Genomic DNA, 112,880 nt, shown 5'->3' with positions numbered 1-112,880 from the left:
TGATCGCACCAACCGGCGAAATGATGTCATGACAGATCCTGCTGCACAGAAGCGCACCGAGGTCGAGCGCGGAAAGGGTAACGGGCATTGGCATGGCGTTTTCTCCGGAACGCGGATCGATCCCTGTCATCCAAACGCGTCGGATAACAGGATCGTTATCGGTTAATGAAACAGCTCGCAAAGTCAGAGTTTGCTGGCTGCGTGGAAAAGGTGGGCGAATCGCCCAGAATATCGATTTAACTGGATACACGCGCCATCGAACCGTCGCAACAAAGCTCTCTTTTCGATCCGTAGGGGCCCCGCATTCTCTCACATAAGGGTGAAAAAGATCGGAAATAGCATGCCTTCGTAAAGCCAATTTCGCTGCTTAAAGGTTTGGACAATAAATTCGGGTCTAAAATAGGCGCGATTCGACCAAAATGTCCGGAAGAGACGTGGTCTGGCTTTTAACAGGGCCGTCAGACAGAGGAGCGGAGAGCCAAAAGGAATTTTACATGGCCATACAATCCCTGTCGCAAATCAGGTTCCGCAATGCGGCGTGCTTCGTTGCGTTTTTTGCGGCACTGTTTGTTTCTTTCATCGCTTTGCCAAATCAGGCCAGAGCACAGAACACATACACTGCCGAGGAAATCGTCGAGTCTGGTCACAGGTTCTTCGGGTCGACTTCGGGCGGTATCGCAAGTGCGGTCGAAAAGGCGTTCCAGAGTTTTGGTTTGCCCAACGGCTATATTCTTGGCGAAGAAGGTTCTGGCGCTTTCATCGGCGGCCTGACCTATGGCGAAGGTACGCTCTATACCAAGAATGCGGGCGATCATAAGACGTTCTGGCAAGGCCCCTCGCTTGGCTGGGATTTCGGCGGGCAGGGGTCCCGTGTGATGATGCTTGTCTATAATCTCGACGACATTCAGAATCTTTACGGCCGTTATGCGGGTGTTGCAGGCTCTGCTTATGTCATTGCGGGTGTCGGATTCAACGTTCTGAAACGCGAGAACATCATGCTAGTGCCGATCCGCACCGGTGTAGGCGCGAGATTAGGCATAAATATCGGTTATCTGAAGCTTTCTGCTGCGCCGACCTGGAATCCGTTTTAAGGATTAGTTGCGAATGAATGTCTTTTCAGCTGGTGATTGTTTTAGCTGGCTGGAAAGACGGTCGACTGCGCACTATGAATAGTAAATGCTTATCTGAAACCGCCCGGGCCCGTTTGAAACCGTGATCCAGTCCGCTCTCTTTTTCATATTCGGCGTTCTTGTGACGGTTTTCGCCGTGGTTCTGCTTGGCCCATCCATCTGGCGACGTGCCTTCTTTCTGGCGCGCCGTCAGGTTCAAGCCGAACTGCCGATAACCTTGGCAGAGATCCGTGCTGACCGTGACGGGCTGCGCGCCGAATATGCCGTTGCGGTTAGCCGGCAGGAGCAATTGCTAAAGCTCGAACGCCAGAAGAACGCAGAACAGAAAGTCGCGCTCGCCCGACAATATGAAGAGCTGAAACGCATTCCGCTCCTCGAAGAGAGCCATGCTGATATCGAGAAGCAACTGGCAGAACATGAGCGCGTTACGAAGGAAGCCGAAACAGCCCGTGATACCGCGCTGGAAAAGGCGGAAATCCTCCAGGCGGAACTGGAGCGGATGCAAAGCCACTACAGTGCGCTCGAGGGACTTGCGGATACTTTGCGTATCGAGATAAGTGGAAGCGAGACGGAATACAGCCGTCTGACAAACGAGATGACTGAAATGCGTCGAGATCGCAAGGAAGCCGCAGCGCGCTACAACGAAGTTTCAACACAGTTGACCTCGGCGCAGACAGAGCTGAAAAGCGAAAAGCGGCGCAATGGCGAACTGCAGCAGAAGCTCGAGAAGTTGATATCGGATCTGTCGGATGCGCAGGAAAAAATAGAGCGCTATAGCCGAAAAAGCGCTGGCGTGAACGAAAACATCCAACTGGCCGAAATTGAGCGTGAAAACGCGGTACTGCGTGAAGAGATGGTTGCACTTGCCGCCCGCATGGTGGCCGCGACCGTCGAGAAAGAAGGATCGGAATCCCCGATCCATTCAATTCTTGAGGCTGCAGAAAAATCTGACGCAGGAAAAAAGAAGTCTACCCGGTCAAAAAGCCTGGCGCGCCGCATTCGCGACTTACAATAATTCTTCCATTGAGCGGCCTATTCCTGGCTGAGAACATCCGACCAGTCTGGATGACGCATCGCCTGCGCGTGCATGAAGCTGCAGCGCGGGATGATCTTCCATCCACTTCGACGTGCATCCAGAACGGCATTCTTGGCCAGCGCCTGCGCGACGCCTTTGCCGCGCATGGTATCCGGCACGAAAGTATGGTCGATGGAGATCAGGGAGGGGCCGAGTTTCGTATAAGTCATTTCGGCTTCGCTGCCGTCGAGAACAGCCGCATAACGGCCGCCGTCGGAGCTGTCTTCCTTGCGTATCTCGATAGTCCCGCTCATGCCATCCTCCTGAACAAAACAATATCCTGAGTTCACAACATAGGAAGAGAATGTGCAAATAAAAACCGGCCACGTGGGCCGGTTTTCTATTTGTCAGATTCAGGGTTCATCACGGAATGTCTTACTCCGCTTGACCTTGGCTATCGTTCTTCCGAAACCTGTCTCAGTTTTGAAGAGACGGGTTTTAGTGACGATACTGCTGTATTCTGGTGGTCCTGAGGCCGGCGAGACCATGCTCATCGATTGAGGATTGCCAGGAAAGAAATTCCTCCACCGTCAATGTATAACGCTGGCATGCCTCCTCAAGGCTCAGAAGTCCACCCCGCACTGCGGCGACGACTTCAGCCTTACGGCGGATGACCCAGCGCCTTGTATTGGCGGGGGGGAGGTCCGCGATGGTCAGCGGGCTGCCATCAGGACCGATAACATATTTTATACGCGGTCTTACCAGATCGGTCATTGTACTCTCTACACAACACTCAAGGACCTAATCGAGTGTGAGACTAACGCGACAGCTTTAAAAATTACCTAAGCAGCTGGTAACGCTCTGGTAACACTTGTAAAAATATTCGTTTTCGCCCTATTGCGGGCATTTTTACCGCAGATAAACCGGAAACTTCACGGGGAAGTGTGTGCCACTTGTCGCGACCTGGACATTGATTGCTTCCGGACCCTTGGCAAATTGCCGCACTTTAGCCTATATAAGGCGCAGAAACCTAAATTTTGAGAAGCAGGGCGCATGCCCGGAAGCTGGAATCAATCATGAGCCTGAACAGCCTCGATCTGCCGGGAAAGCCGGAAGACACGCGCGTTGTCGTCGCCATGTCGGGCGGCGTCGATTCATCTGTTGTGGCCGGGATTCTCAAACGTGAAGGTTACGATGTCGTCGGCGTGACGCTGCAGCTTTATGATCATGGCGCAGCTGTTCATCGCGCCGGTTCCTGCTGCGCGGGACAGGACATCGAAGATGCCCGCCGCGTTTCGGAAAGTCTCGGTATCCCGCATTATGTGCTCGATTACGAAGCGCGCTTTCGTGAAGCTGTGATTGATCCTTTTGCGAATTCCTATGTCAGCGGTGAAACGCCGATTCCATGTGTTTCGTGCAATCAGACGGTAAAGTTCGCCGATCTTCTGCAGACTGCCCGTGATCTCGGTGCCGACGCGCTGGCGACGGGGCATTATATTCGCAGTCGCGCCAACGGTGCGCACCGTGCGCTTTATCGTCCGGTCGATACGGATCGCGACCAGAGTTATTTCCTGTTTGCCACCACGCAAGAGCAGATCGATTATCTGCGTTTTCCGCTCGGCCATCTGCCGAAAGCTCAGGTGCGTGAAATTGCCGAGGAAATGGGCCTGACTGTTGCCAAGAAACAGGACAGCCAGGACATCTGTTTCGTGCCGCAGGGCAAATATTCCGACATTATCTCCAAGCTCAAGCCGGAAGCGGCCAACCCTGGTGATATTGTTCATATCGACGGTCGCACACTCGGTCGCCACGATGGCATTGTGCATTACACCGTCGGCCAGCGCCGTGGCATTGGCGTTGCCACCGGTGAACCGCTTTATGTCGTGCATCTCGATGCCGCCAATGCGCGGGTTATCGTCGGTCCGCGCGAGGCGTTGGAAACACATAAGGTCTTCCTGCGTGATATCAACTGGCTGGGCGATGCTCCGATCGGTGATCTGCCGGAAAGCGGAATGGAAGTTTTCGCCAAGGTTCGCTCGACTCGACCGCCACGCCCTGCCGTGCTGCGCCATGCCGATGGCCAGACCTGGGTTGAGTTGATCGATGGCGAAAGTGGTATCGCGCCGGGACAGGCCTGCGTGCTTTATTCCGACGAGAGCAACACTGCCCGCGTCTTTGGCGGCGGCTTTATTGGCCGCTCGGAACGCGAACCGCAAGCCGAAGAAATGCTGCGCCGTCTTGTTGCCAACACGGCCAGTGCTTCTGCGGCTTGACTGTTTTTCTGATTAATGACTGAGAGGCGGATGCGAGAGCATCCGCTTTTTTTATATGCGCCAGCAAGGTGTATCTCAGTTGGGGCATTTCCAGTTACATTGGCTCGCTGGAGCTGCTCTATCTATTTATTTTTACGCGTACCTTGTCCCGAAAACCGTTTTATATTTTTGGGAATAGGCTCTGGAATTTGAAAGCGATAAACGGGAAGTCAATTGCACGAGCTGCATCTAAACTCATAATCAGCGGAACTTAATCTTCGGCTTCAGAGGTTTTAAAGATGACGGTGCAGAAGATGATGGGATGGAAGGAATGGGCGATGCTCATTATTCTTTCCGTTCTTTGGGGTGGTTCGTTCTTCTTCAACGGTATTGCCGTTCGGGAGTTGCCACCTTTTACTATCGTCACGCTCCGGGTTGGGCTGGCTGCGCTCGCTTTGGTAGTGTTAATTCGGATGATGGGCCTATCGTTACCGAAAGATTACCGCATATGGTTGGCATTTTTCAGCATGGGTTTTCTTAACAATCTGCTGCCGTTCTGTCTAATCGTCTGGGGCCAGACTCAGATCGCCAGTGGATTGGCTTCCATTCTCAATGCCACGACACCGCTCTTCGGTGTTATTGTCGCGCATTTTCTGACGGCGGACGAAAAGATTACCCGGAACAAGATTGCCGGTGTTTTGATCGGCTTTCTCGGGGTGGCGATCATGATCGGACCCGATGCCATCGGCGGAATGAGAGGCAACCTGTGGCCGCAGCTTGCGATTCTCTGCGCTGCATTCTCCTATTCGTTGGCAGGTATTTTTGGGCGTCGCTTCAAAGCGATGGGAGTCGCGCCGCTGATAACGGCCACGGGCCAGGTAACGGCAACAACGATCATGCTGATCCCGCTAGCCCTGCTGGTGGATCATCCCTGGACGCTGGCTGCTCCGAGCGCTGCAGCCTGGGGAGCGCTGGCTGGTATAGCGCTGCTTTCGACAGCACTCGCTTACGTTCTCTTTTTCCGCATTCTATCGACGGCGGGTGCGGTCAATCTCATGTTGGTAACGTTTCTCATTCCGGTCAGTGCTATCCTGCTTGGAGCGCTTTTTCTTGGCGAGACTTTGCAAACCAAGCACCTGATCGGCATGGCGATGATTGCAGCAGGATTGGCAGCCATCGACGGTCGATTGATAGTGGCGGCGTTATCATCATCAGGGAAACGAGAAGTCTACTGAAACTTGCTGAAGCGCGACAAGGCGATGCCGGATGCGGTTGCTACATTCAGGCTGTCAAAGGCGTCTGACATCGGAATCCTGGCAGTTTGCAGTTTATGAAGGAGGCGAGGCGGCAGTCCTTCACCTTCTGTGCCGAGCAGGAGCGCGTGGCGGTCATGCTTGGTCGCATCATAGATGCTGAGCGAAGATGACGGGCTGAGCGCCAGTAAATTGAACCCGGCATCACCCAGCGCAGCGATAATTTGATCTATATTTCCGCCGTGGAAGTAGGGGACCATGAGAGCCGCGCCGACCGATACGCGAATGGCCTTGCGATAAAGCGGGTCGCAACAAGTTTCGTCCATAAGTACGCAATCGGCCTCAAAGGCGGCAGCATTGCGAAAGATTGAGCCGATATTGTCGTGGTTCGAAATACCGCACAAAACGACGGCTAGTGACTTGGCGGGCAGGTCACCAAGCATTGCCGGCAGATCCGGTTGCGTCTTGCGACGGCCCACTGCAAGAATACCGCGATGAACATGAAATCCCGCGACCGCATCCATGATAGTTTGCGGGACAGAATAAACAGGTACGTCTGACGGCAATTGGCTGAGTTGTTCACTGAGACCCGCGAGACGGTTCTCCAGAACGAGCAGGGATTCTGTCTCGAAGCGTGCTGAAGACGAAAACAGTACGTTCAGAACAACTTTGCCTTCAGCGATAAATCTCTGCTGACGCCCTACGAGATCCTTTTCGCGAATATCGCGATATGGAGACAAACGACCATCGTTCGGATCGTCGATCCGCTGGACGCAGCCGTGCGAATGAGAAATTTCGTTCATCGCACGGCTGTGACCTCCTATTGTTATGCGTGAGCGACTGCCGCCATATTATGTCTGCGCGACGTTGGACTCATATAGAGACTCGAGAGCGTCGACAACATCAACTCGATATGCGGCGAAGAGACCATATAATAAATGGTCTGCGCGTCGCGACGCGTTGAAACGAGGTCGAGAGCTCGTAGTTTTGCCAGATGCTGTGACAAGGCCGATTGGCTAAGATCAATCGCCTTGGCAAGTGCACCTACCGACATTTCATTGTGAAGCAACTTACATAAAATTAGTAATCTCTTATTGTTGGCAAGTGCCGATAGAAAATCGGCAGCCTGATCTACGTTTTCAATTAAATCAAAGAAAGTATTTTCGTTGCTCATTTGCCGTCATACCCCCGTAAGACTGGACAAAGTTGAAATATACATGCGAAGTTGAATAAGCATGCATATTGAAACTAATACTATAAGTCGAATTTGAAAAGCCCTTGCTTATATTCCATCCAGAGTTAAAATGTGCAATTTCGTCCCAAAAAAAGGTGGTTTTGTTTCAGGGGCTTTATTCTACCGCTCGGTTAGTGCTGTAACAGCTTCCCCTCCGGAAGCAGGACTCGATGGAAAAGTGTAGCGCAGAACGAGATCGCCACTGGCGATATCAGCACCGTCTGGGTCCAATCCTATTACTTTGTATTGATCTTTAATGGCATCCGCCTTCAAAAGCTGCTGAGCGATTTGTGTAACAGCCAGTGCGTGGTGTTTATTCAAATCTTCAATTGCGCTTTGTTCGTATTCGGCGATAGCCGCGCTCGGCGAAGCTGGACAAAGCAGATTATCCTGCGTCAGGTTGAACGCCTTGCCGAAGCCACCGTTCAAGCTGGCGCTTTCCAGTTCCAGGCGGAAGAAGACAAAATCTCCCAGGTCCGCATAGAGTGCCCCTTTCGGGTTGTGGTTAAGATAGCGCCGACGAATGCGCGTATAATCCGGTGTAGTTCTTTCGACTTTCTGCGCCTTGCAATGCAGTGTGACACGCGGGTGGGCGAGGGGGTCGCCTTTACCGACTTCACCGAGCAGAAGCGAGCAGGCGGGATTGGCCAGCAGACCCGTAGTGTGTGCCGCCAGTCCGGAAACGAGGATAAGAGGTGTACCGTTCGTATCGGTCGCAACTGCAACACGGCTAGCAAGCGGCCGACCCGTGGCTGCATCGAAAACGGCAATGGCGCCATAACGCGATGTTCTCAGCAGGTTCTTGGCCAGTTGAATGGCTTCCGGTGTGGTCGGACGAATTGGGTTGATTTCGGGCATGTCTGTTGAGCTCAAATATGACTTCCAATGTCCACTTAATAGTGTGTCTGCTTCCAAAGAGCCAGAAAATTCAGTTTGTGATGACGGCTGTTGATTGGAAAGGCGGGCAATTTGAGATTGACAGGGGTGTATCGATAGCGTGACTGAGTCGGGTGATGCAAAAAGCGCATCATCCAATGCAAGCTTTGTGCGAATAATATTATAAATCAAAGAGCTTTAGCGCAATTTTCCGAAATTGCGCTTATTGGTAGAATAAAAATCTAACAAATGCGGCCATAATCGGTTGAGAATATGAACTGGTTCTAAAAATTGCGCTTGCAAAGTGGCGATCCACACGTTTCGATAAGCGCAAGCTGCGGGCAATGGGGTGCGCGCGGCATGCTTTTCCGTGGAGGCGGACAATAATGAAATTCTATCAAAAACTTCTGGCAGCAACCGCGCTGGTGGCTCTGATGAGCGGTGCTGCATCGGCAAAGACCTTCGTCTATTGCTCACCTGCTTCGCCTGAAGGCTTCGATCCGGCTGCCTATACAGGTGGCGATACGTTTGATGCCTCGGCCCATCCAGTCTACAATCGCCTTGCCGAATTTGAAAACGGAACGACGAAAGTTGTGCCGGGTCTAGCGGAAAGCTGGGATGTCAGCGACGATGGCCTGGAATACACCTTCCATCTGCGCAAGGGCGTCAAGTTCCATTCGAGCGACCATTTCACGCCGACCCGTGATTTCAACGCGGACGATGTGATCTTCTCTTTCGATCGCATGCGCAACAAGGATAATCCTTGGCACCAGTACACCGCTGGCATCACCTATGAATATTTTGACAGCATGGAGATGGGCGCGCTCATCAAGGACATCGTCAAGGTTGATGATTATACCGTCAAGTTTGTGCTGAACCGTCCGGAAGCGCCTTTCCTCGCCAATATCTCGATGCCTTTCGCTTCGATTATCTCGAAGGAATATACGGACAAGCTTGCTGCCGACGGCAAGAAGGACGATCTCAACCAGTTCCCGGTCGGTACCGGCCCGTTCCAGTTCATCGCCTATCAGAAGGATGCCGTCGTCCGCTTCAAGGCAAATGACGATTATTGGGGCGGGCGCCCGAAGATCGACGATCTGGTCTTCGCGATCACGACCGATCCTGCCGTTCGCGCGCAGAAGCTCAAGGCGGGCGAATGCCAGCTGATGTCCTATCCGGCTCCGGCGGATATCAAGGACCTTCAGGCTGATTCCAACCTCAAGGTTGACGAACAGGCCGGCCTTAACGTGGCATATCTTGCCTATAATACGCTGAAGGCGCCGTTCGATAAGCCGGAAGTGCGCAAGGCGCTCAATCAGGCCATCAACAAGCAGGCCATCATTGATGCCGTGTTCCAGGGTCAGGGCCAAGTTGCCAAGAACCCGATTCCGCCGACGATGTGGAGCTATAACGACAAGGTCGTTGACGACAAGTACGACCCTGAAGCTGCCAAGAAGGCGCTTGAAGCTGCCGGCGTGAAAGATCTTTCGATGAAGATCTGGGCCATGCCCGTCAGCCGCCCGTATATGCCGAATGCGCGCCGCACAGCCGAACTCATGCAGGCCGATTTGGCGAAGGTTGGCGTCAAGGCCGACATCGTCTCGATGGAATGGGGGGAATATCTCAAGAAGTCGTCCGAAAAGGATCGTGACGGCGCTGCGATCATGGGATGGACCGGCGACAATGGCGATCCGGACAACTTCCTTGGGACGCTCCTCGGCTGCGCTGGCGTTGGCAACAACAACCGCGCTCAGTGGTGCTACAAGCCGTTCGAAGACCTGATCCAGAAAGCCAAGGTCTCGACTAGCCAGGAAGAGCGCACCAAGCTTTACGAAGAAGCACAGGCGGTCTTCAAGGAGCAGGCTCCTTGGGACACGATTGCTCACTCGACGGTCTTTGTGCCGATGTCGGCCAAGGTCACCGGCTTCAAGCAGAGCCCGCTCGGTGATTATCGCTTCGAAGAAGTCGATATTTCCGAGTAAAATCTGACAACACCAGCGGCCGGGTGTGGAGGGTTCCTCTGCACCCGGTCGGAGTTTTTGTATGTTTCGTTTTATATTAAACAAACTCCTCTATCTGGTGCCGACCTTCATTGGCATCACGATCGTTGCTTTCGCTTTCGTCCGGGTCCTGCCCGGCGATCCCGTCCTGCTGATGGCAGGCGAGCGCGGCGTCAGCCCGGAACGCCATGCTGAACTGATGGCGCAGCTCGGCTTTGACCGTCCCATCTGGCAGCAATATCTGGATTATGTCTGGAACTTGCTGCACGGCGATTTCGGTCAGTCTCTGGTGACCAAGAAGCCCGTTCTCGTTGAATTTTTCACGCTGTTTCCAGCTACGGTAGAGCTGTCGATCTGCGCGATCATTCTGGCCATTTTCCTCGGTATTCCCGCAGGCGTCATCGCTGCTGTCAAGCGCGGTTCCTGGTTCGATCAGGGCCTTATGGGCATTTCGCTGGTCGGCTACTCGATGCCGATTTTCTGGTGGGCGTTGCTGCTCATCATCTTCTTTTCAGGCATTTTGCAGTGGACGCCGGTTTCGGGCCGCATTTCGCTCCTCTATTTCTTCCCGTCGGTGACGGGCTTCATGCTGATCGACAGCCTGATGTCGGACCAGAAGGGCGCGTTCCTTTCGGCGGTCTCGCATCTCATCCTGCCGACCATCGTGCTGGCAACGATTCCGCTCGCGGTCATTGCGCGCCAGACGCGCTCTGCGATGCTGGAAGTGTTGGGTGAGGACTATGTGCGCACCGCTCGCGCCAAGGGTCTGCCGACGCGACGCGTCGTGGGCATTCACGCGCTGCGCAACGCCATGATCCCCGTCATCACGACAATCGGCTTGCAGGTCGGCGTGCTGATGGCCGGTGCGATCCTGACGGAGACCATCTTCTCCTGGCCTGGCATCGGTAAATGGATGCTCGATTCCATTTTCCGCCGCGACTATCCAGTCGTGCAGAGTGGTCTGCTTTTGATTGCCGCCATTATCATGGTGGTCAATCTGGTGGTCGATCTGCTCTACGGCCTGATCAATCCGCGTATCCGGCATAAGTGAGGGTATAATGACACACTCAGCTATTCAGCCGGAAGCCGCAAACGACATCGGCAAGATGCGCGCGCTGAAGGATTTCTGGTTCTATTTCAGCGTCAATCGTGGCGCGGTTATCGGCCTCTACGTCTTTATGGCGGTCATTCTCGTGGCCATTCTGGCGCCGGTCATTGCGCCGCATAGTCCTGTCGATCAGTTCCGCGATTACATCAAGCTGCCGCCATTCTGGCAGGAAGGTGGTTCGACCCAGTTCCTGCTTGGAACGGATGAGGTCGGTCGTGATATTCTGTCCCGCCTGATCTACGGCGCGCAATATTCGCTGCTGGTCGGCTTCGTCATCGTTATCATTTCGATGTGCCTCGGCATCACCATCGGCCTTATCACCGGCTATTTCGGTGGCGGTGTCGATACGGTCTTCATGCGCATCATGGATGTGATTCTGGCATTCCCGTCGCTGCTGCTGGCGCTGGTTCTGGTGGCTATTCTGGGACCCGGCCTCATCAATGCCGTGCTAGCGATCACGCTGGTTCTGCTGCCGCACTTTTCGCGCCTCACCCGCGCCGCCGTCATGGCGGAAAAGGAACGGGAATATGTGACGGCGGCCAAGCTTGCCGGTGCAAGCAGGCTGCGCCTGATGTTCAAGACCATTTTGCCGAACTGTCTTGCGCCCCTCGTGGTGCAGGCGACGATGTCGTTTTCCAACGCCATCCTCGATGTGGCGGCGCTGGGCTTCCTTGGCATGGGTGCACAGCCGCCAACGCCGGAATGGGGCACGATGCTGGCATCGGCACGCGAGTTCATCACCAGCGCCTGGTGGATTGTGACCTTCCCGGGTCTGGCAATCCTGATCACTGTTCTCGCCATCAATCTGATCGGCGACGGTCTGCGCGATGCGCTCGACCCGAAACTCAAGAGGAGCTGATCGATGGCTTTGCTTGAAATCAAGAACCTTACGGTTTCGTTCGATACCTCGACCGGTCCTTTCAAGGCGGTCGACGGCATCGATATCACGGTCGACAAGGGCGAAGTTCTGGCCATTGTCGGCGAGTCCGGGTCGGGCAAGTCGGTCGGCATGCTCGCAGTGATGGGCCTTTTGCCCAAGACCGCGACCGTGACGGCAGATACTATGTCGTTCGACGGCAAGGATTTGCGCACGCTTTCGAGTTCGGAACGCCGCCAAATCATTGGTCGCGACATTTCAATGATCTTTCAGGAGCCGGTTGCGAGCCTCAATCCGTGTTTCACGGTTGGCTATCAGCTTGAAGAAGTGCTGAAGCAGCATATGGGGATGAACGGCTCGGCGAGCCGTGCCCGCGCTATCGAGCTTTTGGAACTCGTCGGCATTCGCGATGCCGCGGAGCGCCTGAAAAGCTTCCCGCACCAGATGTCGGGAGGACAGTGCCAGCGCGTCATGATCGCAATTGCGATTGCTTGCAACCCGAAGCTCCTCATTGCCGACGAACCAACCACTGCTCTCGATGTGACGATCCAGAAGCAGATCCTTGATCTCCTGATGCAGCTTCAGGTGGAGCACGGGATGGGCCTCATCATGATTACCCATGACATGGGCGTGGTGGCTGAAACGGCGGATCGGGTTATCGTGCAGTATAAAGGTCACAAGATGGAGGATGCCGACGTGCTGTCGCTGTTTTCAGCGCCCAAGCATCCCTATACCCGTGCGCTGTTGTCGGCCCTGCCGGAAAATGCCACAGGTGATCGTCTGCCGACGGTTTCCGATTTCGTCTTTGAAAATAATGGTGCGGGAGAAGCGCGATGAGCGAGATCGTTCTCGAGGCGCGCGACATCAAGCGCGATTATCATGTCGGCGGCGGCCTGTTCGGCAAGGCGAAAGTGGTTCATGCCGTCAAGGGCGTCAGCTTCAAGCTCGAAAAGGGTAAGACGCTGGCGATCGTCGGTGAATCGGGCTGCGGCAAGTCCACACTGGCACGCATTCTCACCATGATCGATCCGCAGACCTCCGGCGAACTCAAGATCGGCGGGAAGGATGTGGATATCGCTCGCGATGGCCTGACACCCGAAATGCGCCAGAAGGTGCAGATCGTGTTCCAGAATCCATATGGTTCGCTCAATCCGCGCCAGAAAATCGGTGACGTTCTTGCCGAACCCCTGCTGCTGAATACCAATATGTCGGCAGAAGAACGGCGCGCCAAGGCCATGCAGATGCTGTTGAAGGTCGGCCTCGGTCGCGAGCACTTCAACCGCTATCCGCATATGTTCTCTGGCGGTCAGCGCCAGCGTATCGCCATCGCGCGGGCGCTGATGCTCAATCCGAAGTTGCTCATTCTCGATGAACCGGTTTCTGCACTCGATCTTTCCGTGCAGGCGCAGGTTTTGAACCTGTTGTCCGACCTGCAGGAAGAGTTCGGTCTCACCTATGTCTTCATCAGCCACGACCTTTCGGTGGTGCGCTATATCGCCGATGAGGTGATGGTGATGTATTTTGGTGAAGTGGTTGAATACGGGGCGCGAGACGACGTTTTCAACAATCCGCAGCACGACTATACGAAGAAGCTCTTTGCCGCGACGCCGCGTGCGGATGTCGATGCTATTCGCGCCCGCGTGGAAGCGCGTGCTGCTGCAAGACAGGCGGCTCATAGCTGATCTCTATCTATACGCAGAATGAAAACATAAAAACCGCACATTCTCATGTGCGGTTTTTATTTGTGTAGCCGAAATATTTCGATCCATTCTCTTATGAAGTATAGGTCAACTTATTTTGATTGCTCAATTTATCTGTATTGCTATTTTTATCTGATTATTTCTTTTGTTAGTGTGATCTTGTCAGTTTTTTTGGGTAATAAGCTATACTTTATGGTTTTTTGTTTAGGTGGAGGTTCCACGTTGCTGATGCCAGGCAAGCGCGCGCACGATGTCATCTGCTGCAACCTTGCCGATGATGGAACCGTTTTCAATGATACCAACATCGCCGCTGCTGTCTGCCACGGCATTCATCAGTTCTCGCACCAGTGTTTCGCGCCGGGCGGTTGCCGCAAAAGGACGCGGCGCTGCGTTGCGATCGAAAGGCACCATGATGTCGCCGGCCCGCAGCACGCCGAGCGGGTTCATATGGGCGACGAAGTCGGCAACATATTCGTCGGCTGGCTGCAGGAGAATCTCTTGCGGTGTGCCACATTGAACGATACGCCCGCCTTCCATGATGGCGATACGATTGCCGATCTTCATGGCTTCATCGAGATCGTGGCTGACGAATACAATGGTTTTCTTCAGGCGGGATTGGAAGGCCAGCAATTCGTCCTGCAAACGGGTGCGGATCAGTGGGTCAAGCGCCGAAAACGGCTCGTCCATCAGCAGGATCGGCGCGCCGGTTGCAAAAGCACGGGCAAGGCCGACACGCTGTTGCATGCCGCCGGAAAGTTCTCCGACCTTCCGCTTGGCCCAATCCTGCAGGCCGACAAGTTCAAGCTGTTCACGGGCCTTGGCAAGGCGCTCATCCTTGCTCATGCCGGAAATCTCCAGTCCGAAGGCGACATTTTCTTCGACGGTGCGCCATGGCAGGAGGCCGAACTGCTGAAATACCATCGAGACAAGTTCGGTGCGCAAATGACGAAGGGTTCCGCGGTCAGCCTTGCCGACATCGATGACGTGCTCGCCCTCCCGAACCAGAACACGCCCGCGCGAAATCGGGTTAAGCCGATTGATTGCACGAAGAAGTGTGGATTTTCCAGAGCCTGACAAACCCATCAGAACGAGGATTTCGCCTTCCTCGATGTTGAGCGTGCAATTATGTACGCCCAGTACGAGATTGGTTTCAGCCTGAATCTGCGAGCGGGTGGCGCCGCGATCTGCAAGAGCAAGCGCTTCATCGACATTGCTGCCGAAAATGATGCAGACGTCTTCGAGTGCGATGATGGTCATCCGTTTGCTCCTATTTCTCGCGTCCGGCGCGGAAGGTACGGTCGAGCACGATGGCGACCACGACAATGACAAGTCCGGCCTCGAAGCCAAGGGCGGTGTTGACCGAATTAAGCGCCCGAACGACCGGCACGCCAAGGCCGTCAGCGCCGACAAGAGCTGCGATGACCACCATCGAAAGCGACAGCATGATCGTCTGGGTCAGTCCAGCGAGGATTTGCGGCATGGCATAAGGCAGTTCGACTTTCCAAAGCAGCTGCGATCGTGACGCACCGAACGCTTCACCCGCTTCGATCAGCGATGATGGTGTGGAGGATATGCCGAGGTGGGTCAGACGCACCGGTGCTGGCAGAACGAAGATCGCGGTTGCAATCAGACCAGGCACCATGCCGATGCCGAAGAAGACGATGGCCGGGATTAGGTATACGAACGTCGGCAGGGTCTGCATCAGATCGAGAACAGGGCGCATTGCGGCGTAAAGTGCTGGACGATGGGCAGCGACAATGCCGAGTGGTACGCCGATTGCCATACAGAGAAAGCAGGCTGACAGAACGAGGGTCAGAGTTTCAAGTGTACGATCCCAATAGCCTTGATTGATAATAAACAGGAAGCCGACCACAGTCAGTAGGACCACCGAGATACGGCGTTGGATCAACCACGCAATAATAGCGAAGATGGCGATCAGAAGCAGAGGATGCGGGAGTTTTAGAAGAAATAGCAGCCCGTCAATGAGGCTCTGCATGACGGCGGCGAGTGTATCGAAAAAGCCGCCCATATTGTCCGTCAGCCAGTCCACCACGGATTTGGCGGTCGGTCCGACAGGGATCTTATAGTCCGTCAGCCAGTTCAACGATCAAGTCTCCTGCTGCGTGCTAGAGCATTTCCGGCAAAGTGCGATGCGGTTTTTGCGTCGGGTAATGCTTAAAAACAATGAGATAGGGTGCGGGGGTATCCACAGATTGCGGAGCCGTGGTTTGCCACGGCCCATAGTGTCGATGATTAGAGGCCGAGTGCCGCCTTGACGGCTGGCAGGCCTTCCTTGCCATCAACGGTCGTTACACCGGCGAGCCACTGGTCGAGTGCGCCTGGATTGGCTTTCAGCCAGCTGGTTGCAGCCTTCGAGGGTTCTTCGCCATCATCGAGAATCTTGCCCATGATGTCGTTTTCGATGTCGAGCTTGAATTCCAGATTGGTGAGGAACTTGCCGACATTCGGGCATTCCTGCGTGTAGCCGGTGCGAACATTGGTTTCGACCTTGGCGCCACCGAGATTGGGACCGAAGAAATCGTCGCCGCCGGTGAGGTACGCGATCTCGAAACGCTTGTTCATGGGATGCGGCTCCCATGCCAGAAACACAACCGGTTCCTTGCTCTTGATGCTGCGCGCAACCTGCGCCAGCATGCCCTGTTCGGACGATTCCGCCAGCTCGAACGACTTGAGGCCGAAGGCATCCTTGTTGATCATGTCGAGGATCAGGCGGTTGCCGTCATTGCCCGGCTCGATGCCGTAGATCTTGCCGCCGAGCTTGTCCTTGAACGTGGCGATATCCTTGAAGTCCTTGAGGCCTTCATCATAGGCATATTTCGGCACGGCGAGCGTGTATTTCGCGCCGGTCAGATTGGTGCGCAGCGTCTCGACGGTCTTGTTGTCCAGATAGGGCTGGAGGTCGGCGGTCATGGACGGGTTCCAGTAGCCGAGGAAGACGTCGATGTCTTTTTTGCTCAGTGATGCATAGGTCACCGGAACGGAGAGAACCTTGATGTCGGTCTTGTAGCCGAGACCTTTCAGGATTTCTGTCGCCACCGCCGTTGTCGAGGTGATATCGGTCCAGCCGACATCCGAGAAGCGGACGGTCGAGCAGCTTGCGGGTTCGGCGGCGAAACCGGTTGCAGGCGCGCTTAGCATTGCCGTTCCCGTGGCAAGCCCACCCAAGGCAAGCGTAAGCATATAGGTCGATACGGACTTCATTGTTCTCTCCATTTACCGGGCCGTTTTGACGGATTGATTGTTTTTCCGGTTCCAGCTTTAGCAAACACCAAAGATTTCGCCATTCAAGTACCATAGCGGCGAAAATGTTCTTGATTGCGACGTTGGCCGCAGTTTCCGGCGGAAAACCGTTTCGCACCTGACTAGAAACCGCTGTCGCTCATCATTTTCCGGAACCGTCGGCCAAGGGGAAACGGGCAGGATTGCCACGCATTTGGCCGAAGCGGGTTGGCGCCATGTTACGGATCGGCCCCCGGGATTCAACCCTGTCAGCGGAAAATGACGGATAAAATCAGTTGGATGACCGTTCTAGGTTGTCGAAAAGATGAGCACACTCTATTTGAGAACCTGAAGCTTTTTCAGGCTTGGCTGCTTGCGAACGGGACATGCGATGCATAGTTCCGTGGACGACGCAGAAGCGGTGGAAAGCCCGGAGTTTCGGGCAAAGGGAAGGATTTGTTACAGTGTGGAATGCAGTAAAGGGCGTTTTTTCCTTCCTGGGCCGTTTCATCGCGGCACTCGCTCGTCTGATAGCCATTCCGCTTGGCGGATTATGGCGACTTTTCCTGCAGCTTGGAATTTTGTGGAAAGTGGCCGTTGCGGTTGTCGTGATCGGCTTGGGCGGTCTTTACGTCTATTTCATCTGGCAGACTCAGGTATGGACGAATTTCGACCCGGATTATCCCGCCAAGTACAGCTATCAGAACGCGACCACGCCCGGTGAAGAGGTAAAAAGCGAAGAGGTGAAGGCGGAGGCTCTGCCAGCGCAACAGCCAGCCGCCACGCCTGAAACCGGACAGAACGGCGATGCCGCAACGGCGAATCAACCGGTTCAGACGGCGCAATTGCCGTCGTCGGCGCGCAAATGTTCCCGCTCGGCCATTGCCGAAGTCGCCGCCGATCTCACCGATTTCAATGTCAACCAGAATGCGTGGATTTCTTCCATGCTGCTCTACAAGCTCGGCTTTTTCGGGCTGGATTGGGATCGCACGCCCTTCCTCGACAACAAAGCTTCGTTCCAGCGCGGCATCAATGCAGCCGTGCGCCGCACCGCGATTGAACTCGTGGACAATATCGGTCGTCTCAGAGGCACATCGCAGATCGATGGCGATCTGCAAAAGGCACGTGGCAATCTTCAGTTCACGGAAGATGCCTGGTATTTCGGCCTGAGTCCGTTCGGCCCGAAGACGCCGACGCCGACCTATTATCGTTCGGCGATCAAGGATCTGCGCGCCTTCAACGGACGGCTTGAAAACTGCCAGGCGACCTTCGATGCCCGCGCCGATAATCTGATCCAGTTTGTCGATCGTATCGCCAGCGACCTCGGTTCCACCTCGGCCATCCTCAAGGACCGTGCGGAGAATTACCACGCCGGCTGGTTCGACACGCGGGCGGATGACCGTTTCTGGTTCGCCTATGGTCAGCTTTATGCCTATTATGGCCTGCTGCGTGCGGCGCATTCGGATTTCCGCGGTGTTCTGGCTGAAAAGCACCTCGATGGTGTGTGGGACGAGATGGAAAAGCAGATGCGTGCCGCGCTCGACATGCAGCCTTTCATCGTGTCCAATGGTAGTCCTGATGCTTGGTTCACGCCGTCGCATCTGACCACGATGGGCTTCTACATTCTGCGTGTCCGTTCGAATCTGGTGGACGTGAAACAGGTTTTGGAGCGCTGATCGGCCATGGAACTGCCAGCATCCTTGCGGCAGGCGGTGGATGCCGCGCTCGAGGGCGTGGCCTTGGCCGACCTCAAGCGCGCATCCGAAATGCTTTCACGCCGTTACCGCGCCGAGACGCGGGACGGCCGCATGCATATTTCCGATGATCTTGCCGCGAAGGCCTATCTGGCGGCGCGCCTGCCTGCGACCTATGCGGCGGTTCGCGCCAGCATGGACAGTGCCGCCGAGGTCTGTACCGATTTTGCGCCGCAATCCATGCTCGATGTTGGGGCAGGGCCGGGAACCGCCCTTTGGGCGGCAAAACAGTGCTGGCCCACGCTTCAATCCGCAACCATGATCGAGGCAAGCCCTGCGATCAGAGCCGTGGGCAACGATCTTTCGCAAAATAGCGGAATGCCTGACCTCGACTGGCGGGCAGGGGATGTGGTTCAGGAGAAACTGGATTTTCCGCAAGCCGATCTCGTGACCATTGCCTATGTGCTTGACGAGCTTGCTCCTGAAAAGCGGCAGGCACTGATTGAGCGTCTGTGGGCGTCGGCCCGGCAGATGCTGGTGATCGTGGAACCCGGAACACCGGCAGGCTGGCAGCGTATTCTCGATGCACGCAGGGCGCTTGTTGCCGCAGGCGCAATCATTGCGGCACCCTGTCCGCACCAGCTCGATTGCCCGTTGGTCGCGCCCGACTGGTGCCATTTTTCGCGCCGCGTTGCGCGCTCGCGCATTCATCGTCTGACCAAGGAAGCGGAAGTGCCGTGGGAGGATGAGAAGTTCATCTATCTTGCTGCGGTGCGCGAGACGGTCGATGATGTGGAAGCACGTGTTATCGCGCCGGCGCGGGTTGGCGGCGGCAAAGTTTCGGTTAAACTCTGCAACGACGACGGCAGGGCGGAAGAACGTCTCCTGACCAAGCGTGACGGGGATCTGTTCCGTTGGGCGCGTCGCGCTGACTGGGGCGATGCCTTGATGAAAGAATAAGCCGGAACCGAAACGATGAAGATCAGTCTGGTCCAGTTACGTCTGCTTGAAGCTGTCGCGGAAACCGGCAGTGTGGGTGCTGCCGCGCGGCGCTTGCGGCTCACGCAATCGGGCGCCAGTCAGGCGATCGCGACACTGGAAAAAATCCTCGGGGTCGATGTACTGGCGCGAAAGCGCGATGGAGCTGCGCTGACGGCATTCGGGCAATCGATCCTTGCTGATGCCAGGGCGGTCCTTGCGGCGGTCGAGCGGATAGAACTACAGGCACGATGCAGTGCTTCCGGCGCGCCCGAACGACTGCGCGTCGCGGCAATTCCAAGCCAGCTTGAATATGTTGTGCCCGGCCTGCGAAAGTCGTTTCAGCGGCTTTATCCCGGCATCGAGTTCAGCGCTTTCGAGGGCGGGCACGACGATGTGAGTGTGTGGGTGCGGGACGGTATTGCTGATCTCGGCATTACATCGCTGCCGACGCCGGAGCTGGAAGCGCGGGAAGTCGGCCGGGAAGAACTTGTCGTGGTGGGACGGCGTGACGACCCCTTCATGCGCAATGACATAATCACTGCCGAGGACTTGCGGGATCGCCAGTTGATCGCGGCAGCAGGCTGCGAAATGATTATCGACCGGATCATTCATAGCGACGGCGAAACGCGCAGCGAGCAGGTGCGCACTCGCGACGTCGCCACCGTGCTGGAAATGGTGCGGCATGGCATCGGCACGACGCTTCTGTCCGAAATCAGTCTGCCGGGCGCCGATTTGAATGGATTGCGGGCGCGCCGCCTCGATCCTCCAACTTTTCGTACCGTCTATATTGTTTTTCGGGCCGACAGTCCGGTCAGGCATCTGGTCGAACGGTTCTGCGATATGGCAGTGGATGCCAGAAGCCGGGCGGCATAAGAAACTCTAATATCTCATATCTTGCTTATCCGTGGCACTCGCCCAAGCCAAGGGTGCAATAGTCTGCACTCTTTCTTCATCCTGTAGTGAGTGACCATGACGGCAATTACCGAAACCACCCCGACAAGCTCGACTTCCGACACCATACGCGGTCTGGCCTGGGGGCTGTCCGGGGTTCTGGTATGGTCCGGTTCGTTTGTCCTGACCCGTTTCGGGTTCAAGACCGCATTGACGCCTTTCGACATCATTGCCTTGCGCTTTGGCGTGGCAGGGCTGGTGCTGTTGCCGGTGGTGCTGATGAAAGGATTTGGCTTTCGGAAGCTTGGTCCGCTCGGCTTTGTGCTTCTGGTTTCCGGTGCGGGCGTTCCCTATGCGCTGCTGACCACCTGCGGCCTGCAATATGCTCCGGCGTCCCATGCGGCAGCGCTCATTCCGGGGCTGATGACAGCAATGGTTGCCATTCTGGGGATGGCACTTCTCAAGGAACATCTTGCGCCGTCGCGCTGGTTTGGCGTTGTTCTGATCCTGATCGGCGCCATGCTGATCGCGGGTCTGTCGCAACTGGGCGGACCGGAAATGCTCGGACACTTGTTCTTTTTCGTCGCGGCACTGGTGTGGGCGATCTATGTCATGGTGTTTCGCAGGAAGGGAATGGACGGGCTGCACGCGACCGCCATCGCAGCCGTCACCTCGGCAATCGTCTATTTGCCGATCTATATGATCTTCCTGCCCAAGGGACTTGGCGCGACATCCTGGGGCGATATTGCCCTGCAGGGTTTCTATCAGGGCGTACTTACTTCGGCCTTTGGCGTCTTTGCCTTTAATCGTGCCGTTGTGCTGCTGGGAACGGCGGCAGGGGCAGCGCTGTCGGCACTGATCCCTGTCATCACTTTGGTTCTGGCACTTGTCCTGCTGGGTGAGGTGCCGGGCTGGACCGACACGCTCGCCGCCTTCTTGATCAGCCTTGGTGTGCTGGCACTGAACAGGAAGGGAAAGAAGCCTGTCGCATCATGAAGCCTGCAGAACGACGCGAGGAGCAGGGCGGTTGATGATGAACACCATGGCCGCAGCGGCAAAGCACATGGCACCGGCGAGGATCAGGGCAGGGGTGTAGCTGTCATAATCGGTACGAACGAAGCCTGCAAAGGCGGCAGCGGCAGCGGCACCGACCTGATGACCGGTGAACACCCAACCGAAGACCAAGCCGGCTTTTTCCGGGCCGAAGCGTTCGGCTGCGAGCTTGACGGTCGGCGGCACCGTCGCCACCCAGTCCAGTCCGTAAAAGACGGCGAAGAGTGCGAGCTCGTAGACGGTAAAATCCGTGAAGGTCAGGTAGATCAGCGAGAGACCGCGCAGCGCGTAGAACCAGAACAGGAGCCAGCGATTGTCGAACCGGTCTGACAGCCAGCCGGACATAATCGTGCCGATCAGGTCGAATGCGCCGATGACGGCAAGAATACCCGCCGCGCCGACCGGTGCGATGCCGAAATCACCACAAAGCGTGATCCAGTGGGTCTGGATCAGGCCGTTGGTGGAAAATCCGCAGACGAAGAAGGTCAGGAACAAGACCCAGAAGGTTGCGGTTGAAGACGCTTCACGCAGGGTTACGAGCGGCGAAGCCAGCATGGCGCCAAAGCTCTTTCGGGGTTCGGGCGCGGGAAGCGGTGCCGTACGTCCGAAAGGCTTCAGGCCGATATCCGCCGGATGATCGCGCATCAAAGCGAGAACCAGCACGAGTGCGGCAACAAGGAAACAGATGACGATGGTGAGCGATGTGCGCCAGCCGATGGTCTGGCTGACGCTGGCAAGGATCGGCATGAAGACGAGCTGGCCGGTGGCGTTGCTGGCTGTCATCAGGCCGACGACGAGGCCGCGCCGCTTTTCGAACCAGCGTGCTGCGACGGTTGCGCCGAGGACGAGTGCCGTCATGCCGGTGCCAAGGCCGATCACGACCCCCCAGAGCGCAACCATCTGCCATTCTTCGGTCATGAAAATGGAGCCGACCAGCCCCAGTGAAATCATGATGAGAGCGGCTGCAACCACGCGGCGCAGACCGAACTGGTTCATGAAGGCGGCTGCAAACGGACCCATCAGGCCGAAAAGTACGAGGCGAAGCGCCATTGCGAAGGAGATATTCGCATTCGTCCAGCCAAATTCACGCTGGAGCGGGTCGATCAGAATGCCCGCCGACCCCATGGCTGCAGCCGTCGCCAGCATGGTCAGGAAGGTTATGGCGGCGACGACCCATCCGTAATGGATGTTTCTCTGGGCGAGAAAGCTGGCAAGGCGGGCAGAAATCATCTTTGGCGCTTTCGGGTTCAAGCTGGCTTTGGCCAGCCATGCGTTCGATGGCGAAACCATTCGCTCCATAGCGGGGGCGCGGCTTCAGGTCATTGTTTTCAGTCAAAGGGCGTTTGGTGCCCGATTAATCGAGGCTGCGAAGAAGGTTTTGCAATTGCTCCACGCCTTCCTCTCCCAGCCGGTCTTCAATTTCTTCCTGCGCCTGATCCCAGAGCGGACCGCCGCGCTCCACGAGGTCGCGACCTTCGGCGGTCAGCGTTACGCTTGTCTCGCGGTGGTCGTCGCTGGCCGCAGGCCCGATCAGGCCCATGCGCTGCAAAACTTTCACATTACGACCCATGGTCGAACGATCCAGCTCGGACAGATGTGCAAGTTCCGTCAGCGAGATGGAACCTGCGCGGCGGATTTTGCGCAGCGTACTGAACTGCGCAACATTAATGCCAAGCGGGGCCAGAGCGTTGTCATAGACGCTCGATGTCTTGCGGGCTGCCTGGCGCAGAAGAATGCAGAAACACGGATGTGACATATTGCGGGTATATACCCGTAAATAGTCGTTAGCAAGATCGAAGTGAAAAACAGGGGGTTCGTTGCTGCCAGTCTACTGACAGCAACGATGCTTTCAGGTAATGCTCGTGCCCTGTCGACCGGGACTATACCGCGATATAGGCGGTTTCCTTCACTTCCTCCATCACGGCATAGGTGTGCGATTCCCGCACGCCGGGCAGAGAAAGAAGCGCCTCCGAAAGGAAGCGTCGATAGTGATCCATATCGGATACACGGGCTTTGACGAGATAATCGAAGCCGCCCGCAACCATGTGGCATTCCAGAATGTCAGGATTGCTGCGGGTAAAGGTCGAGAAGGTCTCGAAGACTTCCGGCGTGGTGCGGTCAAGCTTGATCTCGATGAAGACCAGCATGGCCCGATCGAGCATCTTGGGCGAAAGCCGTGCCGAATAGCCGAGAATATACCCTTCGCGGGTCAGTCGCTTGACGCGTTCGGCAGTCGCCGTCTGTGAGAGATTTATGCGATCGGCCAGTTCAGTGTTGGTCAGGCGTCCATTCTCCTGAAGGGCGCGCAAAATACTCCTGTCCATCGCATCGAGATTCTTCATCAGTTGTCCCCAATGGCCGCTTATGCATGACGGCTCTGTTCTTGATTTTTGCATATGTGTTTGAGTTGCCAAGGAAATCAATCCGAAATCGGTCCCCGACGCAAGATGAAACTTGTTGGGTGGTCCTACAAATTTTTGAACTGTTTCGATGATTTCGGCTTAAACTTAAGCATATACGCAAATAACAATCACAGGTTGCAAAGTGCGCGCAACCTGTGATAAGGATAGTGTGCATACTGAAAGTTATATTGCACCTGTAAATTTTGCATGGGGTGAGGGGGGGGGTTTGAAGCTGGAGGAATCGTCCCATTCCTTCCGTTTCGTTCATCCCGGTTCTGAGGAAATCCGGACAGCCCCAAACTGTCCGGATTTTCTTTTGTGAAACTTGTGGAATGCCGTGTCGACGGCGACCCGTACCGTGCATTTCGGCGCTCGAATTTTCCGGTTGCAAGGAACCACATTGAACGCTAACAGTACGTCCATGAACATTTCGCGCAATATCGTCATCAACGGTTGGTGGTGGGCCCGCTAAAAGCGGCCACGCAGGCGTTTGTGCATTTGCGTTTAGGAAACAGGCCGCTGGGATTATCCGGGCGGCCTTTTTGTTTGGCTGTTTGAATAAGACCTGCGGGGGAAACCGGGTTCTGGAAGTATTCGGAAACAAGTTAGATTTGGGATAGCCGATCATGAATGCGAAGATTGCGGATAGCGAGATATTCCAGCACGAAACGGCGGGCGGCATCGTCGTCGAACGCGTGCGCCACCTCACTGCCTATAAGGGTGCGATCGAGACCTATATCGATGCGCTGAACGAACGGCGTGGTGCTGTTTTTTCGTCAAACTACGAATATCCAGGCCGCTATACGCGATGGGATACAGCTATCGTCGATCCTCCCGTGGCCATCACGTCACGCGCCCGCAGCATGCGCATCGAAGCGCTGAATGCGCGCGGCGTCATTCTCCTGCGGCCCATTCTTGATACAGTAAAGGCGCTTGCCGAGGTGACGGTCGACAAGGCCGAGGAAAACCGTATCGAGCTCACCATTGCCGAACCGAGCGGAGCCTTCACCGAGGAAGAGCGCTCGCGCATGCCTTCGGTTTTCACGGTTCTGCGGGTGATTGTCGGCTTGTTCTTCTCCGAAGAAGACGCCAATCTCGGTCTTTACGGCGCTTTCGGCTATGATCTGGCGTTCCAGTTCGATCCCATCCAGTACAAGCTGAAACGCCCCGACGACCAGCGCGATCTGGTGCTGTTCATTCCCGATGAAATCTTCGTGGCCGATCATTATGCGGCACGGGCCTGGGTGGATCGTTATGAATTTGCCTGCGGCGGGTCTTCCACGCATGGTCTTGCGCGGGCGACGCCGGTGCAGCCCTTCAAGCCATCGGAAGCCAAGCTTGCGCGGGGCGATCACAATCCGGGTGAATATGCCAAGCTCGTCGAGCGCGCCAAGGAAAGCTTCAAGCGCGGTGACCTCTTCGAAGTGGTTCCCGGCCAGACTTTCTATGAGCGCTGCCATACCGCTCCGTCGGAGATTTTCCGTCGGCTGAAGACGATCAATCCGTCGCCCTATTCCTTCTTCATCAATCTGGGCGAGAACGAATATCTGGTCGGCGCATCGCCGGAAATGTTCGTGCGGGTCAATGGACGGCGCATCGAGACCTGCCCGATTTCCGGGACGATCAAGCGCGGCGAGGATGCGATTTCGGATTCGGAGCAGATCCTGAAACTGCTCAATTCCAAGAAGGACGAATCCGAGCTGACCATGTGTTCGGACGTGGACCGCAACGACAAGAGCCGCGTCTGCGAGCCGGGGTCGGTGCGGGTCATCGGCCGCCGCCAGATCGAGATGTATTCGCGACTGATCCATACGGTCGATCATATTGAAGGTCGCCTGCGCGATGGCATGGATGCGTTCGACGGTTTCCTCAGCCATGCATGGGCCGTGACTGTCACCGGCGCGCCGAAATTGTGGGCGATGCGCTTCCTCGAGGAAAACGAGCGCAGCCCGCGCGCATGGTATGGCGGCGCCATCGGCATGATGCATTTCAATGGCGACATGAATACCGGCCTGACGCTGCGCACGATTCGGGTAAAGGACGGCGTGGCCGAAATCCGCGCCGGGGCAACGCTTCTGTTCGATTCCAACCCGGAAGAAGAAGAAGCCGAAACCGAATTGAAGGCATCGGCAATGATCGCGGCTGTGCGCGAAGCGCAGAAGAGCAATCATATCGCAGAAGAGCGCGTGGCAGCGAAAGTGGGCGAGGGGATTTCGATCCTGCTGGTAGATCACGAAGATTCCTTCGTGCATACGCTTGCCAATTATTTCCGCCAGACTGGTGCCACGGTCTCGACCGTGCGCTCGCCGGTTGCCGAAGACGTGTTCGACAAGGTCAAGCCCGACCTCGTGGTTCTGTCACCCGGACCGGGCACGCCACAGGATTTCGATTGCAAGGCGACCATCGACAAGGCGCGCAAGCGGGAATTGCCGATTTTTGGCGTCTGCCTTGGATTGCAGGCGCTGGCCGAAGCCTATGGCGGTACGCTGCGCCAGCTGCGCATTCCTATGCACGGCAAGCCGTCGCGCATTCGCGTGTCGAAGCCGGAGCGGATATTCTCGGGCCTGCCAAAGGAAGTGACGGTCGGGCGTTATCATTCGATCTTCGCTGATCCGGAACGTTTGCCGGACGATTTTCTGGTGACAGCGGAAACCGAAGACGGTGTCATCATGGCTTTCGAGCACAAGCATGAGCCGGTCGCCGCCGTTCAATTCCACCCGGAATCCATCATGACGCTCGGCCACAATGCCGGAATGCGCATGATCGAGAATGTGGTGACGCATCTGGCGAGCAAGAACAAGGCGCGTCGTACCAACACCTGATCGAACGCCTTTCGTTCCGATTTCAAGCCAGCCGCAGCCATATGCTGCGGCTTTTTTTTATGTTTCGGAAGTGCTTTTTCCATGCTTGCTCCGGCAACTCATTTGCAACTGTAATGCCTTGCATTTGCGGGAGAAAATTAAATGCGGGAACTGAAAAAACAGGGTACGAAGTTTCGCTTATCTGGGGTATAGAACGGCGGTGAATTGCTGCTGCATATGCTATACCCCGCGCGCCAGCGAATGCATGAAGGGCCGTGCGTAGGCCCATCCCGGTTTCGGGAAAAGATCGAGATAATCAAAGGTTCATCATGGACGCGAGTGCAAAGGTTCGGCGGCTTGCCGCTTGGTCTATTCCCGTTGCTTTCGGCGTGATGGGCTTGAAATATCTGGCCTATGCGCTGACCGGCTCGGTTGCCCTTTATTCGGATGCGCTGGAATCGATCGTCAATGTGATTGCGGCAATCGGCGCGTGGTGGGCCATTCGGGTCAGCTATCTGCCTGCCGACGATAATCATCCGTTCGGGCACCACAAGGCGGAATATATTTCGGCTGTCGTGGAGGGTGTTCTGATTACGGTCGCCGCACTTTTGATCTTCCGCGAGGCCTGGTTTGCCCTTCAATCACCGCGAACGCTCGATGAACCCTGGCTGGGTCTCGGTATCAACACGGCTGCTGCCGTCATAAATGGCTTATGGGCATCATTGTTGATTCGCACCGGTCGCAAGTCCCGCTCGCCTGCGCTGGAAGCCGACGGAAAACACATCATGACTGATGTGTTCACCTCTGTAGGTGTTCTGGTCGGTCTCGTCGGTGCTGTCGTGACCGGCTGGGCCATACTCGATCCGCTGCTCGCCATTCTGGTGGCCATCAACATTCTCTGGCAGGGGTGGGGTGTCATCAATTCCTCGGTGCAGGGATTGATGGATATTGGTGTCGAGCCGACTGAGGAGATGCGCATTCGCGATGTCATTTCGGCCAATGCGGGTGGCGCCATCGAGGTTCATGACCTCAAGACCCGTATTGCGGGCCGTGTTACCTTCATCGAGTTTCACCTGGTCGTGGCCGCTGATATGAGCGTCGGCGATGCCCATGTGATCTGCGACCGTATCGAAGATGCGCTGAAAAAGCAGATCGACAGCGCGCGCGTGGTGATCCATGTCGAGCCGGAGGACGAGGCAAAGCTGCCGCCGGGAACAAGTGCTGTGCCATTCGCCTGAGAGCCTGTTCCAAAAGTCGCCCCGTGTGGCTGCAAATGGCAATTTTCTCCATTCCGGTGCTCACGTACCTTTATGTACGCTCCGCTCCGGTACTCGAAAATAACCATTTTCGCACACACATGTCGCTTTTTGAGTCAGGCTCTGAATGAAATACTATCTTGCACAGCAGAAATCCGGCGTGTAAAAGCTTTTCCCATGACGATCAAAAACGCAACATCTATGGAACATTCCGCAGCCGCCTTCGGCGCGCGCGTTGATGTCTGCGTTCTAAACTCGCTTCTTACCCTCGGCCTTAGCGGCGATCGCCGGGCTCGTTGAAAGGAGCGTCCGGCGGTCGATCCCCGGTCGCTGGCCTGTGCTCCTTTTCAGAAAACCCTTATAATCGATCAGTAGTATCCGCGCTTGACGGCTTGAAACCGTCGAAAGCCGGGAGGAAACGAAAATGAATCAGTCCGTCGCCACGCCGCAATCGAAATCCATCTCCGCGCGCAAGGGCATGCCCATTGCAGGCAGCAAATATTCGCCTTTCCCGGTTCCGCAGCTCGATGACCGGACCTGGCCGTCCAAGCGTATCGAAAAGGCACCGATCTGGTGCTCGGTCGATCTGCGTGATGGTAATCAGGCCTTGATCGATCCCATGGGGCATGACCGCAAGGAGCGCATGTTCCGCCTGCTGGTCGATATGGGTTTTCCGGAAATCGAAATCGGTTTTCCGTCCGCGTCGCAGACGGATTTCGACTTCTGCCGTTGGGCGATCGAGCATGGCAATGTGCCGGACGAGCTGGATTTGCAGGTTCTGGTCCAGTGCCGCCCCGAGCTGATTACACGGACTTTCGAAGCGCTGGAAGGCGCGAAGTCACCGATCATCCATTTCTATAATTCCACCAGTGAATTGCAGCGTCGCGTGGTGTTTGCCAAGGATGTCGGCGGCATCAAGCAGATCGCAACCGACGCCGCCAAGATGATTATGGATATGGCCGCGAAGGCTGGTGGCGGCTATCGCTTCCAGTATTCGCCGGAAAGCTTCACCGGCACCGAGCTGGATGTGGCGCTGGAAATCTGCAATGCGGTGATCGAGATCGTGAAGCCGACGGCGGACAACAAGCTGATCGTCAACCTGCCCTCGACGGTCGAAATGAACACGCCGAACATCTATGCCGACCAGATCGAATGGATGTGCCGCAATCTCGACAATCGCGAGAACCTGATTATCTCGCTGCATCCGCACAATGACCGCGGCACGGGCATTGCCGCCACGGAACTGGGCTTGATGGCAGGCGCGGACCGTGTTGAAGGCACGCTGTTCGGCAATGGTGAACGCACCGGCAATGTGGACGTGGTGACGCTGGCGCTCAACATGTACACGCAGGGCGTGGACCCTGAACTGGACTGCACCGACATCAACCGGATGAAGGAAGTCTATGAATATTCGAACCAGTTGAAGATTGCCGAGCGCCATCCTTATGTCGGCGAACTGGTCTATACGGCTTTCTCCGGCTCGCATCAGGATGCGATCAACAAGGGCATGAAGGCGCGCCGTTCGGCCAATTCGCCGATCTGGGAAGTGCCCTATCTGCCGATCGACCCGCAGGATGTGGGCCGCTCCTATGAAGCGATCATCCGCATCAATTCGCAATCGGGCAAGGGCGGTATCGCCTACATTCTGCAGGCCGATTACGGCTTGAACCTGCCGCGCAACCTGCAGGTGGAGTTCCGCGAGATCATCCAGAACATCACCGATGAGGAAGGCAAGGAACTGCCGTCGAAGCGCATTCACGACGAGTTCCAGAGCCTCTATGTGACGCAGCCGGATGCCCGCATCAAGTTCGTCGATCATCACACCATGCCCGATCCCGAGCAGAAAGGCCGCCGTATCCTTACCGCTGAAATCACCGATAACGGCGTGACGAAGAATATTGAAGGCAAGGGCACAGGCCCGATTGACGGCTTTGTCGATGCGTTGTCCAAATATCTCGGCGTGACGATGTCAGTTGTCGATTATTCCGAACATTCGCTACAGCAGGGTTCTGACGCTTCGGCTATTTCTTATGTCGAAATGGCTTATCCGGACGGAAAGCTGTTCGGCGTCGGCATCAACGACAATATCGTCAGTGCTTCACTGGAAGCTATCGTATCTGCGGCCAATCGCGTCATCGCGAAATAATTTTGCACTGTCTGTAATTCTAAAGGCGGCACTGTTCGTGCCGCCTTTAAATTTTCATATTTTTACTATTTCTGCCCGCCTATATTTTTTATTGTGAGATTTTTTATGAAACGTTTTTTATATCTATTGCCTTCGGTCGCGTTAGTTTCGGGTTGTGCTACTCGTTCTGACAATATCTCTGCCAGCTACGTGCCTTCCAGTGTATATAATTCCCAAAGTTGTTCGCAGCTAAAGGAAGAGGCCGTGCGTTTGTCCTATAGTGCCGCAACTGCTGTCGGCAGACAGAATTCCGCTGCAACGCGCGATACAATAACGACCGGGGTTGGGCTTGTTCTGTTCTGGCCCGCGCTGTTTCTGAATAATGGCGATGGTGCCAAAGCGGCGGAAGTTGCCCGTCTGAAGGGTGAGATGCAGGCTCTGGAACGGGCGTCGGCGTTGAAGGGCTGCAACATCACTTTCCGTAATCGCTAGAGTGCATATCGAAAAGTGCAAAATCGATGAGAAGCGGCGCTTCGGCGCCGTTTTTGTTGTGGAGTTAATAAAGAACGCGCTCGTTGAGCTTCGTTATTTTCTCGCTGGCATCGGAAACGCCATGCTCTTCCATGAGGCAGGACCAGCCGCCATCAGGCCGTTTATCGATGCTGAAAATGTTATAGCGGGCAGCGGGCTTATGACCGCCAAAATTCTGGCTCGCCGACGGGACGCTGATGACGGGAATCTTGCCGTTCGGGCCATCGATCTCGTAATGCGTGATAAGATGCGTATGGCCATGGAGAACAAGCTCAGCGCCGTGCTTGCGTATGATCTTCTGGAAGCGGCGAATGCCATAAAGGCGCTTGTGCGCGGGCGTTGCGCCATAGATCGGCGGGTGGTGAATCATCACGATGCGGAAGAGGCCACGCGTACCGGCTTCATCGAGCATTGCGGCCAGACGCTTGCCTTGCGCAGACCGGAAGTCGCCGCTCGCCATGAAGGGCGCCGTCGCGCGCGCCGACGAAACGCCGATCAGCGCAACAGGCCCACGCACGCGCATATAGGGAAATTGCGGACGATTGCCCTTATTGTCGATGCCGTCGCCGCGCATCCACGGTTCCCATTTCCGGCAGGACTTGTCGAGGGCACCCGGAACATAAGCGTCGTGATTGCCGGGAACGACCGAAACATCCTCAGGGTTGCCCAATTTGGAGAGCCATTCATGGGCGATGTCGATTTCCAGATTGAGCGCCAGATTGACGAGATCGCCCGTTACCGCGATGTGGTCAGGTGATTGCGCCTGCATATCGCCGATGAGACTATCCAGCACGGTTCCGTGCATCGCGTTTTTGCGATTGCGCAGCCAGTTGATGTAGCCGGTGATACGTTTCGATGCCAATTCGCGATATCGCACGCGCGGCAGAGGCGAAAGGTGTATATCGGAGATATGGGCGAGACGGAACATAAGGCCCATTTACTGTATTATTATTGGAATCGAAACCTGTTTAGCTACTTTTTGTTGATGTCATTGCTGTTTTGGATAGAGGTATATTGCCTCGCGGAGAGACGGTATGCGCTTTCGTCATTTCATATTTCATACTTTTTTTCTAATGCGACGCCCGATGACGCTGGGCGTCAGGGCTATCGTTTTCGATGAAAAGAAAAATTCTGTTTTCCTTGTAAAGCATACCTATGTGCCCGGATGGCAATTGCCGGGCGGGGGCGTCGAACGTGGCGAGACCTTCGGGCAGGCGCTGGAAAAGGAGTTGCGCGAGGAGGGCAATATCGTTCTGAAAGGCCTACCGCAGCTTTTTGCGCTCTACAAGAATGCGCATGCATCACCGCGCGATCACGTGGCGCTTTATATATGCAGGCAATTTGAGCAGACGGCACCCCGTTTGCCGGATCGGGAAATCGCCGAATGCGGTTTCTTTCCACTGGACGATCTGCCGGAAGGGACGACGCCATCAACCAAGCGGCGTCTGCAGGAAGCGATGCACGATCTGGAGCCGCTTCCACTTTGGTAAAGGCGCGCTGCTGCGCCTTTACCTGATCGGTGATCGATTAGAAGCGGTAGGTGATACCCGTACCGATCAGCCATGGATTCAGCTTGGCCTTGCCGCTGACTTCCACGCCGCCCGCCAGAGTAGCGTCGAATTTCGGTTCGAGGAACAGCTTCTTGACGTCGAAGTTCACGCCCCAATGTTCGTTGAGCATGTAGTCGAAGCCGATCTGCAGTGCGCCGCCGAATGCATTCTTGACCTTGAGATATTCAACGCCGGTCGCATCCTGATTGTAGAACATGGTGTAGTTCACGCCTGCGCCGACATAAGGCTTAAAGGCGCCGAAATTGGTGAAGTGATATTGCAGCGTGAGCGTTGGAGGCAGAATCCATGCCTTGCCGATCTTGCCCAGCCCATCGATTGAACCGGCGCCATTGATATTGGCATAGGTCGTACCGAGAATGAGTTCGGCTGCGAAATTGTCCGTGAAGTAGTAGGTGATGTCGAGTTCAGGTGTGATCGACTTCGAATAGTCGAGGTCCGAACCTGAAACGCCGTTCACATAGCCGGAATTCTGGGGAATGACGCCGAGTGCGCGCACACGGATCTGCCATGGCGACAGGGCTTCCGGCACGGCCTGAATTTCAGATGCAGGCTGGGCGACGATGGCATCGGCAGCATAGGCAGCCGGTGCGGCAAAGGTCAGTGCGGTGGCAGCCAGCAATCCTCTCGTGAAGCGGTTCATCTTCTCTCTCCTTAAGTCGTGTTCGGTCTTGGGATCGTAGTGATGCGTGCAATCTGGACCGCGCAACGAAACGCCCCATTGATCGAAATCAAAGGGGCGCAAGAGATTTGAGAGAGTGCTGATGTTCTTTCCGCACTGTTGCAGGAAGAACGCAGTTCGTCCGGTCAGGTCTTGGGGAAGCGATCCCGGTCATGGGGCGCAGAGAAGTCGATTTCCGGCCCTGCAGGAACGATACTGGTCGGATTGATGTTCTTGTGGCTGCGATAATAGTGACCCTTGATGTGCTCCATGTTCACGGTCGAGGCCACGCCCGGCACCTGATAGAGTTCGCGCGTGTAGTTCCACAGGTTCGGGTAATCTGCCAGACGGCGCAGATTGCACTTGAAATGGCCGACATAGACCGGATCGAAGCGCAGAAGCGTTGTGAACAACCGCCAGTCGGCTTCGGTTAGGTGGGTGCCGGTCAGATAGCGCTGCCGCGAAAGGCGATCCTCAAGCGAATCAAGTGCTGCGAACAATTGCCCGAACGCTTCTTCGTAAGCTTCCTGCGTGGTGGCGAAACCGGCGCGATAGACCCCATTGTTGATATTGGGATAGATGAAATCATTGAGCGCATCGATTTCGTCGCGCTGCGCTTCTGGATACAAATCCAGCGAAGCGTCGCCGAATTCCTTGAAGGCGGTGTTGAGCATACGGATGATTTCGGCGGATTCGTTGGACACGATCGTCTGGCGCTGCTTGTCCCACAGAACCGGAACGGTCACGCGACCGGAATAATTCGGATCGGCACGCGTGTAGATTTCATAAAGACGCTTCGCGCCGTAGAGGGTGTCGCCGGTGCTGCCGGTTGTGCCGGAGAAGGTCCAGCCTTCGTCGGCCATCAGATAGTCCACCACCGAGACCGAAATAACGTCTTCCAGCCCTTTCAGCGCGCGGAAGATCAGCGTGCGGTGCGCCCACGGGCAGGCATAGGAAACATAGAGGTGGTAGCGGCCCGGTTCGGCCTTGAAGCCGCCTTCGCCCGTCGGGCCGGCACTGCCATCTGCGGTTATCCAGTTACGGAATTGCGATTTCGAACGTTCAAAACGGCCTTTCGTGCTTTCGGTGTCGTACCAGACATCATGCCACTTGCCATCAACCAGAAGTCCCATGTGATTTCTCCTTTTGGAAAGAGAATAAGGCGAGAGCCGCCATTTTGCAGCATCACAAGCCGTGAACAGTGCGTAACGGTGCCAAAAGGAACAGTCGAAACCGCCATTATGAAAAAAATAGTTTTACCTCTGCTCATTTTGGTGTAATGCAACTTCCAAATTGCGGTCATCCAAACCGCTCAGGAGAACGATTAATGGAAATGCTTTTCATCCGACGATGAAACTTGGACCGCGCTTGAGCGCGTTTCGATCTGATTGAATCAGATCGGCGCTCCAGCTGTTTGTTTCCAAGCGCATCTAGCCCGAAAACCGTTTCACACTTTTCGGGATGCGCTTGAGACGCGCGGAATGCATTCCATTGACCTGACGGTCCTCGACTTCTCCTATTGCGATCTAAAGCCCATGCAGCAGCTTGAACTGACCTATGCGCAGGAATGCCCGGCGCACGACATTGAAATCGAAGCCATCAATGCCGAGGCCTTCGGACCGGGACGCTTTACCCGTGCCGCACATTTCATTCGCGAAGGCGGGCCGCACGATCTCGATCTTTCCTTTGTTGCCCTGATGGGCGGTATCGTCGTCGGGTCTGTACGGCAGACGCCGGTTGTCATCGGCAAGACGCCTGCACTCCTGCTTGGACCGCTTGCGGTCAGACCTGAGTGGAAGAAACGCGGCATTGGCGGCAAGCTGATGCGCATGTCGCTGGAAGCGGCGACGAAAGCCGACCACAAGCTGGTCATTCTTGTCGGTGACGAACCTTATTACGGTCCGTTCGGCTTCAAGATGGTGGCGCCGGGTTCGATGGTCATGCCAGCGCCGGTCGATCCGCGCCGGATGCTTGCCTGCGAACTCACGCCGGACGCGCTGAACGGTGTCAGCGGAATCGTGCGCCACGCCAACCGGGCCTGATTGTCTCGTCTGGGAAGTTAGCAGAACGCTTGTTTTCCCCTCATCCTGAGGGGCCATCGCAGATGGCGTCTCGAAGGAGTGGGGGAACTGAACCGGCGCTCGCCCTTGATCCTTCGACAGGCTCAGGATGAGGGCGTCGGGCGAATGCGGTTTACCGTCCTTCGCGATACCACATGCTGCCGAAGACGAAGAGCAGCAGGCCAAGCGCCAGAAAGCCGGAGAACAGCGGCAGGCGGTTGACGCTTTTCAATTGCGTATCCGCAGTCTCGCGCAGGCCGATCCAGTCATTGCCGCTGGCGGCGCGGTTGCCGCTGATGGCGGTGATCGTCGGAACCCGGACCGAACTGTTGGTGCTGGCATGGACGCGATGGACCGAGCCGCCGGTCGCGTCAGCGAGCGGCTTGAGGCGATCCGTCGTGGAGATGCTGTCGGTGAATTCCGGCGCATCGATCGGCCCCACATGGGCCAGGGCTTCCAGATCCCCGTTTTTCACCCGGAAGATGCCGATCTCGTCCGTCTGCAATGAACCTTCGAACAGGCCCGGCTTGCTTTGCGCGAGATTGACCTGCAATTCCTTGCCTGAAGGCGTTGAAACGGTTGCAGCACCCGGATTATCGCCCATGGTCTGGCGGCGGATGGAAAGCGTGCGGCCATTGCCGGAGGCGGTCAGCGCCTCTTCCTCCAGTTCCGGTTCCTGCATCAGCCAGTGGGCGATGCGGCGATAGAGCGAGGCATAGGGGCCGCCGCCCTCGAAACCGCGCGCCCACAGCCAGCCCTGATCGGAGAGGAACATGCCGACACGGCCTTTTCCGACGCGGTTGAGAACCAATAGCGGCTTGTTGTCCGCGCCGCTCATCACCGTTTCGCCTTGCGGCGCGGTGATGTCGATGGTGCGGAACCAGCGGCTCCAGTGCGGCGGCTCCTGATCGCTGCCGTCGAGGCCGCGCGTGACAGGGTGGCGTTTGCCGACAGTCGTGAGACGTGGATAGAACGCCTTTTCCGTCACGGCCCCGGTCGGCAGGGCAGGCAGGGCGCTATAAAGCGGCGTACGGGCAATCGACATTTCGCCTGCATATTCCGGGCCGGCTGCGACCAGCAAGGCGCCGCCATTCTCCACATATTGTGCGATGTAATCGTAATAGAGGAGCGGCAGCACATCGCGGTGCTGGTAGCGGTCAAGGATGATGAGGTCGAACTCGTTGACCTTGTCGACAAAGAGTTCGCGCGTCGGGAAGGCGATCAGCGACAATTCGTTGATCGGCGTGCCGTCCTGCTTTTCCGGCGGGCGCAAAATGGTGAAGTGGACGAGATCGACGGCGGCATCGGATTTCAGCAGATTGCGCCAGGTGCGCTCGCCATTGTGCGGCTCACCGGAGACGAGCAGCACGCGCAGGTTTTCCCGAACGCCGTCCACGGTCGCGACAGCGCGATTGTTGGCGTCGGTTACTTCGCCGGGAAGCGCTGGCGTGGCGATTTCAACAATGTTCACGCCCGCGCGCGGCAGGGTGATGGTGACGGGCGTTTCCTGCCCGACCCGCGCTTCCTGCTCGCTGACGGTCTCACCATTGACGCGGATTTGAACCGGCGCAGGGCTGCCGAGACTTTTGCCCTCATCAATCACCGTAAACGACATTTCGAGCGGCTTGCCGCTGATGCCATAGCGCGGCGCCTTGTTGAAGCGGATGCGGCGGTCGAACTCATCCGGCTTGCCGGTCACAAGCCCGTGCAGCGGCGCATCGAAGCCGAGCGCATTCTTGTTGGCAGGAATATCGTGTACCTGACCGTCGGTAATCAGAACAGCGCCTGCAACACGCGACGGCGGAACATCGAGAAGCGAACGGGCCAGCGGGCCGAAAAGCCGGGTGGCGTAGCCGTCCTCGTTCTCGCCGGGTTGGCCTGCTTCCACGACGCGGGTTTCAAATTGCGGCATGGTTGCAAGCTGGTCCTGAACCGCCTTCAAGGCGGCATCCGTGTCGGCACGGCGGCTTCCAAGTTCCTGGCTCTGGCTGCGATCCACAACCACTGAGACTACGCTTTTCAGCGGTTCGCGCTCTTCATTGATGATGACGGGATTGAAAAGAGCGAGCGCAAGTGCTGCCGCAGCCAGAAGGCGGATCAGCCCGCCCCGCATCCGCAACGCAATCGTGACTAGCACCAGCAGCGCCAGCGGCACGAGAATGGCGATAAGCCAGGGCGTGGAGAGGAACGGTTCGAATTCGATATTCATTCTCACCTCCTATCGCCGTAGGTTTCTACCGCGTCAGCTACTACGCTTCCACCCTCATCCTGAGGTGCGGAGCGAAGCGAAACCTCGAAGGATCGAGGGTGAGGGCAGGCGCGCCGTGCGTTTCCCCTCAGCCCTTCGAGACGCCATCCCCGTGCAAGCGCGGGATGGCTTCTCAGGATGAGGGGGAAAGACAAACAGGATCGGGTGGCAACAGGGCTGCAAAACATCATGCTAATTCCCCAACCGCTCGATGAGGTCCTTGGCGTGGACCTGATCGGACTTGTAGTTGCCGGTCAGCATATACATCACGATGTTCACGCCGCCGCGAATGGCATAGATGCGCTGCATCGGGTCGTTCGGCACGGTCGGAAGCAGCGGATTGCCTTGCTCATCCACGGCCCATGCGCCTGCGAAATCATTGGCCGTAATCATGATCGGCGTCACACCGTCGCCGGTGCGCACGGGACGATCCCTGGGCGAGGCATTTGGTGTCGAGGCCTCGACCCAGAGCGGGCTTCCTTCATAACGACCGGGGAAATCCGGCATGATGAAGAAGGATTTGGTGAGCACATGATCGTCAGGCACGGGTTCCAGCGGCGGAACGTTCATGCCATCGAGGATGGCGCGCAGGCGCTGGTTGGCGGGTGAGGCGGAAGGATCGAGACTGGCGCCCGCCTGCAACTGGTCGCGCGTGTCAAAAAGCACCGTGCCGCCCTGCTGCATATAGGCATCGACTTTGGCAATCGCTTCCGGGCTTGGCATCGGCGTCTCCGGGTCGATAGGCCAGTAGATCAGCGGATAAAAGGCCAGTTCGTCCTTGGCGGGGTCTACGCCGATGGGGTCGCCCGGTTCAAGCGCGGTCTTGTCCATCAGCGCGAAGCTCAAGCCCCGCAGTCCCGCCTTGCTGATATCGTCGGTCTTTGCGCTGCCGGTAATGACATAGGCAAGATGCGTCTGCGAGACGGAGTTGATGATCGCCTCGTCTCCCGGCTTGCTGTCGTCATGCACCTGCTCTTGAGCCCCAGACTGGGATTGTGCCTGAGTCTGAGCTTTCGCTTCGCCTATTCCGGAAGGAAGAAGGTTGAAAGCAAGCGAACCGGCCAGCAGAACAGCTATTCCCGTCGCCTTGGCGCGCACTTTCATGCGGCGACGGAAGGCTCCGCGCAGCCACAGCATCAAAAGCGTATCGAGTGCGAGCAGCATCGCAGCGGCAGCAAAGAATGGACCCGCCAGTGAAATCGACTGGTCCGATGTATAGGAGACAGGCGTTATTCCGACGGACAGTGTCGGCCGGGCAATCGGTTGCAGCTTGAGGTTCGCACCTTCGAAGATGTTGAGCGCTTTCAAACCGTCCTCATTGCCATAGAAACCGGGCGGTGTGTTGATGCTGACGCTGGCCTGCTTGTTTTTTTCGACGATCAGCGGCTTGGCTTCGGATGTCGGTGGGGTCAGGGCACCGGAAGCCGAAAGCAGCTGGTAGGGCGGCAGCGAGACGGAAGCCTGATTATCTTGCGCGCCGGTGCGCTGCGACAGCGACACGATGCGGCGCAGCATGTCCACGAATGAACCCGAAATCGGCAGGCTCGACCAGCTGGCATCGGGAGAGATGTGGAACAATACGATGTTGCCACGTCCACGATGTTCGCCGGTCACAAGCGGTGTTCCGTCCTGCAGAACGGCATAAGCCTTGTCGTTGAGATCGAACGAAGGTTCAGCAAGAACCTGCCTTGTGACCGTCACATCATCGGGGACAGCCAGACCGGCGAAAGGCCCCTTGTCGGGGAAAGATCGCAATTTCTGCGGTTCTGACCAGGATAGCGTGCCGCCAAGTGCGCGTTCGCCCTTGCGCAATTTCACCGGCAGAAGCGGATCATTGTCGCTGGCACCGGCAAGGCGCGGGCCTGCGAACCGCACCAGCGTGCCGCCGTCCTCAATCCATTTGGAAAGCTGTTCGGTGACCGGCTGCGGCAGCGTGCCGATATCGGCCATGATGAGGATCGACGGCTTTGCATCCAGCACTTCCGGCACGGATTGCAGAAGATCGGCAGAGCGCGGTTCGATCAGATTGACATAGGGTGAAAGCGCCCGGGAAATATAATGCAGCGGCGAGAGCAGCGGCTGTGCCAAATCACCGTCACCGCTGGCGATAAGGCCGACTGTGCGCCGTTCCGACCCTGCATCGATCAGCCGTGTTGCGCCAGCCTGTTCAATGCCGTCGACGCGGATCAGGCGGAAATCATTGCGAAGTTCCACCGGCAGGTTGAACCGTGCCGTGCCTTCCGCGCTTCCAGGCGCGAAGGAAAGCGGTGCTTCGGCGATGCGGCGTCCCTTGTCGTCATAGGCGGCGGCAGTGAGCGTGCGCGGAGCCGACACGCCTTCCGGACGGATGGCGACCGCTTCCAGACTGTCAGCCTTGTTGTCGATGCCGGTCAGCGCGAAAGTGCGGCTGAGGCTCGCGCCATACCAGAGAACGGAGGCCAGATGCCCTGACTTGTCCAGTTCTGCAAAGGTTTCCGTATCGTTCGGCGCAGCTAGTCCGTCGCTCATGAAGGCAAGGCGGACCTTTGTATCGGCGGGCAGGGCGGATGCTAGCCGTTCCATTGCCGACTTGCGATCAACGGGGATCGGGCGCGGCTCCAGTGCCTGAAGTCGCTCGGCAGCGCCCTTGCCGTCATAGGGGCCGATTTCGGCATTGGCTGGTTCCGCTGAACCCACGATGTAGATCGGCGCAGCGGTCCCTTCTGCATCCGAGATGAGCTTTTCGGCAGCATTGACCCGCTGTTGCCAGTCCTCTGCGGAAGCCCAGCCATTATCGATGACGATGGCAAGCGGCTCGTCGCCGGACAGGGCGACCGGACGCGGGTTCCAGATCGGTGAGGCCAGCGCCAGAATGACGAGCGCGGCAATCAGCAGCCGCAGCAGTGTCATCCACCATGGACTTTTCGACGGTACTTCCTCGCGCTTGAAGACCTGCGCCAGAATGCGCAGCGGCGGAAAGGTTTCCTCCTGCGGGCGCGGCGGCGTCATGCGCAGAAGCCACCAGATGACCGGCAGGGCGATCAGCCCGGCGAGGATGAGCGGCGAACCGAAGGCGAGCGGCAGGAAACTCATGCGCCGACTCCCGTTGCGCTGAGTGCATTATGCAGGCGCGCCAAGGCTTCCGCTGTCGGCCTGTCGGTGCGGTGAACCGTATAGCTCCAGCCAAGCCGCTTGCAGAAATCGATGAGGCTTTCGCGGCGCGCGGTGTAGAGGCGGCGATAGTCATCCGCATAGGTTTCGGCGCGACCGGCGACAAGCGTGGCCCCTGTTTCCGGATCGCGGAACTCGGTGCGGCCCGAATAGGGAAATGTTTCTTCCGCCGGATCGGCCACTTCCACCAGATGCGCGCGGACGCCGCGCTTTGCCAGACGGTCGAGAAGATCGCTCAGTTCATCGAACGGATGCAGGAAATCCGATAGCAGGACGACTTCGGAAAAGCGGCGGATCTGCCCGATGTCCGGCAATGCTGCAATCGGCGCTTCGTGCATCAATGCGCCTGCCAGACGTTCCGCCCCGTTGCGGGCCGAAAAGGGCTGGATCAGCTCCGGAAAGGCGATGCGTTCGCCGGAGCGTGACAGAAGTTCCGCAAGAGCGAGCGTCAACACGAGCGCGCGCGCTTCCTTGGAAACGGGCGCGAGCTGCGAGCGATAGCGCATGGAGGGCGAGAAATCGCACCAGAGCCAGACCGTGTGGGCGGATTCCCATTCGCGGTCGCGAACATAGGTATGATCGTCGCGGGCAGAACGCCGCCAGTCGATGCGGGCAAGGGATTCGCCGTCCACATAGGGGCGGAACTGCCAGAAGTTTTCGCCGGGGCCGCGTTTGCGCCGCCCGTGCCAGCCATTCATGACGGTGTTGACGACGCGCTCAGCTTCAACCAGCAGATCGGGGATGGCGGCTGCCCGCGCACGGGCGCGAGCAAGTGTCTCCTTACGGTCTGCGGTGGAAACTTCTGCGCCAATGACCATCAGATGGCAGCCTTTACCAGATTGGCGATGACGTCGCGAATATGCATGCCATCGGCGCGGGCGGCGAAATTGAGTGCCATGCGATGTTGCAGGACCGGCTCGGCCAGCGCCTTCACGTCGTCGACGGATGGGGCAAGACGGCCTTCATAGAGCGCGCGGGCGCGGGCACATAGCATCAGCGCCTGGCTGGCGCGCGGGCCGGGGCCCCAGGCGATATGCTTCTTTGCGTGGTCGTTATCCGCATCCGGGCGGGCGGAGCGCACCAGCTTGAGAATGGCTTCCACGACGCTTTCCGACACCGGCATCCGTCGCACTAAAGTCTGCATTTCGATCAGCCGTTCGGCGTTGATGATCTCATAGGCCTTGGCCTCGGCAACGCCGGTTGTTTCCAGAAGAATGCGACGTTCCGCATCAAGTTCCGGATAGAGAATGTCGATCTGCATCAGGAAGCGGTCGAGCTGGGCTTCCGGCAGCGGATAGGTGCCTTCCTGTTCCAGCGGGTTTTGCGTTGCAAGCACATGAAATGGTGCCGGGAGATCATAGCGCTGGCCGGCGACGGTGACATGATATTCCTGCATGGCCTGCAAAAGGGCCGACTGGGTGCGGGGGCTGGCGCGGTTGATCTCGTCGGCCATCAGGAGCTGCGCGAAGATCGGCCCTTTCAGATAACGGAACGAGCGGCGTCCATCGGCATCCTGCTCCATGACTTCCGAGCCGATGATGTCGGAGGGCATCAGGTCGGGCGTGAACTGGATGCGCTGGCCTGAGAGACCAAGCACGGTGCCCAGCGTTTCGACCAGCTTGGTCTTGGCGAGGCCCGGTACGCCGACCAGAAGCGCGTGTCCGCCAGCCAGAACGGCGACGAGCGTGCGCTCGATCACGTTTTCCTGACCGAAGATCACGGTCCCGACACTTTCCTTGATGCGGGCGATGTCTGCGAGCGCCCGTTCGGCCTCCGCAACGATCTGCTCGGGATTGGCGGTTTCAGGCGTGATGACGACACTCATGGGAACCTCGCAATATGACCGCTCTGGCGGAACTGCCTCATAAATCGCTATATAATACTGACAAGCCGTGAAAGGGTGACTATTTCATGGCTTTGGGTCTATTTGCGCAGGAATAACCGAGTCGGATGAGAAAAAGCACCCCTGAAGGCAAGGACGCGCCGCACAATTCCATGCGGAACGCTGAGACGACCGGCGGGCTGGAAGCCCTGATTGCGCGCGCCCATGCCGATGCGCAAAGCGGGCCGGCGACGAAAGAGCGGGGAATTCCCCCGGTCGAACGCTGGAATCCGGATTTTTGCGGCGATCTCGACATGGAAATCAAGGCGGATGGAACATGGTTCTACATGGGTACGCCCATTGGCCGCAAACAGCTTGTGCGGCTGTTTTCCACCGTGCTGCGCAAGGATGAGGACGGAAGAACCTATCTCGTCACGCCGGTTGAAAAAGTCGGCATCCGTGTGGAGGATGCCCCTTTCATCGCGGTGGAAATGGAAGTTTCCGGTGAAGGCGAGGCGCAGGTGCTGACGTTCCGCACCAATGTCGGTGATGTGGTGGAGGCTGGCGCGCAGCATTCCTTGCGTTTTGCGGTGGAGCCCGCAAGCGGCGGACTGAAACCCTATATTCTCGTGCGCGGGCGGCTTGAGGCCCTGATCGCCCGTTCCGTCATGTATGATCTGGTGGCGCTGGGCGAGGACATCGAAATCGGCGGCGTGCCGACATTCGCCATTCGCTCAAACGGCATGGTCTTTCCGATCATGGCGTCCGATGCGCTGGAGGCTGCACTTCAATGAATGCATTCCCCGCCTTTTCAGCCGGTGATTTTGCCGAGCGGGTTCGGCAATGGCGCCCCGACCATGATGCGGTAACGGGCGATCATTCGCTTAATCCCGATATTACGCAATTAATGACGATAGCTAAGATGCGCGACGCCGCCGTTCTTGTGCCGGTGGTGGATCGCGGATCGGAAGCCACGCTGCTCCTGACGCAGCGCACCGATACGTTGCGCAAGCATTCCGGCCAGATCGCTTTTCCGGGCGGCGCAATCGACCCGGAGGATGGCACGGCGGAGCGGGCAGCGCTTCGCGAGGCCAATGAGGAGATCGGGCTTGCAGCCGATCGGGCTGAGATCATCGGCAATCTGCCGCGCTATCTCACCGGGAGCGGTTTTTCGATCACGCCCATTCTGGCGGTGGTGAAAACGCCGTTCGACGTGCATCCCAACCCGGATGAAGTCGCCGATATTTTCGAGGTGCCGCTTTCCTTCCTGATGAACCCGGAGAACCATCGCCGCGAAAGCAGGCTGTTCAACGGCAAGGAACGCTTTTATTACGCCATGCCCTATCACGAGCGATTCATCTGGGGGGCAACCGCCGGTATCATTCGCGGACTTTATGAAAGGCTCTACGTTTGAGCGAGACCATGAATATTTCCGGCAAGGCGGACTGGCTGAAATCAAAGCCGTTGCAGGCCCTGTTCAAGGCGCTGAACCGCGACGGCGGCGAGGCGCGCGTGGTCGGCGGTGCGGTGCGCAACACCCTGCTTGGCAGCAGCGTCAGCGATGTCGATCTGGCGACGACGCATCTGCCGCAGGATACGGTGAGGCTGGCGAATGAGGCCGGTTTCAAGCCGGTGCCGACCGGCATCGATCATGGCACGATCACAGTCGTCGTGCAGGGACATCCGTTCGAGGTCACGACGCTGCGGCAGGATATCGAAACCAATGGCCGTCACGCGAAAGTCGCCTTCGGAACCGACTGGAAAGCCGATGCCGAACGGCGCGACTTCACCATCAATGCGCTTTATGTGACGGCTGATGGCGCGGTTATCGATGATGTCGGCGGGCTTGCCGATATTGAAAGCCGGACGCTGCGCTTCATCGGTGATGCGGAACAGCGCATTCGCGAGGATTACCTGCGCATCCTGCGCTTCTTCCGCTTTTTCGCCTGGTACGGTTCGGGACGGCCCGAGGCTGACGGCTTGCGCGCCAGCGCGCGGTTGAAGGACGGTCTTTCACAGCTTTCCGCCGAACGGGTCTGGTCGGAACTGAAGAAACTCCTGTCCGCTCCCGACCCGTCGCGCGCGCTTTTGTGGATGCGGCAGGCCGGTGTCTTGAACCTCATTCTGCCTGAAAGCGAGAAATGGGGCATTGACGCCATTCACGGGCTGGTGCGGACTGAGGCCGATCTCGGCTGGCAGGCCGATCCGCTGTTGCGGCTTGAAAGCATCATTCCGCCCGATGCCACGCGGATGGAAGAAATGGGCAAGCGGTTGAAAATGTCGAATGCGGAAAGGGCGCGCATCGAAGCCTGGGCGCGCGCCGATGCGATCAAGCCGGAGCTTTCAGAACCGGCACTGAAGAAGACGATCTATCGCGGCAGCAAGCAGGCTGTGCTTGATCGTATTCGCCTGGCTTATGCGGCGGCGAGAGCTGACGCTGCGGGCAGCGACGATGCGATGATCCGCGCCGGTGGTTTCGCGCGTCTTCTGGATGCCGCCGAACATTATGATGCTCCTGTTTTCCCCGTCACGGGCAGCGATCTTCTCGCTTTGGGTATTCAGAAGGGGCCGGGGCTTGGTGAAACACTGCGTTCTCTGGAAACTTTCTGGATAGACTCCGGTTTTAACCTTGACCGTGCCGCGCTTCTGGACAAACTTGATCGTGATAAATTGAACAGCTGACGGCTTGCCTGCAAATTTCAGCCGTAGTGTCATTGCTTTGTAGCTGAGAAGTTTTGAGCGCGCGTTTTGAAAGAGCATAAGATGTCCAATCCCGATACATCGATACAAGACAAGACATCGACCGATCCGAAGCAGAAGTTCGGCACCGAAGGCATTGCCGCGATGGACCGGCCAAGCCGGATTACCCGTTTCTTCATGGGGATCGTGTCCTGGGCCGAAGGTCTCAACCTGAAATATGCCAAGCTCGGCAATCCGCCTGTCTATGACAATGCGATCTTCCCCTGGTCTGCCGAGATCGAGAAGGAATGGCCCGCCATCCGCAAGGAGCTGGAAAAGGTTCTTCTGCGCCAGAGCGAGCTGCCTTCCTTTCAGGATATTTCAACCGATGTGAAGACAATCTCGACCGACAATCGCTGGAAGACGTTCTTTCTGCTCGGTTTCGGCGTGAAGTCGGAGCAGAACATCAAAGCCTGCCCGGAAACCTGGCGTATCGTCAACAAGATTCCCGGCCTGACGACGGCGATGTTCTCCATCTTCGAGCCGGGCAAGCATCTGCCGCCGCATCGCGGGCCTTATAATGGCGTGCTGCGCCTGCATCTTGGCCTCATCGTGCCGGAACCGAACGACCAGTTGGCCATTCGCGTGGACAAACAGGTCTGTCACTGGCACGAGGGCAAGGTGCTGATTTTCGACGATGCCTATGAGCATGAGGCGTGGAACCACACCGACAAGACGCGCGTGGTTCTTTTCGTGGATTTCGTGAAGCCGCTGAAATTCCCGGCCCGGCTGGTCAACTGGTGCCTGATGAATCTCGCTATCTTCACACCCTTCATCAAGGAGGGGCTCGACAACCACAATGAGTGGGAAAAGAAATTCTACGCGGAAGCGGAAAAGCTGCGCAACCAGCCGAAGAGCTGAACGGTTTGACACCGGGATTCCGTGCTTGTAAATGAGCAGGAGGGTTATCGCCCTCCTGTTTTTGACCTCTGGAAGAGGAATTGTTGATGCTGGAGATTGTAGGAAGCCTTTGAGCGTTCCGGACGAAACTGTGAATGACGGGTGCTGAAAGCGCCTGACATGCAGGTCCAGGAGCGGAAACGGCATTGGCCGTGGATGGTTCACCATCCGCGAAGGTCGGTGCTTGTCATGGTTTCCATCCAGGCATAACAAAATGAATATCTCACGCATGGAACAGCGCGTATTGCACGTGCTGGCGCAGGGCGGTTACATCCGCCATCTGCGCGAAGATGGGCGTATCTGCGAAATAGAATGCTTTACCCGTGAAGGCTATCTGCTTTCCGATTGCACGATGGCAGTTTTCCAGCAATTGCGCCGCAAGCGGCTGATTGAATCCCGAATGGGCAGTCCTTATCGCATCTCGTTCAAAGGGCGCGAAAATGTTCGCGCTCAGCTCAACAATCGCTGATGGAGGACGTCATGCATATTCGCAATGAAACGTCTGAAGACGCCGCTGAAATCCGTCGCCTGACGGATGAGGCATTCCGCACCGTGGCTTATAGCAATCAGAAGGAAGGCGAAATCGTCGATGCGCTTCGCGCTGCAAAGGCACTCACCCTGTCGCTGGTTGCGGAAGAGGACGGCCAGATTCTCGGCCATGTCGCCTTTTCCCTCGTCCTGATCGGTGGCGAGGATAAGGGTTGGTATGGGCTCGGTCCCGTCTCGGTGCTGCCTAAACGGCAAGGCGAGGGGATCGGCAGCAATCTGATCCGCGAGGGCCTTGCGCAATTGCGCAGCCTCGGGGCAAAGGGCTGCGTCCTGCTGGGCGATCCCGGCTATTACGGGCGTTTCGGCTTCAAGGCCGATGCGCGGCTGAAACTGCCGGGTGTGCCCCCGGAATATTTTCAGTGTCTGGCCTTCGGGCCGGACACGCCGGAAGGCGACGTCGCCTATCATTCCGCATTCGCTATATGATTGAAAGGGCCGGGAAACCGGCCCTTTTTCAATGATTTACGGCCACTTCACCACGGGCGGCATGGAAGACAGGATGGAGTTCACATTACCGCCGGTCTTGAGGCCGAAGATCGTGCCGCGATCATAAAGCAGGTTGAATTCGACATAGCGGCCACGGCGGATCAGCTGTTCGGTGCGGTCCGCGTCGGTCCAGTCCTTGTTGAAGTTCTGGCGCACCAGATGCGGGTAGACGACCGAGAAACCGCGCCCCACATCGCGCGTATAGGCAAAATCCGCATCCCAGCCGCCTTTGTCATCCGGCGAGTGCAGCCAGTCATAAAAGATGCCGCCGGTGCCGCGCGGCTCATTGCGGTGTGGCAGGAAGAAATATTCGTCGCACCAGTCCTTCACGCGCTGGTAGTCGACAATATCCTTGTGCTTTTCGCAGATGAAACGGAAAGCCTTGTGGAAGGCAAGCGTGTCCGGGTCGTCCTGCGTGCGACGCCGGTCGAGCACCGGCGTCAGGTCTGCACCGCCGCCGAACCACTGGCGCGTGGTCACGACCATGCGCGTGTTCATATGGACGGCGGGCACATTCGGGTTTTGCGGATGGGCGATGAGCGAAATGCCGCTGGCCCAGTAGCGCGGATCTTCTTCGGCGCCGGGAATCTGCTTGCGGAATTCCGGCGAGAACTCGCCATAGACCGTCGAGACATGCACGCCGACTTTTTCGAAGACACGGCCATGCATGATCGACATGACGCCGCCACCGCCGCGCCCGTCGTCCTTCTGCCAGGGGGTGCGAACGAAACGTCCGGGCTCACGATCCGAAAGCGGGCCTTGCAACTCATCTTCAAGCTGTTCGTAGCTTGCGCAGATACGGTCGCGCAGTTCCTCGAACCAGCGCTGTGCCGCCTGCTTCTTCTCTTCGATGTCTGCTGGAATGATTGCTGGAATTTCGTCGCGTTGCATTGTCTGTTTCCTTCCGGCACGGTCTGCCGGATCCCTCGGCGGCATCAGGCAGCCAAGGGCAAATGGATGAACTATTGTTTCTTGGCTTATCAAAGTCCGCGACCGGCGCAAAGCACGAAGCGCGCGATTGCCGGGCAGTATAGCCCCTCTCCCCAAGAAAAGACTCGTCTTTGTAACGGCGTTCCCCTATTTTTCTCTACTCAGGTTGGAGGCAAACGCATGGCAGCAGCACGGCCCCGTCCGCCGCTCGAAGGCTTGCGCAAGCAGCTGCAAAAGAGTCGCGCCCAGAAAGGCCTGAAACAAAGCCGGATGCCGCGTGACGGTTTCGTTCGCGAGACATTCACCTTGCCGCGACTGGCGGCACGCGAAAAAGCGCGTGAATGGTTCGAGACATTTCCCAAAGCCGCCTACTGGACCGAGATCGAGAGCTGGTGCGAGCGCCCGGACGATGTGATCGAATTCACTATGCGCCGGTTGGCGACCGCAGATTGAGCAACGGCTTAACCGCGGCTGTCAAAGCCTTGAAATGCGATTCAGATTAGCAATCCAAAAAGGCGCCCTGTGAGGCGCCTTCTGTGTTTGAATCGTTATTCCATTACAGGCTTATTGCGCCGCCGTCTGCGGAGCCTTTTCCCACGCTTTCCAGTTCTGGATGATGCTGTCGGCATAAGCCTTGCCAACACGATAGGCGTTGGTCGTCGCAAGCGGGAAACCGCCGGAATTTGCGGCAAGCGATTGAGCCGCCGTCTGGTCCTTGCCCTGACGGTCGAAATTCGACGCGGTGCGCAGCAATGCGATGCGGTCGAAATCGAGCTTGCCAGCCTCGGCCGCGCGCTTCAGCGCGGTCAGCGTGGCATTGTCCTCCATCTGCGAGGTGCAGTAGTCTGCCTTGCCATCGGTGAGAAGCTTCACCCATTCGGTCATGGCTTCGCCGATTTTCGCGCCGTGCCAATAGGTATCGCCCGAAGCCGTATCGCAGATCGTGACCTTGGGCGCGCCGGTCGCGGCTTCTTGCGTGTAGTGCTTGCGATATTCCTTCGCAGCGTCGCTATCGAGAAGTTCGACGTCCTTGGTCGTTGCCAAAGCGTAGTCGGCCAGCTTGCCGTTCAGTTCGAAAACTTCCGTACCTGCGGCCCATTTCGGCTTTTCGCCGGGCTTGGAAGCGCCAAGGCCGAAGAAATCCGTGGGCCAGCCTTCCGGCGCTTCGCGAATATCGATGCGATGGTTCAGATTGGCATCGACGGCATATTTCGCCCAATGTGCCGATCCGAGCGTGCCATGCTTCGGGTCGACGCCGGCAATGCCTGCGATCAGGAAATAAGTGTGGCTGAGGTCGAGCTTGTCGCTCAGCGCCATAGCCGCCGTCGCGCTTGCGGCATTGGCGAAGCCCATGGCCGTCGTCATGTGGCAAAGCCCTTCTGCGGTGCAGTCGATCTCCGGATATTCCGGATTGAGGCCCGGCAGCTTGATCTTCTGCGTGAATTTTTCGCCCTCCAGCCACGGTTTGGCTTCTTCGCCGAACATGGTGATGACCATCACCTTCGGCTTAATGGTTTCGGCTTCCTTGGCAAAAGCCGGGGCGCTGGCCAGCAAGGCTGTGGCGGAAGCAGCGAGAGCGAGTGTGCGAACAGACAGTTTCATGGACGAAGCGGGCCTTTCAGACCGGATGGGGGATGAGGCACTTCGCGAATCCGGTCATTTCGCGAGGCTTTTCCTTTGGCGCAGAGCTTCGCCTGCCGTCATTGCGACGGAAACCGCAAGATTTAGCGATCTCGTGCCGGGCACCATCGGGATCAGAAGCCGCGCATCGGCGGAATCATGAACATTGTCGGGAACGCCCGACGACTCACGCCCGAAGAGCAGAATGTCATTTTCCTGAAACTGATAATCCGTATAGGGGATCGCCGCCCTGGTGGACAGGAGAACGATGCGGCGCCCGGCCTGCTCGCGCCAGTCTTCAAAGTGTCGCCAATCCGCATGGCGAGTGAGGGCGGCCTGTTCCAGATAGTCCATTCCGGCACGCTTCAGGGAGCGGTCGGAAACATCGAATCCGGCGGGCTCGATCAGGTCGACCGCGAAGCCGAGGCAGGCGGCCATACGCAGGATCGTGCCGGTATTGCCGGGAATGTCGGGCTGGTAAAGTGCGACGCGCAGTTCCATATGATGCGGGTAGCTTACAAATCCGGTGGCTGCAAGCGTTCAGAGTGATTGCGCGTCTCACGTCAACACATCAGTTGGTGAGGATAGCGCATGCAAGAAAAATTATTCTCGCATCACGAAAATATTCCTGTTTTGTTCCTGTTCCGTCTTGGAAAATTTGCAAGGTGCCCGTAAAAGGATCGCCATGTTCAGATGGTTTGAAAAACGACTCGAAGCCTATCCCGAAGAACCGCCGCGCGAGCCCCCGCGCGGACTGGTCGCCTTTTGCCTTTATTATACCCGCGGCGCATGGCCGTGGATCATCGGCATGGCGATTTTCACGACGCTGATCGCCGTGATCGAAGTGTCGCTTTTTGCTTTCATGGGCAATATTGTCGACTGGCTGTCGCACCAGTCGCGCGAGACGTTCCTCAGCAATGAAGGCTGGCGGCTTGCGCTGATCGCGGGTGTCGTCCTGGTCGGCCTACCGGGCGTGGTGCTGATCCATTCGCTGCTCATCCACCAGACATTGCTCGGCAATTATCCGATGCGCGTGCGCTGGCTGATGCACCGTTACCTGATCCGCCAGTCGATGGCGTTCTTTCAGGACGAGTTTGCCGGGCGCATCTCGACCAAGCTGATGCAGACCGCTCTTGCCGTTCGTGAAACGGTGATGAAGCTTCTGGACGTGCTCAACTATGTCATCGTCTATTTCGCGGGCACGCTGTTCATCGCGGCATCGGCGGATCTGGTGCTGATGATCCCGTTCGCCGTCTGGCTCGCCGTCTACATCCTGTTGCTGCGGTTCTTCATTCCGCGTCTGCGCGTGATCTCGGAGCAGCAGGCCGATGCGCGCTCCTTGATGACCGGGCGTATCGTCGACAGCTATACCAATATCGCGACGGTCAAGCTTTTCTCGCATTCCAGCCGCGAGGAATCCTATGTTCGCGAAAGCCTCGACGGCTTCCTCGGCACCGTGTACGGGCAGATGCGTCTGGTGACGATGTTCCATTTCACCCTCTATCTGACAAACTGCATCCTGCTGTTCGCGGTGGGCGCGATCGGCATCCAGCTCTGGATGAACGAAGCGATCTCCGTGGGTGCCGTTGCCGTCGGCATCGGCCTCGTGCTGCGCCTCAACGGCATGTCGCAATGGATCATGTGGGAAATGTCGGCCCTGTTCGAGAATATCGGCACGGTGGAAGATGGAATCACCACGATTGCGCGCTCGCATGAGGTCGTGGACGCTCCCGGTGCGCCAGCCTTGCAGGTGACGAGGGGCGAGCTCGACTTCGACAGGATCGGCTTCCATTACGGCAAGGGCAAAGGGGTTATCGAAAATCTCACGCTCACCATCAAGCCGGGCCAGAAGGTGGGATTGGTCGGACGCTCCGGTGCCGGTAAGTCCACGCTGGTCAATCTTCTGTTGCGCTTCTACGATCTGGAGAAGGGCCGCATCCTGATCGATGGGCAGGATATTTCCAGGGTCACGCAGGATACGCTTCGTGCCAATATCGGCATGGTCACACAGGATACGTCGCTGCTGCACCGTTCTGTTCGCGAGAACATCATGTATGGGCGACCGGACGCGACAGAAGAAATGTTGCAGCAGGCGATCCGTCTGGCGCAGGCCGACCAGTTCATTCCGCTGCTGACCGACCCGAAGGGACGGCAGGGGCTGGATGCGCATGTCGGGGAACGCGGCGTCAAGCTTTCCGGCGGGCAACGCCAGCGCATAGCAATTGCGCGTGTGATGCTGAAGGATGCGCCGATCCTCATTCTGGACGAGGCAACATCGGCGCTCGATTCAGAGGTCGAGGCCGCCATTCAGGACAGCCTCAATACCTTGATGGAAGGCAAGACCGTGATCGCCATCGCGCACCGCCTTTCCACCATCGCAGCACTTGATCGTCTCGTGGTGATGGACAAGGGGCGTATCGTCGAAGATGGCACGCATGAGGAACTTGTGGCGCTCGGCGGCATTTATGCAAATCTATGGGCCCGTCAGTCCGGCGGCTTCCTCGGTTTCGATGACAGTTCCGAGGATGCTCTGGTAAAATAGGGATAGAAGTCATTGATGAAAGCGGTTTACAGCCTGTTCGAACGTTGGGTCGATCCCTTTCGTGAACCGGACAGGCTGAGACCGCCTTCCACCACGCTCGGCTTTCTGTGGCATTATGCGCGGCAGGCCAAATGGCCGCTTGCTGTTTCGCTTGCCGTTGGCGGATTGCTGCCGCTGGTCGAGGCGGGGCTGTTCTATTTCACCGGCAGGCTGGTCGATATTCTCGATCAGGCGGGAAAGGGCGGCGCCGAACGCAGCTGGTCGGCACTTTTGCAAGCAGCGGGACCAGAACTTCTGTTCATGGGCATAACCGTCCTTGTCATCCGCCTTGTCGTGACGGCGATCAACACGCTGCTGGAAGAGCAGGTGATGGGCCCCAATTTCTATAACCTGATCCGGTGGCAGGCCAATTCATATGTGCTGCAGCAATCCTACGGGTTTTTCCAGAATGATTTTGCAGGGCGCATAGCGACAAAAGTCTGGCAGGCCGGGCAGGCGGCGGGCGATTTCATCCAGAGCCTGATCCAGGTGGTCTGGTTCATGCTGATATACAGCATCAGCACATTGTTCCTCATAGGGCGGCTGGATTGGACGCTCGCGGCGGTCGTGCTGGCATGGATTGCTGTTTTCGTGTTGATTGCACGTCATTATCTTCCGCAAATCCGCCGTCAGGCCGAGGCTTCCGCCGAGGCGGGGTCGCTGATAAACGGGCGGCTGGTCGACAGCTATTCCAATATCCAGACGATCAAGCTGAACACCGTCAATGATGATGTTCAGTATTTGCGCGAAGGTTTCAAAGGATACATTGCCGCGCTTCTCCCGTTCATGCGGTCGCTCACCGGCGTCCGCGTTTCGCTCACGGCGCTCTCCGGACTGATGATCGTGACGGTTGCGGCGATTGCCATCGATCTGTGGACCCGCAATGCCATCACCGTCGGGCAGGTGTCGTTCACGCTTGGCCTTGTGCTGCGCCTCAACATGCTGCTTGGCCGTCTCATGATGCAATTGAACGGTATGCTGCGCCAGCTCGGGCTGATCGAGAATTCCATGCGGCTGGTTTCCGCGCCGCTGGGGCTGGAGGATCGGCCCGATGCCAAACCACTCAAGGTGACGGAAGCGCGTATCGAGGTTCGCAATGTCACCTTTCATTACGGCAAGGCGGCGGGCGTTCTCGACAATATCAACCTGACCGTGCGCGGCGGTGAAAGGGTTGGCCTTGTCGGCCATTCGGGCGCGGGCAAGTCCACCCTCGTCAATCTCATCCTGCGGCTCTACGATGTTGAGAAAGGCTCTATCCTCATTGACGGGCAGGATATTCGCGATGTCACCCAGACATCGCTGCGCCGGGCCGTTGCGGTCGTCAGTCAGGAAACAGCCTTGTTGCACAGGTCGCTGCGCGAGAACATCATGCTGGCGCGCGATGATGCGACCGATGAGGAATTGATGCAGGCCGCACGTCAGGCCGAGGCCGATGAATTCATTGCCCGGCTGGAGGATTTTCAGGGACGGCGCTCCTTCGATGCCTTTGTGGGCGAGCGCGGCGTCAAGCTTTCGGGCGGGCAGCGCCAGCGCATCGCCATTGCGCGCGCCATTTTGAAGGATGCCCCCATCCTCATTCTCGATGAGGCGACATCCGCACTCGATTCGGAGGTGGAAGCTTCCATTCAGGAGAATCTGAAACGTCTCATGGATGGCAAGACTGTGATTGCGATCGCTCACCGTCTTTCCACCATTGCTGCGCTCGATCGGCTGGTGGTGATGGATCAGGGGCGCATCGTGGAGGAGGGCACGCATGACGAACTTATTGCGCAGGGTGGTATCTATGCGGGACTTTGGGCTCGTCAGTCCGGCGGTTTCATCGGGCGGAACGATGAAAGTTGAGAGCTTTCCATTGTCTGCGGTCTATTACCAATCTGCTGTGCATTTGTTAAATTGCGCAAGCAAATCTGCCTGCGACATCGTGCCGTCATAAGGGCTTGGTGTCTGGACAAGCGATTTTTACACGCATAAACCGGATAGTGAAATGGAGGGAATTTCGTCCTGTGAGCACTTGCAGGACTACTTTTGCGCAAGTGCAAAAGAGGACGAGGGGAGAGTTCAATTGAACATGCAGGTTGAAAAGGAATTGGCACGTGAGCGCACACGACACGGCTGAGCCGACACGGCGTGATTTTTTGTATATTGCGACGGGAATGGCCGGTGTCGTCGGAGCAGGCGGACTGGCATGGCCGTTTATCGACCAGATGCGTCCGGACGCTTCGACACTCGCGGCTGCGTCCATCGAAGTTGATGTTTCCTCCCTCACGGAAGGTGCATCATTAACTGTTAAATGGCGTGGTAAGCCGGTTTTCATTCGTAACCGCTCCGCCAAGGAAGTCGAAGATGCCAAGACAACCGCTCTTGGTGATCTCAAGGATCAGAACGCACGTAACGCCAACCTCGCTGCGGACGCGCAGGCGACCGATCTCGCCCGCTCGGCAGGCGAAGGCAAGGAAAACTGGCTGGTGATGATCGGTGTGTGTACCCATCTGGGTTGCGTGCCGCTCGGTGAATCCGGTTCTTTCGGCGGCTGGTTCTGCCCATGCCATGGCTCGACCTATGACACTGCCGGTCGTATCCGCAGCGGTCCGGCGCCGGAGAACATGCACATTCCGCAATATGCGTTCGCTTCCGATACGGTCATCAGGATCGGCTAACAGGTCTTGGGGAGAGCAGACATGAGTGGTGGACACTCCACATACACGCCGAAGACCGGCATCGAAAAATGGGTGGACGAACGGCTTCCCTTGCCGCGTCTCGTCTATGATTCTTTCGTGGCTTATCCGACGCCGCGTAACCTGAACTACATGTACACCTTTGGTGGCATTCTGAGCTTCATGCTCATCTCGCAGATTCTGACCGGCGTTGTGTTGGCCATGCATTATGCTGCGGATACGGGCATTGCGTTCAATTCCGTCGAGAAGATCATGCGCGACGTCAACTCCGGTTGGCTGCTGCGCTACATGCACTCCAACGGTGCATCCTTCTTCTTCATCGCCGTTTATCTCCATATTGCCCGCGGCCTTTACTATGGTTCCTACAAGGCGCCGCGCGAGCTTTTGTGGATTCTGGGCGTGGTGATCTTCCTTCTCATGATGGCGACTGCCTTCATGGGCTATGTGCTGCCATGGGGCCAGATGTCCTTCTGGGGCGCGACCGTTATCACCGGCTTCTTCACGGCTTTCCCGATCATTGGCGAGCCGATTCAGCAGCTCCTGCTGGGCGGCTTTGCGGTCGACAATCCAACGCTCAACCGCTTCTTCTCGCTGCACTATCTGCTGCCGTTCATGATTGCAGGTGTCGTCATCCTGCACGTCTGGGCGCTGCATGTGACGGGCCAGACCAATCCGACCGGCATTGAAGTCAAGTCCAAGACCGATACGCTGCCGTTCACGCCTTATGCGACCATCAAGGACGCTTTCGGCGCGCTCGTCTTCTTCGTGTTCTTCGCTTACTTCGTCTTCTACATGCCGAACTTCCTCGGCCATCCGGATAACTATATCCCGGCCGATTCCCTGAAGACGCCTGCTCACATCGTTCCGGAATGGTACTTCCTGCCGTTCTACGCGATGCTGCGCGCCATCACCTTCAACATCGGCCCGATCGACTCGAAGCTCGGCGGCGTTCTGACCATGTTCGGTTCGATCGCGATCCTCTTCGTCGTGCCGTGGCTCGATACGTCGAAAGTTCGTTCGGCTGTCTATCGTCCGTGGTTCAAGCTGTTCTTCTGGCTGTTCGTGATCAATGCCATCTTCCTTGGATGGCTGGGTTCGCGTCCCGCAGAAGGCTCCTACGTCTTCATGGCGCAGCTGGGTACCCTCTACTACTTTGCTTTCTTCATCGTTATCATGCCGGTCATCGGCCTGATTGAAACGCCGAAGCGTTTGCCGAACTCGATCACCGAGGCGGTTCTGGAGAAGAGCGGCAAGGCTGAGATTACCCCCGTGGAAATCCCTGTTGAAACTCGGGGCTGAACCAGCGAGAGAGATGAAGGACGTAACAATGAAAAACATCCTCAAGAATTTCGCTGCCTTCGGTATTGCTCCGCTGGTTGCGCTTGGTATCGCCTTCGCCAGTACGATGGGTGGTGCCTCGGCTGAGGAAGGCGGCAATGCCGCGGAGCCGGAACATTTTCCGATCCACCATCCCAAGCAGGAAAAGTGGAGCTTTGCCGGTCCGTTCGGAACCTATGACAAGGGACAGCTTCAGCGCGGCCTGAAGGTCTACAAGGAAGTCTGTTCGGCTTGTCACTCGATGAACCTGGTGGCCTTCCGCACGCTGGAAGGTCTCGGTTACTCACCGGAGCAGGTCAAGGCGTTTGCTGCCGAATATGAAGTGGAAGACGGACCGAATGCGGATGGCGAAATGTTCACCCGCAAGGCGATCCCGACGGATCATTTTCCGTCGCCATTTCCGAACGCAGCCGCAGCTGCAGCCGCGAACAATGGTGCAGCGCCTCCGGACTTCTCGCTGATCGCGAAGGCTCGTGGTGTTGAACGCGGCTTTCCGACCTTCATCTTCGACATATTCACGCAATATGCCGAAGCGGGTCCGGACTATATCCATGCCCTGCTGACGGGCTATGATGAACAGCCGCCAGCAGGTATGCAGATTGCCGAAGGTACGCATTACAATCCGTACTTCATTTCGGCAAAGGCGCTCGCTATGGCAAAGCCGCTGAGCGACGACCAGGTCACCTATGACGATGGCTCGCCGCAGACGGTCGATCAGTATGCGCGCGACGTTTCGGCTTTCCTGATGTGGGCTGCAGAGCCGCATCTGGAAGATCGCAAGCGGACCGGTTTCCGGGTTATCATATTCCTGATCCTTTTTGCTGGTCTGGTTTATGTCGCCAAGCGTTCGATCTGGTCGGATGTCAAGCACTGACAATGGATCAACCTGAATTAAAAGATGGGCGCTGCGAGCGCCCATCTTTTTGTTCTGTAGCTGGAAGGTCGGCTGCGCCACAAATAAGCCATGAAAATGACGGTGCGTCGCCGCAATGTTCTTGGCGGAAATGGGCGGTTTCTTTTGCAATTTGCTCGTTTGAGGGTGTAAAGGAGCTTGGCCCCAACTTTGCCTTGATTAATTTGACCGGCCCGTAGGCCGCCTGAAAGGATGGAAAATGGAATCCGGATTTAAAGCCAGCTTGAAGGATGCGATCCGCACCATTCCGGACTATCCGAAGCCGGGCGTCCAGTTCCGTGACGTGACCACGCTGATGGGCGATGCACAGGCATTTCGCCGCTCCGTCGATGAACTGGTCTATCCTTATGCAGGCAACAAGGTCGACAAGGTCGCCGGTATCGAAGCGCGCGGCTTCATTCTCGGCGGCGCTATAGCGCACCAGCTTTCGGCAGGTTTCGTCCCGATCCGCAAGAAGGGCAAGCTGCCGCGCGATACAGTGCGGATTGCCTACAGCCTTGAATATGGCATCGATGAAATGGAAATGCATCGCGACGCCATCCAGAAGGGCGAGCGCATCATTCTGGTGGATGACCTGATCGCCACCGGCGGAACGGCGGAAGCTGCGGCGAAGCTGCTGCTTCAAATGGGCGCGGATATCGTTGCGGCCTGCTTCATCATCGACCTGCCGGACCTCGGCGGCCGCAAGAAGCTTGAAGCGCTTGGTGTGCCGGTTCGCACACTCGTTGCCTTCGAAGGCGACTGAGATTAGAGCGTTTCCGGTTTAAATGGAATCGTCGGAACCGCTCTATCTATTTGTTTTCACGCATTATCCGACGCAAAACCGCTACGCAGTTTTGCTGGAAATGCTCCAGGAAAAAGCCCGGATCGCTCCGGGCTTTGTTGTTTCAGGCCGCTGTTTTCGACGGCAGCTTCACCATCGCGGCATTGTCGAAGGACAGCACCTCTTCGCCGTTCTGGTTATGGGCGCTTGTCGTCATGGTCAGCATCGACCAGCCGGGTCGGGAAGCGAGCGGCCTGATGGCATGGACAATGCGCCTGTAGGTAATGGTATCTCCGGCATAAACGGGCTTCGGCCATTTCAGGTTCTCGAAACCGGGCGAGGGGCCGAATGTCGGCGGTGTCTCGCCGCGCTTCAAAGCTTCCTTTGTCGCCTTGACGATGGAAGCGACATTGAGTTTCATGAACACCGCCGTTGTGTGCCAGCCGGAGGCGCAAAGCCCGCCAAAGACGCTTTCCTTTGCCGCTTCGGCATCCAGATGGAACGGCTGCGGATCGTATTTTCTGGCGAAATCGATGATTTCCTCAGGCGTAAACGTATAGCTGCCGATGACGAGGTTCTGTCCGAGATTTTCTTGCAGGAAACTCATGACGCCTCTCCCGCTGTCGCATTGTAATCGCGGCGCAGCATCATGCATGGATGCTGCATTTCGCATACGGTTTCGCCGCGCTGATTGAACAGCTCGTGGTGGAACGTTACCAGCCCGATTGCCGGGCGCGATCTGGAAATGCGCTTGTCCTTGATGGTCGTCACGCCATTCAGCGTATCGCCTGCAAGCACGGGACGTTTCCAGCGTGTGAACTCGACGCCGGGACCGCCTTGCGAGGTGGAGTTGGTGAGATAGGCGTCACAGACCATGCGCATGATGAGGGAGGCAGTCTGCCAGCCTGATGCGGCCAGCCCGCCGAGAACGCTCGCCTTGCCTGCTTCCTCATCGAGGTGGAACGGTTGCGGATCGAACGCGCTGGCGAATTCGATGATTTCTTCCTTGTTGATCGTACGAGGACCGAAGGGAAGGGCCATTCCCGGTTCCATATCCTCATAAGCATATTTCGGCAGAGGCTTGCTCACCCTTGATCTCCTCCCTGTAGGCATAAAGAAAAGGCCGCCGGTTTTCGGCGGCCTGATCGTATCAGGTATTGAAGCGGAACAGCATCACATCGCCGTCATGGACGATGTATTCCTTGCCTTCGTCCCTTGCCTTGCCGGCTTCCTTCGCTCCGACTTCGCCATTGTATTTGACATAGTCTTCATAGGCGATGGTCTGGGCGCGGATGAAGCCGCGCTCGAAATCGGTGTGGATCACACCGGCAGCGCCCGGAGCCTTGGTGCCGCGCCGGATGGTCCAGGCGCGGGTTTCCTTCGGCCCAGCGGTGAAATAGGTGATGAGGTCGAGCAGCTTGTAACCGGCGCGGATCAGGCGGTCGAGGCCCGGCTCCTCAAGATCCATGCTTTCCAGATATTCCTTGGCTTCCTCATCGGGAAGCTGCGCAACTTCGGCTTCGATAGCCGCCGAAATGATGACCGTCTGCGCGCCTTGTTCCCCAGCCATCTTGTCAACGGCGGCACTGTACTCGTTGCCCTTGGCGGCATCGCTTTCGGCGACGTTGCAGACATAAAGCACCGGCTTGGAGGTCAGAAGATTGAGGCCCTTCAGGATCAGAAGGTCTTCCGGCGAAATGTCCTTCAGCATCAGGCGGACCGGCTGGCCGTTCTGGAGCAGTTCAAGCGCTGCTTCCATCACCGGCAGAATGGTGAGGGCTTCCTTGTCCTTGCCTGTCGCGCGCTTGCGGATCTGCACGATGCGGCGCTCAATGCTTTCGAGGTCCGACAGCATCAGTTCGGTTTCAACCGTCTGCGCGTCCGATACGGGATCGATGCGGCCTTCGACATGGGTGATGTCGTCATCTTCAAAGCAGCGCAGCACATGCACGATGGCGTCGACTTCGCGGATATTGGCGAGGAACTGGTTGCCGAGACCTTCGCCCTTCGATGCACCGCGCACGAGACCGGCAATATCAACAAAGTTGATACGGGTCGGGATGATTTCCTTCGAACCGGCAATCCGGGCAATGTCGCTCTGACGCGGATCGGGAACCGCCACTTCGCCGGTGTTCGGCTCGATGGTGCAGAACGGATAGTTTGCGGCCTGTGCAGCAGCCGTTTTGGTCAGCGCGTTGAAAAGCGTCGACTTGCCAACATTTGGCAGACCGACAATGCCGCATTTGAAACCCATGATCGTACCTATCAGACTAGAATTCTATTGTTGTGGCTATGCGTCATAGGACCGTGAAGCGTCAAGAGGCGCGGGGAATCTTAGTCCTTTTTGCCAAGCAGCTTTTTCAGCATTTCAGCCATCGGGCCGCTTTCTGGAATGGCCGGTTTCTTCTGGTTCTGCCGCGCCTGGCGAATATGGCTCTGCGCCTTTGGCGGGGCTTTTTCCAGTTGCGCGGGATCGGCCTTGAAGCCGCTTGGCCGCTGATTGCCGTCGCCCATGGCGAGCGCGACGCGGTTCATGAAACTGTTGTCCTCGCCCTTGGCGAGCATGGCGACATTGTCGGCTACAGCGCCCAGAAGCGTGTCCAGCCATTCATTGTCGGCCTTGGCGAAATCACCGAGGACATAATTGTGCACGAGTTCCTTCGCGCCCGGATGGCCGATGCCAAGCCGCATGCGGCGATAATTCTGGCCGCCGGGGAAGGACTGCACATGCGCGTCGATGGATTTGATGCCGTTATGGCCGCCGGAGCCGCCGCCAGTCTTGATACGCAGCTTGCCCGGAACGAGGTCGAGTTCGTCATAAATGACGACGAGGTCGGCAGGCGTCAGCTTGTAGAAGCGCATGGCCTCGCCGACAGACTGGCCCGAAAGGTTCATGAAGGTCTGCGGCTTGATCAGCAGCACTTTCTCGCCGTCGATCACGCCATCGGCGATCTCTGCCTGAAACTTTTTCTGCCAGTTGGAAAAGCGATGGCGGCGGAATATTTCATCCGCCGCCATGAAACCGATATTGTGCCGATTATGCGCATATTTGGGGCCCGGATTGCCAAGACCTGCGATGAGCAGCATGGTTCAGAGCCCCTTCTGTAGCGCTTCCCGAAAAGTAGGAACCGGTTTTCGGATAAGAAGCGCGTTTGCGCTCCTATGCGGAAAGCGATTACTCGCCGTCCTTGGCTTCTTCTTCTGCAGCGCCTTCAGCAGCAGCTTCGTCCGACTTCAGGCCGGCAGGAGCAGCAATGGTGGCGATGGTGAAGTCGCGATCCTGGATGGCAGGCGTTACGCCCTTCGGCAGCTTGATTGCCGAAATGTGGACGGAGTCGCCGATTTCGAGGCCGGTCAGGTCGAATTCGAGTGCTTCCGGAATTGCATTGGCCGGAACGATCAGTTCAACGTCGTGGCGAACGATGTTGAGAACGCCGCCGCGCTTGATGCCCGGAGCTGCTTCTTCGTTCTTGAAGTGAACCGGAACATTCACGTGGACGACCGACTTCGCGGAAACGCGCAGGAAGTCGACATGCTGCGGGAAGTCGCGGACCGGATCCAGCTGGTAGTCCTTCGGGAGGACCTGAATCTTCTTGCCGTCTACTTCGATCGTGGCAACCGTGGTCTTAAAACCACCGCCATGGATCTTGTAGAAAATCTCCTTGTAGGAGACGGCGATTGCGAGGGGTTCCTGCTTGTCGCCATAGATGACTGCAGGAATCTGGCCGTTGCGACGCAGTTCGCGGGAGGACCCCTTACCAACCCGGGTACGCAGATCGGCCTTGAGCACGTAAGATTCGCTCATGGCATTTCCTTTCAATGTTACTGGAGTGTCGCTTGTTTTCCGCGCATGATCTTGTCCGAAAACCGGTTTCCACTTTTCGGGATCATGCTTCAACAAACGACATGAAACAGCCCGTATCGTCTGTCACAGGGTGAAAGACCGGACCGCTCCATTCCGCGTTGCCTCCAAGGGTGTCTACGCGGATGGCGGTGGCTATAGACCATAGCGTGCGGCGGCGCAAGTTTTTTGGATTTGCCTTCGCGCGGAGACTGACAGGCCATGGTTGAAAAAATGATCCGGACGGCCTATATTCGGATCGGTAGCTGAAGCGCGAACTCCAGCTACCGTATTCTTAGATAAAGATCTGTACCCGCACTGCGGCTTGCCAGTTGGTGCGGGTTTTCTTTATTCTAACACTACAATTGCATTCTTCGTGATGCCGGGCTGCAAAGAGCAATTTATCTGCGTTCCGGTGCTCATGTACCCAAAAGTACATTGCGCTCCGGTACTCGAAAATCACCATTTTCGCGCACACATGCCGCTTTTTGAAACAGGCTCCCATCCTCCCCGACGCGCCCGCTGGCTGGACGCTTGCTGCTTTTGCCCCCTGAAAAGATTGCTATCAAAACTTTTGGTTGAAATCTACTGCCCGGCATCTGTGGGCATTTGTCTTAACGGGTGGCAATGACAGCCGCAAAAGTGTTAAGCGAATGCCTGATCGACTGGCGGTGAGGCCGCGCGAGTCGTCTGTTCCTGCAATGTTGAAACAAGGAGGCGAGATGCAGGTCGGTATCGACATGGGTTCCGTCACTGGTAGCGGTTCTGCCTCGGCAGCGGCGCTTGGCGGTGGCAAGCAGGCCATGCTTGATCTTGAAGAGCTTCTCGCCACGCGCCTGCTCGTGCAGGGCAATTCCGGTTCCGGCAAGTCGCATCTTTTGCGCCGCCTGCTGGAACAGAGCGCGCAATGGGTGCAGCAGTGCATCGTCGACCCGGAAGGGGACTTTGTCACGCTGGCCGATCTTTACGGCCATGTCGTTGTTGACGCCGCTCGTACCGAAGCCGAACTGACCCGCATTGCCGGACGTATCCGCCAGCATCGCGTTTCAGTCGTGCTCAATCTGGAAGGGCTGGACGTCGAGCAGCAGATGCGCTCGGCTGCGGCTTTTCTTGGCGGTCTTTTCGATGCGGAGCGCGACTACTGGTATCCGATGTTGGTGGTTGTGGATGAGGCGCAGCTTTTTGCGCCCGCTGCCGCAGGCGAAGTGTCGGACGAAGCGCGCAAGCTTTCGCTGGGCGCTATGACCAATCTCATGTGCCGCGGACGAAAGCGCGGGCTGGCTGGTGTCATCGCCACGCAGCGACTGGCGAAGCTCGCCAAGAACGTTGCTGCCGAAGCCTCCAATTTCCTGATGGGGCGTACCTTTCTCGATATCGATATGGCGCGCGCCGCCGATCTTCTCGGCATGGAGCGCCGCCAGGCTGAAATGTTCCGCGATTTGCAGCGCGGACATTTTGTGGCGCTTGGCCCTGCATTGTCGCGCCGTCCCTTGCCGATCAAGATCGGCAAGGTGGAAACTTCGGCACGGTCCTCTTCGCCGAAACTGATGCCGCTTCCCGATGCGCCGGAAGATGCGCGCGATCTGATTTTCACGCCTGCACCGGAAGAGATACGCACCGTGGCGCGCCGCGTGCCGCCTCCACCGCCGCCGCCATCGACGGCGGAAATTCTGGCCCAGGTGGCCAAGCCCAAGCCCGAGGCAGAACCAGTCGAAGCGCCGCTTTTCCCCGGCATTGTGGAAGCCGAACGCGAGGAGCTTCTGGAAAAGGTGATGCGCGAGATCGTGGACGATCCGGAAGCTTCGTTCCGGTCTGTGGCCGTTCTCTATCAGGATTTTCTGGTGCGCTGCCGCATTCACCGCGTTCCGGGCGAGCCGCTGGCGCTGCCCGCCTTTCGGCGCAGGCTGGCGGTGGCGCAAGCCAGTATCGAAAGTGATGTCGCCAACGGCGAGACATGGCAGCAGGCGCTGTCGCTTTCGGAAAGCCTCACCGACGATGTTCAGGGCGTGTTCCTGATCGTGGCGCAGGCGGCTGTCACCGGCGCGCCTTGCCCTTCCGATGCGGCGCTGGCGCGCGCCTATGGCACGCATTCGTTCAGCCGGGCCCGGCGTCTGCTGACCTATTTCGAGGAGCGCGGGCTTCTGGTTGTGCGCAACGATTTCAAGGGAATGCGCATCGTCAATTTCCCCGATCTCGCCTGTGAGACCGCGCCGGGCGATCCGAATGCTCCGGATGATCTGGCGGAAGAGGGGGCTGCGGCTGAGTAGACTGTGAAGACCGTCATGAACCTGTAATGATTATCGCCGACAGCTTGCGGTGGAATCAATCAGGACAGTCACGTGACAGAGCCAGCAGAACAGCCCGGTTTCAAAGAATTATTCACGACATTCGGCAAGATCGGGCTTCTATCCTTCGGCGGTCCTGCGGCGCAGATCGCCATGCTGCAACGCGTGCTGGTGGATGAGAAGAAATGGATGGATCAGGAGAGGCTGATCCATGCGCTCAATTTCTGCATGTTGCTGCCGGGACCGGAAGCCATGCAGCTTGCGACCTATTCCGGTTGGGCGGTGAAAGGCTGGCGCGGCGGCCTGCTGGCGGGGCTGTTGTTCGTGCTGCCGGGCGCTGTCGTCATGCTTGCTTTGTCGGCGCTGTATATCGCCTTTGGGCATGTCGATATCGTTGCCGGACTGTTGTTCGGGCTCAAGGCGGCGGTGCTGGCCGTGGTTTTCGAAGCGCTCTACCGCATGGCCAAACGGACGTTGGCCTCGGGTTTTTCATATGCGGTGGCGATCGCGGCATTCATTGCGATAGCCTTCCTGAAACTGCCGTTTCCGCTCGTCGTTCTGCTCGCGGCTGTTGCAGGTGGACTACGACATGTCGTTCAGGGGAAGAGTGCAGCAACCGTTTTGGGGGATGCGACGCCCGGCGCATTGCGCGAGTTCATGCAGCAGACGCTCATCTGGGGCGGGTTGTGGCTTTTGCCTTTGCTCGGGCTCTTTTTCGCTTTTGGCGGCGCGCATGTTTTCGCGCAGGAAGCGGCTTTCTTCTCGAAGTTGGCTGCGGTGACCTTTGGTGGCGCTTATGCAGCGCTTTCCTATACGGCGCAGCAGGCGGTCGAGCATTTCGGCTGGATGAAGCCGGGCGAAATGCTGACCGGGCTTGGTCTGGCGGAAACCACGCCGGGACCGCTGATCCTCGTGCTGGTCTTCGTCGGCTTCGTGGGAGCTGCGAACCTGTCGGGCCTGCCGCCGCTTATGGGCGGCTTTTTCGGCGGGTTGATCGCGCTGTGGTTTACCTTCGTGCCCTGCTTTCTCTGGATATTGGCGGGCGCGCCTTTCGTGGAGCGGCTGCGTCATGTGCGTTGGCTGTCGGCCATGATGGGCGGGATCACCGCTGCGGTTGTCGGCGTGATCGCCAATCTGGCGCTGTGGTTCTCGCTGCACGTCCTGTTTTCGCAGGTGGTGGAGCAGGCTGTCGGCCCCGTCACATTGCCGCTTCCAGTCTGGAGCACAATAGACAATGCCGCCGTCCTGATCGCAGGCGCGGCGGCATTGTTGCTTGTCGTCTTCAAAATGAACATGCCGCTCGTGCTGTTGCTGGCGGCATGTCTCGGAATTGTAATCCGGCTGGTGTTTTAGTCGAACAGGCTCGAAACGGATTCTTCCGCCGCCGTGCGGGCGATGGCTTCGCCGATCAGGTCCGAGATCGACAGCACGCGGATATTCGGTGCATCGTTGATGGCGGTGGTCGGCTGGATGGAATCGGTGATGACCAGTTCCTTCAGCTTCGATGAGGCAATACGGGCGACCGCGCCGCCGGACAGAACGCCGTGCGTGATATAGGCGGTAACGCTGTTCGCGCCCTTGGCCAGCAGGGCCTCGGCTGCGTTGCAGAGCGTGCCGCCGGAATCGACGATATCGTCGAACAGCAGGCAATCTTTGCCGGCCACTTCACCGATGACGTTCATGACTTCCGATTCACCCGGACGTTCGCGGCGCTTGTCGACGATGGCAAGCTGCGCATCGATACGCTTGGCCAATGAGCGGGCGCGCACCACGCCGCCAACGTCAGGCGAAACGACCATGCAATTGCCGGTGGCGTAATTGGCCTTCACATCGCGGGCGATGACCGGAACGGCATAGAGGTTGTCGGTGGGGATATCGAAGAAGCCCTGGATCTGACCGGCATGAAGATCAAGCGTCAGAACGCGGCTTGCGCCGGCTTCGGTGATGAGGTTGGCGACGAGCTTTGCCGAGATCGGCGTGCGCGGGCCGGGCTTGCGGTCCTGACGGGCATAGCCGAAATAGGGCAGGACGGCGGTGATGCGACGGGCCGAGGAGCGGCGGAAGGCGTCGATCATGATGAGCAGTTCCATCAGGTGATCATTTGCCGGGTAGGAAGTCGATTGCAGAACGAATACGTCTTCGCCGCGCACGTTTTCCTGAATCTCTACGAAAATTTCCTGATCGGCGAAGCGACGGACGCTGGCCTTGCCGAGTGGAATGTTGAGATATTGAGCAACGGATTCGGCAAGAACCCGGTTGGAGTTGCCTGCGAAAAGTTTCATTCTTTTGCCTCTGACGCCGATGCGGTCGCGGTTTGCAGTTTGGTTCTGTCGCAACAGTCCGCCGGAACGGACGTAATCTCTTAAAAACTTTAAGCTGCGTACTTTTTGACGGAATTAAGTACTGCAGCTTGCAAGGTTTTCTTTCGGATGTGGGGCCTATTGCAAAGAGTCATCGCCATTGCAAGGCCCTCGGGAACACAATTGCAGTAAAAAGCCCGGTTTTCCGGCTTTCCCACAGTAGGCAAACATGATTCAGCAAAAGATTTCAGTCTTTTGCTGCCAAAGCAAGTTTCTATGCGCGATTTGCCGCAAGCCAGGTCGAATATTCCTGCATGGTGCGGTCGGCGATTGCCTGCATGGCGGAAGCCGGAACGACGCTCCATGAGTCTGCAGCGGCGCCCTGAACCTTTTCCTGTCCCTGTATGCGGTGGAGACGGTTGCCGGAAGCATCCAGAACGTCCCAGACATAAAGCACGGTCGTCTGGTTATCTTCCGAAAGAACAGAGAAATAGCCCTTCATGACATAGGCAGCACTGGGGTCGTTATTGCCTGCAAGCTCAATGCCCTTCGTCTTGGCGTCGTCATTCATGCGGTGGGTGAGAGGTGTCACCACATTGACCGGTGCACCGACAATCGGGGCAATATGCAGTTTGCCCGGCTTGAGCGCCGCACTGCGCTGCGGTGCCGCTGGCGTGGTCGTTGCAGGCGGGGTTGTTCCCGCAGGCTGCACGGGAGCGGCGCCCGTCGCCGGGGTGCCCGGTGTCGTCGCAGGTGCAACGGTTTGCCCAGAACTCTGCCCGGAACTCTGCCCAGAACTCTGATTGCTACCTTGTACATTCAGAGCGGATTCGGTGCTGTTGCAGGCGGCGAGCAGGCTCGTAAGCGCTCCGGCCAGCAGCAACATCGTTGAAAGACGTGCCTTGTTCATGTTCGGCTTCATGCTCCTGAAGGCGCAGATTCTCTGCGGTAGGGCATTTTCAGTTTGAAAAATCCTGTCAATCTTTCTCAATGTGCCGCTTTATCGCCGATTACGCCTCATTTGACAATCATATCAAGAGAATGGCGGGATAATGGCTCTGCCGCGCCATTCGTCGTGAGATATGTCTGCCCCAGCGTCATTGCGGTCTGCGTGTCGGAATCCGTGATAATCATATGCGCGAAAAGCGTCATATCCGGCTGGATGCTTTCCGGGTTTCCGGCATAAAACATCTGCGGGTCCATCCATGATGGCGTGAAGCGCGCGCCCACGGAATAACCGCAGGCATTGAGCCGGTGGCGGGTGAGGCCATGGGCTTCCATGGTCCGTGCATGTGCGTCGAAGACGTCGCCGAATGTCGAGGCGGGCGTCATCGCTGCTTCGACGGCTTCCAGTGCCTCGCGCGCGGCGGCATAGAGTTCCAGATGATGCGCGGTCGGTTTTCCGACGATCAGCGTGCGCATCATCGGCGCATGGTAGTGACGGAAGACGCCCGACCATTCGAGTGTGAGCTGGTCGTTCTTGTTGAGCTTGCGCCGACCGGATTTGTAGCGGCAGAGCAGGGCGTCGTCGCCCGAGCCGATGATATATTCGTTGGCGGGAAAATCGCCGTCGCCCGCGAAATTGGCGCTCATCATCGCAGCCAGAATATCGGCCTCGCTCGCGCCTGCCTTGGTGAGTTTCACAGCGGCGTCAAGCGCATCGTCGCTGAGTTCTGCGGCGCGCTTGGCATAGGCGATTTCCGCAGGGCTTTTGAGAAGGCGCAGCCGGTCCACCATGCCGGATGCATCGTAAAGCTTGGCGAAGCTTTGCAATTGTTCGTCGAGCTTGCGGGCATTGGCGCCGGTGAGGCCGTGCGTCTGATATTCGATCCCGATCCGCGTACCGAGAAGGTCGAGTTCCGTCAGGATATTGCGCAGATCGGAAGCCGGATTGGCATTGTCGCGGTCGGTCCACACGACGATGTTCTCGATGTTCGACGTATGGCGTGCCTGCCGCAGATCGGCGGATCGCGTCATCAGCACCATCGACCCGTCTGCCTTCACCACGAGGCACTGGAAGAAGCAGAATCCGAACGTGTCATAGCCGGTCAGCCAGTACATGCTTTCCTGCGCGAACAGCAGAAGCGCATCCAGCTTTTCCTCCTCCATCTTCAAGATCAGACGGTCGCGACGTGCGGCGAATTCTTCCGGCTCGAAGTGAAGGGCCATGCGGTTCTCCTAGTCTTTTTTAATAGCGATGTCTTCTATGATGGCGATCGCCGCAATCTGCCGCCCGTAATCGGGTTCGTTGCGATGGGTGGTGCGCCGGTAGGAATAGAACTGTTCCTCATCGGCATAGGTGCACTGGCGAAGGGATTCTGCCTGTACGCCGGCTTTCGTCAACCGGTCGGTGATGAAGGTCCAGAGATCGAACAGATGATGCTCCGGCTTTTCCGAAGGTCGGAAATAGGCCGTGTAATTGGGGTCCCTGCCGATGAATTCGGCGTAGAATTCCGGTCCGACTTCGTAGTTTTCCGGCCCGATGGTGGGCCCAAGAACGGCAATGATATTCTCGCGCTTTGCACCGAGCCCGATCATGGCTTCGATGGTATTTTCCAGCACGCCTGCAAAAGCGCCGCGCCATCCGGCATGGGCGGAACCGATGATTCCCGCTTCGTGATCCGCAAAGAGCACCGGGCCGCAATCGGCGGAAAGCGCACCAAGGGCGATGCCGGGAACATTCGTCACCATGGCGTCGGCCTTCGGGCGCGGGGCGCCGAACGGTTCGGTGACATGGACCACATCGGGCGAATGAACCTGATGCACGGTCATGAGATGATCGGGCGCAACGCCAAGGTTTTCGGCGACGCGACGGCGATTCTCCGCAACCTTTTCCGGCGCATCGTTCGAACCGCTGCCGACATTCAGGCCCGTATAGATGCCATCGGAAACGCCGCCCTTGCGGGTGAAAAAGCCATGCGCAATCCGCTTCCCGTTCTGTCCAACGGGCTTTTCAAGGAGAGGCGAGCGGAGCGGTTGCGGGGTGTCGGTCATCTTAATGGCTTTCGTAAACGGCGGGATGGTGGGGGAGGAGGGTCTGCTTGTCAATCGAAGCTTTCGCCGTCATGGAACTGCAAAAGGAATGAGTTTTGTGTCGGGATCGCTGATGACCAGCACCTTGAACAAGGTTCCCATCTGATCGGGTGCGGCCAGTCTTTCCACGTCCTGCCGGATTTTTTCCTGAAATGCCGCATCCTTGCCTGCGCCGAGCCGTCCAGCGCGATCAATCAGGCCCATGGCGAGCAGAAATTCACCCTGCGTCATGGTCCCGGTCTTGCAACCACAGGCCGTTGCGGTCTTTTTCAGCATGTCGAAATCAACATGGCTGGTGAGGTCCGCAACGCCCGGATTGGCAAATACGTCGTCATAGGCGTGTTTCAGCATGGCTTGCAGCGTATCGCCGAAACCGGATTCCAGATGGCCGTAGTCGATATTGAGCGCGGCTCCCCGCGTCGCCGCGATGCGGCTGGCGATTTCCTGCATCAAGGCAGTGCGCGCCGGGGCTGCTTCAAAGATCGCGCCTTCGGGGGCTTTCGCATGGCCCTCGGGCAAAAGCGCCGGATCGATGCCGCCCGCGCCGCTGACGAAATGAAACGCGTTCTTTTCGTCGAGCGCGATCATCCGTTCGACAAAGCGGCCATTGACCTTGACGAATTGCCGGAACGGGATCGCGTCGAACAGCTCATTGGTCACAAGGATCAAAGGGCCGTTGGGAATGTCGGCAAAGCGCTCGAACCAGTCGATCTTCGCGCCCGCATCGGAGAGTTTCTGCTTCTGTTTTTCGACAAGGCGCGGGCTGGTTTCCACCATGGCGACACGCGCATGGCCCAGCATTTGCGGAGCAAGCCTGCCGATGGTGCGCAGCATGTCGCTCATCAGCGTACCGCGGCCGGGGCCGATCTCGCACAGCACGATCGTGTCCGGGCGTCCGAGCGCATCCCATGCGCTGACGCACCAGATGCCGATCAGTTCGCCGAACATCTGGCTCACTTCCGGCGCGGTGATGAAATCGCCCTCGCGCCCGAAAGGCTCGCGCGTCGTATAATAGCCGGCCTCGCGGTCGCCGAGGCAGGCTGCCATGTAATCGGCAACGCTGATCGGCCCCGAAGTGGCGATCAGGCGTTTCAGCCGGTCTTTCAGCGGAAGATCAGGCATCCTTGGCGGCTGCCCGGTTTGCCCGCCACATGGCCCAAAGCCCGATCAGTACCATCGGCACCGAGAGGACCATGCCCATGGTCAGCCATCCGCCGAAGAGATAGCCGAGCTGAGCATCCGGCTCGCGGAAGAATTCGACGACGATGCGGCTGAGGCCGTACCCCGTGACGAAAGCACCGGCGATGAAGCCGGGTTTCTTCAGTTTGCGCCCGACCCAGACGAGCAGGAACAGCACGAAGAAGAGTACAAGCCCCTCGAGGAAGGCTTCATAAAGCTGGCTCGGATGGCGCGGCAGCGGACCGCCATTGGGGAAATAGACCGCCCATGGCACATCGCTGACACGGCCCCAGAGTTCCGAATTGATGAAATTGGCGACACGCACCACGCCAAGCCCGACGGGCACACCGGCGGCAATCGTGTCGAACATGCTCCAGACCTTGATGCCGCGCGAGCGGGCAAACAGGATCATGGCAAGCGTGGTGCCGAGAATGCCGCCGTGAAACGACATGCCGCCATCCCACACGGCCGGAATAGCGAGCGGATTGGAGATATAATAGGAGAAATTATAGAAGAGCACGTAGCCGATGCGCCCGCCAAGCACGACGCCGAGCGCTGCCCAGATCACGAAATCATCGAGCGCTTCCGGCACCATGGGTGGCTGGTTGTCGGCCCACAGGCGGTGGCTGCGCAAAAGCTTCTTGCCGTACCACCAGGCAAACATGATGCCGACGACATAGCCGAGGCCGTACCAGTGCACCGCCAGCGGTCCGACCTGGAAAATCACCGGATCGATATTGGGGAAGGCGAGCGCCGATGCGGGCAGCAACGTCTCAATCATGAAATCACTCCGTTTTGTGACGGAACATGCTGGACGAAGCTTTTGCGGTCAAGCTGTTCCCGTCTGCCGCAAATGGCGTTTTATGCGCTTCGGGTGCCCATGTACCCTTAAGGCAGCCTTAAGTACATTCTTCTGCGGTTCCCGCAGTCCGCTGTTTTCGCGCGGTCCATGATTATTGATTCAAAGACGCCGAACCCGATCACTTTCTATAGCTGCGCTTGCATCGGAACTGAGACGGCCCTATTTCAAATTTATGTTTTCAACAGGTCTCACCTGGAAATAAGGAAGAATGCCATGACCAGCGGACAGAACCGGGTTCTCGATGAACTCGCCAAGCTTGTGACGGATGCGGCAGGCGCTGCGCAAGGCGTGCGCCGTGAAGTGGAAACGGCGTTGCGTTCACAAGGGGAGCGCGTGCTGAACACGCTCGACGTGGTGCAGCGCGAAGACTTCGAAGCCGTTCGTGAAATGGCGATCAAGGCGCGCGCCGAAAACAGCGCGTTGCTGGCAAGAATCGAAGCTCTCGAAGCGCGTCTTGCGAAATTCGAAGTTGATTCTGATGCCAAACCGGCAAAATCGGCTTCATCTTCCGCAAAATCCAAAAATAATCCCTGATTATTTATTAACAGGCCGCAAGTGGCAAAAACCCTTGTCTTAGAGTCGGTTAAGGCAAGGGTCGCGGTCGGTCCCTCGTATATTTCCACATGCTTTCACGGCTCTTTGTTCAAAAGGGGCTGGCGTTCAGATTCAGCATCAATAGACTGAAAACACTACATGATTCGTAACGCGGTCATGTAGGCGGCGGCGAGGGGCTGAGTGTCAGGTTTCGCGTCTTTCAGGCTGCTTTCCAGTATCAGTTGCGTATGTGCGTGTGCCATTGGGGCGCTTGCATGCCGTCGTGCATGCCGGTTCCTCAACCGATCAATTCGTGCCTGTTTTCCTGCGCTTGTTCTTGCGCGGTGGCCGGCACGGGCGAGCAATGACTTGCGCGCCGGGAATTAGGAAGCATCTGGGGGCAGATGGTTCCCAGAACAGGAAACGGACATGAGCCTTCTTGAGCTTGAATTCGCACGTGAGGCACATCCGGTGGATGTGATCGAACAGGTCGCGCATTCAAACGACTGGACGTTCGAGCGGACTGGCGACGACGAAATCGCAATCTCGGTTGCGGGCAACTGGACTGACTATCACATCTCGTTTTCCTGGATGGAGGATTTCGAGGCACTGCATCTGGCCTGCGCATTCGACATCAAGGTGGCCGAGCCGCGTGTGAACGAAGTGATGCGCCTGCTGTCGCTCATCAATGAAAAGCTTCTGATGGGGCATTTCGATCTCTGGCAGCAGGAAGGCGCGATCATGTATCGCCAGTCGCTGTTGCTGGCAGGCGGCGCGGAACCGACGAGCCGTCAGGTGGAAGTGTTGCTGTCGGCAGCGCTGGAAGCCTGCGAAGCCTATTTCCAGGCTTTCCAGTTCGTGGTCTGGTCGGGCGTTACGGCGCGCGAGGCGCTTGAAAGCGTGGTGTTCGAGACGGTTGGTCGCGCCTGACTATCCAATAACTGATTTTTGGCCCGGCGTTCGCGCCGGGTTTTCTGCGAGGCCGGAAAAGAGGGCCGGGGAGTGAGAGAATGAGCGAAGCAACCACCATCACCTGGGCAGATTTCGAAAAGGTCGATATCCGCAGCGGAACCATCGTGGAAGCCGTGCCATTTCCCGAAGCACGCAAGCCCGCCTTCAAGCTGAAGATCGATTTCGGCGAAAAGATCGGCATCAAGAAGTCGTCAGCCCAGATCACCCGGCACTACACGCCGGAACAACTCATCGGCAAACAGGTCATAGCCGTGGTGAATTTCCCGCCGCGCCAGATCGGCCCCTTCATGTCGGAAGTGCTGACACTTGGTATGCCGGATGAAAACGGTGAAGTGGTTCTCGCAGCCATCGACAAGCCTGTGCCGAATGGCGGCAAGCTTTATTAGCCAACAGAACGCCTAAGCCGGAATATGGATGATGGCGCGCAGGCCGCCGGTTGGGGCGTCTTCCAGCGCAATGTCGCCGCCATGGCTGCGTGCGATGTCGCGGGCAATGGCAAGCCCCAGTCCGCCGGTGCCGCCCGAATCCTGCGTTCGCGCTTCATCCAGCCGCACGAAAGGCTTGAAGACGTCTTCGCGGCGGTCTTCCGGAATGCCCGGCCCGTCATCATCCACGACGACCTTCAGCCAGCCATCGACATGCGAAATCGACAGTTCGACATTCTGTGCGTGACGGAAAGCGTTTGAAACCAGATTGCTGACCAGCCGCGAGAAGGCGTTTGGACGCACATAAACCTCGCTGTCGCCTTCAATATGATATTTGAAGCCGCGCTCGCGCAGGCGTGCCTCGTGTTCCAGTTTTTCGCAAAGCTTCGTGACGTCGAAGCTTGCCGTTTCCTCCGCTCCTTCGCCGCGCGCAAAGGCGAGATAGCCTTCCAGCATCGTCTGCATGTCGGCAATATCCTGATTGAGCGGCTCGGTGTCGATGGAGTGACCAGCCAGCGCAAGCTGCAGCTTGAAGCGGGTCAAAATGGTGCGCAGATCGTGGCTGACGCCGGATAGCATCGCGGTGCGCTGTTCGATCTGGCGCTCGATGCGCGAGCGCATCTGGATGAAGGCGATGCCCGCACGACGTACTTCCTCGGCCCCGCGCGGATGAAAACCTTCCGGCATGGGGCGCCCCTTGCCGAAGCTTTCGGCGGCCTGCGCAAGCTGCTGGATCGGCTTGATCTGGTTGCGCAGAAAGGCGATGGCGATAATCAGCAAAACAAGCGCGGTGCCGACCATCCATGTCAGGAAGATGCCTGTATTGGACGCATAGGCCTGGCTGCGTCGCGCAAAGACGCGCAACACCTTATCCTCAAGCTTGATGCGGATTTCGATGAGATCGGAATCGCCGACTGTATCCACCCAGAATGGGCGATTGATCTGGCGGGTAATCTCTTCACTCAGAAAATAATCGAGAATGGCGAAAAAGGGTTTTGGTCCCGGCGGCGGCAGCGGATCGGGCGGCAGGATGGAAATGTTCAGCGCCAGCCGCTGCTGCGCGATGCGGATGAGATTGTCGTAGCCGGGTTCCTGCGGATAGGTTTCAAGAATGTCGATGATACCCGCAATATCGCGCACAACGGCGGTCGACAGTCGTTCGGTCACCATCTGCCAGTGACGCTCCATGAACACATAGGCGATCACGGACTGGAGCAGAACCATCGGAGCAATGATGATGATGAGCGACCGCGCATAAAGCCCCTTCGGCATGATGCGCGCCAACCAGCGGGAGAATTTTCTCAAGGGCGATTTCATCGTGTTAAAACGTCCCTAATGCATGTCTCCCAAAAGTGGGAACCGGTTTTGGGATAAAGACATGCATGAAAACAAGAGCTTAAAGCGTGTCATACGAGTACGATAAGATGCGACACGCTTTAAGTCCGCACGGTTGCGCTTTCCATGAACAACATTGCGACTGTACCGTTTGTACACACCGCCCTGCGTTTTGAGAAAACACCATTTTCTGATCGCGCTATTCCTGATTGCCGCCGCCTTGCTATTCGATGCTGAGCTTGTAGCCGATGCCGCGCACGGTCTGGAGCCAGACCGGATTGGCCGGATCCTGCTCGATCTTGCGGCGCAGACGGTTGATCTGCACGTCGATCGTGCGTTCACCGACATCGCCGTCCTGACCGGTGAGTTCGTGGCGGGGGATCGTTTCACCGGCACGCTCGGCGAAGATCGACATGATGTCCTGCTCACGATCGGTCAGCTTGATTGTTTCGGTGCCCTTCTTCAGCTCACGGCGCGGGATGAAGAAAGTATAGGGGCCGAACACGATCTGCTCGATCTTCGGCTGTGCGGGCACTGCGCCACGCCGCAGGATATTGTTGATGCGCAATGTCAGTTCGCGCGGATCGAACGGCTTGGGCAGATAATCGTCCGCACCGGCAGACAGACCATCGATGCGGCTGTCGGTTTCCGACAGGGCCGTGAGCATGAGGATCGGCACATTCTTCTGCTCGCGCAAGGAGCGCGTCAGCGAGACGCCGGTTTCGCCCGGCATCATCACGTCGAGGATCAGAAGATCGAAGTCGATGCCTTCCAGCTTGCGGCGGGCTTCGGCAGCACTTCCGGCCATGGTGACACGGAAACCGCTATTGGTCAGATATTGTGAGAGAAGGCTGCGGATGCGCGTATCATCGTCTACGACGAGGAGATGCGGCGCGTCGTCCGAGAGCGTCTTTTCTTCTTCTGCAGCCATGGCGTCTTTCGATCCCATTCCGTTCCAGTTCGACTATAATGCAACATGCGTCGCCGGGCATATTACCCACTGGAATGCGGCGCGTCTATTCACTGCCTGCATCGAAGCTTTTTATACAAGCACTTACTGCAACCGCATGTAACACGAATATCTCAGAGCCTGTTCCAAAAGTCGCCATGCCGGTCTGCAAATGGCGTTTTTCTGCGTTCCAGTGCTCATGTATGTTTCTTAGCCGCATAGTCTTATCCGAAAAGTCTATAACTTTTCGGGACTATGCTCGGAAGTACATTCCGCTCCGGTACTCGAAAATCACCATTTTCACCACGGCCTGCCGCTTTTTGATTCAGGCTCTAATCATTACCGGCACCGGCAGAAAATTCATCGATCTGCGCCCGCCTTTCGGGATTGACCATATTATAAAGAAAGCGCTCGATTGCCTCGCGGTCCTGCGGCGTGCAGCCTTCCAGCGCGCGCGCGATGCGCCGCGACTGGGGCAGGGCGAGCGCAAGCGTAAGCTGACGGCCGCTTTTCGTCGGATAAAGCTTGCGGTGGCGGCGGTCGTGCAGGCCGGTGGCCTGAACGACATGGCCGGTGTCGATCAACTGTTTGAGCACACGCGACAGGCTCTGCTTGGTGATGCGCAACACTTCCAGAAGCTCGGCCACCGTCATGCCCGGCTTGCGGTTGATGAAGTATAGGACACGGTGATGCGCCCGCCCGAAACCGATCTTTTCCAGAATGAGATCAGGATCGGCGGTGAAATCGCGATAGGAAAAAAACAAAAGCTCAATGACGTTGAGATCGGCAGCCTCCTCAGCCGTCAACGGATTGCTTATATAATTCATATCGTTCGTCGAATTCACATCGGTGCTCCGTACTGCTGCGTTAAATATGTCAGTATTATTGACATAATTCAATCGCCCAGATAATTTTCAATAAGCGTGCGCTGGATTTTTGGAATAATGTTTGTGCTGACGCATGTATGGAGGAGGAATATTGCGCTGGCTGGCTTCCCGTTAACGGGATCGGGCTTCCGCAATGTTTCATCCCTGGGTTCCATCCCGGAGGATTCATTTTCTTTCCATGCATGCTCCGCCTGGGATTCGCGCAATATGTTTGCGTGACATCAAAGCATTTTGAACAAAAAGGCCAGCGATTGCGCGGAAAAAAGGTCGCCGTCCGCTCCGGTCCATTGATTTAGCTGGGGAAGACGGGGCGCGGAAAAGTTTGCCCGGCCGGAAACCGGTTTCGAGACAGCGCCGCGAAATATTCAGGAGCAAGAAAATGGCTGCGATTCCATTCGATCAACGAGACGGGTTTATCTGGCTGGACGGCGAATTCGTCGACTGGAAAGATGCGAAAATTCACGTGCTGACCCATGGCCTTCATTATGCGAGCGCCGTGTTTGAAGGCGAGCGTGCCTATGGCGGCGAGATCTTCAAGCTCAATGAGCATACAGAACGCCTGCACGAATCCGCGCGTATTCTCGGCTTCGAGATTCCCTTCAGCGTTGCTGAAATCAATGATGCCTGCCGTGAACTTCTCAAGAAGCAGGGTTTTGAAGATGCTTATGTGCGCCCGATTGCCTGGCGCGGTTCGGAATCGCTGGGCGTTTCGGCGCAGAACAACCGCATTCATCTTGCCATCGCCATCTGGCAATGGCCGAGCTATTTCTCGCCCGAAGAAAAGATGAAGGGTATCCGGCTCGATATCGCAGAATATTGTCGCCCGGACCCGCGCACCGCGCCGTCTCGCTCGAAGGCCGCCGGCCTCTATATGATCTGCACGATTTCCAAACATGCAGCAGAAGCCAAGGGCTATGCCGATGCGTTGATGCTCGACTGGCGTGGGCAGGTTGCAGAAGCAACCGGTGCAAATGTTTTCTTCGTGAAGGACGGAGCGCTTCACACGCCCAAGCCGGACTGTTTCCTCGACGGTATTACACGCCGGACGATCATTGATCTTGCCAAGCGCCGCGGCATTGAAGTCATCGAGCGGGTAATCATGCCGGAAGAACTTGCCGGTTTTTCCGAATGCTTCCTGTGCGGAACGGCAGCGGAAGTGACGCCGGTATCCGAGATTGGTCAATACCGGTTTAAGCCTTCAGAAATTACAAATGTTCTAATGAATGACTATTCTGTCGAAGTCCAGCCTAAGCGGGCAGCAGCGGAATAACTGAGTTGTAAACAGAAAAAGAGCGGCTTTCGGGCCGCTTTTTTGTTATTCTGTCGCTTATTGTTTGACATTGGATGGTTTAGGCACAAGATTTTTTTGCCGGAGTCGCGCTATTCCGGTTTAAAACTCAGATGGGGTGACGATTATGGAATCTCTACTACCTATCATTCTCCAGCTAGTTGCTGGCGCAGTTGGCGGCAACATTGCAGGCGCAGTCAAGAATATCAGTCTTGGCACCACGGGTAACACGGTGGCAGGCGGCATCGGTGGTGTCATCCTCGGTCAGCTGCTTCCGATGTTGTCGGGCGGTGGCCTCGATTCTGTTCTCAACGGTGTTGTCGGCCAGCTGGCAGGCGGCGGCGTTGGCGGTGTCGTGCTCACGGCTATTGTGGGCCTGATCAAGAACGCGATGGCCGCCAAGGCCTGATTTCGCCTGATTGTGGGGACGATCGGCAAGACGAACTGTCGGGGCGCGTACCGAAGACCGTGAAACGGTTTTCGGTGAGGGAGCCCTGAACAATCCTGGAGAGGGAAAACGGGCGGCGTTCAGCCGCCCGTATCTATTTAAAGCTTCACCTGACGGGCAGGGAACACTATCTCTGTGTCGGAAAGCGTCTTCCAGACCGCAATGTATTCGAGTGGAGTCAAGAACATGGGGCAATTGCAGGCCATTATCGTTCCCGTCACGCCTTTTCAGCAGAATTGCACCATTCTGTTCGACAGTGAGACCAAGAAGGGTGTTGTGATCGATCCCGGCGGCGATCTTGCTCGCATCAGGGAAGCCATCGAATCCCAGGGGATCGATGTCGAGGCTATCTGGATCACACATGGTCATATCGATCATGCCGCCGCCGCGCTTGATCTCAAGGAAGCGCTGGATGTTGAGATTATCGGCCCGCATAAGGACGACAAGTTCCTGCTCGACAATCTGGAAACGGCTGGCCTGAAATACGGCATCACCGAAGGCGTGCGCAATGTGACGCCGGATCGCTGGCTGGAGGAGGGGGACAAGGTTTCCGTCGCCGGGCATGAGTTTGACGTCTTCCATACGCCGGGCCACGCGCCGGGGCATGTTGTGTTTTTCAGCCCCGAGGCGCGGTTTGCGATTGTTGGTGACGTGCTTTTCAACGGCTCGGTCGGACGTACCGATCTGCCGGGCGGTGACCACGCGGCGCTGATTCGCTCCATCAAGGAAAAGCTGCTGCCGCTCGGTGATGATATCGGCTTCATCTGCGGACATGGCCCCGGCAGTCGGTTTGGCGATGAGCGGCGCTCCAATCCGTTTTTGAACGACATTGGATATGCATAAGTAAAAAGCCGCCTTTAAAGGCGGCTCAGGCTGCTGACAAACCTCCGGCAGGGTCAAAATGACCTCAGATTCACGGAACGTCCCAGATTCAGAACGTGAACAAATCGGAATCAAAACCCCTCATTTTTGACTGCTTCCAAAAATCGAGGGGTTTGTAATCAATCTGAGCCGCCTTTAAAGGCGGCTTTTTACTGACTTGTTCCGTCTCAGTTGGCCGAGCAGAAGTGGTCGCGCCCGTCATAACCGCGATAGGTGCCGGTATTCGGATTGAACGACCGGTAACGGTCGGAGCAATACTGATACCAGCCGCGGCTCCATGGCTCATAACCGACCCGATAGGTTACGCTGCGGGTCGGAGGCGCAGGGTAATAGGCTGGCGGCGGCGGAGGCGGTGCATAGACCGGTGCAGGCTGCACATAGGTCGGTTGCGGCTGGCTCAGCGCGCTGCCGATGAGGGCGCCCGCTGCAAGGCCGATCACGCCCGCAGCGACGGCGTCGCCATTACTCCGGTGGCGGTGACGATAATAGGGACGGTCCCAGCCGCCGCGATCCCAGCCGCGGTCCCAACCACGGCGACCCCAGGAATCCGCCGATGCGGTTGCAAGCGGGGCGGCAATTGCCGCAAGCGATGCCGCTGCCAGAATGGCTGTCTTTGCAAATCGGTTCATTGTTCGCTCCTTCAGAAGCTTGACTGCAATTCTTCCGATACGTTTGCCAAACGGGCACGGGCGTATCGTTTATGAATAGGTGATTAACTCTTTCGACATGAATGGAGGCTGAACAATGGTGAAGGGCGGCCGAAAGCCGTCAGTTTCCGGTAAATTACACGCAGTATCTGTAATATTTCGCGCCTGATACCCAAGCCGCCCGAATATGGTTCATGGGGGTCTGGTTAAGCCCCGAGCGGCGATTGGGCTTGTTTTTGCTTCAGGCTCTTAGCGCCTTGATGTGACTGGCGGATGGTTGGTACGGGCAATAAAAAACCCCGGCAAAAGCCGGGGCAAAGGGTAGGTTCTTTTATGAACAATCAGCCGGTAACGGTGATGTTCACGGCCTTGGGGCCTTTGCCGCGACGATCCGGTTCCGTCTCGTAGGAAACCTTCTGATTGTCTGCGAGGCCGGTGAGGCCAGAAGCCTGTACTGCGGAGATGTGTACGAAAATGTCCGCGCCACCATCATCCGGCTTGATGAAACCGAAGCCTTTTTCGGTATTGAAGAATTTGACCTGTCCGGTCTGTGCCATGGGATCCGTTCCTTTTCCTTGGCGCCACCGCTCTTGTTGGAGACGATGGTATTATAAATTCTGCCAAGTGCACCACACACCCGGCAGAGGGTTATGCAGGCAGTTCTCGACATTGGGAAGGAACCGATCATTGCCGAAGGGGAGCCTTCGACCCGGAACTTATAGCGGCCCCGGCACGCCGTTCTTCCAGTCTTCCATTTGTTCGCTAAATGCCCGAACAGGCGAAGACTGATCTATGAAGCGGTATTTGGCAAGCAAATTCTTTGAGGAGGACATGATTGGTTATCTTTGAACCGGTATCGTCATAATTTTTTACGATTGTTTCAAGAAAATCACATTCCCATTTCCAAAACAGAACAGGCTATCTCTAATACATCAAGAATATAATGAGATATGTCTTTGCCAACTCATCGATTGCGCGAAACTATGCATGCACCACCGGCGGCGCGCAGTCTCGCACAAATACGGTCGGCTTCGCTGCGGCTGTCGGCGCCGATACGTACGGCATAGATGCCGCGCCGTCCCATCGGCGTCCGTATCCGGCTGATGACAGGATCGTGGCCGGCAAGTACGGTGCTGAATTGCTTGCGCAGGCGCGCCCATTGATTGACGGCAGCACTGCGGCGGAAATTGCCTGCGACCTGTATGCCCCAGGGCTTCGGTTTCACACGCGACATTGGAATGGTGGCGCTGCGGATGATCGGCAGACGCTTGCATGCCTCATTGAATGCGAGTTTTGGATCCAGCGGGCGATTTACGATCTCCTTGCCGGCGGCAAAATCGTCGGCAGGCGCGCCGGTAATATCGAGAACGTAGTTTTCCGTTTCGAGCGGCAGAAACCCGCCTGAACGCATCCAGTTCGAAACGCGCCCGGCTCCTGCATTATAGGCGGCGGCTGCAAGGCCCCAATTACCGAAGGCGCCTTTCAGGTCTCGCAGAAAATTGGCTGAAGCTGGAATGGCCTGTTCGACGTCGAAGGGATCGGCAAGTCCGCGTTCCTTCGCCGTATATGGCATGAATTGCGCAATGCCCTCGGCACCGACCGGGCTGACGGCCCTATGATCGAAACGGCTTTCTTTCCAGATCAGCCGGGCGAAGAAATCGCGCGGAATGCCGTGGGCGTCGGCATTGGCGCCGATGAGCTGGCAGATGCGGCTGACGGTTGGCGCCTTCTTCTCCGGTGGCAAGGGCGGCGCGTAGACCGGCGGGTTCGGTTCGCTGGCCGCATGAGACGAGGCGACGCCGAAAGGCAGGCTGAAAAGCTGCGAAGCCAGGATAAACGCTATGCTGTGCCGGTAACGATTCATGTTGCCTGTTCCGCCCCTCAACTTCGGCCAAGGTAAAGCATATGGGCGGGTTGTCGATATGGTCCGCTAGGTTTTGCACTTTTGCAAAAAGACTTGCCCTTGTTGAAGGTTGCGCCATGTTGATGATCGGGACAAAGGGAGAGGAAAATGCAATTTCATCGTTTCAAACAATTGGCTGTGCTTGCAGGCGCGCTGCTTCTCGCGGGTTGCGTGGCCGAAGGCGGGCCGGATTATCGTCCACCAGTTCGGCCGGGGCCGTCACAGCCGCAGATGTGTCCGATGATCTATGCGCCTGTCTGCGCCACGCGCGGCTCTTCGCGCAAGACATTCGGCAATTCCTGTCAGGCGAGAGCGGAAGGCTATCGCGTCATCGCAAACGGCCAATGCGGATCGAGGCCGGGTCCGGGATGGGGCGGTGCGGGCGGAATGCGTCCGCCGCATCAGGGCAACAGGCCAGGCAGGCCGGGCATGGGCGCCTGCACGCGGGAATATATGCCCGTTTGCGCAAGACGCGGTAACGAACGGCGCACATTCTCCAACCGTTGCGAAGCCGATCGTGCAGGCTATCGCATCATGAATAGCGGGCAGTGCCGGTAGATTGGAAGAGTGAGTGAATGGAAGGACCGCAAGATGCGACCCTTTCCATTTCAGTTCATGAATAGGTTCGTCACCGCCCCGGACGGCCTGTCTTGCCGGGGCGGCGTTTCTTGCGTGCCGTTTCGGCTGGGTCTTCGTAAGACCCGATGCCTGCGCGCTCACGGCGGATCGCCGCGTCGTTCCCGCCGCTAGGCACTTCGGTCCGCTTGACCGTCATTTCGTCGAGCGTGTTCTTGCGGAAGAGCGGTTTCGCCATGTCGGTGCCCGGTCCCATATCATCGAGCGACGGCTTCTGGAACAATGACGGCTTGCCGAGCGGGCGGGTCGTGTCCGCGCCCATTTCATCCAGTGCAGGCTTGCGGAAACGCGAATTGCCGGTGGGCTTGCCCTTGTTGCGGCCTGCACCCGCATCGCCCGCCTCGAATTCGCGTGCCAGCGGATCGTCGGCAATAGCCAGTTCCGTCTCACGCAGGCGCTTGATTTCGTCGCGCAGGCGCGCGGCCTTTTCGAAGTCGAGATCGGCAGCCGCGTCGCGCATCTGCTTTTCCAGATGCTCCAGATGGGCGGCAAGGTTGTTGCCCATCATCGCGCCTTCTTCCGCGAAGCCGGAAATATCGGCGCGGACATGATCGCGCTCGTAGACCGAACCGAGAATATCCGAGATATTCTTCTTCACCGAAGCAGGCGTGATGCCATGTTCTTCATTATAAGCAACCTGCTTTTCACGGCGGCGGCTGGTTTCGTCCATGGCACGCTGCATCGAGCCGGTGATATTGTCGGCGTAGAGAATGACCTTGCCGTCGACATTGCGCGCCGCGCGGCCGATGGTCTGGATCAGCGAGGTTTCCGAACGCAGGAAGCCTTCCTTGTCGGCGTCGAGAATGGCGACAAAGCCGCATTCGGGAATGTCGAGACCTTCGCGCAGGAGGTTGATGCCGACCAGCACATCGAAAGCGCCGAGGCGCAGGTCGCGGATGATCTCGATACGCTCCAGCGTGTCGATGTCGGAGTGCATGTAGCGAACGCGCACGCCCTGTTCGTGCAGATACTCGGTGAGGTCTTCTGCCATGCGCTTGGTCAGCACCGTGACCAGCGTGCGGTAGCCTTTTGCCGCTGTGTCGCGGATTTCGCCGAGCACGTCGTCCACCTGCGTCTTGGCTGGGCGGATTTCGACCGGCGGATCGATCAGTCCGGTCGGGCGGATGACCTGTTCTGCGAACACGCCGCCCGCTTCTTCCATTTCCCAGCCGCCAGGCGTTGCCGAAACGGCGATGGTCTGCGGGCGCATGGCGTCCCATTCCTCGAAGCGGAGCGGGCGGTTGTCCATGCAGGACGGCAGGCGGAAACCGTATTCGGCCAGTGTTGCCTTGCGGCGGAAGTCGCCGCGATACATGCCGCCGATCTGCGGAACCGTGACGTGGCTTTCGTCGATGAAAACCAGCGCATTGTCGGGAATATACTCGAACAGCGTCGGCGGCGGCTCGCCGGGATTGCGCCCGGTCAGATAGCGCGAATAGTTTTCAATGCCCGCGCAGGAGCCGGTTGCTTCCAGCATTTCCAGATCGAAGGTCGTGCGCTGGTCGAGGCGCTGCGCTTCCAGCAGGCGACCGGCGCGGGTCAGTTCGTCAAGGCGGTGCTTCAGCTCTTCCTTGATCGACTTGATCGCCTGATTGAGCGTCGGGCGCGGCGTGACATAGTGCGAATTCGCGTAGATCTTGACCGATTTCAGGTCGCCGGTCTTCTGGCCGGTCAGCGGATCGAACTCGGTGATGCTCTCGATCTCGTCGCCGAACAGCGAAATGCGCCAGGCGCGGTCCTCAAGGTGGGCCGGGAACAATTCGATCGTGTCGCCGCGCACGCGGAACGAGCCGCGCACGAAATTGATATCCTGCCGCTTATATTGCTGGGCCACGAGATCGGCGAGAAGCTGGCGCTGGTCGAGCCGGTCCCCGATCTTCATTTCAAAGGTCATGGCCGTATAGGTTTCCACCGATCCGATACCGTAGATGCACGATACGGAGGCGACGATAATCACATCGTCGCGTTCGAGCAGCGCGCGGGTGGCCGAATGGCGCATCCGGTCGATCTGCTCGTTGATGGAGGATTCCTTCTCGATATAGGTGTCCGAGCGCGGCACATAGGCTTCCGGCTGGTAATAATCGTAGTAGGAAACGAAATATTCGACGGCATTGTTCGGAAAGAAGCTCTTGAACTCGCCGTAAAGCTGCGCGGCCAGGGTCTTGTTGGGCGCGAGGATCAGGGCGGGGCGCTGCGTCCGCTGGATGACCTGCGCCATGGTGAAGGTCTTGCCCGAGCCGGTGACGCCGAGCAGAACCTGCGTGCGGTCGTCATTCTTCAGCCCTTCCACCAGATCGCGAATGGCCGTCGGCTGGTCGCCGGATGGCTCGAAACTGGTTTCCATCTCGATGGCGATGCCGCCTTCGGATTTTTCCGGGCGGGCGGGGCGGTGGGGCGTCCACAATTCGCCATTCTTGAACAGCGGATTGCCGGAAGCAATCAGGTCCGACAGGGCCTGAACCGTCGCCGTCGCGCCGGAGGCATTGAGGCCGGTGGCGTCTTCCAGACTGATATCGAGACCGGCTACCGGATTGAGGCCAGCTGCTGCGCGTTCCTTCGCGGATGCGGCACCACCCATCGACGTGCCGCGCCCCGTGCGCGAGGCTTCCTTGCTGCGCTCGGGAATCTTTTTGGGCTGCTTCGCTGCCTTGGCGCGGGGCTTTGCAGCTTCGTCGCCGATCTCCTTCGCCCAGTCGGCGATGGAGCCAGAAAGGGGGGAGCCGGTTAGGGGCGCGCCGGAAAACCCGGCCTGAGGCGTTTCGCCGAAACCATCTGAACGCGGCGCTTCACCGAAGCCGCCAGCCTTGTTGTGCGAATCCTGGGAGTGTTTGTCTTTTGAGGAAGCCATGACCCTATACTGTTACCGCATGTCCTAGAGCCTGTTCCAAAAGTCGCCCTGTGCGGCTACAAATGGCGATTTTTCTGCGTTCCAGTGCTCACGTACCTTAAGTACGCTCCGCTCCGGTACTCGAAAATCACCATTTTCGCACGCACATGCCGCTTTTTGATTCAGGCTCTTAAGCGGAAAACCGGTTTCCACTTTTCCGCAACATGCTTCCAATATGGAATTTCAGCGTTCAAATGAAAAGAGTGTGAAAGCGAAATCCTCCGCATGCCTTCCATATCCGGTTTGCTCCTGACAGAAGGCTGTCAGGAGCAAACCCGTTACTGGCGGACTTTTCTTCGCTGAAGCCTTGTCCCATACTTTGCCGCGACTCATTAGAGCGCGTTTCGATCTGATAGGATCAGATCGGCGTTTCATCTATTTGTTTTGACGCGCATCTTTTCCGAAAATCGTTTTACACTTTTCGGGATGCGCTCTAATCCAGAAAGGACATCCCATCATGAGTGACGCGAACGAGCCGACGGGATCGCTGACCATCCGCGTTTCCGCCATGCCCAAGGACGCCAATTCAGCCTATGATATTTTCGGCGGCTGGGTGATGGCGCAGATGGATATGGCCGCTGGCATCCGTTCTGCCGAGCGCGCCAAGGGGCGCACGGTGACAGCGGCGGTGCGCGAAATGTCATTCGCCCGACCGGTGAAGATCGGTGACACACTCTGCGTCTATACGGATATAACGCGGGTAGGCCGTACGTCCATCACGCTGCGGGTCGAGGCGTGGGCGAAACGCTATCTCAGCGACAAGCGCGACCTCGTTACCCATGCTGAATTCATTATGGTTTCTCTGGATGCGGACGGCAAGCCGACACCGGTGCCGCCTGAAGAATAAACATCGTCAAGCCCGGCATTGCGCCGGGCTTATTTGCAGGCGCGGTAGCCGCTGCGGCGCTGCATCAGGTCGAAATGGAAGTGATCGGCATGTTCGGGGTTATAGCCGGGGCCGAGAACCGTCGTGAAATAGCCGCACGCATCGGAGCGGACGCTGTTGAGCAGGCCCTTTTCGCGGAAGGCGAAGAAGCCCGGCTTGCGCACCATGATGTTCTTGCCGTTGTTCAGCACGATCTTGGTGACATCGATGGCGTTGCCGCGTGAATGTTCCGACATTTTCGCGCCGCGACGGTTGTTCATGGTGCGGCAGGAATAACCGCCGGCATTATGGATCGTGCTGACGCCGGACAGATAGCGCAGTCGTGAGGCCGGTTGCAGGTCACCCTTGATCCAGCGGGCAAATGCTTCGGTCACCTGACAGTTCAGCGTCGCTGCCGGTTTGAAAGCGATGGACCCGCTGTTGAAACCGGATACCTCGATCGGATTTGCGATCTGGCAGGAGCTGCTGCGATAGATCGGCGGCTTTTCCTTGAAGACGACGCCGAGCCGCTTCAGCCGCGTGCGGCAGGCGGCTTCTGAATTGGACATCGTGTAGATGTTTTCGGCGGCTGTCACCGGGTTTTGAACGGGAGCCGTGAAGCCGTAGTCGCCGGAATATTGCGGCTGGCTCTGCGGTGTGGATTGCGCGACGTGGTTTTCTTCCTCTTCCGCAAGCCCGACGACGCGCTCTTCCTGCGGCGCTTGCATGACAGGTGCCTCCACGACTGGGGCATTAATCGGGGCAGCACTTGCGACCGGCGCCTCAGGCACTATCACATCGGAATTGCCGACGCTGGCCTGCGGGCGCGGCGCGCTCTCGCCGGAACAACCGGCGATGACGGTCAGTAGCGCGATAGATAAAGACGGGGCCAGGCGTCGCAACCGGGAGCGCTGGCGGCTGACTGGAGCGGTGGCGGACAACGCAGAACTCATGTCCATACCTTTTCTTCAGGAGACCAGACCGATGGCGTTCCACGAATATTAGCTTGCAAGCGTAAAGGAAGAGTCAGCGCCGGTGTTAAGAGCTGTGGCGTAAACGGGGCAGGGCATAATCTGACCGGAGTGAAGTGAAGGCGATCAAGATTATGCTTCAATTGAAAAAAACTTGGAGCGCCGATCTGATACAATCAGATCGAAACGCGCTCCAAGGCGCGGCATTGGCAAAATGCCCGCTTTATTCTATCACCTTGCGGCGGTTTCGGGCCATGCCGCAGACAACATCCTCCCGGTCCCTGAAGTCATTTCCATGTCAGCACTGATTTCGCCGAGCGTTCTGCCGATCCTGCTTCTCATCGGCTCGAACGTTTTCATGACATTCGCCTGGTACGGGCACCTGAAATTCACCAGCACGCCACTCGTCACGGTCATCTTCATCAGCTGGGGTATCGCACTGATCGAATATTGCCTCGCGGTCCCCGCGAACCGTATCGGGCATGAGGTCTATTCGGCAGCGCAGCTCAAGACGATTCAAGAGGTCATCACGCTGGTGATCTTCAGCCTGTTCTCGGTATTCTACCTCAAGGAAGCCTTTACCTGGCACCACCTGCTGGGCTTCGCGCTCATAGCGGGTGGGGCAGCACTCATCTTCAAGGGGTGAGAGCCTGTTCCAAAAGTCGCCCTGTGTGGCTGCAAATGGCAATTTGCCTGTGTTCCGGTGCTCACGTACCTTTAAGTACGCTCCGCTCCGGTACTCGAAAATCACCATTTTCGCGCACACAAGCCGCTTTTTGATTCAGGCTCCAACGCGCTTTATTCGGCAGGCACAAGCGCCGCTTTGCGTTTCCAGAACATGGGAACGAGTTCGACGGCCAGCATCGCGGCAAAGATCAGCCCGCAGCCGACAAAGCCGATGAAGGTCAGTCGTTCGCTGAGGAAAATGGCACCGAACAGAGCTGCAAAAAGCGCTTCCGAAGACAGGAAGATCGCAGCCTGCGCCGAGGTGGTGTAGCGCTGTCCGATAGCCTGCAAGGTGAACGCGATACCGGATGAAAAGACGCCCGTGAAAAGGATTTCCTTCCAGGTGAGCGCGATGGCGGTCCAGTTGAAGTCCTCGACCATGGATGCGATGGCAAGTCCTGCAACTGCGCTTGTCGCGAACTGGACGCAGCTCAGCGTTATTGGGCGTCCAGCGCGGTTTGCCCTGCCGATCAGGACGACCTGCAAGGCCCAGAAGACGGCACCGCTAATGACCAGCCAGTCCCCCTGCTTGAGTGCCGTCGGCGCACCTCCGGAAAGCAGGAAGATGCCTGCCAGACATGCTGCGGCACTTGGCCAGACGACCGGGTGCGGCCATGTGCGAAACAGAATGACGCCGAGCACAGGCACCATCACGACATAGAGTCCGGTCAGAAAACCGGCATTGGTGACGGATGTGGTGATGAGTCCGATCTGCTGGAGGACGAGCCCGGTGAACAGGCTCAATCCAATAATCATGAAGAAGAGATAGTTCGACCGGCTTAGACGGACCTTCGCCCGGCGCCCTTCGGCCACGGCCCATGGCAGGATCGTGAGCGAGGCGATTGCCGAGCGTATGCCGATGAACAGAAACGGGCCGATGCTGGCCATCGCCGTCGATTGGGCGACGAAACCCATGCCCCAGATGACGCCTGCCAGAAGCAGCAGCATATTAGCTTGTACGCGCGTCATCATTGCCTCGTTTCGAACTTTTCAGGATATGTCACAATAGAAAGAGAAACCGGACGCTTTTCAGCCTTTTCCGATCACTATGCTATAGGCAATATTATGGGCAGGCGGCAAGATAGCTTCCGATTCTGCGACATTCATGCATGATCTGTTGAGAGCGATTTCTTACTGACGGAGTGTTTTATGCTTTCTTTGAATCGTCGATCCGTTGCGGTGCCAACGATTGCCACGGCGATGCTGGTTCTGGCGGATGGGGAATCGCAGGCGGCCTTCAAGAAAGTGCGTGATACGCTGGTTCTGTGCGATTTCGCGCAAAACTGCACAGTGACGCTCTCACCGGTCGCGAGCGATGGCGCGCCGGGACTGGGTGTCTTTCGCAGCAGCCAATCCGGGTCAAAACCGGTGTTGAGGCTTTCCTATGTCGATCCGTCTCAGACAACTGGCAAGATGGAGATTTCCATCGACGGTCAAACCCTGCTTGATGTGGATGTTTCGGCCTTGAAGGCTGAGAATGATCAGCTCGACTATACGGGTGATCTTGCCAAGACGCTCGATGCGATGAAGAACGGCCGGAAACTGCAACTGAAATTTGCCGGAAAGACCTCGACCTACTCGCTTTCGGGCCTTGTCGGCGGGCTGATCTATGTCGATGAACAGCAATCGCGCGACGGAACCGTCGAGGCATTGCAGGTCAAGGGGAGCAAGCCGGCACCGGTTCCGCCACAGCTGAAGCTGATTGAAACGGTCGAAGAGATACCGACAGAAATCCGCAAGGATTTTTCCGACGAAACGGCGGTTTGCGGCGGGGCCAGCCCCGGCACGTTCCGCAATGCGGGCGGTTTCGAAACGAAGATTGCCGATGGTCTTGATCTCATCGGACTGCCCTGCGGTTCGCCGGGGGCCTATAACCAGCCTTATGTTTTTTACAGCCGCTACGAAAACAAGATCGTGCCGATCTCTTTGCCAACCATCTCCGACGATGGCCCGACAGTGACCGACACGGCATGGAACATCGACTGGTCACAGAAAGCCTTGACGCTGACGGCTTTCTTCAAGGGAAGAGGGCTTGGGGACTGCGGTATCTACGATGTCTGGAAAGCCACCGACAGCGGCGAGGGCCGGGTGCGTTTCGTTTTGCTGCAGGAACGCTCAAAAGGCGATTGCGATGGCAATTATGCCGGAGGCCCGGAAAAGTGGCCTACGAGCTGGCCGATCAACGCGAAATAGCTGCCGCTTACGGGCAGAGTTGACAGAGACATATTTTTCCGCGTGAAATGATTGATGGAACTGCTATAGTTCTATGAACGGTTATTCGAACGGTTCCGAGACGGGTGTTTCGGTGACCGTTTTCTTTTTGTGTGTCGGCGGCTGGTCAGCCTCCGAAAAGCGCCTCGCACTATCCAAGCATTGCGCGAGGTGAGGCGGGCAAATCAAGATGCCGGTGCGGCAATACCTCGGGGAGAGGCGAGCACCGGGCGAAGGAAAGGACTGGGTATGGAAAAGTTCCCTATGACCCCTGGCGGTTTCGAAAAGCTCAAGGAAGAGCTGCGCTGGCGCCAGCAATCGGAGCGCCCTCGGATTATTGAGGCAATCGCTGAAGCGCGTGCGCATGGCGACCTGTCGGAAAACGCCGAGTATCACGCTGCGAAAGAAGCCCAAAGCCTGAATGAAGGTCGTATCAACGAACTGGAAGATCTGGTTGCGCGTGCCGAGATTATCGACGTTTCGAAACTGTCGGGCGACCGCATCAAGTTCGGCGCCACCGTCACCATGATCGACGAAGACACGGAAGAAGAGAAAATCTACCAGATCGTCGGCGATCAGGAAGCCGATGTGAAGGAAGGCCGCATCTCCATTTCATCCCCGATTGCGCGCGCGCTGATCGGCAAGGGCGAAGGCGATACGATTGAAGTCAACGCACCTGGCGGTTCGCGTTCCTACGAAATCGTCGGTTTGAAGTTCGTCTGATTTCCGTGCTCGCTCATAAGCCAGATTCCGGACAGGTTCGGGTTCAGGACGTCGAGGTGGTGGCGCCGAATTTCAAGCGCCGCCTCTCCGGTGTCACATCGACAATCGTTCAGCTGATCCCCTTGCAGCGCGCGAAGGGCCTGAATATTGCGACGATGGGGCCGGGCCTGCCGGATACGCTTCCGCATCTGGGATGGAGCGCGCTTTGGTCCTTCTGGTCGAAACCAAGGACGAAACCGTTCCGCATCTGGCATGCGCGGCGCAATATCGAAATGCTTGCCGGTATTTTCATGCGCGATGTGCTGCGCATGAAATTGCGGCTGATCTTCACCTCGGCCGCACAACGCCACCACAAGCCTTTTACCAAATGGCTTATCCGTCGCATGAATGCGGTGATTGCGACGAGCGGTCGGTCGGGGAGTTTTCTCGAAGTTCCGCATCAGGTCATCATGCATGGTGTGGACCTGCAGCGGTTCCATCCGCCTGTCGATGACGAGGACAGTTTCGCGGCGTCGGGCCTGCCCGGAAAATATGCGGTCGGCTGTTTCGGCCGCGTGCGTTCCTCCAAGGGAACGGATCTTTTTGTCGATGCGATGATCGCGCTTCTGCCGAAATATCCGGACTGGACGGCGATCATTACCGGACGAACGACTGCTGAACACCAGTCTTTCGAGGATGCTTTGAAGGCGAAGATCGCCGCTGCCGGCCTGCAGGATCGTATCCTCATTCTGGGGGAAGTGCCGGATATCCGTGTCTGGTATCGTCGCCTGACGCTTTATGTTGCACCTTCGCGCAATGAAGGTTTCGGACTGACGCCGCTTGAAGCCATGGCGTCGCAAACGGCGGTCGTCGCCAGCGATGCGGGCGCCTATGCGGAAATGATCGTGAATGGCACCGGGACATCGGTTGCGGCTGGCGACGGCGAAGCCCTGCGCAAGGCAATCGAGCCCTATCTGGCAGACCCGGCGCTGGCCGAACGCGACGGCGAAAATGCTCTCAGGCATGTTCGCGCCACCTTTCCGCTTGAAAAGGAAGCCGCTGCGATCAGCGGCGTTTACGAGCGCGTATTCGCCGGCAAATAATTTCAGAGAATCATCAGCGGTTCGTCCTTGACCGGACGAATGGTGAGCGCGGTGCGCACCGAATCCACATTGGGCGCGGCGGTCAGCTCTTCGATCACGAAGGTCTGGAACGTGTTGAGATCACGCGCCACGCAATGCAGCAGAAAATCGGATTCGCCCGAAACCATCCAGGCGCGGCGTACCAGCGGCCATTGCTTGGTTTTCTCTGCAAACGCCTTGAGGTCCGCATCGGCCTGACGATGAAGGCCGACCGAGCAGAATGCAACGAGGTCCTGTCCGAGCGAATTGCCATTGAGAATGGCGCGATAACCCCGGATGACGCCACTTTCTTCCAGCTTGCGCACACGGCGAAGGCAAGGCGGGGCCGAAATGCCGACACGTTCGGCCAGCTCGACATTGGTGATGCGCCCGTTGTTCTGGAGCTCCCGAAGGATTTTCCAATCGATTTCATCCAGATCGGCCTTGATCGGCATGCGTAACTCCGCGCGCAAGGAAATTTCATTCCGGGGTAATTATAGAACATTCGTCGCCATCGTGGCGCAATCTAATCCTGCTCATATCAAATGAAACAGGCGGATGTAAACCGCATAACGTTCTGTCAACGCACCCAAAAAGCACGAGTGAACAGGATATACACGGTAACGAGTTCCAGACGCCCGGCCAGCATCAGGAAGGAAAGGACCCATAAGGCCGGGTCCCGAATGGTTGAGAAGTTGCCAACGGGACCAATAGTATCGCCCAAACCAGGGCCGACATTGGAAAGCGCGGTCAGGGCGCCGGTGAAGGCCGAAACGAAGTCAAGTCCAAGCGCGGCGAGCAGCACCGCACCTGTAATGAGCGAAGCACAATAGAGAAACAGATACAGAAGCACGTTCTGCGCGATTTCGCCGGAAATTTCCGAGCTGCCGTAACGGATCTTGATGACGGCGTGCGGCATAATGAGCCGGGCGAGATTAGCCTGCGTCAGGCTCCACAGAATGATGAGGCGGTTCATCTTGATGCCGCCCGATGTCGATCCGGCACAGCCGCCCAGAAACGACGCAAGAAAGAAAATTCCGATCGCAGGCGGTCCCCAGAGAGAATAGTCTTCCGTCGCATAGCCTGTCGTCGTCATGACCGACACGAAATGAAACGAGGCCGAAATCAATGCGTCGCCGAAAGGCACATCGGATCCGAGCCGCAGTACCACCGCGAGCGCGAAGCTGAACCCGATCACGATTGAGAAGAACAGTTTCACTTGCGGATCGGCGAGCGATTCCATGCGGCGCGGCATGAAGGCCTTGATGTAAAGCACGAAGGGCAGCGCTGACAGCGCCATGAATATCGTGGACACCACCAGGAGCAGGCGGTTTCCTTCATAAAAGCCGATTGAACTGTCGTGGGTGGAAAAGCCTGCCGTGGCAACGGTCGTCAGGCCATGATTGATGGCGTCGAACACACTCATGCCAACGGCAAAATAGGCGATGATACAGGCAGCGGTCAGGCTGAGATAAGCAAGCACGATACCCAGCGCAATCTGGTTCATGCGCGGGAGGATCTTTTCAGACTTGTCGGAATTTTCCATATGAAAGAGCGCAAGCCCGCCCGCCCGCAGGGAGGGCAGCATCAAGAGCGCCAGGCCGATAAAGCCGACGCCCCCGATCCAGCAAAGAAGCGAGCGCCACAAAAGAATGCCGCGCTGCATGTTGTCGAGTCCGGTCAGTGCGGTGGCACCGGTGGATGTGACGCCCGACATGGCCTCGAAGAATGCTGTCGCATAGCTGATCGGCAAATGCGAAAAATAGAGGGGAATCGAGCCGAGAAAGCTTGCCGTGAGCCAGAGGCAGGCTGTCAGCAGAAACCCGAGCCGTGGGGTGAAGCGCATTGTCTGGTTCTGCGTGGCCAGCAATATCAGGGCGGACAGCGCGCCGGTCGCTGCGGCGGAACGGACGAAAACCAGCCAGTCGTCGCTTCCGTCGCGCAGGTCGATTGCGGCAGGCAGGAGCATGGCGGCAGCCATGACGAGGCCGAAACGCGCGCAGATATTGGCGACTGTTTTATAGATGGCGGCCGGCTCCGAAGTTAGGCGAATTGTCCCTTATGTGATGTTTGTTTAGCGTGAGATCGATCCACCCGCAACGTGTGGTTATCAAAGGGTTTGCTTAAAGGTCACAAGCTGTGGCTAAAGCACAGCAAATCCCTGTGGAACCTTGCAAACAATCGGGGGCAGACCTACCTTGGCCATAATGTCGAGGCATTGGCTGAACAGGGCGCGAAAGCGATTCTGAAGAGCTGGAGTCGCGACTTTAAATCGATTTTAGAGTGCACCCCCAAAAGTGTGGAACATTTTTGGGCAAGGTGCCGCAAATGCAAACGAGTGAAAACAAACATTGGAGCGCTGATCCGGCCGGGTCAGGTCGAAACGCTCCGGGACCGGAGAGAACTTCATGTCACAGCGTCACGCGCCAGTCATAGTCATCGGCTCAGGTCCTGCTGGTTATACTGCGGCGATTTATGCCGCCCGCGCCATGCTGAAGCCCATTGTCATTGCCGGGCTGCAACAGGGTGGGCAGCTGATGATCACCACCGATGTGGAAAACTATCCGGGCTATGCCGATCCGGTGCAGGGGCCATGGATGATGGACCAGATGGCGACGCAGGCGCAGAATGTCGGCGCAGAGATCGTCCATGACATCATCACCGAGGTTGAAACCACCGTGCGGCCTTTCCGCCTGAAGGGTGATTCCGGCACGATCTATACCTGCGATGCCCTGATTATCGCCACGGGTGCACAGGCCAAGTGGCTTGGCCTCGACAGCGAGCAGACCTTCATGGGCGGCGGCGTTTCGGCTTGCGCAACCTGTGACGGTTTCTTCTACCGCGGCAAGGATGTGGTCGTCGTCGGCGGCGGCAATACCGCTGTCGAGGAAGCGCTTTATCTGTCGCATATCGCCAAGAGCGTGACGGTCGTGCATCGCCGCGACGGCTTCCGTGCAGAAAAAATCATGCAGGATCGCCTGCTTGCGCGCCAGAACGTCTCCGTGATCTGGAACAGTGTGATCGACGAAATCCTCGGCACGGAGGCAAAGCCGCCCATGGGCGCGACCGTGACCGGCGTGCGCCTCAAGAACGTGGTGACGGGCGAGACGCAGGAACTCGACACGCATGGTGTTTTTGTCGCTATCGGCCACGCACCTGCGGTTTCTTTGTTCGAGGGCAAACTCAAGCAGAAGCCAAACGGCTATCTATGGACCGCACCCGATTCGACGGCTACCGACGTTCCGGGCATCTTCGCTGCGGGCGATGTGACGGACGATATTTATCGGCAGGCTGTGACAGCCGCCGGTTTGGGTTGCATGGCTGCTCTTGAAGCCGAGCGCTGGCTTGCTGCACAGGAGCCGCTGCACGAAGCTGCGGAGTAAAGCATTTCCTGGCCAAAGGTGTGGGGCGGTTTTGCATAAGATGAATGCGGTGAAAACAATGAGAGGGGATAATCGTGGTCGCTCCGCTCGACTGGGATAAACTGCGCATTTTTCATGCTGCGGCTGAGGCTGGGTCGTTCACCCACGCAGCCCAGACATTGCATTTGTCGCAATCGGCCATCTCGCGTCAGGTGAGCGCGCTGGAGCAGGATGTCGGCGTCCCGCTGTTTCATCGTCATGCGCGCGGTCTGATCCTGACCGAGCAGGGCGAAACACTTTATCGCACGGCACATGACGTGCTGATGAAGCTCGAAAACGTTCGCTCGAAACTGGCAGAAAGCAAGGAAAAGCCGACAGGTCGTCTCCGCGTGACGACGACTGTTGGTCTTGGGTCCGGCTGGCTGGTCGAGCGCATTCAAGAATTCGTCGAGCTTTATCCCGATATCCAGCTCCAGCTGATCCTCGACAATGAGGAACTGGATCTGACGATGCGCCATGCGGATTGTGCCATCCGGTTGCGGCAGCCGCAGCAGCCGGACCTGATCCAGCGCCGACTGTTCACGGTGCATATGCATGTCTATGCATCGGCCGGATATGTTTCGAAATATGGCAAGCTGAATTCGATAGACGAGATCGACCAGCATCGCGTCGTGACCTTCGGTGAACCGGCGCCAAGCTATCTTACAGGTCTGAACTGGCTGGAGATTGCCGGACGTACCGATGGCAGCACACGCATTCCGGCTCTGCAGGTGAACAATCTGCTGTCGATCCGTCGCGCTGTGCAGCGCGGCGTCGGCATTGCGGTTCTGCCCGATTATATGGCCGACAAGGAATCCGGGCTGGTGCAGCTTCTGCCGGAACTGGAAGAGATACCATCCTTCGATACGTTCTTCTGCTATCCGGAAGCCTTGAAGAACTCCGCGAAACTGCATGCATTCCGTGACTTCCTGTTTTCGAAGGCCCGAAACTGGACTTATTGATTGCAGCTTGCGATTTAAAAAAGGCCGCGCTGGCAATCAGCGCGGCCTTTTGTTGTTGGTGATGGCTGATTACTTGCGCGGCAAGAGGCGCTGGACTTCCTTCGCGGCATCGGCAAGGGCATCTTCCGGCGTGGCGGACTGCTCGACGACACGCGAAAGATTGTCCACGATGGTCTGCGTTACCTTCACGCCATTCGAACCCGGGAAGGCGTACCATGGGATCATCAGCGACATCTGGCTGAGGCCAGCCTTGAAAAGCGGATTCTCCTCATAGAACTTGCCGAGATATTCGTCGGACTTCGCAGCGAGCTCGTTGTTCGGCACGTAGCCGGTGCCGGGAACCACAACGGAAGCACCGTATGGTCCGGCGGCGAACTTGGCGAATTTCCACGCCGCATCCTGCTTGGCCTGATCTTCGGTCAGGATGACAACCGCGTTGCCGCCGGTTGGCAGACGACCCTTTTCAGCGTTGATAAGCGGGATTTTCGCTGTGCGAAGATCGAACTTGTCGCCAACATTCTTGATCGTGTTGCGCAGCGCGCCAGTCGTCTGGAACGAGAAGCCGACCTTGCCAGCCGCGAAAGCCTGTTCGCCCGCAGCCTTGGTCAGAACCGGCATGCCGCCTTCCTTCACCATGCGGTCAACCAGCTTGAAGGCTTCAAGCCCTTCCGGACCGTTGAAGGCAACCTTCTTCTCGTCATCGGTCAGCATGGTGCCGCCCGCGCCGAACAGAAGGGCTGAGAACATCCAGTCGTCGCCCTGCCAGCGGAAGTCGATGCCCTCATTGCCGTTGCCGAGGGCCTTGATCTTGCCGCCGAGCTCAATCACTTCGTCCCAGGTGGTGGGGGGAGTGTCGGGATTACCGCCTGCCGCTTTCAGAAGATCGGCATTGTAATACATGATCGGATTGGAGGTTGCGAAAGCAAGGCCGACCTGACGGTCGCCGACGCGGGCGAGGCTCAGCAGGTGATCGGTGAAGCCCTGCGCTTCCATATCGGCTTCTTTTTCGACCAACGGCTTCATGTCGACGCCGATATTGCGTTCCGCCAGAACACGCAGGCGGTTCAAACCGGTGAAGGTGATATCAGGCATTTCAGACGTCCCGGCCTGACGCATGATCGTCTGGATGCCTTCTTCGTAGGTTGCAGACGGGCTGACGAAGTTGATCTTGATGTCCAGATTTTCTTCCATGAACTTCTTGGAGATGTCGGCCATGACATCCTTGAAGAAGCCCGGCATCGGATAGTGCACGTTCAGCGTCGTGTCAGCGAAGGCGGGCGAACCGAGGCCGGTTACCATGGCCAGAGCGGCAAGTGCGCCTGAAAAGCGTTTCATGTTTGAACTCCTGTGGAGGATGGGAGGGAAGAATTCAGCCCTTGAGGCCGGTGAGGGTGATGCCTTCGATGAAGCGGCGCTGGGCGGCGAGAAATGCCAGCAGCAGCGGCAGGGTGATGATGAGAGTTGCGGCCATCAGCGCTCCGTAATCATCGCCTGCTTCCGCAGCGCGGAAATAGAGGAGGCCGAGCGGCGGCGTGGCGCGTTCCATGCCGTTGACGACGATCAGCGGCCAGAACAGGTCGTTCCAGTGCGCGACAACCGAGAAGATCGAGAAGGCGGTGATGGCAGGCCAGGCATTGGGTACGATCACTCGCATGACGATGCCTGCTTCCGACATGCCGTCGAGGCGAGCGGCACTGATCAGATCATCCGGCATGGCGCGGAAGAACTGCAGGAACAGGAATATGCCGAAGACCGAGATGAAGAACGGAGCGCTGAGAGCAAAATAGCTGTTGAGCACGCCGAGCTGGTTGAAACCTACGTAGAAGGGCAATGCGGTGGCATGGATCGGCACGAGCAGGCCGAGCATGACCATCATCATCATAGTGCGCTGGCCGCGGAAATTGAGCTTTGCCATGGCATAGGCGCAGGGAATTGCGACCACGACCTGAATGACCAGAACGAGCGCGCAGACGACCACGCCGTTAAACAGCAAAAGCCCCATCGGCACACGGCTGAATGCTTTGGAAAGATTATCCCATAGCGCCCAGTTGTGCGGGATCAGCGACAAGGAAGACGAGAAAATATCCTGCTGGGATTTTGCCGCTGTCGACAGCATGAAGATATAGGGCGCCAGAAACAGCAGGGCCCCCAGTGACAGAATGCCGAGGCGAATCGAACGTGCAAGCGACATGGGAGGTCCCCTCAATAGTGGGTGCGGCGGTCCAGCACGCGGAATTGCAGCATCATCAGGATCACGAGGACCGCGAGAAAGATCACCGTCATGGCGGAGGCATAGCCGACGCGCAGATAGACGAAGCCTTCCTGATAAATAGTCCAGAGCAACACTTCAGAAGCCTTGTTCGGGCCGCCTTCGGTCAGCGTCTTGACCGTCTCGAACACCTTCACGGCATTGATGATGCTGATTGTTGTGACGAATAGCGTGGTCGGGCCGAGCAGGGGCCATGTGACCAGCCGGAAGCGTTCCCAACTGTTTTTCACGCCGTCCACTTCGGCTGCCGAGTAGAGTTCTCGCGGGATGGCCGTGAGACCGGCCAAAAACAGCACCATGTTGAAGCCGACGCTCTGCCAGATGCCGATCAGTGCGAGGCTGAGCAGCACCGTCTCGCTGGAGCCGAGCCAGTTGGGACCGGCAATGCCGATCATGCCCAGCATGGCGTTAACGGGGCCCAGCGTCGGATGCAGCAGATATTGCCAGACGGTGGCCATGGCGACGAGGAGCGAAGCCACCGGCAGGAAGTAAACCGTGCGGAAGAAGGATTTGCCGCGAACTTCGCCTTCGATAAGGAGGGCTACGCCGAGACCGAGAAAGACGGAAGCGGGCGCGACGATGGCGGTATAGATGGCGGTGTTCTTCAGCGAGATCAGAAACGTACGGTCGTTGAAGAGTTCGGCATAGTTTTCCAGTCCAATGAATTCAAAACCGTCATAGCCAAGCTCGAAATTGGTCAGGCTCCAGAAAATGACGGCGGCTGTCGGCAGGAGGATCAGCAGTACCGTCAAAATGATGGCTGGAGCTGCCAGTTTCCATGCCAGCCGTTCTTCACGGCGGCGGGCTTCCTCAGCTGCCGTCCGTGCGCCAATGGCTGCATGGCTGGATAGCGTCATATCAGACATGAGCGGCAGCCTTTTCCGGCGATGCCGTCTTGACGATATTTCCGGCGGGCTGGCGCAGGCGCAGTCCATCTTCTCCGAAGAGATAGGCGTTGCTGGCATCGAAATGCAGGCCGACGGGGAGGCCAATGGCCATGTTGCGAGCCTCTTCGGGTGAAAGCTTCACAGTGAGATCCTGCGAAGCGCCGGGAGCCTTGAGATAGACGAGAACTTCCGAACCGAGGAATTCGATCCGCGAAACCGTGCCCGCAATGCCTGTCTTGTCGTGCGGCTTGAGCTGAAAATGCTCAGGACGAACGCCGATACGGATATCGGTGCCGGAATGGGCGGCGACATCCTGCAGGATGGCGCGGCCTGCAAAATGCACCGTGCCATTATCGCTGACCAAAGCTTCCAGAATATTGATGCGCGGCGTGCCGATGAATTGCGCAACCTCGATATGGCGCGGATCATTATAGATCGCAGTCGGCGTGTCGATCTGGAGCAGCTTGCCGCCCATCATCACCGCAACGCGGTCGGCCATGCTGAGTGCTTCAGCCTGATCGTGGGTCACGTAGATGGTGGGGACACCGGCGCGGCGATGCAGTTCGACGATTTCCGCACGAGTGTGAACACGTAGATTGGCATCGAGGTTCGATAGCGGCTCATCCATCAGGAATGCGCCGGGCTGACGGACGAGCGCGCGGGCAAGGGCCACGCGCTGACGCTGGCCACCAGACATCTGGCCCGGCTTGCGGTCGAGCAGGTGGTCGATCTTGAGGCTCGTTGCGGTTGCCTTGACCTGTTTTTGAATGGCGGCGCGCTTGCTGCGCTGACCGGGAATGAACGCGCCGATCATGGGCAGGCGTTCCACGGCGGTCAGATCACGCATCGCAAGCGGCACCGCGATATTCTGCGCTGTCGTCAGGTGGGGATAGAGAGCGTAGGACTGGAACACCATGGCGATGTTCCGGTCAGCGGGGTGAGCGCCGGTTATGTTGCGCCCTGCAAGCTCCACGCTTCCTTCATCGGCATGGTCCAAACCGGCGAGAATACGCAGCAACGTACTCTTGCCGCAGCCCGACGGGCCGACGAGGGCGATGAATTCACCTTCCGCGGCTTCGATGGAAATGCCATCGAGAATGCGGTTGCCCCCGTAGGATTTGCCGATGTCGCGAAGGACGAGCGTGCTCACTGGCTTGCCTCCTCGGTGACTTTCTCGCTATCGCCGGAGTGGTGGGGATAGACTTCATGCACCACGTCATCGATGACATAGGGCGTCAGCTCATCGATGCGAACGATACTGCTCGTCGCGACCTCGTCGAGATCGTGAATGGCAGCGCCGAGAATGCGCTCGCCGGGCAGGTCGCGTTCCATCGGTCCAACGATGAAGGCGGCGGCAGGCGCCCAGACATAGTTCGTGCCGAAAGCGTCGCCCGACCAGGCGCGGTGCAGATGGCCGCTGGCATGGAGCTGCACATTATATTGCGTGAAAAGATCATAAAGACGCTGGCGCGGGGCAGGGCGAATGCCCCAGTAACCGCTGTCCCCTTCTTCCGGGTCGTCCACAAAGAGCGGCTTGTGGGCGAAGACGGCGACGGGCTTGCCGCCGCTATTCTTCAATTCGTCTTCGAACCACTGAAACTGTTCCGCTTCTTCGGCTTCGCCGGAGCCGATGACAAGGCTGTTGAGGCCGATGATGCGCCAGTTGCCGAAATTTTCCGCCCAGCGATCCGGGCCGATATGCCGACGCCAGCGCATCAGGCGCTGCGCATTGACCGGCTGGTGGCTTTCGGGAAGGTGGCCGATATCGTGATTACCGGGAAGGCTGAGAACGCGGGCAGGAAGCTCGTCCAGACAAGTACGGCAGAACAGAAGGTCGGCCTCCACATCGGCGCCATCAACCGTCAGGTCGCCAGTATGGATGACCAGATCCGGCTTCTGCTCATCGATCCAGGCAACGAGCGGTTCCCAGTTGCGGTTGAAGTGCGGCTTGATGGGGCTGAGGTGGGTGTCTGTAATCTGAACGATCCGCACGGGTACGCTCCTTCTCGGGTCTGTCTCTTGTCGCAACGGCTTTTTACGCGCTGCACATGTGCCGGGCGCGCCATGCGCGGCATCTTGCCGGGGCTTTTAGGCGTGTTGTGTGACAGGCCCGCTGCACTGCAGTGACAGTTGCATGACATCTGCTTGGAGCGACTCAAAAAGGGTGATTTGCCGCATTTGGAGGCATCGTTGTTTCGCCGCTGCTCATGCATTAGGCGATCGATCTGCACATTATAATATTACGAAGTAATTCATATCGTCATAAGTTGTTGTTTTTAAATTGATTTATGCTCTGATCAAGACATGCGTAAAACGCATAGCTGCATTGCGCTAAAGTCGCATTGCAAAAACAATGGGCAAGAGGCATATAAGGATCATCTCAGTGCTGCGTTTCCTCCTCCCATTTGCGCAGGCTGAGTGTTCCCCTCTGGAGGTTTGCCTCGAAGGCACCTTCAAAACTCAAAGCCAGACATTTGTCTGGCTTTTTTTTTGGCTTTTCGCCAAGTCTCATTTGTTTTCTCGAATTGCAGGCACGAAAAAGGGGCCTCTCGGCCCCTTTGTTATTTTCGGTTCGACCTGTTTAGCGCAGGCTGGCGCAGAAGCGCTGGATGCGGGTGCAGGCTTCTTCAAGCAGCGTATCCGACGTTGCATAGGAAATACGGAAGTTCGGTCCAAGTCCGAAAGCCGAACCGTGAACGACGGCGACGCCTTCTGCTTCCAGCAATTCGGTGACGAAGTCTTCGTCGGTTTCAATGACCTTGCCTGCTTCCGTTTTCTTGCCGATCAGGTCTGCGCAAGACGGATAGACGTAGAAGGCACCTTCCGGCGTCGGGCACTGGATGCCTTTGGCCTGATTGAGCATCGACACGACCAGATCACGGCGCGCCTGGAAGATCTTCTTGTTTTCCGGAATGAAATCCTGGGTGCCATTGAGTGCTTCGACTGCGGCCCATTGCGCGATGGAGCAGGCGCCGGAGGTCTGCTGACCCTGAACCATATCCATGGCCTTGATGAGCTGTAGCGGGCCTGCGGCGTAACCGATGCGCCAGCCGGTCATGGCATAGGCCTTCGACACGCCGTTCATGGTGAGCGTGCGGTCGTAAAGCGAAGGCTCGACCTGAGCAGGGGTCGTGAAGACGAAATCGCCATAGACCAGATGCTCATACATGTCGTCGGTCAGAATCCAGACATGCGGATGACGAACGAGAACGTCGGTCAGGGACTTGAGTTCTGCTTCCGTGTAAGCCGCGCCGGTCGGGTTCGACGGCGAGTTGAAGATCAGCCACTTGGTCTTGGGCGTGATGGCCTTTTCCAGATCGGCAGCGGTCAGCTTGAAATTGTCTTCGATCTTCGTGTTGATGAAGACGGGGTTGCCGCCGTTGATCGCCACCATTTCAGGATAGCTGACCCAGTAGGGGGCGGGAATGATGACTTCATCGCCGGGGTTCAGTGTCGCCATGAAGGCGTTGAACAGAATCTGCTTTCCGCCGGTGCCAACGATGGTCTGCTCCGGCTTGTAGTCGAGGCCGTTTTCGCGCTTGAACTTGGCAACGATGGCCTGACGCAGTTCAGGGATACCGGAAATCGGCGTGTACTTCGTTTCGCCGCGATTGATCGCGTCGATGGCAGCCTGCTTGATATTTGCGGGCGTGTCGAAGTCGGGCTCACCCGCTCCGAGACCAATCACGTCCTTGCCCTTGGCTTTCAGTTCACGTGCTTTCTGGCTGACCGCGATGGTCGCAGATGGCTTTACACGGGAAAGGGCGTCGGCGAGAAATGCCATGATAGATCTCCATAGATGGCAGGCTCTGTTAACCGGCACCGGGCAGGTCCGGTTTTGCGGGTTTTCTATGTCCCATCGGCGCCGGAAGCGCAACAGAAGGATTGTGATTTCATCGGCAATTGCCGGATTTCGCAAAAATGTGTTGCCGAAACGAACAGATCGATCAGCAATGCTGACATATTAACGCAAAAAACTGATTGGAACGGGCGGTTGTGCTTTATGCCTGCGAGCTAAGCGTGCATTGTGAGCGCCATGCTGCATGTTTCATGCAGACGTGGAGGGACGATCATGACGACAAGTTTCCAACTGCTTGTTCTGCTGACTGCATGGGGAAGCGCTATTACAGGCGGCATCTTCTATGCGTTCTCAAGTTTTGTGATGGCCGCGCTGGCACGTATTCCGGCCGATGCGGGTATAACGGCGATGCAGTCGATCAATGTCACCGTCATCAACGGCACGTTCTTTGCCGTCTTCTTCGGCACGGCATTGTTGTGTCTGGCGATTATCGTACTGGGATTGATGGGCTTTGGGGGGCTGTCGAAATGGGCGATGATCGGCGCTGCCGTTTATCTCGTCGGCACGATCGGCGTGACGATGGCTCTTAATGTGCCGCTGAATAACCAGCTTGCGGCGATGGATGCCAATGCTGCGGCTTCGGCAGATGTCTGGCTCGCTTATGTCCGCGACTGGACTATGTGGAACCACGTCCGCACCATTGCGGCGCTGATTGCCGCCGTCATGCTTGGCGCGAGCGCGCTGGCAGGGACTGGTTAAAACAGACAATAAAAAAGCGGGCCCGAGGGCCCGCCTTTTCTCTGCCTTGCGGCAAAACTTATGCTGCGACGAGGTTGTCGGCAGACGAACGGCCCGAACGGCGGTCCTGAACGATTTCGTAAGAAACCTTCTGACCTTCATCGAGCGTGGCAAGGCCAGCGCGCTGAACGGCGGAGATGTGAACGAAAACGTCCGTGCCGCCCTGGTCAGGCTGGATGAAGCCGAAGCCCTTGGTCGTATTGAACCACTTAACTGTTCCCGTAGCCATGGGAAATTCCTTTGTAACATTAGTAGTAGAGTAGTCCGTATGCTTCGCACACGTCCCTGTGAATCGAATTTATGGACAGGAGATCGTCAGGAAGCACGGCGGGCCGCACGGGTCGCAAAGTCACTCGACCGAAAAATCGATGCGCTAACTATATGCGACAAACTTGACCAGCACAAGACAGCTACATTGCCAACTAGAAACTGATTTTACCAAGGCTTTCTGCCATACCGAGTCCGAGACGGTTTTGCGCGTTCGCTCGGTCGAGCCAGAACAGCCGGAACAGAATCGGGGCGCCCCCGTCGCATGGCGACATTTCATAGTGATCCCAGGTTTCAGGCGTCGCGACTCTCAATTGCAGGTGAAAACAGTGACGGCGGTGAAGCTCTCTCTGTCCTCTTTCCAGATAATCATAGTCGAAGCTTTCGAGATGGATCATGCCATCGTCATAAAGAAGGCCGGTTTCCTCGGTGAATTCGCGGTAGGCGGCGGCGAGAATGTCTTCTCCCGTATCCACAGTGCCGCCCGGCACCTGAAGCGGCGTATCAGGAAAATCCGGTTCTGCGAAAACGAGAAGCCGGTTGTTCCACGTTGCATAAATAAGCACTTTGTCGATGGGTTGGATCGTGACGGTCATGGAATGTTCCGGCAGGGTTAGCGTTCAGGCCATAATTGCAACGAATGATTTGCCGTAAAACCTGCATATTGTTGTGACCCATCATAAGCGGTTTGCCGGAAAAGCGTGCTGATTTCCTATCTTTGACTTCCACGTGACGTAGATATTCAGCATGTTGCAAAATATATCTGCAAAACTGAGCCGGACGGGTGGGCAGCGAGGCAGGACATGACGTCTGAACCAGGCAAGGACAAGACGAAGCAAAACGCGCCTAAGAAGGAACGCCGCCGCAGGAAGCCCAAGCGCAGTGTCACCGAGCGCCTGCGCAAGAGTTCGGCGAAGTTGATCGGCGGCACGCCATCACGCGACGGAACCGATCTCTTCTCTCAAGTTTCGATGATGGTCGGGGCCTTTATGGTCTCGCCGGTACGCAATACACTGATTGCGCTGGGGACCGGCATTTTCGTTCTCATCGTGCTGATCGCCATCGGACAGGTCGCCATCAATCGATGGAACGAACCTTTCTACGATGCGCTCTCCCGTCGGGATTTGCAGGCTTTCTTCCACCAGCTGATGGTTTTCTTCGGGATTGCGGGCAGTCTGCTTGTACTCAATGTATCGCAAACCTGGCTTAACCAGATGTTCAAGCTCAAAATGCGTGAGGGACTGGCGCGCGATCTGGTCGGGCAATGGCTTGTACCGGGCCGGGCATTTCGTCTGGCCAATGCTGGCGAAATCGGCATCAATCCCGATCAACGTTTGCATGAGGATGCACGCCATCTGGCCGAAACTTCCTGCGATCTTGGCATAAACCTGCTTCAGTCCACCGTTATTCTGGTGAGTTTCGTGGGGGTGTTGTGGTCGCTGTCGAGCGGTTTCGTGTTCCATATCGCTGGCTACAGTTTCTCGATCCCCGGCTATATGGTCTGGGCCGTCATCCTTTATGCGGCTTCCGCCTCCTGGCTCACATGGATCGTCGGGCGCAGTCTGGTCAACATCAACGCCAATCGCTATGCGCGCGAAGCGGATTTCCGCGCATCGCTGATGCGGGTCAATGAGCATGTGGACGCCATCACCCTGTCGCGCGGCGAAGGGGATGAAAGACGTCGTCTCGATCTGGATATCGACGCGGTTCTGGGTGCGATCCGCAAGATCGTCTATGCGACGACGCGGCTGACCTGGGTGACCGCCGGTTATGGCTGGCTGACAATCGTGGCACCAATTCTTGTCGCGGCTCCGGTCTATTTCGGCGGCGGGCTGACATTCGGCGGGCTGATGATGGCAGTTGGCGCGTTTACACAGGTACACAATGCGCTGCGCTGGTTTGTCGATAATTTCGGTGCGATTGCCGACTGGCGGGCGACGCTGCTGCGTGTGGCGAGTTTCCGCCAGGCGGTACTGCATATGGATGCACTCGGCCGTCTCGACCGGCAGATCGAGCTTGCGGCGAATGATGATGACAGGCTGACGCTGGACGATGTTTCCATCGCCGCTCCCGATCAGTGTGTGAAGCTTTCCCGCAAGGCCTTTTCGGTACGGCCCGGCGATCGCGTGCTTGTGACGGGCGGGACCGAGACGCAAAGAACATTATTGTTCCGCGCATTGGGCGGGCTTTGGCCATGGGGCGAGGGGCGGATCGGTATGCCCGCCGGCGATGGTGTCGCCTTCATGCCGCGCGCACCTTATTTTCCGCCGGGCAACCTCAGGGGCGTGCTCGTCTATCCGCTCGATATGAAGAAGTTTTCCGAAGCGGATCTGGAAAACGTGCTGCGACGGGCCGGGCTTGAACGACTCTCCACGAGCCTCGACCGCGTTGCGCGTTGGGACCGCGTCCTGACGGACGATGAGCGCCAATGCATCGCCTTTGCCCGCCTGATCTTGCAGAAACCGGCGTGGATCGTCATCGATGGTGCGCTCGATGGCCTCGACGCCGAAGCCTATGACCGGATTCGCGACCTGCTGAACAGCGAACTGAAAGATGCTGCCGTCATTCATCTCGGCAAGCCGCATCTGCATGACGGGCTTTTCACGCAGCAGGTTAATCTGGAGGACGATCCTTCCGGAAAGCCTCTGGAACTGCCAGCTCTCAAAACGGCATGAGAAAAGCCGCCGGATTGACCGACGGCTTTTCTATCTTTTTGGCTATGTGATTAGCGGAAGTAATCCTGCAGCGGGCGCACTTCCAGCGATCCGGCCTTGAGTGCGGCGATGGCTTCGGCGGCAGATTCCGCACCGGCCATGGTCGTGTAATAAGGCAGCTTCTGCATCAGCGTTGCGCGGCGGATCGACTTGCTATCGGAAACAGCACTTGCGCTGTCCGTCGTGTTGAAGACCAGGTGGATCTGGCGATTGCGGATCGCGTCTTCCACATGCGGACGGCCCTCAATGACCTTGTTGATCTTGGTCGCTTCGACGCCGTTGGCTTCGAGGAACTTCTGCGTGCCGCCGGTTGCCATGACCTTGAAGCCGATGCTTGCCAGCAGGCGGACGGGGCCGAGCACGCGTTCCTTGTCTTCGTCGCGGACGGATACGAAGACCGTGCCTTCACGCGGCAATTCCACGCCAGCGCCAAGCTGTGCCTTCGCGAAAGCCAGCGCATAGTCGTAGTCGAGGCCCATGACTTCGCCGGTCGAGCGCATTTCCGGTCCGAGCAGCGTATCGACGCCGGGGAAACGGGCGAACGGGAACACAGCTTCCTTGACTGCAATGTGCGGGCGTGCTGTCGACTGCGGCTTGCCGCCATAGGCGCCAAGTGCTGCTTCGAGGCTTTCGCCTGCCATGATGCGGGCTGCAACCTTGGCAATCGGTGTGCCGACTGTCTTGGCGACGAATGGAACCGTACGCGATGCGCGCGGATTGACTTCGAGAATGAAGATCTCGCCATCCTTGATCGCAAACTGCACGTTCATCAGGCCACCGACGTGAAGCGCCTTGGCAAGCGCTGCCGTCTGGCGTTCCAGTTCCGCAACGATTTCCGGCGAAAGCGTATGGACCGGCAGCGAGCAGGCGCTATCACCCGAATGGATACCGGCTTCCTCGATATGCTCCATGATACCCGCAACAAGGCTGTCCTTGCCGTCGCAGAGGCAATCGACGTCCACTTCGATGGCTTCCGTCAGATAGGTATCGAACAGAAGCGGGTTCTTGCCGAGCAGCGTGTTGATCTGGCCGGTCTTGTCGTTCGGATACTTGGCCTTGATGTCTTCCGGCACCAGTTCAGGCACGGTGTCGAGCAGGTAAGCCTGCAATCCGCGCTCGTCGTGGATGATCTGCATGGCGCGGCCGCCCAGAACATAGGACGGACGCACGACCAGCGGGAAGCCGAGATCGGCGGCGACAAGGCGCGCCTGTTCGACTGAATAGGCGATGCCGTTCTTCGGCTGGTTGAGGTCGAGCTTGATGAGAAGCTTCTGGAAACGGTCGCGATCTTCCGCAAGGTCGATGGCGTCCGGCGAGGTGCCGAGGATCGGGATTCCGGCCTTTTCAAGCGCATTGGCGAGCTTGAGCGGGGTCTGGCCGCCGAACTGGACGATAACGCCGTGCAGCGTGCCCTTTTCCTTTTCAACGCGCAGGATTTCCAGCACGTCTTCCGCCGTCAGCGGCTCGAAGTAGAGACGATCCGAGGTGTCGTAATCGGTCGAAACCGTTTCCGGGTTGCAATTGATCATGATGGCTTCGTAGTCGGCATCGCCGAGCGCGAAGGCCGCATGGCAGCAGCAATAGTCGAACTCGATGCCCTGACCGATACGGTTCGGGCCGCCGCCGAGAATGACGACCTTCTTGCGATCCGAAACTTCGGCTTCCGAACGCGGCTCACCGACGAAAGGCGTTTCATAGGTCGAGTACATATAGGCGGTCGGCGAGGCGAATTCGGCCGCGCAGGTGTCGATGCGCTTATAGACCGGATGCACATCCAGTTCGGTGCGCAGTTTGGCCACGTCTTCCGCATCCTTGCCGGTCAGGCTGGCAAGGCGGGCGTCGGAGAAGCCCATGGCTTTCAGCATGCGCAGGTTTTCGGCGTCCTGCGGCAGGCCGTGTTCGCGAATGCGCTCTTCGGTCTTCACGATGGCTTCGATCTGTTCGAGGAACCACGGATCGATCTTGGATGCGTCATGCACCTGCTCGGTGGTCAGGCCGAGACGCATTGCCTGCGCGACCATGCGCAGACGATCCGGCGTCGGCGTGCCGATGGCGGCGCGGATCGCGTTCTTTTCATCGCCTTCCTCGATGTTGGGAATGGCGATTTCATCGAGGCCCGTCAGGCCGGTTTCAAGTCCGCGTAGCGCCTTCTGCAAGCTTTCCTGGAAGGTACGGCCAATGGCCATGACTTCACCGACCGACTTCATGGCGGTGGTCAGGATCGGCGAGGAGCCGGGAAACTTTTCGAAGGCGAAACGCGGGATCTTGGTGACGACATAATCGATCGACGGTTCGAACGAGGCAGGCGTTGCGCCGCCGGTAATGTCGTTGTCCAGTTCGTCAAGCGTGTAGCCGACGGCAAGCTTGGCTGCGACCTTGGCAATCGGGAAGCCGGTTGCCTTCGACGCCAGAGCGGACGAACGCGACACGCGCGGGTTCATTTCGATGACGATCATGCGGCCGTTGGCCGGGTTGATCGCGAACTGCACGTTGGAGCCGCCGGTTTCGACGCCGATCTCGCGCAGTACCGCAATCGAGGCGTTACGCATGATCTGGTATTCTTTGTCGGTTAGCGTCAGCGCTGGTGCAACGGTGATCGAGTCGCCGGTATGCACGCCCATCGGATCGAGATTTTCGATCGAGCAGATGATGATGCAGTTGTCCGCTTTGTCGCGGACGACTTCCATTTCATATTCTTTCCAGCCGAGAACCGACTCTTCGATCAGAACTTCGGTCGTCGGCGATGCATCCAGACCGCGCTCGATGATTTCGAAGAATTCCTGGCGGTTATAGGCAATACCGCCGCCCGTACCGCCGAGCGTGAAGCTTGGGCGGATAATGGCAGGAAGACCAACCACGTCTAGCGCCTGCGCAGCCTTTGCAAGTGCGTGCGTCATGTAGCGCTGCTTGCGCTCGACTTCGCCGAGCTGCCATTCTGTTTCAAGCTTGTCGAGCGCCTTGTCCAGCTCGTCGCCGGAAAACTGCGACTTCACTTCAGCGCGCTTGGCTTCGTGACGCTTGCGGTCTTCGTCCTTGATTTCGGTGGCGTTTGCGAGCCTGGATTCCGGCGTATCAAGGCCGATCTTGTCCATGGCTTCACGGAAGAGTGCGCGGTCTTCGGCCTTGTCGATAGCATCGGCATTGGCGCCGATCATCTCGACGTTATAACGTTCAAGCACACCCATGCGGCGCAGCGAAAGCGCGGTGTTGAGCGCGGTCTGGCCACCCATCGTCGGCAGGATCGCGTCCGGGCGCTCCTTGGCGATGATCTTGGCGACGACTTCCGGCGTGATCGGCTCGATATAGGTCGCGTCCGCCAGATCGGGATCGGTCATGATCGTGGCCGGGTTGGAGTTGACGAGGATGATGCGGTAGCCTTCCTCTTTCAACGCCTTGCAAGCCTGCGTGCCCGAATAGTCGAACTCGCAAGCCTGGCCAATGACAATGGGGCCCGCGCCGATAATCAGGATCGATTTGATATCTGTACGTTTCGGCATGGGCGCTCATCCTATCTTCTTCGCGTGCATGATCTTGTCCGAAAACCGGTCCCCGTGTTTCGGGATCATGCTGATTTAGCCTGCCAGAAAAGCCCGCACGGTTTACCGGCGGGTTGGCAGCGTATGAATTCTGTGGGCTAAGCGGGCCTTATAGGCAATCATTTCGATAAGCGGAACCCCACAAATCGTTTTATTTCAAAGAAAATGCGGGCATTCACGGAAATTCTTGGCCATGGAGGCAAAAGTTTTGATTGACTGCGGCAAAGGGGCGAGGGCCGGTTCTATATTGCGAAAGAGTCTTCGTTTGTGATTGATGCTGCCATTTACTTTTTATGTTGCCGTGCCAACTCTTTATGCGACAATTACAGGTATAGTTTGGTGCTGCTTCGTTGTGAGCGGCACGGTGCAGGGGAGTTGGTCAATGCGCTGGCAAGGCCGTAGGCAAAGCGACAATGTGGAAGATCTGCGCGGAGAGCAGGGTGGTGGGGTTGGCGGCGGCTTCGGTCGCGGTGGCGGTCTTGGCGGGCCCGGTTTTCGAATCGTTCGCGGCGGCGGAATTTCCGGCATTCTCATTCTGGTGGTGATGTTCTTCGTGTTGCGCGCAGTTGGCATCGACCCGCTGCCGATTCTGTTCGGGGATGGCAGCATGGGGCCGAGCGTAACCCAGCAGGCCGGGCAATCCGGCCGAACGGTTGCCGAGGGCGGTAATGTTGCCAATGACGAAACAACGCAGTTCGCTCGTACGGTGCTGGCGGAGACGGAAGACGTCTGGAGCGGCATTTTCAAGTCGCGTGGCCAGACCTACACGCCGCCGACCATGGTGCTGTTTTCCGGTCAGGTCCGTTCGGCCTGCGGCTTTGCTTCCGCTGCCTCCGGCCCGTTCTACTGCCCCGGTGACCGCAAGCTCTACATAGACCTGAGTTTCTACAAGGAACTGGCAAACCGCTTCGGTGCTTCCGGCGATTTTGCGCAGGCCTATGTCCTTGCGCATGAAGTGGGCCATCACATCCAGAATCTTCTGGGCATCCTGCCCAAGTTCAACCAGATGCGCCAGCAGATGAGCGAAGCGCAAGCGAACCAGATGTCGGTGCGCGTCGAACTTCAAGCCGATTGCTTCGCGGGAGTATGGGGCTATTACACGGAGCAGAAGGGTATTCTGGAAGCAGGCGACCTCGAAGAAGCGCTTAACGCGGCACATCAGATCGGCGACGATACGCTGCAGCGGCGCAGTCAGGGTTATGTGGTGCCGGAGAGCTTTAATCATGGAACATCTGCCCAGCGCGCCAAGTGGTTCCAGCGCGGTTTCGATAGTGGCAAGCTGGAAATGTGCGATACGTTTAGCGGCGACGTTTAAAGCTACTGCGATACTGTAGAAAAAGGCGGTTTCGACCGCCTTTTTCTTTATGCAGGGAAGCCCTGTCCTTTTTGTCTAAAGCCTGCAATATTCGTCTTGTCGTGAAATAATTTTCCAGATAAATGCTTTCGCACCGGCGCGGCCTTTTTCCGATTTACAAGCGTGACGCTCAGCTTTGAGCGGCGATAGCGCGCGCGTTTTCTAATCAACACAATTTATGAATGTTCCACCTTGTCTGTCGTGGAGCATATTTCAGGTGTCCCATGCATGATCCCCAGTTTGTACGGCGGGGCTTGTTACTCGTCTTTATGACACTGTTTCTCGACATTATCGGCATTGCAATCATCATGCCGGTTCTGCCGACCTTTCTTGAAGAGCTGACCGGCGCGGATATCAGTACCGCAGCCGTGGATGGCGGCTGGCTCTTGCTGGTTTATGCCGGGATGCAGTTCCTGTTTGCGCCGATGATCGGCAATCTGAGTGATCGTTTCGGGCGTCGCCCGGTGCTGCTCGCCTCGATCTTCACCTTCGCGCTCGACAATCTGATCTGCGCGCTTGCAGCCTCCTACTGGATGCTGTTTGTCGGTCGTGTTCTGGCGGGTATCAGCGGAGCGAGCTTCGCGACCGCTTCCGCCTACATTGCCGATGTCAGCGATGACAGTAATCGCGCGCGCAATTTCGGCCTGATCGGCATTGCCTTCGGTGTCGGTTTCGCACTCGGTCCTGTTCTGGGCGGCTTGCTGGGTGAATTCGGTCCGCGCGTTCCGTTCTACGGAGCGGCGTTCCTGTCCTTCATCAACTTCGTTCTGGCCTATTTCCTGTTGCCTGAAACGCTGACACGAGAAAACCGGCGCACCTTCCAGTTTGCCCGAGCCAATCCGCTCGGCGCGCTCAAGCAGATGCGGAATTATCCGGGCATCGGCTGGGTGGTGCTGGTCTTCTTCCTGTTCTGGCTGGCTCATGCCGTCTATCCGTCCGTCTGGGCCTTCGTCGGTGCTTATCGCTATAACTGGAGCGAAGCCCAGATTGGTCTGTCGCTCGGGCTCTTCGGTATCGGCGCGGCAATCGTGATGGCGCTGGTTCTGCCAAGAGTTCTGCCGGTGCTTGGCGAGCGGCGCACGGCGATCACTGGTGTGCTGTTCTCTTGTCTGGGCATGATCGGCTACGCCATCGCATGGGAAGGCTGGATGGTTTATGCCGTCATCTTCCTGACGGCGCTGGAAGGTCTGGCCGATCCGCCGCTGCGCAGTATTGCGGCAGGCAAGGTTCCGCCTTCCGCGCAGGGCGAATTGCAAGGGGCGCTGACAAGCGTATCGAGTATTACGACCATCATCGGTCCGCTTATCTTCACGCAGCTTTTCGCCGTGTTCACCGGCATGAATGCGCCGTTCGTCTTTGCGGGTATGCCTTATGCCGTCGGTGCGGGGCTGGTCTTGCTGGCGCTGGTCATTGTGGTGGCGCGGGTGCGCCCGACGCCACCGGCAAAGCTGTCAGAGGTTTGATGGATACGTAACGCAGAAAAGGCCGGAGTTTTCACTCCGGCCTCAGGCTGCTGACAAACCCGTTGATATTTTTCGGCGGGTTTTGTTTTTTAGGAGGGGCCGCGTTTTGCGACAGCGTT

General features: G+C 57.5%; 105 protein-coding genes and 3 pseudogenes (1 of these 108 running past the window's edge). 53 read left to right on the top strand and 55 right to left on the bottom strand.

From position 1 onward, the window contains the following. On the bottom strand, positions 1 to 94 hold the 5' portion of the coding sequence (gene chpT / locus JNC70_RS14855) for a histidine phosphotransferase ChpT (RefSeq protein ID WP_104756083.1). It extends 536 nt beyond the left edge of the window; only the first 94 of its 630 coding nucleotides appear in the window; its start codon is at positions 92 to 94; the stop codon falls past the left edge of the window. Positions 95 to 494: 400 nt separating this feature from the next. On the opposite strand from chpT, the gene JNC70_RS14850 reads away from it, so the two are divergent. Continuing rightward, complete coding sequence (locus JNC70_RS14850) at positions 495 to 1,091, top strand: DUF1134 domain-containing protein (protein WP_104756082.1); 597 nt, start codon at positions 495 to 497, stop codon at positions 1,089 to 1,091. 145 nt (positions 1,092 to 1,236) lie between these two features. Next, positions 1,237 to 2,145: a coiled-coil domain-containing protein gene (locus JNC70_RS14845; RefSeq protein ID WP_208623460.1), complete on the top strand. Its 909-nt coding sequence runs from the start codon at positions 1,237 to 1,239 to the stop codon at positions 2,143 to 2,145. A 17-nt stretch (positions 2,146 to 2,162) separates the two neighbouring features. Here JNC70_RS14845 and JNC70_RS14840 read toward each other — a convergent pair whose 3' ends face one another. Further along, positions 2,163 to 2,459 (bottom strand): GNAT family N-acetyltransferase, encoded by a 297-nt coding sequence (locus JNC70_RS14840; protein ID WP_104756080.1) that lies wholly within the window; start codon positions 2,457 to 2,459, stop codon positions 2,163 to 2,165. 184 nt (positions 2,460 to 2,643) lie between these two features. Further along, a complete protein-coding gene (gene sciP / locus JNC70_RS14835) occupies positions 2,644 to 2,919 on the bottom strand; it encodes a CtrA inhibitor SciP (RefSeq protein ID WP_002964694.1) in 276 nt (91 codons plus the stop codon). Between the two features lie 302 nt (positions 2,920 to 3,221). Here sciP and mnmA point away from each other — a divergent pair, with 302 nt between their 5' ends. Next, positions 3,222 to 4,418, top strand: coding sequence for a tRNA 2-thiouridine(34) synthase MnmA (gene mnmA, locus JNC70_RS14830; RefSeq protein WP_208623459.1), 1,197 nt, complete (start codon positions 3,222 to 3,224; stop codon positions 4,416 to 4,418). A gap of 278 nt (positions 4,419 to 4,696) precedes the next feature. Further along, a complete protein-coding gene (locus JNC70_RS14825; RefSeq protein ID WP_167394067.1) occupies positions 4,697 to 5,632 on the top strand; it encodes a DMT family transporter in 936 nt (311 codons plus the stop codon). Here the strand turns inward: JNC70_RS14825 and JNC70_RS14820 are convergent. The 3 genes from JNC70_RS14820 to JNC70_RS14810 all read right to left on the bottom strand — a co-directional run bounded on the left by JNC70_RS14820 (position 5,626) and on the right by JNC70_RS14810 (position 7,952). Further along, positions 5,626 to 6,453, bottom strand: a complete 828-nt coding sequence (locus tag JNC70_RS14820) for a TrmH family RNA methyltransferase (RefSeq protein WP_104756079.1) — start codon at positions 6,451 to 6,453, stop codon at positions 5,626 to 5,628. The genes JNC70_RS14825 and JNC70_RS14820 overlap by 7 nt on opposite strands. 23 nt (positions 6,454 to 6,476) lie before the next feature. Next, the gene (locus JNC70_RS14815) at positions 6,477 to 6,824 is read right to left on the bottom strand and encodes an ArsR/SmtB family transcription factor (protein ID WP_104756078.1); all 348 of its coding nucleotides are present in this window, start codon (positions 6,822 to 6,824) and stop codon (positions 6,477 to 6,479) included. A gap of 180 nt (positions 6,825 to 7,004) precedes the next feature. Next, positions 7,005 to 7,952 carry a HugZ family pyridoxamine 5'-phosphate oxidase gene (locus JNC70_RS14810; protein ID WP_245414769.1) on the bottom strand — a complete coding sequence of 316 codons (948 nt, stop codon included), beginning with the start codon at positions 7,950 to 7,952 and terminating at the stop codon, positions 7,005 to 7,007. A gap of 194 nt (positions 7,953 to 8,146) precedes the next feature. On the opposite strand from JNC70_RS14810, the gene JNC70_RS14805 reads away from it, so the two are divergent. The 5 genes from JNC70_RS14805 (at position 8,147) to JNC70_RS14785 (ending at position 13,427) form a co-directional block, all read left to right on the top strand. Then, positions 8,147 to 9,742: an ABC transporter substrate-binding protein gene (locus JNC70_RS14805; RefSeq protein WP_104756076.1), complete on the top strand. Its 1,596-nt coding sequence runs from the start codon at positions 8,147 to 8,149 to the stop codon at positions 9,740 to 9,742. Positions 9,743 to 9,803: 61 nt separating this feature from the next. Then, complete coding sequence (locus JNC70_RS14800; protein WP_104756075.1) at positions 9,804 to 10,811, top strand: ABC transporter permease subunit; 1,008 nt, start codon at positions 9,804 to 9,806, stop codon at positions 10,809 to 10,811. A 7-nt stretch (positions 10,812 to 10,818) separates the two neighbouring features. After that, a complete protein-coding gene (locus tag JNC70_RS14795) occupies positions 10,819 to 11,727 on the top strand; it encodes an ABC transporter permease subunit (protein WP_104756074.1) in 909 nt (302 codons plus the stop codon). 3 nt (positions 11,728 to 11,730) lie between these two features. Beyond that, positions 11,731 to 12,582, top strand: a complete 852-nt coding sequence (locus JNC70_RS14790) for an ABC transporter ATP-binding protein (RefSeq protein ID WP_104756073.1) — start codon at positions 11,731 to 11,733, stop codon at positions 12,580 to 12,582. Then, positions 12,579 to 13,427 carry a dipeptide ABC transporter ATP-binding protein gene (locus JNC70_RS14785; RefSeq protein ID WP_104756072.1) on the top strand — a complete coding sequence of 283 codons (849 nt, stop codon included), beginning with the start codon at positions 12,579 to 12,581 and terminating at the stop codon, positions 13,425 to 13,427. Before JNC70_RS14790 ends, JNC70_RS14785 begins: the two co-directional genes overlap by 4 nt. Before the next feature lie 222 nt (positions 13,428 to 13,649). Here the strand turns inward: JNC70_RS14785 and choV are convergent, their stop codons facing one another. The 3 genes from choV to JNC70_RS14770 all read right to left on the bottom strand — a co-directional run bounded on the left by choV (position 13,650) and on the right by JNC70_RS14770 (position 16,667). Then, entirely contained in the window at positions 13,650 to 14,702 is a 1,053-nt protein-coding gene (choV, locus tag JNC70_RS14780; protein WP_104756071.1) for a choline ABC transporter ATP-binding protein, read from the bottom strand. A gap of 10 nt (positions 14,703 to 14,712) precedes the next feature. Further along, complete coding sequence (gene choW / locus JNC70_RS14775) at positions 14,713 to 15,549, bottom strand: choline ABC transporter permease subunit (RefSeq protein ID WP_104756070.1); 837 nt, start codon at positions 15,547 to 15,549, stop codon at positions 14,713 to 14,715. A 149-nt stretch (positions 15,550 to 15,698) separates the two neighbouring features. After that, a complete protein-coding gene (locus JNC70_RS14770; RefSeq protein WP_104756069.1) occupies positions 15,699 to 16,667 on the bottom strand; it encodes a choline ABC transporter substrate-binding protein in 969 nt (322 codons plus the stop codon). 482 nt (positions 16,668 to 17,149) lie between these two features. Between JNC70_RS14770 and JNC70_RS14765 the strand changes: the two genes are divergently transcribed. From JNC70_RS14765 to JNC70_RS14750, 4 genes are all read left to right on the top strand, one after another. Beyond that, positions 17,150 to 18,361 carry a DUF2333 family protein gene (locus JNC70_RS14765; RefSeq protein ID WP_104756068.1) on the top strand — a complete coding sequence of 404 codons (1,212 nt, stop codon included), beginning with the start codon at positions 17,150 to 17,152 and terminating at the stop codon, positions 18,359 to 18,361. Positions 18,362 to 18,367: 6 nt separating this feature from the next. Continuing rightward, entirely contained in the window at positions 18,368 to 19,339 is a 972-nt protein-coding gene (locus JNC70_RS14760; RefSeq protein ID WP_104756067.1) for a small ribosomal subunit Rsm22 family protein, read from the top strand. A gap of 15 nt (positions 19,340 to 19,354) precedes the next feature. Continuing rightward, positions 19,355 to 20,233 (top strand): LysR family transcriptional regulator, encoded by an 879-nt coding sequence (locus JNC70_RS14755; protein WP_104756066.1) that lies wholly within the window; start codon positions 19,355 to 19,357, stop codon positions 20,231 to 20,233. 96 nt (positions 20,234 to 20,329) lie between these two features. Beyond that, entirely contained in the window at positions 20,330 to 21,247 is a 918-nt protein-coding gene (locus JNC70_RS14750; RefSeq protein ID WP_104756065.1) for a DMT family transporter, read from the top strand. Here JNC70_RS14750 and JNC70_RS14745 read toward each other — a convergent pair. The 3 genes from JNC70_RS14745 to JNC70_RS14735 form a co-directional block, all read right to left on the bottom strand. Further along, on the bottom strand, positions 21,242 to 22,534 hold the full coding sequence (locus JNC70_RS14745) for an MFS transporter (protein WP_104756095.1): 1,293 nt from the start codon (positions 22,532 to 22,534) through the stop codon (positions 21,242 to 21,244). The two genes, JNC70_RS14750 and JNC70_RS14745, sit on opposite strands and share 6 nt — an antisense overlap. 124 nt (positions 22,535 to 22,658) lie before the next feature. Further along, positions 22,659 to 23,060, bottom strand: a complete 402-nt coding sequence (locus tag JNC70_RS14740) for a MarR family winged helix-turn-helix transcriptional regulator (protein ID WP_104756064.1) — start codon at positions 23,058 to 23,060, stop codon at positions 22,659 to 22,661. 124 nt (positions 23,061 to 23,184) lie between these two features. Next, positions 23,185 to 23,646, bottom strand: a complete 462-nt coding sequence (locus tag JNC70_RS14735; protein WP_061345885.1) for an Lrp/AsnC ligand binding domain-containing protein — start codon at positions 23,644 to 23,646, stop codon at positions 23,185 to 23,187. Positions 23,647 to 24,332: 686 nt separating this feature from the next. On the opposite strand from JNC70_RS14735, the gene JNC70_RS14730 reads away from it, so the two are divergent. The 4 genes from JNC70_RS14730 (at position 24,333) to JNC70_RS14715 (ending at position 30,380) form a co-directional block, all read left to right on the top strand. Further along, a complete protein-coding gene (locus tag JNC70_RS14730; RefSeq protein ID WP_104756063.1) occupies positions 24,333 to 26,528 on the top strand; it encodes an anthranilate synthase component I in 2,196 nt (731 codons plus the stop codon). A gap of 308 nt (positions 26,529 to 26,836) precedes the next feature. After that, positions 26,837 to 27,745 (top strand): cation diffusion facilitator family transporter, encoded by a 909-nt coding sequence (locus JNC70_RS14725; protein ID WP_104756062.1) that lies wholly within the window; start codon positions 26,837 to 26,839, stop codon positions 27,743 to 27,745. A gap of 442 nt (positions 27,746 to 28,187) precedes the next feature. Then, a complete protein-coding gene (gene leuA / locus JNC70_RS14720; RefSeq protein ID WP_104756061.1) occupies positions 28,188 to 29,909 on the top strand; it encodes a 2-isopropylmalate synthase in 1,722 nt (573 codons plus the stop codon). Between the two features lie 243 nt (positions 29,910 to 30,152). Then, positions 30,153 to 30,380, top strand: a complete 228-nt coding sequence (locus tag JNC70_RS14715; RefSeq protein WP_245414768.1) for a hypothetical protein — start codon at positions 30,153 to 30,155, stop codon at positions 30,378 to 30,380. Positions 30,381 to 30,444: 64 nt separating this feature from the next. Here the strand turns inward: JNC70_RS14715 and JNC70_RS14710 are convergent, their stop codons facing one another. Continuing rightward, a complete protein-coding gene (locus JNC70_RS14710) occupies positions 30,445 to 31,347 on the bottom strand; it encodes a metallophosphoesterase family protein (RefSeq protein ID WP_104756094.1) in 903 nt (300 codons plus the stop codon). A gap of 106 nt (positions 31,348 to 31,453) precedes the next feature. On the opposite strand from JNC70_RS14710, the gene JNC70_RS14705 reads away from it, so the two are divergent. Continuing rightward, on the top strand, positions 31,454 to 31,909 hold the full coding sequence (locus JNC70_RS14705; RefSeq protein WP_104756059.1) for an NUDIX domain-containing protein: 456 nt from the start codon (positions 31,454 to 31,456) through the stop codon (positions 31,907 to 31,909). Positions 31,910 to 31,946: 37 nt separating this feature from the next. Here the strand turns inward: JNC70_RS14705 and JNC70_RS14700 are convergent, their stop codons facing one another. Together JNC70_RS14700 and JNC70_RS14695 are read right to left on the bottom strand one after the other, a co-directional pair. Next, a complete protein-coding gene (locus tag JNC70_RS14700) occupies positions 31,947 to 32,630 on the bottom strand; it encodes an OmpW/AlkL family protein (RefSeq protein WP_104756058.1) in 684 nt (227 codons plus the stop codon). A 164-nt stretch (positions 32,631 to 32,794) separates the two neighbouring features. Beyond that, positions 32,795 to 33,781 carry a glutathione S-transferase family protein gene (locus tag JNC70_RS14695; protein ID WP_104756057.1) on the bottom strand — a complete coding sequence of 329 codons (987 nt, stop codon included), beginning with the start codon at positions 33,779 to 33,781 and terminating at the stop codon, positions 32,795 to 32,797. Positions 33,782 to 34,183: 402 nt separating this feature from the next. On the opposite strand from JNC70_RS14695, the gene JNC70_RS14690 reads away from it, so the two are divergent. Further along, a complete protein-coding gene (locus tag JNC70_RS14690) occupies positions 34,184 to 34,690 on the top strand; it encodes a GNAT family N-acetyltransferase (protein ID WP_104756093.1) in 507 nt (168 codons plus the stop codon). Between the two features lie 151 nt (positions 34,691 to 34,841). Here the strand turns inward: JNC70_RS14690 and JNC70_RS14685 are convergent, their stop codons facing one another. The 4 genes from JNC70_RS14685 to JNC70_RS14670 all read right to left on the bottom strand — a co-directional run bounded on the left by JNC70_RS14685 (position 34,842) and on the right by JNC70_RS14670 (position 41,931). Further along, entirely contained in the window at positions 34,842 to 36,917 is a 2,076-nt protein-coding gene (locus JNC70_RS14685; RefSeq protein ID WP_104756056.1) for a glutamine amidotransferase, read from the bottom strand. A 231-nt stretch (positions 36,918 to 37,148) separates the two neighbouring features. Next, positions 37,149 to 40,028 (bottom strand): DUF4159 domain-containing protein, encoded by a 2,880-nt coding sequence (locus JNC70_RS14680; protein WP_104756055.1) that lies wholly within the window; start codon positions 40,026 to 40,028, stop codon positions 37,149 to 37,151. Beyond that, positions 40,025 to 40,924 carry a DUF58 domain-containing protein gene (locus JNC70_RS14675; protein ID WP_104756054.1) on the bottom strand — a complete coding sequence of 300 codons (900 nt, stop codon included), beginning with the start codon at positions 40,922 to 40,924 and terminating at the stop codon, positions 40,025 to 40,027. Before JNC70_RS14675 ends, JNC70_RS14680 begins: the two co-directional genes overlap by 4 nt. Beyond that, entirely contained in the window at positions 40,924 to 41,931 is a 1,008-nt protein-coding gene (locus JNC70_RS14670) for an AAA family ATPase (RefSeq protein ID WP_104756053.1), read from the bottom strand. Before JNC70_RS14670 ends, JNC70_RS14675 begins: the two co-directional genes overlap by 1 nt. A 125-nt stretch (positions 41,932 to 42,056) precedes the next feature. Here JNC70_RS14670 and JNC70_RS14665 point away from each other — a divergent pair, with 125 nt between their 5' ends. From JNC70_RS14665 to JNC70_RS14640, 6 genes are all read left to right on the top strand, one after another. Then, positions 42,057 to 42,722, top strand: coding sequence for a DUF1285 domain-containing protein (locus JNC70_RS14665; RefSeq protein ID WP_104756052.1), 666 nt, complete (start codon positions 42,057 to 42,059; stop codon positions 42,720 to 42,722). Then, positions 42,719 to 43,342, top strand: coding sequence for a CoA pyrophosphatase (locus JNC70_RS14660; protein WP_104756051.1), 624 nt, complete (start codon positions 42,719 to 42,721; stop codon positions 43,340 to 43,342). Before JNC70_RS14665 ends, JNC70_RS14660 begins: the two co-directional genes overlap by 4 nt. Beyond that, on the top strand, positions 43,339 to 44,610 hold the full coding sequence (locus tag JNC70_RS14655) for a CCA tRNA nucleotidyltransferase (protein ID WP_167394066.1): 1,272 nt from the start codon (positions 43,339 to 43,341) through the stop codon (positions 44,608 to 44,610). The genes JNC70_RS14660 and JNC70_RS14655 overlap by 4 nt, the downstream gene beginning before the upstream one ends. A gap of 81 nt (positions 44,611 to 44,691) precedes the next feature. Beyond that, positions 44,692 to 45,528 carry an ornithine lipid ester-linked acyl 2-hydroxylase OlsC gene (gene olsC / locus JNC70_RS14650; RefSeq protein ID WP_104756049.1) on the top strand — a complete coding sequence of 279 codons (837 nt, stop codon included), beginning with the start codon at positions 44,692 to 44,694 and terminating at the stop codon, positions 45,526 to 45,528. A gap of 253 nt (positions 45,529 to 45,781) precedes the next feature. Continuing rightward, positions 45,782 to 46,036 carry a YjhX family toxin gene (locus tag JNC70_RS14645; protein WP_061346453.1) on the top strand — a complete coding sequence of 85 codons (255 nt, stop codon included), beginning with the start codon at positions 45,782 to 45,784 and terminating at the stop codon, positions 46,034 to 46,036. 11 nt (positions 46,037 to 46,047) lie between these two features. Beyond that, complete coding sequence (locus tag JNC70_RS14640) at positions 46,048 to 46,542, top strand: GNAT family N-acetyltransferase (RefSeq protein WP_104756092.1); 495 nt, start codon at positions 46,048 to 46,050, stop codon at positions 46,540 to 46,542. Between the two features lie 36 nt (positions 46,543 to 46,578). On the opposite strand, the gene hemF is transcribed toward JNC70_RS14640, so the two are convergent. After that, complete coding sequence (gene hemF, locus JNC70_RS14635) at positions 46,579 to 47,493, bottom strand: oxygen-dependent coproporphyrinogen oxidase (protein WP_104756048.1); 915 nt, start codon at positions 47,491 to 47,493, stop codon at positions 46,579 to 46,581. 219 nt (positions 47,494 to 47,712) lie between these two features. On the opposite strand from hemF, the gene JNC70_RS14630 reads away from it, so the two are divergent. Beyond that, entirely contained in the window at positions 47,713 to 47,985 is a 273-nt protein-coding gene (locus tag JNC70_RS14630) for a hypothetical protein (RefSeq protein ID WP_104756047.1), read from the top strand. 111 nt (positions 47,986 to 48,096) lie between these two features. On the opposite strand, the gene JNC70_RS14625 is transcribed toward JNC70_RS14630, so the two are convergent. Together JNC70_RS14625 and JNC70_RS14620 are read right to left on the bottom strand one after the other, a co-directional pair. Beyond that, the gene (locus tag JNC70_RS14625; RefSeq protein WP_104756046.1) at positions 48,097 to 49,134 is read right to left on the bottom strand and encodes a purine-nucleoside phosphorylase; all 1,038 of its coding nucleotides are present in this window, start codon (positions 49,132 to 49,134) and stop codon (positions 48,097 to 48,099) included. 54 nt (positions 49,135 to 49,188) lie between these two features. Continuing rightward, complete coding sequence (locus JNC70_RS14620) at positions 49,189 to 49,653, bottom strand: tRNA (cytidine(34)-2'-O)-methyltransferase (RefSeq protein WP_104756045.1); 465 nt, start codon at positions 49,651 to 49,653, stop codon at positions 49,189 to 49,191. Positions 49,654 to 49,837: 184 nt separating this feature from the next. Here JNC70_RS14620 and JNC70_RS14615 point away from each other — a divergent pair, with 184 nt between their 5' ends. The 6 genes from JNC70_RS14615 (at position 49,838) to JNC70_RS14590 (ending at position 57,404) form a co-directional block, all read left to right on the top strand. Beyond that, positions 49,838 to 51,694 (top strand): ABC transporter ATP-binding protein, encoded by a 1,857-nt coding sequence (locus JNC70_RS14615; protein ID WP_104756044.1) that lies wholly within the window; start codon positions 49,838 to 49,840, stop codon positions 51,692 to 51,694. A 15-nt stretch (positions 51,695 to 51,709) separates the two neighbouring features. After that, on the top strand, positions 51,710 to 53,575 hold the full coding sequence (locus tag JNC70_RS14610) for an ABC transporter ATP-binding protein (protein ID WP_104756043.1): 1,866 nt from the start codon (positions 51,710 to 51,712) through the stop codon (positions 53,573 to 53,575). 251 nt (positions 53,576 to 53,826) lie between these two features. Further along, on the top strand, positions 53,827 to 54,390 hold the full coding sequence (petA, locus tag JNC70_RS14605) for a ubiquinol-cytochrome c reductase iron-sulfur subunit (protein WP_104756042.1): 564 nt from the start codon (positions 53,827 to 53,829) through the stop codon (positions 54,388 to 54,390). Between the two features lie 21 nt (positions 54,391 to 54,411). Further along, positions 54,412 to 55,707, top strand: a complete 1,296-nt coding sequence (locus JNC70_RS14600) for a cytochrome b (RefSeq protein ID WP_104756041.1) — start codon at positions 54,412 to 54,414, stop codon at positions 55,705 to 55,707. A gap of 28 nt (positions 55,708 to 55,735) precedes the next feature. Next, on the top strand, positions 55,736 to 56,620 hold the full coding sequence (locus JNC70_RS14595; RefSeq protein WP_208623458.1) for a cytochrome c1: 885 nt from the start codon (positions 55,736 to 55,738) through the stop codon (positions 56,618 to 56,620). A gap of 238 nt (positions 56,621 to 56,858) precedes the next feature. Next, positions 56,859 to 57,404, top strand: a complete 546-nt coding sequence (locus JNC70_RS14590; protein WP_104756039.1) for an adenine phosphoribosyltransferase — start codon at positions 56,859 to 56,861, stop codon at positions 57,402 to 57,404. A gap of 142 nt (positions 57,405 to 57,546) precedes the next feature. Here JNC70_RS14590 and JNC70_RS14585 read toward each other — a convergent pair whose 3' ends face one another. The 5 genes from JNC70_RS14585 to JNC70_RS14565 form a co-directional block, all read right to left on the bottom strand. Further along, complete coding sequence (locus JNC70_RS14585; RefSeq protein WP_104756038.1) at positions 57,547 to 58,029, bottom strand: MaoC family dehydratase; 483 nt, start codon at positions 58,027 to 58,029, stop codon at positions 57,547 to 57,549. Then, positions 58,026 to 58,511 (bottom strand): MaoC family dehydratase, encoded by a 486-nt coding sequence (locus JNC70_RS14580; RefSeq protein WP_104756037.1) that lies wholly within the window; start codon positions 58,509 to 58,511, stop codon positions 58,026 to 58,028. Before JNC70_RS14580 ends, JNC70_RS14585 begins: the two co-directional genes overlap by 4 nt. 61 nt (positions 58,512 to 58,572) lie before the next feature. After that, positions 58,573 to 59,676 carry a redox-regulated ATPase YchF gene (gene ychF, locus JNC70_RS14575; protein ID WP_104756036.1) on the bottom strand — a complete coding sequence of 368 codons (1,104 nt, stop codon included), beginning with the start codon at positions 59,674 to 59,676 and terminating at the stop codon, positions 58,573 to 58,575. 80 nt (positions 59,677 to 59,756) lie between these two features. Next, positions 59,757 to 60,509 carry an aminoacyl-tRNA hydrolase gene (pth, locus tag JNC70_RS14570; RefSeq protein WP_104756035.1) on the bottom strand — a complete coding sequence of 251 codons (753 nt, stop codon included), beginning with the start codon at positions 60,507 to 60,509 and terminating at the stop codon, positions 59,757 to 59,759. An 88-nt stretch (positions 60,510 to 60,597) separates the two neighbouring features. Next, positions 60,598 to 61,227, bottom strand: a complete 630-nt coding sequence (locus tag JNC70_RS14565) for a 50S ribosomal protein L25/general stress protein Ctc (protein WP_104756034.1) — start codon at positions 61,225 to 61,227, stop codon at positions 60,598 to 60,600. A gap of 758 nt (positions 61,228 to 61,985) precedes the next feature. Here JNC70_RS14565 and JNC70_RS14560 point away from each other — a divergent pair. Both JNC70_RS14560 and chrA read left to right on the top strand, forming a co-directional pair. Then, a complete protein-coding gene (locus tag JNC70_RS14560; protein WP_104756033.1) occupies positions 61,986 to 63,530 on the top strand; it encodes an ATP-binding protein in 1,545 nt (514 codons plus the stop codon). 72 nt (positions 63,531 to 63,602) lie between these two features. Beyond that, a complete protein-coding gene (chrA, locus tag JNC70_RS14555; RefSeq protein ID WP_104756032.1) occupies positions 63,603 to 64,901 on the top strand; it encodes a chromate efflux transporter in 1,299 nt (432 codons plus the stop codon). On the opposite strand, the gene JNC70_RS14550 is transcribed toward chrA, so the two are convergent. The 6 genes from JNC70_RS14550 to lgt all read right to left on the bottom strand — a co-directional run bounded on the left by JNC70_RS14550 (position 64,898) and on the right by lgt (position 70,841). Continuing rightward, positions 64,898 to 65,830, bottom strand: a complete 933-nt coding sequence (locus JNC70_RS14550; protein ID WP_104756031.1) for a ribose-phosphate pyrophosphokinase — start codon at positions 65,828 to 65,830, stop codon at positions 64,898 to 64,900. The two genes, chrA and JNC70_RS14550, sit on opposite strands and share 4 nt — an antisense overlap. A gap of 292 nt (positions 65,831 to 66,122) precedes the next feature. Continuing rightward, positions 66,123 to 66,770, bottom strand: coding sequence for a hypothetical protein (locus JNC70_RS14545; protein WP_104756030.1), 648 nt, complete (start codon positions 66,768 to 66,770; stop codon positions 66,123 to 66,125). A gap of 95 nt (positions 66,771 to 66,865) precedes the next feature. Beyond that, positions 66,866 to 68,017: a M24 family metallopeptidase gene (locus JNC70_RS14540; protein WP_104756029.1), complete on the bottom strand. Its 1,152-nt coding sequence runs from the start codon at positions 68,015 to 68,017 to the stop codon at positions 66,866 to 66,868. Positions 68,018 to 68,026: 9 nt separating this feature from the next. Next, positions 68,027 to 68,842, bottom strand: coding sequence for a peptidoglycan editing factor PgeF (gene pgeF / locus JNC70_RS14535; RefSeq protein ID WP_104756028.1), 816 nt, complete (start codon positions 68,840 to 68,842; stop codon positions 68,027 to 68,029). Positions 68,843 to 68,911: 69 nt separating this feature from the next. Then, entirely contained in the window at positions 68,912 to 70,003 is a 1,092-nt protein-coding gene (locus tag JNC70_RS14530; RefSeq protein WP_104756027.1) for a class I SAM-dependent methyltransferase, read from the bottom strand. Next, positions 69,996 to 70,841 carry a prolipoprotein diacylglyceryl transferase gene (lgt, locus tag JNC70_RS14525; RefSeq protein WP_104756026.1) on the bottom strand — a complete coding sequence of 282 codons (846 nt, stop codon included), beginning with the start codon at positions 70,839 to 70,841 and terminating at the stop codon, positions 69,996 to 69,998. Before lgt ends, JNC70_RS14530 begins: the two co-directional genes overlap by 8 nt. 294 nt (positions 70,842 to 71,135) lie before the next feature. Between lgt and JNC70_RS14520 the strand changes: the two genes are divergently transcribed. The 3 genes from JNC70_RS14520 to JNC70_RS14510 all read left to right on the top strand — a co-directional run bounded on the left by JNC70_RS14520 (position 71,136) and on the right by JNC70_RS14510 (position 72,814). After that, positions 71,136 to 71,456, top strand: coding sequence for an accessory factor UbiK family protein (locus JNC70_RS14520; protein WP_104756025.1), 321 nt, complete (start codon positions 71,136 to 71,138; stop codon positions 71,454 to 71,456). 429 nt (positions 71,457 to 71,885) lie between these two features. After that, positions 71,886 to 72,386, top strand: coding sequence for a type III secretion system chaperone family protein (locus tag JNC70_RS14515; RefSeq protein ID WP_006467319.1), 501 nt, complete (start codon positions 71,886 to 71,888; stop codon positions 72,384 to 72,386). An 80-nt stretch (positions 72,387 to 72,466) separates the two neighbouring features. Then, entirely contained in the window at positions 72,467 to 72,814 is a 348-nt protein-coding gene (locus JNC70_RS14510; RefSeq protein WP_104756024.1) for a tRNA-binding protein, read from the top strand. Between the two features lie 12 nt (positions 72,815 to 72,826). On the opposite strand, the gene JNC70_RS14505 is transcribed toward JNC70_RS14510, so the two are convergent. The 4 genes and pseudogenes from JNC70_RS14505 to JNC70_RS14490 form a co-directional block, all read right to left on the bottom strand. After that, positions 72,827 to 74,170, bottom strand: coding sequence for a sensor histidine kinase (locus JNC70_RS14505; RefSeq protein ID WP_104756023.1), 1,344 nt, complete (start codon positions 74,168 to 74,170; stop codon positions 72,827 to 72,829). A gap of 241 nt (positions 74,171 to 74,411) precedes the next feature. Then, complete coding sequence (locus tag JNC70_RS14500) at positions 74,412 to 75,119, bottom strand: response regulator (RefSeq protein WP_104756091.1); 708 nt, start codon at positions 75,117 to 75,119, stop codon at positions 74,412 to 74,414. A gap of 121 nt (positions 75,120 to 75,240) precedes the next feature. After that, positions 75,241 to 75,342, bottom strand: a pseudogene (locus JNC70_RS14495) (ABC transporter ATP-binding protein); the annotation flags it as partial. A gap of 127 nt (positions 75,343 to 75,469) precedes the next feature. Beyond that, complete coding sequence (locus JNC70_RS14490) at positions 75,470 to 75,982, bottom strand: MarR family winged helix-turn-helix transcriptional regulator (RefSeq protein ID WP_104756022.1); 513 nt, start codon at positions 75,980 to 75,982, stop codon at positions 75,470 to 75,472. A 421-nt stretch (positions 75,983 to 76,403) separates the two neighbouring features. Between JNC70_RS14490 and JNC70_RS14485 the strand changes: the two genes are divergently transcribed. From JNC70_RS14485 to JNC70_RS14475, 3 genes are all read left to right on the top strand, one after another. Further along, complete coding sequence (locus JNC70_RS14485) at positions 76,404 to 77,294, top strand: branched-chain amino acid aminotransferase (protein ID WP_104756021.1); 891 nt, start codon at positions 76,404 to 76,406, stop codon at positions 77,292 to 77,294. Positions 77,295 to 77,439: 145 nt separating this feature from the next. After that, positions 77,440 to 77,721 (top strand): hypothetical protein, encoded by a 282-nt coding sequence (locus JNC70_RS14480; RefSeq protein WP_104756020.1) that lies wholly within the window; start codon positions 77,440 to 77,442, stop codon positions 77,719 to 77,721. A gap of 225 nt (positions 77,722 to 77,946) precedes the next feature. Next, positions 77,947 to 78,603 carry an MBL fold metallo-hydrolase gene (locus JNC70_RS14475; RefSeq protein WP_104756090.1) on the top strand — a complete coding sequence of 219 codons (657 nt, stop codon included), beginning with the start codon at positions 77,947 to 77,949 and terminating at the stop codon, positions 78,601 to 78,603. A 206-nt stretch (positions 78,604 to 78,809) separates the two neighbouring features. Here JNC70_RS14475 and JNC70_RS14470 read toward each other — a convergent pair whose 3' ends face one another. The 3 genes from JNC70_RS14470 to JNC70_RS14460 all read right to left on the bottom strand — a co-directional run bounded on the left by JNC70_RS14470 (position 78,810) and on the right by JNC70_RS14460 (position 81,153). After that, on the bottom strand, positions 78,810 to 79,271 hold the full coding sequence (locus tag JNC70_RS14470) for a BA14K family protein (protein WP_104756019.1): 462 nt from the start codon (positions 79,269 to 79,271) through the stop codon (positions 78,810 to 78,812). A 359-nt stretch (positions 79,272 to 79,630) separates the two neighbouring features. Next, positions 79,631 to 79,846, bottom strand: a complete 216-nt coding sequence (locus tag JNC70_RS14465; protein WP_006471910.1) for a cold-shock protein — start codon at positions 79,844 to 79,846, stop codon at positions 79,631 to 79,633. Between the two features lie 407 nt (positions 79,847 to 80,253). Beyond that, entirely contained in the window at positions 80,254 to 81,153 is a 900-nt protein-coding gene (locus tag JNC70_RS14460) for an SPOR domain-containing protein (protein WP_104756018.1), read from the bottom strand. Positions 81,154 to 81,300: 147 nt separating this feature from the next. Here JNC70_RS14460 and JNC70_RS14455 point away from each other — a divergent pair, with 147 nt between their 5' ends. After that, positions 81,301 to 81,750, top strand: coding sequence for a Kazal-type serine protease inhibitor domain-containing protein (locus JNC70_RS14455; protein WP_104756017.1), 450 nt, complete (start codon positions 81,301 to 81,303; stop codon positions 81,748 to 81,750). A 70-nt stretch (positions 81,751 to 81,820) separates the two neighbouring features. Here JNC70_RS14455 and uvrB read toward each other — a convergent pair whose 3' ends face one another. Beyond that, positions 81,821 to 84,676: an excinuclease ABC subunit UvrB gene (gene uvrB, locus JNC70_RS14450; protein WP_104756016.1), complete on the bottom strand. Its 2,856-nt coding sequence runs from the start codon at positions 84,674 to 84,676 to the stop codon at positions 81,821 to 81,823. 62 nt (positions 84,677 to 84,738) lie between these two features. Between uvrB and JNC70_RS14445 the strand changes: the two are divergent. Together JNC70_RS14445 and JNC70_RS14440 are read left to right on the top strand one after the other, a co-directional pair. Then, a pseudogene (locus JNC70_RS14445) lies at positions 84,739 to 84,853 on the top strand (flagellar basal body P-ring protein FlgI); the annotation flags it as partial. Positions 84,854 to 85,172: 319 nt separating this feature from the next. After that, a complete protein-coding gene (locus JNC70_RS14440; RefSeq protein ID WP_104756015.1) occupies positions 85,173 to 85,562 on the top strand; it encodes an acyl-CoA thioesterase in 390 nt (129 codons plus the stop codon). A 29-nt stretch (positions 85,563 to 85,591) separates the two neighbouring features. Here the strand turns inward: JNC70_RS14440 and JNC70_RS14435 are convergent, their stop codons facing one another. Continuing rightward, on the bottom strand, positions 85,592 to 86,533 hold the full coding sequence (locus JNC70_RS14435) for an extensin-like domain-containing protein (protein WP_104756089.1): 942 nt from the start codon (positions 86,531 to 86,533) through the stop codon (positions 85,592 to 85,594). A gap of 313 nt (positions 86,534 to 86,846) precedes the next feature. Between JNC70_RS14435 and JNC70_RS14430 the strand changes: the two genes are divergently transcribed. After that, positions 86,847 to 87,197: a DMT family protein gene (locus JNC70_RS14430; protein ID WP_040130092.1), complete on the top strand. Its 351-nt coding sequence runs from the start codon at positions 86,847 to 86,849 to the stop codon at positions 87,195 to 87,197. A 152-nt stretch (positions 87,198 to 87,349) separates the two neighbouring features. Here the strand turns inward: JNC70_RS14430 and JNC70_RS14425 are convergent, their stop codons facing one another. After that, on the bottom strand, positions 87,350 to 88,246 hold the full coding sequence (locus JNC70_RS14425; RefSeq protein ID WP_104756088.1) for a DMT family transporter: 897 nt from the start codon (positions 88,244 to 88,246) through the stop codon (positions 87,350 to 87,352). Between the two features lie 180 nt (positions 88,247 to 88,426). Between JNC70_RS14425 and JNC70_RS14420 the strand changes: the two genes are divergently transcribed. From JNC70_RS14420 to JNC70_RS14410, 3 genes are all read left to right on the top strand, one after another. Next, positions 88,427 to 89,470, top strand: coding sequence for a DUF1176 domain-containing protein (locus tag JNC70_RS14420; RefSeq protein WP_104756014.1), 1,044 nt, complete (start codon positions 88,427 to 88,429; stop codon positions 89,468 to 89,470). A 267-nt stretch (positions 89,471 to 89,737) separates the two neighbouring features. After that, entirely contained in the window at positions 89,738 to 90,211 is a 474-nt protein-coding gene (gene greA, locus JNC70_RS14415; RefSeq protein ID WP_104756013.1) for a transcription elongation factor GreA, read from the top strand. A 5-nt stretch (positions 90,212 to 90,216) separates the two neighbouring features. Then, positions 90,217 to 91,293, top strand: a complete 1,077-nt coding sequence (locus JNC70_RS14410) for a glycosyltransferase family 4 protein (RefSeq protein WP_104756012.1) — start codon at positions 90,217 to 90,219, stop codon at positions 91,291 to 91,293. A gap of 2 nt (positions 91,294 to 91,295) precedes the next feature. On the opposite strand, the gene JNC70_RS14405 is transcribed toward JNC70_RS14410, so the two are convergent. Both JNC70_RS14405 and JNC70_RS14400 read right to left on the bottom strand, forming a co-directional pair. Then, positions 91,296 to 91,766 (bottom strand): Lrp/AsnC family transcriptional regulator, encoded by a 471-nt coding sequence (locus tag JNC70_RS14405; RefSeq protein ID WP_006471903.1) that lies wholly within the window; start codon positions 91,764 to 91,766, stop codon positions 91,296 to 91,298. A 125-nt stretch (positions 91,767 to 91,891) separates the two neighbouring features. Beyond that, on the bottom strand, positions 91,892 to 93,292 hold the full coding sequence (locus JNC70_RS14400; RefSeq protein ID WP_104756011.1) for a TrkH family potassium uptake protein: 1,401 nt from the start codon (positions 93,290 to 93,292) through the stop codon (positions 91,892 to 91,894). Positions 93,293 to 93,719: 427 nt separating this feature from the next. Between JNC70_RS14400 and trxB the strand changes: the two genes are divergently transcribed. Together trxB and JNC70_RS14390 are read left to right on the top strand one after the other, a co-directional pair. Next, entirely contained in the window at positions 93,720 to 94,694 is a 975-nt protein-coding gene (gene trxB / locus JNC70_RS14395) for a thioredoxin-disulfide reductase (RefSeq protein WP_104756010.1), read from the top strand. 74 nt (positions 94,695 to 94,768) lie between these two features. Next, positions 94,769 to 95,674, top strand: coding sequence for a LysR family transcriptional regulator (locus JNC70_RS14390; protein WP_104756009.1), 906 nt, complete (start codon positions 94,769 to 94,771; stop codon positions 95,672 to 95,674). A gap of 69 nt (positions 95,675 to 95,743) precedes the next feature. Here the strand turns inward: JNC70_RS14390 and JNC70_RS14385 are convergent, their stop codons facing one another. The 7 genes and pseudogenes from JNC70_RS14385 to JNC70_RS14355 form a co-directional block, all read right to left on the bottom strand. Beyond that, positions 95,744 to 97,009: an ABC transporter substrate-binding protein gene (locus tag JNC70_RS14385; RefSeq protein ID WP_104756008.1), complete on the bottom strand. Its 1,266-nt coding sequence runs from the start codon at positions 97,007 to 97,009 to the stop codon at positions 95,744 to 95,746. Positions 97,010 to 97,043: 34 nt separating this feature from the next. After that, positions 97,044 to 97,865, bottom strand: a complete 822-nt coding sequence (locus JNC70_RS14380) for a carbohydrate ABC transporter permease (RefSeq protein ID WP_104756007.1) — start codon at positions 97,863 to 97,865, stop codon at positions 97,044 to 97,046. 11 nt (positions 97,866 to 97,876) lie between these two features. Further along, the gene (locus tag JNC70_RS14375; RefSeq protein WP_104756006.1) at positions 97,877 to 98,809 is read right to left on the bottom strand and encodes a carbohydrate ABC transporter permease; all 933 of its coding nucleotides are present in this window, start codon (positions 98,807 to 98,809) and stop codon (positions 97,877 to 97,879) included. Then, positions 98,802 to 99,980: an ABC transporter ATP-binding protein gene (locus JNC70_RS14370; protein WP_104756005.1), complete on the bottom strand. Its 1,179-nt coding sequence runs from the start codon at positions 99,978 to 99,980 to the stop codon at positions 98,802 to 98,804. The genes JNC70_RS14375 and JNC70_RS14370 overlap by 8 nt, the downstream gene beginning before the upstream one ends. Beyond that, the gene (locus JNC70_RS14365; RefSeq protein WP_104756004.1) at positions 99,977 to 100,822 is read right to left on the bottom strand and encodes a metallophosphoesterase family protein; all 846 of its coding nucleotides are present in this window, start codon (positions 100,820 to 100,822) and stop codon (positions 99,977 to 99,979) included. Before JNC70_RS14365 ends, JNC70_RS14370 begins: the two co-directional genes overlap by 4 nt. Before the next feature lie 383 nt (positions 100,823 to 101,205). Beyond that, positions 101,206 to 101,395 (bottom strand): annotated as a pseudogene (locus JNC70_RS14360) (hypothetical protein). 16 nt (positions 101,396 to 101,411) lie between these two features. Next, positions 101,412 to 102,614, bottom strand: coding sequence for a pyridoxal phosphate-dependent aminotransferase (locus JNC70_RS14355; RefSeq protein WP_104756003.1), 1,203 nt, complete (start codon positions 102,612 to 102,614; stop codon positions 101,412 to 101,414). 288 nt (positions 102,615 to 102,902) lie between these two features. Between JNC70_RS14355 and JNC70_RS14350 the strand changes: the two genes are divergently transcribed. After that, positions 102,903 to 103,388 carry an anthrone oxygenase family protein gene (locus JNC70_RS14350; RefSeq protein WP_104756002.1) on the top strand — a complete coding sequence of 162 codons (486 nt, stop codon included), beginning with the start codon at positions 102,903 to 102,905 and terminating at the stop codon, positions 103,386 to 103,388. Between the two features lie 58 nt (positions 103,389 to 103,446). On the opposite strand, the gene JNC70_RS14345 is transcribed toward JNC70_RS14350, so the two are convergent. After that, entirely contained in the window at positions 103,447 to 103,656 is a 210-nt protein-coding gene (locus JNC70_RS14345) for a cold-shock protein (protein ID WP_006471898.1), read from the bottom strand. Positions 103,657 to 103,849: 193 nt separating this feature from the next. Further along, the gene (locus tag JNC70_RS14340; RefSeq protein WP_104756001.1) at positions 103,850 to 104,290 is read right to left on the bottom strand and encodes an NUDIX hydrolase; all 441 of its coding nucleotides are present in this window, start codon (positions 104,288 to 104,290) and stop codon (positions 103,850 to 103,852) included. A 207-nt stretch (positions 104,291 to 104,497) separates the two neighbouring features. Between JNC70_RS14340 and JNC70_RS14335 the strand changes: the two genes are divergently transcribed. Next, the gene (locus tag JNC70_RS14335) at positions 104,498 to 106,369 is read left to right on the top strand and encodes an ABC transporter ATP-binding protein/permease (protein WP_104756000.1); all 1,872 of its coding nucleotides are present in this window, start codon (positions 104,498 to 104,500) and stop codon (positions 106,367 to 106,369) included. A gap of 50 nt (positions 106,370 to 106,419) precedes the next feature. Here JNC70_RS14335 and carB read toward each other — a convergent pair whose 3' ends face one another. Next, on the bottom strand, positions 106,420 to 109,905 hold the full coding sequence (gene carB, locus JNC70_RS14330; protein ID WP_104755999.1) for a carbamoyl-phosphate synthase large subunit: 3,486 nt from the start codon (positions 109,903 to 109,905) through the stop codon (positions 106,420 to 106,422). A 421-nt stretch (positions 109,906 to 110,326) separates the two neighbouring features. Here carB and ypfJ point away from each other — a divergent pair, with 421 nt between their 5' ends. After that, complete coding sequence (gene ypfJ / locus JNC70_RS14325) at positions 110,327 to 111,259, top strand: KPN_02809 family neutral zinc metallopeptidase (protein ID WP_104755998.1); 933 nt, start codon at positions 110,327 to 110,329, stop codon at positions 111,257 to 111,259. Positions 111,260 to 111,522: 263 nt separating this feature from the next. After that, a complete protein-coding gene (locus tag JNC70_RS14320) occupies positions 111,523 to 112,761 on the top strand; it encodes a TCR/Tet family MFS transporter (RefSeq protein ID WP_104755997.1) in 1,239 nt (412 codons plus the stop codon). The last annotated feature ends 119 nt before the right edge of the window (positions 112,762 to 112,880 follow it).

Origin of the sequence: Brucella oryzae, assembly GCF_041929965.1 — a bacterium.
GTDB classification, from domain to species: domain Bacteria; phylum Pseudomonadota; class Alphaproteobacteria; order Rhizobiales; family Rhizobiaceae; genus Brucella; species Brucella oryzae.
This window is presented reverse-complemented; position numbering and strand designations above follow the sequence as displayed.

What these genes read in the sequence shown, in the direction of transcription:
- JNC70_RS14850 (WP_104756082.1), top strand. Translation starts at nt 495, where the DNA reads ATGGCCATACAATCCCTGTCGCAAATCAGGTTCCGCAATGCGGCGTGC.
- JNC70_RS14840 (WP_104756080.1), bottom strand. Translation starts at nt 2,459, where the DNA reads ATGAGCGGGACTATCGAGATACGCAAGGAAGACAGCTCCGACGGCGGC.
- sciP (WP_002964694.1), bottom strand. Translation starts at nt 2,919, where the DNA reads ATGACCGATCTGGTAAGACCGCGTATAAAATATGTTATCGGTCCTGAT.
- mnmA (WP_208623459.1), top strand. Translation starts at nt 3,222, where the DNA reads ATGAGCCTGAACAGCCTCGATCTGCCGGGAAAGCCGGAAGACACGCGC.
- JNC70_RS14825 (WP_167394067.1), top strand. Translation starts at nt 4,697, where the DNA reads ATGACGGTGCAGAAGATGATGGGATGGAAGGAATGGGCGATGCTCATT.
- JNC70_RS14820 (WP_104756079.1), bottom strand. Translation starts at nt 6,453, where the DNA reads ATGAACGAAATTTCTCATTCGCACGGCTGCGTCCAGCGGATCGACGAT.
- JNC70_RS14815 (WP_104756078.1), bottom strand. Translation starts at nt 6,824, where the DNA reads ATGAGCAACGAAAATACTTTCTTTGATTTAATTGAAAACGTAGATCAG.
- JNC70_RS14805 (WP_104756076.1), top strand. Translation starts at nt 8,147, where the DNA reads ATGAAATTCTATCAAAAACTTCTGGCAGCAACCGCGCTGGTGGCTCTG.
- JNC70_RS14800 (WP_104756075.1), top strand. Translation starts at nt 9,804, where the DNA reads ATGTTTCGTTTTATATTAAACAAACTCCTCTATCTGGTGCCGACCTTC.
- JNC70_RS14795 (WP_104756074.1), top strand. Translation starts at nt 10,819, where the DNA reads ATGACACACTCAGCTATTCAGCCGGAAGCCGCAAACGACATCGGCAAG.
- JNC70_RS14790 (WP_104756073.1), top strand. Translation starts at nt 11,731, where the DNA reads ATGGCTTTGCTTGAAATCAAGAACCTTACGGTTTCGTTCGATACCTCG.
- JNC70_RS14785 (WP_104756072.1), top strand. Translation starts at nt 12,579, where the DNA reads ATGAGCGAGATCGTTCTCGAGGCGCGCGACATCAAGCGCGATTATCAT.
- choV (WP_104756071.1), bottom strand. Translation starts at nt 14,702, where the DNA reads ATGACCATCATCGCACTCGAAGACGTCTGCATCATTTTCGGCAGCAAT.
- JNC70_RS14770 (WP_104756069.1), bottom strand. Translation starts at nt 16,667, where the DNA reads ATGAAGTCCGTATCGACCTATATGCTTACGCTTGCCTTGGGTGGGCTT.
- JNC70_RS14760 (WP_104756067.1), top strand. Translation starts at nt 18,368, where the DNA reads ATGGAACTGCCAGCATCCTTGCGGCAGGCGGTGGATGCCGCGCTCGAG.
- JNC70_RS14755 (WP_104756066.1), top strand. Translation starts at nt 19,355, where the DNA reads ATGAAGATCAGTCTGGTCCAGTTACGTCTGCTTGAAGCTGTCGCGGAA.
- JNC70_RS14750 (WP_104756065.1), top strand. Translation starts at nt 20,330, where the DNA reads ATGACGGCAATTACCGAAACCACCCCGACAAGCTCGACTTCCGACACC.
- JNC70_RS14745 (WP_104756095.1), bottom strand. Translation starts at nt 22,534, where the DNA reads ATGATTTCTGCCCGCCTTGCCAGCTTTCTCGCCCAGAGAAACATCCAT.
- JNC70_RS14740 (WP_104756064.1), bottom strand. Translation starts at nt 23,060, where the DNA reads ATGTCACATCCGTGTTTCTGCATTCTTCTGCGCCAGGCAGCCCGCAAG.
- JNC70_RS14735 (WP_061345885.1), bottom strand. Translation starts at nt 23,646, where the DNA reads ATGAAGAATCTCGATGCGATGGACAGGAGTATTTTGCGCGCCCTTCAG.
- JNC70_RS14730 (WP_104756063.1), top strand. Translation starts at nt 24,333, where the DNA reads ATGAATGCGAAGATTGCGGATAGCGAGATATTCCAGCACGAAACGGCG.
- JNC70_RS14725 (WP_104756062.1), top strand. Translation starts at nt 26,837, where the DNA reads ATGGACGCGAGTGCAAAGGTTCGGCGGCTTGCCGCTTGGTCTATTCCC.
- leuA (WP_104756061.1), top strand. Translation starts at nt 28,188, where the DNA reads ATGAATCAGTCCGTCGCCACGCCGCAATCGAAATCCATCTCCGCGCGC.
- JNC70_RS14710 (WP_104756094.1), bottom strand. Translation starts at nt 31,347, where the DNA reads ATGTTCCGTCTCGCCCATATCTCCGATATACACCTTTCGCCTCTGCCG.
- JNC70_RS14705 (WP_104756059.1), top strand. Translation starts at nt 31,454, where the DNA reads ATGCGCTTTCGTCATTTCATATTTCATACTTTTTTTCTAATGCGACGC.
- JNC70_RS14700 (WP_104756058.1), bottom strand. Translation starts at nt 32,630, where the DNA reads ATGAACCGCTTCACGAGAGGATTGCTGGCTGCCACCGCACTGACCTTT.
- JNC70_RS14695 (WP_104756057.1), bottom strand. Translation starts at nt 33,781, where the DNA reads ATGGGACTTCTGGTTGATGGCAAGTGGCATGATGTCTGGTACGACACC.
- JNC70_RS14690 (WP_104756093.1), top strand. Translation starts at nt 34,184, where the DNA reads ATGCAGCAGCTTGAACTGACCTATGCGCAGGAATGCCCGGCGCACGAC.
- JNC70_RS14685 (WP_104756056.1), bottom strand. Translation starts at nt 36,917, where the DNA reads ATGAATATCGAATTCGAACCGTTCCTCTCCACGCCCTGGCTTATCGCC.
- JNC70_RS14680 (WP_104756055.1), bottom strand. Translation starts at nt 40,028, where the DNA reads ATGAGTTTCCTGCCGCTCGCCTTCGGTTCGCCGCTCATCCTCGCCGGG.
- JNC70_RS14675 (WP_104756054.1), bottom strand. Translation starts at nt 40,924, where the DNA reads ATGGTCATTGGCGCAGAAGTTTCCACCGCAGACCGTAAGGAGACACTT.
- JNC70_RS14670 (WP_104756053.1), bottom strand. Translation starts at nt 41,931, where the DNA reads ATGAGTGTCGTCATCACGCCTGAAACCGCCAATCCCGAGCAGATCGTT.
- JNC70_RS14665 (WP_104756052.1), top strand. Translation starts at nt 42,057, where the DNA reads ATGAGAAAAAGCACCCCTGAAGGCAAGGACGCGCCGCACAATTCCATG.
- JNC70_RS14660 (WP_104756051.1), top strand. Translation starts at nt 42,719, where the DNA reads ATGAATGCATTCCCCGCCTTTTCAGCCGGTGATTTTGCCGAGCGGGTT.
- olsC (WP_104756049.1), top strand. Translation starts at nt 44,692, where the DNA reads ATGTCCAATCCCGATACATCGATACAAGACAAGACATCGACCGATCCG.
- JNC70_RS14645 (WP_061346453.1), top strand. Translation starts at nt 45,782, where the DNA reads ATGAATATCTCACGCATGGAACAGCGCGTATTGCACGTGCTGGCGCAG.
- JNC70_RS14640 (WP_104756092.1), top strand. Translation starts at nt 46,048, where the DNA reads ATGCATATTCGCAATGAAACGTCTGAAGACGCCGCTGAAATCCGTCGC.
- hemF (WP_104756048.1), bottom strand. Translation starts at nt 47,493, where the DNA reads ATGCAACGCGACGAAATTCCAGCAATCATTCCAGCAGACATCGAAGAG.
- JNC70_RS14630 (WP_104756047.1), top strand. Translation starts at nt 47,713, where the DNA reads ATGGCAGCAGCACGGCCCCGTCCGCCGCTCGAAGGCTTGCGCAAGCAG.
- JNC70_RS14625 (WP_104756046.1), bottom strand. Translation starts at nt 49,134, where the DNA reads ATGAAACTGTCTGTTCGCACACTCGCTCTCGCTGCTTCCGCCACAGCC.
- JNC70_RS14620 (WP_104756045.1), bottom strand. Translation starts at nt 49,653, where the DNA reads ATGGAACTGCGCGTCGCACTTTACCAGCCCGACATTCCCGGCAATACC.
- JNC70_RS14615 (WP_104756044.1), top strand. Translation starts at nt 49,838, where the DNA reads ATGTTCAGATGGTTTGAAAAACGACTCGAAGCCTATCCCGAAGAACCG.
- JNC70_RS14610 (WP_104756043.1), top strand. Translation starts at nt 51,710, where the DNA reads ATGAAAGCGGTTTACAGCCTGTTCGAACGTTGGGTCGATCCCTTTCGT.
- JNC70_RS14600 (WP_104756041.1), top strand. Translation starts at nt 54,412, where the DNA reads ATGAGTGGTGGACACTCCACATACACGCCGAAGACCGGCATCGAAAAA.
- JNC70_RS14595 (WP_208623458.1), top strand. Translation starts at nt 55,736, where the DNA reads ATGAAAAACATCCTCAAGAATTTCGCTGCCTTCGGTATTGCTCCGCTG.
- JNC70_RS14590 (WP_104756039.1), top strand. Translation starts at nt 56,859, where the DNA reads ATGGAATCCGGATTTAAAGCCAGCTTGAAGGATGCGATCCGCACCATT.
- JNC70_RS14585 (WP_104756038.1), bottom strand. Translation starts at nt 58,029, where the DNA reads ATGAGTTTCCTGCAAGAAAATCTCGGACAGAACCTCGTCATCGGCAGC.
- ychF (WP_104756036.1), bottom strand. Translation starts at nt 59,676, where the DNA reads ATGGGTTTCAAATGCGGCATTGTCGGTCTGCCAAATGTTGGCAAGTCG.
- pth (WP_104756035.1), bottom strand. Translation starts at nt 60,509, where the DNA reads ATGCTGCTCATCGCAGGTCTTGGCAATCCGGGCCCCAAATATGCGCAT.
- JNC70_RS14565 (WP_104756034.1), bottom strand. Translation starts at nt 61,227, where the DNA reads ATGAGCGAATCTTACGTGCTCAAGGCCGATCTGCGTACCCGGGTTGGT.
- JNC70_RS14560 (WP_104756033.1), top strand. Translation starts at nt 61,986, where the DNA reads ATGCAGGTCGGTATCGACATGGGTTCCGTCACTGGTAGCGGTTCTGCC.
- JNC70_RS14550 (WP_104756031.1), bottom strand. Translation starts at nt 65,830, where the DNA reads ATGAAACTTTTCGCAGGCAACTCCAACCGGGTTCTTGCCGAATCCGTT.
- JNC70_RS14545 (WP_104756030.1), bottom strand. Translation starts at nt 66,770, where the DNA reads ATGAAGCCGAACATGAACAAGGCACGTCTTTCAACGATGTTGCTGCTG.
- JNC70_RS14540 (WP_104756029.1), bottom strand. Translation starts at nt 68,017, where the DNA reads ATGGCCCTTCACTTCGAGCCGGAAGAATTCGCCGCACGTCGCGACCGT.
- pgeF (WP_104756028.1), bottom strand. Translation starts at nt 68,842, where the DNA reads ATGACCGACACCCCGCAACCGCTCCGCTCGCCTCTCCTTGAAAAGCCC.
- JNC70_RS14530 (WP_104756027.1), bottom strand. Translation starts at nt 70,003, where the DNA reads ATGCCTGATCTTCCGCTGAAAGACCGGCTGAAACGCCTGATCGCCACT.
- lgt (WP_104756026.1), bottom strand. Translation starts at nt 70,841, where the DNA reads ATGATTGAGACGTTGCTGCCCGCATCGGCGCTCGCCTTCCCCAATATC.
- JNC70_RS14520 (WP_104756025.1), top strand. Translation starts at nt 71,136, where the DNA reads ATGACCAGCGGACAGAACCGGGTTCTCGATGAACTCGCCAAGCTTGTG.
- JNC70_RS14515 (WP_006467319.1), top strand. Translation starts at nt 71,886, where the DNA reads ATGAGCCTTCTTGAGCTTGAATTCGCACGTGAGGCACATCCGGTGGAT.
- JNC70_RS14510 (WP_104756024.1), top strand. Translation starts at nt 72,467, where the DNA reads ATGAGCGAAGCAACCACCATCACCTGGGCAGATTTCGAAAAGGTCGAT.
- JNC70_RS14505 (WP_104756023.1), bottom strand. Translation starts at nt 74,170, where the DNA reads ATGAAATCGCCCTTGAGAAAATTCTCCCGCTGGTTGGCGCGCATCATG.
- JNC70_RS14500 (WP_104756091.1), bottom strand. Translation starts at nt 75,119, where the DNA reads ATGGCTGCAGAAGAAGAAAAGACGCTCTCGGACGACGCGCCGCATCTC.
- JNC70_RS14485 (WP_104756021.1), top strand. Translation starts at nt 76,404, where the DNA reads ATGGCTGCGATTCCATTCGATCAACGAGACGGGTTTATCTGGCTGGAC.
- JNC70_RS14480 (WP_104756020.1), top strand. Translation starts at nt 77,440, where the DNA reads ATGGAATCTCTACTACCTATCATTCTCCAGCTAGTTGCTGGCGCAGTT.
- JNC70_RS14475 (WP_104756090.1), top strand. Translation starts at nt 77,947, where the DNA reads ATGGGGCAATTGCAGGCCATTATCGTTCCCGTCACGCCTTTTCAGCAG.
- JNC70_RS14470 (WP_104756019.1), bottom strand. Translation starts at nt 79,271, where the DNA reads ATGAACCGATTTGCAAAGACAGCCATTCTGGCAGCGGCATCGCTTGCG.
- JNC70_RS14465 (WP_006471910.1), bottom strand. Translation starts at nt 79,846, where the DNA reads ATGGCACAGACCGGACAGGTCAAATTCTTCAATACCGAAAAAGGCTTC.
- JNC70_RS14460 (WP_104756018.1), bottom strand. Translation starts at nt 81,153, where the DNA reads ATGAATCGTTACCGGCACAGCATAGCGTTTATCCTGGCTTCGCAGCTT.
- JNC70_RS14455 (WP_104756017.1), top strand. Translation starts at nt 81,301, where the DNA reads ATGCAATTTCATCGTTTCAAACAATTGGCTGTGCTTGCAGGCGCGCTG.
- uvrB (WP_104756016.1), bottom strand. Translation starts at nt 84,676, where the DNA reads ATGGCTTCCTCAAAAGACAAACACTCCCAGGATTCGCACAACAAGGCT.
- JNC70_RS14440 (WP_104756015.1), top strand. Translation starts at nt 85,173, where the DNA reads ATGAGTGACGCGAACGAGCCGACGGGATCGCTGACCATCCGCGTTTCC.
- JNC70_RS14435 (WP_104756089.1), bottom strand. Translation starts at nt 86,533, where the DNA reads ATGAGTTCTGCGTTGTCCGCCACCGCTCCAGTCAGCCGCCAGCGCTCC.
- JNC70_RS14430 (WP_040130092.1), top strand. Translation starts at nt 86,847, where the DNA reads ATGTCAGCACTGATTTCGCCGAGCGTTCTGCCGATCCTGCTTCTCATC.
- JNC70_RS14425 (WP_104756088.1), bottom strand. Translation starts at nt 88,246, where the DNA reads ATGACGCGCGTACAAGCTAATATGCTGCTGCTTCTGGCAGGCGTCATC.
- JNC70_RS14420 (WP_104756014.1), top strand. Translation starts at nt 88,427, where the DNA reads ATGCTTTCTTTGAATCGTCGATCCGTTGCGGTGCCAACGATTGCCACG.
- greA (WP_104756013.1), top strand. Translation starts at nt 89,738, where the DNA reads ATGGAAAAGTTCCCTATGACCCCTGGCGGTTTCGAAAAGCTCAAGGAA.
- JNC70_RS14405 (WP_006471903.1), bottom strand. Translation starts at nt 91,766, where the DNA reads ATGCCGATCAAGGCCGATCTGGATGAAATCGATTGGAAAATCCTTCGG.
- JNC70_RS14400 (WP_104756011.1), bottom strand. Translation starts at nt 93,292, where the DNA reads ATGGCTGCCGCCATGCTCCTGCCTGCCGCAATCGACCTGCGCGACGGA.
- trxB (WP_104756010.1), top strand. Translation starts at nt 93,720, where the DNA reads ATGTCACAGCGTCACGCGCCAGTCATAGTCATCGGCTCAGGTCCTGCT.
- JNC70_RS14385 (WP_104756008.1), bottom strand. Translation starts at nt 97,009, where the DNA reads ATGAAACGCTTTTCAGGCGCACTTGCCGCTCTGGCCATGGTAACCGGC.
- JNC70_RS14380 (WP_104756007.1), bottom strand. Translation starts at nt 97,865, where the DNA reads ATGTCGCTTGCACGTTCGATTCGCCTCGGCATTCTGTCACTGGGGGCC.
- JNC70_RS14375 (WP_104756006.1), bottom strand. Translation starts at nt 98,809, where the DNA reads ATGTCTGATATGACGCTATCCAGCCATGCAGCCATTGGCGCACGGACG.
- JNC70_RS14355 (WP_104756003.1), bottom strand. Translation starts at nt 102,614, where the DNA reads ATGGCATTTCTCGCCGACGCCCTTTCCCGTGTAAAGCCATCTGCGACC.
- JNC70_RS14350 (WP_104756002.1), top strand. Translation starts at nt 102,903, where the DNA reads ATGACGACAAGTTTCCAACTGCTTGTTCTGCTGACTGCATGGGGAAGC.
- JNC70_RS14345 (WP_006471898.1), bottom strand. Translation starts at nt 103,656, where the DNA reads ATGGCTACGGGAACAGTTAAGTGGTTCAATACGACCAAGGGCTTCGGC.
- JNC70_RS14340 (WP_104756001.1), bottom strand. Translation starts at nt 104,290, where the DNA reads ATGACCGTCACGATCCAACCCATCGACAAAGTGCTTATTTATGCAACG.
- JNC70_RS14335 (WP_104756000.1), top strand. Translation starts at nt 104,498, where the DNA reads ATGACGTCTGAACCAGGCAAGGACAAGACGAAGCAAAACGCGCCTAAG.
- carB (WP_104755999.1), bottom strand. Translation starts at nt 109,905, where the DNA reads ATGCCGAAACGTACAGATATCAAATCGATCCTGATTATCGGCGCGGGC.
- ypfJ (WP_104755998.1), top strand. Translation starts at nt 110,327, where the DNA reads ATGCGCTGGCAAGGCCGTAGGCAAAGCGACAATGTGGAAGATCTGCGC.
- JNC70_RS14320 (WP_104755997.1), top strand. Translation starts at nt 111,523, where the DNA reads ATGCATGATCCCCAGTTTGTACGGCGGGGCTTGTTACTCGTCTTTATG.